This window comes from Clostridium sp. MCC344, from assembly GCF_018785365.1.
GTDB lineage: Bacteria > Bacillota > Clostridia > Lachnospirales > Lachnospiraceae > Pilosibacter.
Window position 1 is genome coordinate 1 of sequence record NZ_WQPQ01000056.1, and the last position, 115,343, is coordinate 115,343.

At 48.9% G+C, this 115,343-nt stretch carries 93 protein-coding genes, 1 tRNA gene and 1 other annotated feature (1 of these 95 running past the window's edge); of the genes, 78 read left to right on the forward strand and 16 right to left on the reverse strand.

The window, feature by feature from the left end; translation table 11 throughout:
- The first annotated feature begins 130 nt into the window (after positions 1-130).
- Positions 131-1,645, forward strand: a complete 1,515-nt coding sequence (locus GPK90_RS12070; RefSeq protein WP_215703101.1) for a hypothetical protein — start codon at positions 131-133, stop codon at positions 1,643-1,645.
- A gap of 114 nt (positions 1,646-1,759) precedes the next feature.
- Positions 1,760-2,830, forward strand: a complete 1,071-nt coding sequence (locus GPK90_RS12075) for a U32 family peptidase (RefSeq protein ID WP_215703102.1) — start codon at positions 1,760-1,762, stop codon at positions 2,828-2,830.
- A 34-nt stretch (positions 2,831-2,864) separates the two neighbouring features.
- Here the strand turns inward: GPK90_RS12075 and GPK90_RS12080 are convergent, their stop codons facing one another.
- From GPK90_RS12080 to GPK90_RS12090, 3 genes are all read right to left on the reverse strand, one after another.
- Positions 2,865-3,899 carry an alcohol dehydrogenase gene (locus GPK90_RS12080; protein ID WP_215703103.1) on the reverse strand — a complete coding sequence of 345 codons (1,035 nt, stop codon included), beginning with the start codon at positions 3,897-3,899 and terminating at the stop codon, positions 2,865-2,867.
- Between the two features lie 315 nt (positions 3,900-4,214).
- A complete protein-coding gene (locus GPK90_RS12085; RefSeq protein ID WP_215703104.1) occupies positions 4,215-4,793 on the reverse strand; it encodes a cytidylate kinase-like family protein in 579 nt (192 codons plus the stop codon).
- A 5-nt stretch (positions 4,794-4,798) separates the two neighbouring features.
- The gene (locus tag GPK90_RS12090) at positions 4,799-6,196 is read right to left on the reverse strand and encodes an MATE family efflux transporter (protein ID WP_215703105.1); all 1,398 of its coding nucleotides are present in this window, start codon (positions 6,194-6,196) and stop codon (positions 4,799-4,801) included.
- Between the two features lie 490 nt (positions 6,197-6,686).
- Here GPK90_RS12090 and GPK90_RS12095 point away from each other — a divergent pair, with 490 nt between their 5' ends.
- The 13 genes from GPK90_RS12095 (at position 6,687) to clpB (ending at position 21,387) form a co-directional block, all read left to right on the forward strand.
- Positions 6,687-7,817, forward strand: a complete 1,131-nt coding sequence (locus tag GPK90_RS12095; RefSeq protein ID WP_215703106.1) for a M20 family metallopeptidase — start codon at positions 6,687-6,689, stop codon at positions 7,815-7,817.
- 20 nt (positions 7,818-7,837) lie between these two features.
- Positions 7,838-8,791: an ABC transporter permease gene (locus GPK90_RS12100; RefSeq protein WP_118529327.1), complete on the forward strand. Its 954-nt coding sequence runs from the start codon at positions 7,838-7,840 to the stop codon at positions 8,789-8,791.
- A gap of 14 nt (positions 8,792-8,805) precedes the next feature.
- Positions 8,806-9,657 carry an ABC transporter permease gene (locus GPK90_RS12105; protein ID WP_215703107.1) on the forward strand — a complete coding sequence of 284 codons (852 nt, stop codon included), beginning with the start codon at positions 8,806-8,808 and terminating at the stop codon, positions 9,655-9,657.
- A gap of 36 nt (positions 9,658-9,693) precedes the next feature.
- Positions 9,694-11,346, forward strand: coding sequence for an ABC transporter substrate-binding protein (locus GPK90_RS12110; RefSeq protein WP_215703108.1), 1,653 nt, complete (start codon positions 9,694-9,696; stop codon positions 11,344-11,346).
- Positions 11,347-11,405: 59 nt separating this feature from the next.
- The gene (locus GPK90_RS12115) at positions 11,406-12,413 is read left to right on the forward strand and encodes an ABC transporter ATP-binding protein (protein WP_215703109.1); all 1,008 of its coding nucleotides are present in this window, start codon (positions 11,406-11,408) and stop codon (positions 12,411-12,413) included.
- On the forward strand, positions 12,413-13,387 hold the full coding sequence (locus GPK90_RS12120; RefSeq protein ID WP_215703110.1) for an ABC transporter ATP-binding protein: 975 nt from the start codon (positions 12,413-12,415) through the stop codon (positions 13,385-13,387). The genes GPK90_RS12115 and GPK90_RS12120 overlap by 1 nt, the downstream gene beginning before the upstream one ends.
- Before the next feature lie 50 nt (positions 13,388-13,437).
- Positions 13,438-14,409 carry a phosphoheptose isomerase family protein gene (locus GPK90_RS12125; RefSeq protein ID WP_117566320.1) on the forward strand — a complete coding sequence of 324 codons (972 nt, stop codon included), beginning with the start codon at positions 13,438-13,440 and terminating at the stop codon, positions 14,407-14,409.
- Positions 14,409-15,254: a fructoselysine 6-kinase gene (locus tag GPK90_RS12130; RefSeq protein WP_118529330.1), complete on the forward strand. Its 846-nt coding sequence runs from the start codon at positions 14,409-14,411 to the stop codon at positions 15,252-15,254. Before GPK90_RS12125 ends, GPK90_RS12130 begins: the two co-directional genes overlap by 1 nt.
- A gap of 253 nt (positions 15,255-15,507) precedes the next feature.
- Entirely contained in the window at positions 15,508-16,239 is a 732-nt protein-coding gene (locus tag GPK90_RS12135; RefSeq protein WP_215703111.1) for a GntR family transcriptional regulator, read from the forward strand.
- A 309-nt stretch (positions 16,240-16,548) separates the two neighbouring features.
- Entirely contained in the window at positions 16,549-16,827 is a 279-nt protein-coding gene (locus tag GPK90_RS12140; RefSeq protein WP_117515492.1) for a helix-turn-helix domain-containing protein, read from the forward strand.
- Entirely contained in the window at positions 16,814-17,944 is a 1,131-nt protein-coding gene (locus tag GPK90_RS12145; RefSeq protein ID WP_177968699.1) for a type II toxin-antitoxin system HipA family toxin, read from the forward strand. Before GPK90_RS12140 ends, GPK90_RS12145 begins: the two co-directional genes overlap by 14 nt.
- A 242-nt stretch (positions 17,945-18,186) precedes the next feature.
- Complete coding sequence (locus GPK90_RS12150; RefSeq protein WP_215703112.1) at positions 18,187-18,633, forward strand: Hsp20/alpha crystallin family protein; 447 nt, start codon at positions 18,187-18,189, stop codon at positions 18,631-18,633.
- Between the two features lie 153 nt (positions 18,634-18,786).
- Positions 18,787-21,387, forward strand: coding sequence for an ATP-dependent chaperone ClpB (gene clpB, locus GPK90_RS12155; protein WP_215703113.1), 2,601 nt, complete (start codon positions 18,787-18,789; stop codon positions 21,385-21,387).
- A gap of 288 nt (positions 21,388-21,675) precedes the next feature.
- Here clpB and pcp read toward each other — a convergent pair whose 3' ends face one another.
- On the reverse strand, positions 21,676-22,317 hold the full coding sequence (gene pcp / locus GPK90_RS12160; RefSeq protein ID WP_118298836.1) for a pyroglutamyl-peptidase I: 642 nt from the start codon (positions 22,315-22,317) through the stop codon (positions 21,676-21,678).
- A gap of 339 nt (positions 22,318-22,656) precedes the next feature.
- On the opposite strand from pcp, the gene GPK90_RS12165 reads away from it, so the two are divergent.
- From GPK90_RS12165 to GPK90_RS12220, 12 genes are all read left to right on the forward strand, one after another.
- Complete coding sequence (locus GPK90_RS12165) at positions 22,657-23,532, forward strand: methionyl aminopeptidase (RefSeq protein WP_015555112.1); 876 nt, start codon at positions 22,657-22,659, stop codon at positions 23,530-23,532.
- A gap of 118 nt (positions 23,533-23,650) precedes the next feature.
- Complete coding sequence (locus GPK90_RS12170; protein ID WP_015555111.1) at positions 23,651-24,289, forward strand: type I phosphoribosyltransferase; 639 nt, start codon at positions 23,651-23,653, stop codon at positions 24,287-24,289.
- A gap of 526 nt (positions 24,290-24,815) precedes the next feature.
- Positions 24,816-26,480 carry a biosynthetic-type acetolactate synthase large subunit gene (gene ilvB, locus GPK90_RS12175; protein ID WP_118529591.1) on the forward strand — a complete coding sequence of 555 codons (1,665 nt, stop codon included), beginning with the start codon at positions 24,816-24,818 and terminating at the stop codon, positions 26,478-26,480.
- A 7-nt stretch (positions 26,481-26,487) separates the two neighbouring features.
- On the forward strand, positions 26,488-27,024 hold the full coding sequence (gene ilvN / locus GPK90_RS12180) for an acetolactate synthase small subunit (protein ID WP_015555108.1): 537 nt from the start codon (positions 26,488-26,490) through the stop codon (positions 27,022-27,024).
- A gap of 13 nt (positions 27,025-27,037) precedes the next feature.
- A complete protein-coding gene (gene ilvC, locus GPK90_RS12185) occupies positions 27,038-28,051 on the forward strand; it encodes a ketol-acid reductoisomerase (RefSeq protein WP_215703114.1) in 1,014 nt (337 codons plus the stop codon).
- A gap of 254 nt (positions 28,052-28,305) precedes the next feature.
- Positions 28,306-29,952 carry a dihydroxy-acid dehydratase gene (ilvD, locus tag GPK90_RS12190; protein ID WP_118322369.1) on the forward strand — a complete coding sequence of 549 codons (1,647 nt, stop codon included), beginning with the start codon at positions 28,306-28,308 and terminating at the stop codon, positions 29,950-29,952.
- Between the two features lie 144 nt (positions 29,953-30,096).
- On the forward strand, positions 30,097-31,410 hold the full coding sequence (locus GPK90_RS12195) for an ATP-binding protein (protein ID WP_118298850.1): 1,314 nt from the start codon (positions 30,097-30,099) through the stop codon (positions 31,408-31,410).
- A gap of 460 nt (positions 31,411-31,870) precedes the next feature.
- On the forward strand, positions 31,871-32,680 hold the full coding sequence (gene spo0A / locus GPK90_RS12200; protein ID WP_118298830.1) for a sporulation transcription factor Spo0A: 810 nt from the start codon (positions 31,871-31,873) through the stop codon (positions 32,678-32,680).
- Positions 32,681-32,917: 237 nt separating this feature from the next.
- On the forward strand, positions 32,918-34,363 hold the full coding sequence (gene glgA, locus GPK90_RS12205; RefSeq protein WP_118529592.1) for a glycogen synthase GlgA: 1,446 nt from the start codon (positions 32,918-32,920) through the stop codon (positions 34,361-34,363).
- 190 nt (positions 34,364-34,553) lie between these two features.
- Entirely contained in the window at positions 34,554-35,003 is a 450-nt protein-coding gene (locus tag GPK90_RS12210) for a divergent PAP2 family protein (RefSeq protein ID WP_118529338.1), read from the forward strand.
- Positions 35,004-35,298: 295 nt separating this feature from the next.
- Positions 35,299-37,938, forward strand: coding sequence for a pyruvate, phosphate dikinase (ppdK, locus tag GPK90_RS12215; RefSeq protein WP_142410901.1), 2,640 nt, complete (start codon positions 35,299-35,301; stop codon positions 37,936-37,938).
- Positions 37,939-38,057: 119 nt separating this feature from the next.
- Complete coding sequence (locus GPK90_RS12220) at positions 38,058-38,957, forward strand: ribokinase (protein WP_215703115.1); 900 nt, start codon at positions 38,058-38,060, stop codon at positions 38,955-38,957.
- A gap of 247 nt (positions 38,958-39,204) precedes the next feature.
- On the opposite strand, the gene ilvN (GPK90_RS12225) is transcribed toward GPK90_RS12220, so the two are convergent.
- Positions 39,205-39,678, reverse strand: coding sequence for an acetolactate synthase small subunit (ilvN, locus tag GPK90_RS12225; RefSeq protein WP_118727895.1), 474 nt, complete (start codon positions 39,676-39,678; stop codon positions 39,205-39,207).
- Between the two features lie 12 nt (positions 39,679-39,690).
- Positions 39,691-41,313, reverse strand: coding sequence for a biosynthetic-type acetolactate synthase large subunit (ilvB, locus tag GPK90_RS12230; RefSeq protein WP_118529342.1), 1,623 nt, complete (start codon positions 41,311-41,313; stop codon positions 39,691-39,693).
- Between the two features lie 458 nt (positions 41,314-41,771).
- Here ilvB (GPK90_RS12230) and GPK90_RS19435 point away from each other — a divergent pair, with 458 nt between their 5' ends.
- A complete protein-coding gene (locus tag GPK90_RS19435) occupies positions 41,772-42,461 on the forward strand; it encodes a hypothetical protein (RefSeq protein WP_215703116.1) in 690 nt (229 codons plus the stop codon).
- 316 nt (positions 42,462-42,777) lie between these two features.
- The gene (locus GPK90_RS12240; protein ID WP_118529593.1) at positions 42,778-43,017 is read left to right on the forward strand and encodes a hypothetical protein; all 240 of its coding nucleotides are present in this window, start codon (positions 42,778-42,780) and stop codon (positions 43,015-43,017) included.
- A gap of 170 nt (positions 43,018-43,187) precedes the next feature.
- On the opposite strand, the gene GPK90_RS12245 is transcribed toward GPK90_RS12240, so the two are convergent.
- The gene (locus tag GPK90_RS12245; protein ID WP_118298823.1) at positions 43,188-43,571 is read right to left on the reverse strand and encodes a metal-dependent transcriptional regulator; all 384 of its coding nucleotides are present in this window, start codon (positions 43,569-43,571) and stop codon (positions 43,188-43,190) included.
- A 517-nt stretch (positions 43,572-44,088) separates the two neighbouring features.
- On the opposite strand from GPK90_RS12245, the gene GPK90_RS12250 reads away from it, so the two are divergent.
- From GPK90_RS12250 to GPK90_RS12260, 3 genes are all read left to right on the forward strand, one after another.
- Positions 44,089-44,370 (forward strand): DUF2325 domain-containing protein, encoded by a 282-nt coding sequence (locus tag GPK90_RS12250; RefSeq protein WP_118298822.1) that lies wholly within the window; start codon positions 44,089-44,091, stop codon positions 44,368-44,370.
- A 22-nt stretch (positions 44,371-44,392) separates the two neighbouring features.
- Positions 44,393-44,980, forward strand: coding sequence for a DUF3793 family protein (locus GPK90_RS12255; RefSeq protein WP_182426708.1), 588 nt, complete (start codon positions 44,393-44,395; stop codon positions 44,978-44,980).
- An 80-nt stretch (positions 44,981-45,060) separates the two neighbouring features.
- On the forward strand, positions 45,061-45,495 hold the full coding sequence (locus tag GPK90_RS12260; protein ID WP_118298820.1) for a flavodoxin: 435 nt from the start codon (positions 45,061-45,063) through the stop codon (positions 45,493-45,495).
- A 120-nt stretch (positions 45,496-45,615) separates the two neighbouring features.
- Here GPK90_RS12260 and GPK90_RS12265 read toward each other — a convergent pair whose 3' ends face one another.
- Positions 45,616-46,926, reverse strand: a complete 1,311-nt coding sequence (locus tag GPK90_RS12265; protein WP_215703117.1) for a hypothetical protein — start codon at positions 46,924-46,926, stop codon at positions 45,616-45,618.
- 426 nt (positions 46,927-47,352) lie between these two features.
- On the opposite strand from GPK90_RS12265, the gene gdhA reads away from it, so the two are divergent.
- From gdhA to GPK90_RS12285, 4 genes are all read left to right on the forward strand, one after another.
- Positions 47,353-48,705 carry an NADP-specific glutamate dehydrogenase gene (gene gdhA / locus GPK90_RS12270; RefSeq protein WP_015555083.1) on the forward strand — a complete coding sequence of 451 codons (1,353 nt, stop codon included), beginning with the start codon at positions 47,353-47,355 and terminating at the stop codon, positions 48,703-48,705.
- Between the two features lie 443 nt (positions 48,706-49,148).
- Entirely contained in the window at positions 49,149-50,093 is a 945-nt protein-coding gene (locus GPK90_RS12275; protein WP_118529347.1) for a D-2-hydroxyacid dehydrogenase, read from the forward strand.
- A gap of 82 nt (positions 50,094-50,175) precedes the next feature.
- Positions 50,176-51,357, forward strand: a complete 1,182-nt coding sequence (locus tag GPK90_RS12280) for a M20 metallopeptidase family protein (protein ID WP_117512827.1) — start codon at positions 50,176-50,178, stop codon at positions 51,355-51,357.
- A gap of 145 nt (positions 51,358-51,502) precedes the next feature.
- Positions 51,503-52,246, forward strand: a complete 744-nt coding sequence (locus GPK90_RS12285; protein ID WP_215703118.1) for a zinc ribbon domain-containing protein — start codon at positions 51,503-51,505, stop codon at positions 52,244-52,246.
- 115 nt (positions 52,247-52,361) lie between these two features.
- On the opposite strand, the gene GPK90_RS12290 is transcribed toward GPK90_RS12285, so the two are convergent.
- The gene (locus tag GPK90_RS12290; protein ID WP_118529349.1) at positions 52,362-53,795 is read right to left on the reverse strand and encodes an amino acid permease; all 1,434 of its coding nucleotides are present in this window, start codon (positions 53,793-53,795) and stop codon (positions 52,362-52,364) included.
- Between the two features lie 634 nt (positions 53,796-54,429).
- On the opposite strand from GPK90_RS12290, the gene GPK90_RS12295 reads away from it, so the two are divergent.
- Positions 54,430-55,737 carry a putative ABC transporter permease gene (locus GPK90_RS12295; RefSeq protein WP_118529350.1) on the forward strand — a complete coding sequence of 436 codons (1,308 nt, stop codon included), beginning with the start codon at positions 54,430-54,432 and terminating at the stop codon, positions 55,735-55,737.
- A 140-nt stretch (positions 55,738-55,877) separates the two neighbouring features.
- Here the strand turns inward: GPK90_RS12295 and GPK90_RS12300 are convergent, their stop codons facing one another.
- Complete coding sequence (locus GPK90_RS12300) at positions 55,878-56,258, reverse strand: desulfoferrodoxin family protein (RefSeq protein WP_118298811.1); 381 nt, start codon at positions 56,256-56,258, stop codon at positions 55,878-55,880.
- A gap of 415 nt (positions 56,259-56,673) precedes the next feature.
- The gene (pckA, locus tag GPK90_RS12305; RefSeq protein ID WP_118298810.1) at positions 56,674-58,278 is read right to left on the reverse strand and encodes a phosphoenolpyruvate carboxykinase (ATP); all 1,605 of its coding nucleotides are present in this window, start codon (positions 58,276-58,278) and stop codon (positions 56,674-56,676) included.
- Between the two features lie 422 nt (positions 58,279-58,700).
- On the opposite strand from pckA, the gene GPK90_RS12310 reads away from it, so the two are divergent.
- From GPK90_RS12310 to GPK90_RS12415, 21 genes are all read left to right on the forward strand, one after another.
- The gene (locus GPK90_RS12310) at positions 58,701-59,249 is read left to right on the forward strand and encodes a MarR family winged helix-turn-helix transcriptional regulator (protein WP_215703119.1); all 549 of its coding nucleotides are present in this window, start codon (positions 58,701-58,703) and stop codon (positions 59,247-59,249) included.
- Complete coding sequence (locus GPK90_RS12315; protein ID WP_215703120.1) at positions 59,218-61,149, forward strand: ABC transporter ATP-binding protein; 1,932 nt, start codon at positions 59,218-59,220, stop codon at positions 61,147-61,149. The genes GPK90_RS12310 and GPK90_RS12315 overlap by 32 nt, the downstream gene beginning before the upstream one ends.
- A complete protein-coding gene (locus GPK90_RS12320; protein WP_215703121.1) occupies positions 61,146-62,903 on the forward strand; it encodes an ABC transporter ATP-binding protein in 1,758 nt (585 codons plus the stop codon). The genes GPK90_RS12315 and GPK90_RS12320 overlap by 4 nt, the downstream gene beginning before the upstream one ends.
- Before the next feature lie 134 nt (positions 62,904-63,037).
- Positions 63,038-63,256, forward strand: a complete 219-nt coding sequence (locus GPK90_RS12325) for a hypothetical protein (RefSeq protein ID WP_118529354.1) — start codon at positions 63,038-63,040, stop codon at positions 63,254-63,256.
- 82 nt (positions 63,257-63,338) lie between these two features.
- Positions 63,339-63,617: a binding site (T-box leader), on the forward strand.
- A gap of 230 nt (positions 63,618-63,847) precedes the next feature.
- A complete protein-coding gene (proS, locus tag GPK90_RS12330) occupies positions 63,848-65,281 on the forward strand; it encodes a proline--tRNA ligase (protein WP_118321528.1) in 1,434 nt (477 codons plus the stop codon).
- Positions 65,281-65,847: a biotin transporter BioY gene (locus tag GPK90_RS12335; RefSeq protein ID WP_118298805.1), complete on the forward strand. Its 567-nt coding sequence runs from the start codon at positions 65,281-65,283 to the stop codon at positions 65,845-65,847. Before proS ends, GPK90_RS12335 begins: the two co-directional genes overlap by 1 nt.
- Before the next feature lie 116 nt (positions 65,848-65,963).
- Complete coding sequence (locus GPK90_RS12340; protein WP_118298804.1) at positions 65,964-67,226, forward strand: CCA tRNA nucleotidyltransferase; 1,263 nt, start codon at positions 65,964-65,966, stop codon at positions 67,224-67,226.
- Between the two features lie 90 nt (positions 67,227-67,316).
- On the forward strand, positions 67,317-68,369 hold the full coding sequence (locus tag GPK90_RS19115) for a protein kinase family protein (protein WP_243121930.1): 1,053 nt from the start codon (positions 67,317-67,319) through the stop codon (positions 68,367-68,369).
- A 260-nt stretch (positions 68,370-68,629) separates the two neighbouring features.
- The gene (gene nrdR, locus GPK90_RS12355) at positions 68,630-69,085 is read left to right on the forward strand and encodes a transcriptional regulator NrdR (RefSeq protein ID WP_118298799.1); all 456 of its coding nucleotides are present in this window, start codon (positions 68,630-68,632) and stop codon (positions 69,083-69,085) included.
- A gap of 58 nt (positions 69,086-69,143) precedes the next feature.
- Positions 69,144-69,677, forward strand: coding sequence for a YqeG family HAD IIIA-type phosphatase (locus GPK90_RS12360; RefSeq protein WP_118529360.1), 534 nt, complete (start codon positions 69,144-69,146; stop codon positions 69,675-69,677).
- A 102-nt stretch (positions 69,678-69,779) separates the two neighbouring features.
- The gene (gene efp / locus GPK90_RS12365) at positions 69,780-70,337 is read left to right on the forward strand and encodes an elongation factor P (RefSeq protein WP_118298797.1); all 558 of its coding nucleotides are present in this window, start codon (positions 69,780-69,782) and stop codon (positions 70,335-70,337) included.
- A 397-nt stretch (positions 70,338-70,734) separates the two neighbouring features.
- Positions 70,735-72,072: a magnesium transporter gene (gene mgtE, locus GPK90_RS12370; protein WP_405580503.1), complete on the forward strand. Its 1,338-nt coding sequence runs from the start codon at positions 70,735-70,737 to the stop codon at positions 72,070-72,072.
- Between the two features lie 73 nt (positions 72,073-72,145).
- Positions 72,146-73,603 carry a glutamate--tRNA ligase gene (gltX, locus tag GPK90_RS12375; RefSeq protein ID WP_118513876.1) on the forward strand — a complete coding sequence of 486 codons (1,458 nt, stop codon included), beginning with the start codon at positions 72,146-72,148 and terminating at the stop codon, positions 73,601-73,603.
- Positions 73,603-75,558 carry an ATP-dependent helicase gene (locus tag GPK90_RS12380; RefSeq protein WP_118529361.1) on the forward strand — a complete coding sequence of 652 codons (1,956 nt, stop codon included), beginning with the start codon at positions 73,603-73,605 and terminating at the stop codon, positions 75,556-75,558. Before gltX ends, GPK90_RS12380 begins: the two co-directional genes overlap by 1 nt.
- A 110-nt stretch (positions 75,559-75,668) precedes the next feature.
- Entirely contained in the window at positions 75,669-76,199 is a 531-nt protein-coding gene (locus GPK90_RS12385) for a cob(I)yrinic acid a,c-diamide adenosyltransferase (RefSeq protein WP_118529362.1), read from the forward strand.
- 139 nt (positions 76,200-76,338) lie between these two features.
- Entirely contained in the window at positions 76,339-76,671 is a 333-nt protein-coding gene (locus GPK90_RS12390) for a DUF1292 domain-containing protein (RefSeq protein ID WP_118298792.1), read from the forward strand.
- 299 nt (positions 76,672-76,970) lie between these two features.
- Complete coding sequence (gene uvrB, locus GPK90_RS12395) at positions 76,971-78,962, forward strand: excinuclease ABC subunit UvrB (protein WP_215703122.1); 1,992 nt, start codon at positions 76,971-76,973, stop codon at positions 78,960-78,962.
- Between the two features lie 272 nt (positions 78,963-79,234).
- Positions 79,235-79,465, forward strand: coding sequence for a FeoA family protein (locus tag GPK90_RS12400; RefSeq protein WP_118298846.1), 231 nt, complete (start codon positions 79,235-79,237; stop codon positions 79,463-79,465).
- Positions 79,462-81,456, forward strand: a complete 1,995-nt coding sequence (gene feoB / locus GPK90_RS12405) for a ferrous iron transport protein B (RefSeq protein ID WP_215703123.1) — start codon at positions 79,462-79,464, stop codon at positions 81,454-81,456. Before GPK90_RS12400 ends, feoB begins: the two co-directional genes overlap by 4 nt.
- A gap of 196 nt (positions 81,457-81,652) precedes the next feature.
- Positions 81,653-82,429, forward strand: a complete 777-nt coding sequence (locus GPK90_RS12410) for a threonine/serine exporter family protein (protein ID WP_215703124.1) — start codon at positions 81,653-81,655, stop codon at positions 82,427-82,429.
- Positions 82,426-82,872, forward strand: coding sequence for a threonine/serine exporter family protein (locus GPK90_RS12415; RefSeq protein WP_118298788.1), 447 nt, complete (start codon positions 82,426-82,428; stop codon positions 82,870-82,872). The genes GPK90_RS12410 and GPK90_RS12415 overlap by 4 nt, the downstream gene beginning before the upstream one ends.
- 48 nt (positions 82,873-82,920) lie before the next feature.
- Here the strand turns inward: GPK90_RS12415 and GPK90_RS12420 are convergent, their stop codons facing one another.
- On the reverse strand, positions 82,921-83,847 hold the full coding sequence (locus GPK90_RS12420) for a DUF5688 family protein (protein ID WP_215703125.1): 927 nt from the start codon (positions 83,845-83,847) through the stop codon (positions 82,921-82,923).
- 579 nt (positions 83,848-84,426) lie between these two features.
- Here GPK90_RS12420 and GPK90_RS12425 point away from each other — a divergent pair.
- Positions 84,427-84,765, forward strand: a complete 339-nt coding sequence (locus tag GPK90_RS12425; RefSeq protein ID WP_118529594.1) for a cupin domain-containing protein — start codon at positions 84,427-84,429, stop codon at positions 84,763-84,765.
- A gap of 161 nt (positions 84,766-84,926) precedes the next feature.
- Here the strand turns inward: GPK90_RS12425 and queA are convergent, their stop codons facing one another.
- Positions 84,927-85,952 (reverse strand): tRNA preQ1(34) S-adenosylmethionine ribosyltransferase-isomerase QueA, encoded by a 1,026-nt coding sequence (gene queA, locus GPK90_RS12430; protein ID WP_215703126.1) that lies wholly within the window; start codon positions 85,950-85,952, stop codon positions 84,927-84,929.
- A gap of 231 nt (positions 85,953-86,183) precedes the next feature.
- On the opposite strand from queA, the gene GPK90_RS12435 reads away from it, so the two are divergent.
- The 5 genes from GPK90_RS12435 (at position 86,184) to metA (ending at position 91,114) form a co-directional block, all read left to right on the forward strand.
- Positions 86,184-86,765: a cysteine peptidase family C39 domain-containing protein gene (locus tag GPK90_RS12435; protein WP_117503506.1), complete on the forward strand. Its 582-nt coding sequence runs from the start codon at positions 86,184-86,186 to the stop codon at positions 86,763-86,765.
- Between the two features lie 220 nt (positions 86,766-86,985).
- Positions 86,986-87,057, forward strand: a tRNA-Arg gene (locus tag GPK90_RS12440).
- 187 nt (positions 87,058-87,244) lie between these two features.
- Positions 87,245-88,258: a pseudouridine synthase gene (locus tag GPK90_RS12445; protein WP_346011257.1), complete on the forward strand. Its 1,014-nt coding sequence runs from the start codon at positions 87,245-87,247 to the stop codon at positions 88,256-88,258.
- Positions 88,234-90,204: an NAD-dependent DNA ligase LigA gene (gene ligA, locus GPK90_RS12450; RefSeq protein WP_215703127.1), complete on the forward strand. Its 1,971-nt coding sequence runs from the start codon at positions 88,234-88,236 to the stop codon at positions 90,202-90,204. The genes GPK90_RS12445 and ligA overlap by 25 nt, the downstream gene beginning before the upstream one ends.
- Positions 90,194-91,114: a homoserine O-acetyltransferase MetA gene (gene metA / locus GPK90_RS12455; protein WP_118529376.1), complete on the forward strand. Its 921-nt coding sequence runs from the start codon at positions 90,194-90,196 to the stop codon at positions 91,112-91,114. Before ligA ends, metA begins: the two co-directional genes overlap by 11 nt.
- A gap of 185 nt (positions 91,115-91,299) precedes the next feature.
- Here the strand turns inward: metA and GPK90_RS12460 are convergent, their stop codons facing one another.
- A complete protein-coding gene (locus GPK90_RS12460; protein WP_118529377.1) occupies positions 91,300-92,313 on the reverse strand; it encodes an asparaginase in 1,014 nt (337 codons plus the stop codon).
- A 94-nt stretch (positions 92,314-92,407) separates the two neighbouring features.
- Here GPK90_RS12460 and GPK90_RS12465 point away from each other — a divergent pair, with 94 nt between their 5' ends.
- The 12 genes from GPK90_RS12465 to GPK90_RS12520 all read left to right on the forward strand — a co-directional run bounded on the left by GPK90_RS12465 (position 92,408) and on the right by GPK90_RS12520 (position 106,908).
- The gene (locus GPK90_RS12465; protein ID WP_118604958.1) at positions 92,408-92,587 is read left to right on the forward strand and encodes a DUF4250 domain-containing protein; all 180 of its coding nucleotides are present in this window, start codon (positions 92,408-92,410) and stop codon (positions 92,585-92,587) included.
- A 210-nt stretch (positions 92,588-92,797) separates the two neighbouring features.
- On the forward strand, positions 92,798-93,229 hold the full coding sequence (locus tag GPK90_RS12470; RefSeq protein ID WP_329751604.1) for a putative ABC transporter permease: 432 nt from the start codon (positions 92,798-92,800) through the stop codon (positions 93,227-93,229).
- 343 nt (positions 93,230-93,572) lie between these two features.
- Positions 93,573-94,313 (forward strand): lysophospholipid acyltransferase family protein, encoded by a 741-nt coding sequence (locus GPK90_RS12475; protein WP_215703129.1) that lies wholly within the window; start codon positions 93,573-93,575, stop codon positions 94,311-94,313.
- Positions 94,314-94,431: 118 nt separating this feature from the next.
- Complete coding sequence (gene pheA, locus GPK90_RS12480) at positions 94,432-95,568, forward strand: prephenate dehydratase (RefSeq protein ID WP_118298552.1); 1,137 nt, start codon at positions 94,432-94,434, stop codon at positions 95,566-95,568.
- 53 nt (positions 95,569-95,621) lie between these two features.
- Positions 95,622-97,187, forward strand: a complete 1,566-nt coding sequence (locus GPK90_RS12485; RefSeq protein ID WP_215703130.1) for a Ppx/GppA phosphatase family protein — start codon at positions 95,622-95,624, stop codon at positions 97,185-97,187.
- A 129-nt stretch (positions 97,188-97,316) separates the two neighbouring features.
- The gene (locus GPK90_RS12490) at positions 97,317-99,515 is read left to right on the forward strand and encodes an RNA degradosome polyphosphate kinase (protein WP_215703131.1); all 2,199 of its coding nucleotides are present in this window, start codon (positions 97,317-97,319) and stop codon (positions 99,513-99,515) included.
- 330 nt (positions 99,516-99,845) lie between these two features.
- Positions 99,846-101,852, forward strand: coding sequence for a molecular chaperone HtpG (htpG, locus tag GPK90_RS12495; protein WP_118529381.1), 2,007 nt, complete (start codon positions 99,846-99,848; stop codon positions 101,850-101,852).
- A complete protein-coding gene (locus GPK90_RS12500) occupies positions 101,842-102,810 on the forward strand; it encodes a CPBP family intramembrane glutamic endopeptidase (protein ID WP_215703132.1) in 969 nt (322 codons plus the stop codon). The genes htpG and GPK90_RS12500 overlap by 11 nt, the downstream gene beginning before the upstream one ends.
- A 334-nt stretch (positions 102,811-103,144) precedes the next feature.
- Positions 103,145-103,660 (forward strand): dCTP deaminase/dUTPase family protein, encoded by a 516-nt coding sequence (locus GPK90_RS12505; protein ID WP_215703195.1) that lies wholly within the window; start codon positions 103,145-103,147, stop codon positions 103,658-103,660.
- 143 nt (positions 103,661-103,803) lie between these two features.
- Entirely contained in the window at positions 103,804-104,625 is an 822-nt protein-coding gene (locus GPK90_RS12510; protein WP_215703133.1) for a tetratricopeptide repeat protein, read from the forward strand.
- A gap of 8 nt (positions 104,626-104,633) precedes the next feature.
- Positions 104,634-105,887, forward strand: a complete 1,254-nt coding sequence (hflX, locus tag GPK90_RS12515) for a GTPase HflX (protein ID WP_118529384.1) — start codon at positions 104,634-104,636, stop codon at positions 105,885-105,887.
- 151 nt (positions 105,888-106,038) lie between these two features.
- Positions 106,039-106,908 carry a YitT family protein gene (locus GPK90_RS12520; protein ID WP_215703134.1) on the forward strand — a complete coding sequence of 290 codons (870 nt, stop codon included), beginning with the start codon at positions 106,039-106,041 and terminating at the stop codon, positions 106,906-106,908.
- A 167-nt stretch (positions 106,909-107,075) separates the two neighbouring features.
- Here GPK90_RS12520 and GPK90_RS12525 read toward each other — a convergent pair whose 3' ends face one another.
- Positions 107,076-108,026 (reverse strand): substrate-binding periplasmic protein, encoded by a 951-nt coding sequence (locus GPK90_RS12525; RefSeq protein ID WP_215703135.1) that lies wholly within the window; start codon positions 108,024-108,026, stop codon positions 107,076-107,078.
- Positions 108,027-108,163: 137 nt separating this feature from the next.
- Entirely contained in the window at positions 108,164-108,640 is a 477-nt protein-coding gene (locus GPK90_RS12530) for a hypothetical protein (protein WP_118529387.1), read from the reverse strand.
- A 212-nt stretch (positions 108,641-108,852) separates the two neighbouring features.
- Here GPK90_RS12530 and addB point away from each other — a divergent pair, with 212 nt between their 5' ends.
- A complete protein-coding gene (gene addB, locus GPK90_RS12535; RefSeq protein WP_215703136.1) occupies positions 108,853-112,326 on the forward strand; it encodes a helicase-exonuclease AddAB subunit AddB in 3,474 nt (1,157 codons plus the stop codon).
- On the forward strand, positions 112,326-115,343 hold the 5' portion of the coding sequence (gene addA / locus GPK90_RS12540) for a helicase-exonuclease AddAB subunit AddA (protein ID WP_215703137.1). Its footprint extends 729 nt past the window's final position; the window shows 3,018 of its 3,747 coding nt (coding positions 1-3,018); it begins with the start codon at positions 112,326-112,328; the stop codon falls past the right edge of the window. Before addB ends, addA begins: the two co-directional genes overlap by 1 nt.

Consider the following 115,343-nt stretch of genomic DNA (forward strand, 5'->3'; position numbering starts at 1 on the left):
ACTTCTTAAACGGGAGTCCAAGGATTCCCCAGAAGCCCCCACTTCAAATTTCTTCAAAATTAAGTGGTGGGTAATTCACGAGCGGCGTGAGCTATGGTACTGTAAAAAGATTTGAATTGGGGAACGAAAAGTGTCAGGGAAGAGAGAAATAAACGGAGTTTTTATGATCCCGTTCGGACTTGTGGCGGGATTTGCAGACGGGCAGGAGATCCGGATCACGGAGCTTGCGAAACAAGGATTTTGTTTTCGGACATTGGATGAGATCCGCGAAGTAAAGGGATTCCGGATCTGTTTTTATGATGGTTTCAACGGGCTGAAGGCGGGGAATCAGGAGAGGAAAAGCGCGGATCCGTATACGGAAGTTGAGATCCATTCGTTTGAGATGGAAGTGCGTGTGGAAGATGGACCGGGGATTCCGGTATATGAGTATTCGGTGTTTGTGGAGCAGGAGAAATACCGGGAATGCGCTGGAAAACTGATCCTTTGGTATGATAGATTTGTGCGGCTGAAGCTGGAGTGCGAGGACGGGGAACTTGCAATGGCGCTTACCGGGTATCCGGCAAAAAAGGATGAACAGTTTGCGGAGAATTTCATTGAACAGAAAAAAGAGTGGTTCGGTGAAGGAGAAGACAGGGCGAGGCTGGAAACGCGAATCGAAAATCAGTCAGGTATAAGGGAAAGTTGCATCGCAGCAGGAGATTTTGAACTCGAAGAATACAAAGAATATAAAGAATACAAAGAATATAAAGAGCAGGAACGGAAGAATATCGAAGTTGCTGTGGAATTGGACCGTCCGGAGCTTTATGAGCGATATTTATCCATGAAATTCCGCGATTTTATGGACTGGTACTGGAATGTGAATGGGGCTAAAGAGCTGGGAAAACGAATTCCGGTTCCAGAGCGGATTTATGTGGGAAATGCCTTCTGCCATCTGCTGTTTCCTGAAAAACGGCAGTTGTTTGAGATCTTTAAAAAGGCAGAGTCGGAAGGTCTGGCTGTGACAGTTACATTTTCATATCTGCGGGAATTTATGCTGAAACCGGTGGAAAAACTGTTGGATGAGCTGGAAGAATGGTGCAGAAACCGGGAGACATTTCTGGAGATCGCGGTAAACGACTGGGGTCTGCTGGAGCTTTTGAGAGAGCGGAAGGAATGGAAGGAAGAAAAAGAAGTTCTTGTGCCGTGTATGGGGACTCTGTTAAATAAAAGAAAAAAGGATCCACGGATGGGATACAAGCAGGGGGAGACAGGATATTTTCGGGAGAACAGCCTGAATGCGGAATTTTACCAGACATATCTGAGGGACACGTTCGGGATCCGGCGGTACGAGTGGGAGTCCTGCGGATACAGGCAGCAATTTCCGGAAGGAAAGAACAGCATCCACGTTCCGTTTTATCAGACGAATACCTCTCAGTATTGTACACTGTATGCTGCGTGTAAAAATGGAGAACGTGGAAAGCAGGAACTGCCGGAATCGTGTCCGGGATATTGCAGGGAGAAAGTCTTTCTGTATCCAAAGCATTTGAAGATGGTGGGGCGGTATAATTCGCTCTTTGCGCTGGATGAGAGTACAGTTTCCGGAATGGAGGATACGGAAGGTTGGAAAGAGAAAAGAATTGATAGAATTGTAGTAAATTTGCTGTAACTAATATGCAATTGAAAACAGCAGATGGTCAGAATTGTACTCGCGAAAAATCAAACGAAATGTGGCAGGTGCGAACTTTCAGAAGTTGAGAAGCTGAGTTTAAGGAGAAATACAATGAAGATCACGGCGGGACTTGGATCCATCGATGAATATGTGCGGTACGTCGAGGCCGGGGCAGATGAGTTTTTCTGCGGATACGTACCTTATGAATGGAATAAAAAATACGGGACGGTGCTGCCGCTAAACCGCCGCGAGGTTCTTGGCATCAACGTGCAGATCGGGGCGGAGAGTGAGCTGAGGATTCTGGCGGCGCTGGTGAGAAAATATGGGAAGCCGGTACATCTGACATTTAATTCGCTTTATTATACACCGGAGCAGTACCCAGAGATCGCGGATGTCCTTCACCGGTGTACGGAGCTTGGATTTTCAAGCTTTATTATCGCGGATCCGGCGCTGCTGATCTACCTGAAAAATAATGGGATCCGCTGTGAGATCCATCTGAGTGGGGAGACGGCAGAGGTAAACAGTCGGATGATAGATGTATTTGACCGCTTGGATGTCAGTCGGCTTATCTTTCACAGGAAGAACAGCTTCGCAGACATGGAGTCGGTGATCCGGCATGAGAGGGAAAAGGGCAGCAGGGGCGTATATGAATTTGAGGCATTTGCACTGAACGAGCTCTGTCAGTTTTCGGGGGCGTTCTGTAATTCCCTGCACTGCGACGAGATGGGGCATCTGTGCCGGGTCCCGTATAAGATAGGAAAAGTTAAAGGAAATAGAGAGAAAAAAGAAGAAGGTTCAGAAACGGAGAAGCTGGTCTCACGGATGGAGAGCACAGTGAAGGATGCGAATGATGAACGAAGCGCAGATAAACCGAACGAAGAGTATGAGGAACGAAGATATGATTCCGACGGCTATCTCTGCGGTGAGACAGGATGTGGGCTCTGCGCACTGTATCGGCTGCGAAAGGTCGGAATCACCCATTTGAAGCTTGTGGGGCGTGGAAATTATGTAGATTTTATGGAAAAGGATATCCGGAACCTGAAGACGGCTCTGGATATCCTTGAGCATGTGGATACGGAAGAGGAATATATCAGGGATATGAAGCGAATGTTGTTTCCGTATGGATGCAGCGGACTGTGTTATTATAGAGAAACGGAATCGGTTGCCGGGAAGACAATTTAAATACAGTGTCCAGGAACCGGGATTGGGAACCGTATTAACACTCGATGGCTACCTTGATTACACCGTCCATCTTATTTTCAAAGAGGGTGTATGCTTCTTCGATCCTGTCTAACGAGTATGTATGTGTGATGAGCGGTTCCGTATTCAGTCTGCCCTCTGCGATCAGCCGAAGTGTTTCCTCGCAATTACAGCCGTCTACACCGCCGGTCTTGAACGTGAGGTTCTTGCCGTACATATCCGGCAGCGGCAGTGTCTGAGCCTTGTCATAAAGAGCAACGACCGTCACGACCGCATTTGGTCTTGCACATTCCCATGCAAGGCGAAACGTGGATTCGGCTCCTGCGACTTCGAGAACGACATCTGCTCCGCCATGGTCACTGTTGGCACGGACATAATCTGCACAAGCTTCGGGTGATACGGTAAGGATTTCCGGATAGTGCTCATGGATAAAGCGGATACGGCCTTCGTCTTTTTCACAGACGATGATACGTTTCGGATTCTTCAGCATGACACAGAGCAGCGTACAGATGCCCGTAGGTCCGGCTCCGATGATCAATACCGTATCCTCCTCTTTGATCTCAGAAATACGAGCTGCCCAGAAACCGGTGGCAAGAACATCTCCGACCAGCAAAGCCTGACGGTCTGTAACATGATCCGGGATTTTATTTAACCCCTGATCTGCAAACGGTACACGAACATATTCTGCCTGTCCGCCATCGATCCGGCATCCGAGAGCCCAGCCGCCATTCTGATCGGTGCAGTTGTTTACATATCCATGCTTGCAGAAAAAACATTCCCCACAGAAGGTTTCCACGTTTACCGTGACTCTGTCACCGGGCTTCACATTCGTTACGGCGCTGCCGATATCTTCAACAATACCGACCATTTCATGTCCGACGGTTATACCCGGCACAGCGCGGGGGACGCTTCCGTGTTTAATGTGCAGGTCACTTGAGCAAATGCTGGCGAGTGTTACCTTTACAATGGCATCCCGCTCATCTATAAGAACCGGCTTCGGTTTTTCCATTAATTCAAATTTTCCCTTGGAAACATAAGTATACGTCTGCATTTTTTATCCATCACTTTCTTTTTTTATTGATCCTTTTATCTCAGTCGAGAAGACTTCCACATTTTTTAGTGGTGAGTAACAGCAAATTTGTCTCAGTGGGAGTCAGGTCTCCGACTTGAATCATATCTTTGGTGGACCCAGGGTCAAAAGCATTCCTCCGGGCAAGCCTGCGTCGGACTTCGGACCGCATAATCTTAGTATTATATTATAGCACTTATCTGCGCGGATAGATACAAAATTCCCTTTCCGGATCCGAAAAGGGAATAGATTAGATGTTGCTCCCGTCTGCAATGAAATGCAGTGTAAAGGATATCTCTAATATAAAGAAGTGATGATGTTTACACACTGATCGATTCCAAGCACACCGCTGTTGAGTGTCAGATGATAATTCTGTGCATATCCCCATTTCATGTCGGTATAGAACCGGTGATATGCGGCACGGCGTTTATCCTTGTCGCGCAAGCGTTCCTCCGGGGACTGTTCCCGTTCTCCATAAACCTCGACGATGCGGCGGGCACGGAAATCCATATCTGCGTGGATAAAGACCTTCAGGCAGTCGGCCTTATCCTGTAAAATGTAATCAGCACAGCGTCCAACAATTACACAGGGGCCTTTTTGTGCAAGCTCCGTGATGACCTTATATTGATGCTCCCACAGAATATCTTCATTTGTGAGGCCAAATAAGCGGTTTGAAAATGCAGATGAGAGGAAGCTGCCGGGCGTATATTCACCGGCTTCCTTTACATATTCCGGTGTAAAACCGGTTTCTTTTACCATTTCCTGAATGATCTCTGCATCATAGCAGGGGATGCCCAGCTGTTCTGCCACTTTTTTTCCGATGGTGCGTCCGCCGCTGCCAAATTCACGGCTGATCGTAATCACTCTGTTTTTCATACGTCTTATGCTCCTTTCACATTTAATTCATGATATGTTTTTATGATAATCACTGCTGAGATAATAAAGGTCAGAATATCTGAAACCGGCATGGAATACAGAACACCGTCCAGACCGAAGAAAACCGGAAGGAGCAATGCGAAGCCGACTCCGAATACTACCTCACGGAACATGGAAAGCATGGTAGATGTCAATGCCTTGCCCACGGCCTGTAAAAAGATGAAACATGCCTTGTTGACACACGCGAAGATCATCATGCAAAGATAGGTACGGAATGCCTTAACAGCAAAATCGGTATAGTAGCTGCTCTCATTAGAAGCACCGAAAATAGCGATAAGCTGATGCGGGAATCCTTCCGCCAGTATGAGCGCGACTGCACCTACCAAAGCTTCGGAAATAAGCAGCCGGGTAAACAGCTCCCTCACACGCATGGTCTTTTCTGCACCCATGTTATAGCCGACGATCGGAATACAGCCGGCTGCCATGCCGACTACGATAGAAATGACGATCTGGAAAAATTTCATTACGATCCCGACGACTGCCATGGGGATCTGTGCGTACTGCTCCTGTGAGAACACAGCGTCCAATGCACCGTATTTGCGGAGCATATTGTTGATCGCTGCCATTGCGGCCACAAGGCTGATCTGAGAGAGAAAGCTGGTAATACCAAGGGTGAGCATCCGTCCGAATATATTTGGAGAAAGTGCATAGTCACCGGCTTCCGGCTTGATGATCCGCATGTGGAGCAGATACCAGACGGCGAGAATTGCCGTTACCACCTGACCGATCACTGTGGCTATGGCTGCACCCATCATGCCCCATTGAAGGCCGAAAATGAAAATCGGATCAAGAATGATGTTGATAATAGCGCCAGCCAGTGTGGAAATCATGGCAAATTTCGGGTTCCCGTCTGCACGGATAATGGGATTCATAGCCTGACCGAACATATAAAACGGAATCCCAAGAGTAATATAGAAGAAATATTCCTGTGAATGCCGGTAAGTTTCCTCATTGACCGTACCGCCGAACATGGCGATGATGCTGTTTGCAAAGATCAGATATACGGCGGTCAGGATAAGACTTCCTACAATGATTAAAACCACCGCATTGCCGACACTGCGCTTTGCCCGTGCTGTTTCATTCCGGCCAAGCGCCATGCTGACAAAGGCACAGCAGCCGTCACCGACCATAACAGCGATAGCCAGTGCAACAACCGTCAGCGGAAAAACAACGGTATTAGCTGCGTTTCCGTAAGAGCCGAGGTAGCTGGCGTTTGCAATAAAGATCTGATCAACAATATTGTACAATGCACCTACTAACAGTGAGATGATGCAGGGAACCGCGTACTGACGCATCAGCTTATCAATACGCTCTGTCCCCAAAAACTGATTTCCAATTTCCATAATAATCTAATAATCTCCTTTTTCTAAAAAAATAAGAAATGCGTAAGCTCCTTAAAATCCGGACTTACGCATTTCTGCAACACGATCTGTCTATAAAATTGTTCTTTATCGTTCACTTCCCACCTTCTTTCAATTTAAATCGAACACCCGTGAGACTTGGCTCTTGATTCTGGTATTCCTATCAGAATCACTGCGCATCCTCGCGGAGCATTTATCTCGGTCGGAGACCTAACTCCCACGGAGATAAAAAAAGTGTGGCGCTTCTGCAACTGGATTTACGCAGAAACGCCACACGATGTAGCATTATTATAGCAAAAACGGAAAAAAATGTAAAGCAGTGGATTTTGATTGAACATAATATACAAAGTTAAATTATAATACGATATATAATGATACATATTGACAAATGGTTATAATATGATATATAATGTATTTCAGATGAGAGATGTGAATTTTGAAATAGATTTTGAAGGCGAAAGGGAGGGGAAACATGAATCTGGAATTGTACTTGGAACAGATGAAAGAGCTGGTCAACATTGACAGCGGCTCTGGAAATGTAGCCGGAATCAACCGGGTGGCAGATAAATTGGCTGGCTGGTATCAGGAGATCGGCTGGAACGTAGAACGAATTCCTGCCGATGGAGGTCGTCAGGTTCTTCTTATTACAAATCATGTATCCGAACATTATGATGCGATGTATATCGGTCATATGGATACGGTATTTCCGGACGGGACGGCAGAGAAAAGACCATTTCGAATCGAAGGAGAAAATTACTACGGTCCGGGTGTTGGTGATATGAAAAACGGTGATCTTGCAATGTTTCATATCGCGGCAAATTTACCGGAAACTGAGAAGAAATGCCTGAATATCGCAATGGTCTATAATCCGGATGAAGAGATCGGGTCGATCTACTCAAAAGAGATCACAGATCGAATCGGATGTCAGGCAGATCACATTTTTGTCATGGAATCTGCCGGAAAAAATGGAACCCGCCATTGCTTTGCGAGAAAAGGTTCCCTGACGTATGATATTGAGTTTCAAGGTCAGGCGGCCCATGCGGGCTTTATGTTTGAAGTAGAAAATGCGTCTGCGGTTCTTGAGATGGGACATTACATTGTAGAATTAATGAGTCTGGCGGACAGAGAAAAAGATACGACGGTAAATGTCGGGATCGCAAATGGCGGTACAGCCAGAAATGTAGTTGCAGATCATGCAAAAATCAGTGTTGAAATGAGATTCAGGGATGACAGCGAAAGAATCCGCTTGAAAGAATATGTAAATAAAATAACAGAAGGACAACCGTTTGTTCCCGGAGTAAAAACAACGATCACGATGCAGAAGGAAACTCCGCCGTTTATAAAAACAGAGGAAGCGAAAAAGTATATCGAACGGGTCAGAAAAATTGCCGAAGAATATGGAATTCCATTTGAGGAAAAAGACCGCGGAGGACTCTCTGACGCGAACCATCTTTCAAGATGCGGCAATGCGATCGTTATGGATGGAATGGGACCGCATGGAGCGAATGATCATAGTGAGAAAGAGTACGGATATATCGGATCCGTTGAACCATGTGTAAAGCTCCATCTGGCAATTCTAAACGATATGTTAAATAAACAATAAGCTGAAGGGAGAGAATCTGATTGATAAAATATGTTATAAAAAGACTTTTTTATGCAATACCGGTGTTTCTTGGAATTACATTTACGGTGTATTTGTTGATCAATCTTGCTCCCGGAGGACCGCTTTCAATTTTGGCTTCATCCGGAGAAATGTCACTCAGCGATCTGGAGGCGTTGAAAGCTTCACTGGGACTTGATAAGCCGGTTCTTGTCCGGTATTTTCTGTGGCTGGCAGACCTGCTGCATGGAAATCTTGGAACATCATACCGTACCTCCCAGACAGTCAGCATGATGATCGGACAGCGTATCATCCCATCATTACTGCTTACTGGAACCGGTATTATTGGTGCGATCATCATAGGAATTCCGCTTGGAGTGGTTTCAGCCTGTAAACCGAATTCGATATGGGATCATATCAGTACATTTGTTGCTTTTATCGGAGCATCGGTGCCAAACTTCTTTTTAAGTCTTCTTCTGATTTATGTATTGGCTGTAAAAATGAAATTGTTTCCGACGAGCGGCATGTATTCGGCAGGATCTAACGGCGATTGGAAGGATCTTCTCTATCATTTGGCACTTCCGGCTTTCGTGTGTGGAATCCAGCCAATCGGAAATTATATCAAACAGACAAAATCGAGTGTTCTTGAGGTTTTGAATGAGGAGTACATAAAAACAGCAAGATCAAAAGGACTTAGAAATGTCGTCATTGTGATCAAACATGCATTTCGCAATTCACTGATTCCGATCGTTACAACCCTAAGCCTTTCCGTCCCGTTTCTGATCGGAGGTGCTGTTGTGACAGAACAGATATTTGCCTGGCCGGGGATCGGAAGCCTGATGATCACTGCGATCACAAGTCGTGATTATCCAGTGATCATGGGAGTCGCTGTTTTGATCTGTGTCGTTGTTCTCGTCGTAAATCTGATTCTGGATCTGATCTATGCTGCGCTGGATCCGCGAATTAAATTTAAATAGGAGGGCACCAGGGCATGAAAAAAATATTAAGTAATCAGGCAGTAAAGAAATTTATGCATAACCGGAAAGCTGTTTTAGGTCTTATCATTGTCTGCTTTCTTGTTTTGGCAGTTATCCTGATGCCAATATTCATGAAGCTCGACCCATATACGACCGACCGGGCGGTAGGATTCAACAAAGCCCCATGTCCCGGCCATCTTCTGGGCACGGATGATGTGGGAAGAGATCTGTTTGCAAGACTTTTATATGGAGGAAGAATTTCTCTGTTTGTCGGGATCATGTCTACGATCATTTCGGTTTTAATTGGAATTCCGTTAGGGCTGATCGCCGGTTATTTCAGAGGAATTGCAGAAACGGTCATCATGCGTGTCGCAGATGCATTTATGTCATTCCCGACGATGGTCCTGATCCTTGTTCTCGTTGCGGTGTTCGGACCGTCGATCCTTACGGTCACGGTGGTGATCGGAGTATTGGGCTGGACTGCAATCGCAAAGCTGATTTACGGAAATGTGTTATCGATCCGGGAACGTGAATATATTCAGGCGACAAAAGCGATCGGGATGAGTACTCCTAAGATCCTGCTTTCGGAGGTACTGCCAAATGCAATCCCTCCGGTATGGGCAAATATTTCGTTCCGGGTAGCAGGTGCAATTTTAACAGAATCATCGTTAAGCTTTCTCGGAATGGGTGTCCAGACACCACAGGCATCCTGGGGAAATATCATATTTGCAGCGCAGAATCTTCTTGTATTGACGGCACGTCCGTGGGTGTGGTTCCCACCGGGAATCTGCATCATTCTCGTTGTTGTGGGATTTAATTTTATCGGAGAAGGTGTACGAGATGCCCTTGATCCAAAAACAAAATAGGGCAGTATATATCAAAAAATTTAAAGGAGGATCATTATGAGATCAGGTAAAAAAATTGCAGCGTGGATGCTTGCGGCAGCCATGGCAACAGGACTTCTCGCCGGCTGCGGAGGCAGCTCCGGAAATGAGACAACAGCGGCTGCATCTGCAGCGGAAGGAACAACAGCAGCGTCAACGGCGACGGATAAGACGGGAGATTATTCCGATAAGGTCATTACATACGGTTTGACGACTGCATGGGATACCGTTAATCCTTACGGATCTACATCCGGATCGATCTATCAGAATCTGGTCTGCGACAAGCTGTACGACCGCCTTGCATTTATTGAGGAAGCCGGTTCCGGGGTATCACCGAGAGCGGCCAAATCATGGGAATCTGCAGATGATGGAAAAGCTGCGATCTTTCACTTAGATGAAAATGCAAAATGGCATGACGGTCAGCCGGTAACTGCAAAGGACTGGGTATTTACCGCACAGCTGATCACAAATCCGAAATTTGATTACGGACTCAGAAGTGAGTTCAACACATGGGCAGGAACCGATGATAATGGTCTTGAAACGGCTGAAAAATCCGTCGGAGTTGAGGCTGTGGATGACTATACATTGAAGATTTCTTTTAAGAATGTTACTCCGGTCGAGGATTGGCTGATCCTTCATAACAAGTATTTCTATGTACTTCCGGAACATCTTCTTGGTGATATCGCACCTGAAAAAATGAAAGATGATGAGTTCTGGAAAGCACCGATCGGTTCCGGTCCCTGCACCTTTATCTCTGAGCTTTCCGGAAGCCAGCTGGAGCTGGGATCTTTTGCAGATTATCAGCTTGGCGCGCCGCAGTTTGGCAAACTGATTCTGAAAGTGATCGCTTCCACGAATACGATCACATCCATTGCAGCAGGAGAGATGGATGGATTTTATCAGCAGCCAACGACTGATGATGCACTTGCGGCAAAGGATATGGGACTTACGGTGACAGAATCAAGTGAACCGACCTTCGTAGGCGTATTCCTGATCAATAACCAGAATGTATCAGATAAGCGTATCCGTCAGGCAATGAGCTATGCAATTGATAAGGATCTTCTGATCGAGCAGAATCTGCAGGGAAAAGGCATTGCACCGGCAACCTGTGTGATCCCGGGATCGGAATATGATTGCGGACTCACCTGGTCCAGAGATGTAGATAAGGCGAAAGAGCTTCTTGCAGAGGCCGGATGGGATTCATCAAGAACACTTAAAATGGCAGTAACCTCCGCAAGAGAGAGTATGGCAGCAATCATTCAGCAGAATCTTGCAGAGGCGGGAATTACGATCGATGTTCAGACAGTTGAGCTTGCAACGATGTTCTCAGGACTTCAGGATGGCACTTATGATCTTGGAATTTGCGGCTCAACAGCAATGTCCTATCCGCTCTGGATGTCCGGATATTATGACAATAAGAATGCGACATACTGCCAGATCACAGATACCGCATACGCAGAGCTTCAGGATAAGATTGCTGCTGAAACAGACGAAGCAAAGAAAAAAGAACTGGTAAACGAATATCAGCAGCTTCTTTGGGATGAGATGCCGTTGGTAATGCTCTACAACGGATATATTTTCGGAGTTCAGTCGGAGAGATTCCAGGGATATAACGCATTTGAAGGCGGAGTCAATAACCAGGCTGTCTGGAAATGGTCTGTAAAAGAATGATCAGAAAACGGTGACAGGATTGTCACAAATTTAGAAGGATGATGACAGGAGGGGAGCAGATGGATGAACATTTGCTGGAAGTTAAAAATCTGAAGGTTTCCTTTAAAGTAGGAAAAAAGAAGCTGACAGCAGTGGATAATGTTACTTTTTCACTGGACCGGGGAAAGGTGATCGGGATTGTTGGAGAGTCAGGATGCGGAAAAAGCGTCACGGCCACTTCGATTATGCGTCTGGTATCTCCTTCTGTCTGCGAAATTGATGAAAACAGCCAGATCCTGTTTGAAGGGGAAGATCTGTCAAAGGCATCAGAAGCCAGAATGAGAAAGGTGCGGGGAAATGAGATCTCCATGATCTTTCAGGAACCGATGTCGTCTCTGAATCCGGTATACAGGATCGGAGATCAGATGTTAGAGATGATCAGGACCCATCATCGTGAGATACCAAAAAAGGAAGCATTAAAACAGTGTATTGAAATGCTTGCCAGAGTGGGGATCCCTTCTCCGGAGCAGCGGATCAAGGAATTTCCACATCAGATGTCTGGTGGTATGAGACAGAGGGTAATGATCGCAATGGCATTGCTCTGCCAGCCAAAGCTTTTGATCGCAGATGAACCGACAACGGCCTTGGATGTGACGATTCAGGCCCAGATCCTCAGAATTTTAAAGAAGCTTGCGGAGGAGTCAGACACATCGGTGATTTTGATCACACATGATATGGGTGTGGTGGCAGAAATGGCAGATCACGTCATGGTCATGTATGCTGGAAAATCAGTGGAATATGGAACCGCAGAAGATATCTTTGATCATCCGATGCATCCATATACGGTGGGATTGCTGAAATCAATTCCAAAGCTTGGAAGTGGTCAGGAAGATCATCTGTTTACGATCGAGGGAACGGTTCCGGGACTGGATGAGATGCCGGCCGGCTGCAGATTTTCTACGCGATGTCCATATGCAACGGAACAGTGCAAAAAAGAAGATCCGGGAATGCAGGGAGAAGCAGGACATTTTGTACGATGCTTCCGGTCTATGGATCCCGAAATACAGGACAGCAGGGAGGTGGAATAATGGAGGCCCCTTTATTGGAAATCCGGGATGTAAAAAAATATTTTCCGGTAAAAAAGGTACATGGAAAGGAAATTACAGTAAAAGCGGTGGATTCCATTAACCTGAAGATCAATCAGGGAGAAATCGTAGGCCTTGTAGGCGAATCGGGCTGTGGGAAATCAACGTTAGGAAAGTCCATATTAAAGCTTCATGAGATAACTGGAGGACAGATCCTGTTCCATGGAGAAGATATTACAAATTATAACGAACGCCAGATGCGTCCGCTGAGGGAAAAAATTCAGATTATTTTTCAGGATCCGTATGCGTCCTTAAATCCAAAGAAAAAAATTGTTCAATCCGTTATGGCACCGCTGGATGTGGCGGGAAAATATACGAAAGAAGAAAAACTGGAAAAGGTCAGGAAGATCCTGCGGGAGGTCGGTCTCAGTGATAAATATCTTGAAAAATATCCGCATGAAATGTCTGGCGGACAGAGACAGAGAGTCGTGATCGCAAGAGCCCTGATCAACGATCCGGAACTTGTCATTTGTGATGAGCCGGTATCGGCGCTGGATGTGTCAGTTCGATCACAGGTGCTGAATCTGTTAAAGGACCTTCATAAAGAAAGAAATTTAACGTACATTTTCATTTCTCATGACTTGAGCGTAGTGGAGTATCTCTGCGACAAGGTGGCGGTCATGTATTTGGGGCGCATCATGGAATATGCAGGAAAGAGGGAGCTCTATGGGAAACCTCTTCACCCGTATACAAAAGCATTGCTGTCAGCAATTCCGGTTCCGGATATCCACGCGAAGCGGGATGAGGTGATCCTTCAGGGAGAATTGCCGAGTCCGTTAAATCCGCCGGCAGGATGTCTGTTCAGTACAAGATGTCCGATGGCAACAGACCAATGCAGACAGAGTCGTCCGGAATTAACAGAGATCACGGGAGACGATGGAACAAAGAGAAGTGTTGCCTGTTTTTTATATCAGTAAACATTGTAAAAAAATAACATGCGAGAAGTGCGCAGAGGAGGAAATCAACTATGGAAGTAAAACAGATCATTGCGGAAATTAAGGAAAAGATGGATCAGAGAGGTGGATTAAAGCATATGTATTTTGTTGCCTGCGGTGGATCAAAGGCAGCTATTTTCCCGGGACTCTACCTGATCCAGTCGGAAGCAAAAAATTTCAGTGCGACAACCTATACCAGCAATGAGTTCGTACATGCGACCCCGAAAGAATTAGATGAGAGATGTATCGCAGTCATCTGTTCTCTTAAGGCTACACCGGAGACTGTAAAAGCTGTCGAAACAGCAAATGCAGCGGGAGCAATCACGATTGCCATGACGGGAAATATGCAGACCGGTATGGCAAAGGTCGGTCAGTATGTTGTGACATATTCAAACGGAGATCATCAGGATTACAGCGACTCCAATCAGGCGAATGCGCTCCGCATCGGCTTTGAGGTTCTCCATCAGTTTGAAAACTGGGATAAATATGACAAAGCAATGGAAGCGTATCAGTATATTGATGAGATCGTTTCAGAGGGAAAGAAAAATTGTCTTCCGGCTGCACAGGCATGGGCAGAAAAAGTCGAACATGAGCCGGTCTTCTATGTCCTTGCATCCGGTCCGAACTATGGAGTTGCTTATTCCATGTGCTGCTGTCACTTTATGGAGATGCAGTGGAGACATGCGGTATGCCTGCACACAGGTGAGTACTTCCATGGACCGTTTGAGACAACCGATAAGAAGCTCCCGATGATCCTGTTAATGAGTGAGGGACGTACAAGAGCGCTCGATGAGAGATGCCTGAAGTTCCTGAATACATATGCTGAGAACTTTATTATCATTGATTTTGAAAAGCTGAATGGAGGAAAAATTGATCCTTCGGTTGCAGAATTCTTCAATCCGGTTGTCATGATCCCGATTGAGCGGTATTATGTATCTCAGCTGGCAGAAAAAACAGGTCATTCAATGGATGAAAGAAGATATATGTGGAAGGTTGAGTATTAATGATAAAGGTAATTGGCATCGGAGATAATGTATGTGATCAGTATTATCCTGCAAAGATCATGTATCCGGGTGGTCAGGCCATGAACTTTTCTGTATATGCAAAAATGCTGGGGGCGCAGTCTGCGTACCTCGGCGTTTTTGGAAAGGACAGAGTGGCAGAACACATTATTTCTGTTCTTGATGAGATCGGGGTCGATCATTCCAGATGCAGGCAATATGCCGGCGAGAATGGATACGCAAAAGTCCGGCTTGAAAATGGTGACAGACAGTTTATCATGAGCAACCGCGGAGGGATCGTAAATGAGCATCCGTTGGATCTAAAGCCGGAGGATATTTCCTATATCAGGGAATTTTCCCTTGTTCATACCAGTAATAATGGTCACTTTGATTCACAGTTAAAAAAAGTAAGAGAAACTGGAATTCCGGTTTCTTATGATTTTTCCGGTCACTGGAATGAGGAATATTATTTAAAAGAGATCGCGCCTGTTGTTGATTACGCATTTTTCTCCTGCGGAGAAATTGATGAGGAGACCGCAAAGGCAGCATGTAAGCGCTTTGTATCGGAAGGCTGTAAAATTGCAGTGGCAACTATGGGAAAACGCGGATCCCTCGCTTTTGACGGAAAAAAGTATTACAGACAGATCCCAAAGCCTGTTGATGCAATCGATACATTGGGAGCCGGAGATTCTTTTACAACTGCCTTTTTACTTTCCCTTTTAGATGGAGAAAAAATCGAGACAGCAATGGAAAAGGGAGCTGAATTCGCTGCAAAGACATGCATGGTGAGAGGCGCTTTTGGATACGGCGTTCCGTTTGAGGATCCGGAGCCTGGTGACTGCCTGTAAAAATTTTGGGATCGAACAGGGAACTTGCTCTGGAAAGGAAATTGTCCTTGCTATTTGTCTGAGCTGTTATTAAAATAGTATTGGTAACTGTTCAGTAGGTCTGCGCACTTGCTGCGCTGACCGTAAGAAAACATAGGCTGGAAGGCAAAAATCCCATCAGCGAAGCTGATCTGGAATGGATTTTTGCACGTAACTATGAAGGTACTGAATAGTTACTAGTATTGAAAAGAATTTAGACAGTGGGGGAAAATGAATGTTAAAGCAGGATGCGATGACTCCGTTATATGTTCAGCTTATGGATACAGTGGAAAAGGATATCAAAAGCGGAAGATATAAACCGGGAGATAAGATCATGACGGAATCAGAGATGGCAAAGACGTATGGTGTCAGTCTGATCACCGTGAGAAAAGCAATCGGTTCCCTCATGGAAAAAGGACTTGTTGTTCGGAAACAGGGAAAGGGAACGTTCGTAACAAAGCCAAAATTTTCCAGAAATATCAAACGTCTCCAGAGCTTCAGTGAGATGTGTGAGCAGATGGGAGTCGTGCCGGGGGCACATATGCTGGAAAATAAGATCGTGGATGCTGATGGAAAGATTGCGGAGAGACTTGGAATTGAGACGGGCAGTAAAGTGATCTTTATATCACGTCTGAGATTCGCGGATTCAGAACCGGTTGTAATTGAAAAAAACTATTTTCCGTTAAAATATGCATTCCTGTTAGAAGCTCAGTTTGAGGATAATTCCCTTTTTGATTATTTGAAAGAGAAAGTGGGAATGCAAGTTACAAGCTCGGAAAAACTGATCGAGCTTTGCAGAGCAACACAGGAGGAAGCAAAATTACTCGAAGTCCGAAAGGGCGACTATTTGATGTTCGTTAGAAGTACAGCATACGATCAGGAGAATGAGCCATTGTATGCGGGAATTCAGATCATAAATGGGGATCGATTCTCTCTGTATGTATATGAGACAAATGGGGAGCATTGACCATTTAGGAAAAGACCGCTGTTTTCACAGAGCGATTTGTGGAAACAGTGGTCTTTTTTTATGAAAATTTTGATGGGACTTTGGGCTGTTAAAAGATAGTACGAGCAATTGATATGTGTCTGCAGGCAAATGGAGATTGCAGAGGTCATAGTGAGAATGGGGTGGGTTACATTTTTATTGATTTGTATATTGACTGATGGTAAAATAATAACAGATAATATATTATATATTTTGAATGTAATCATGTAAAAATAGACAAAATATTATCTAATAAATGTACGAAAAACGAAATCGAAAGTGGGAAAGACTATGGAAGGTTTTATATGGGAGACAGCGGAAGAACTGGATTTGAAGTTGGCGCAGAGGGTTCGCAATATTAGAAAACGGCGTTCAATCTCGCAGGAGAAGCTGGCGTCGATGAGCGGTGTGAGTTATGGCTCTGTTAAAAGATTCGAGTCTACCGGTCAGATATCCTTGTTGTCTCTGACGAAAATCGCAATGGCATTGGATATTGCGGATGAACTCAGGAATATTTTTTCGCAGGTACCATACAGAGACATAAAGGAGGTCATAAATGAAACAAGATAATGCGCTGCAGGTGTATTATGATGAAAAACTTGTGGGGACATTGGCCATGACAGCAAATCGAAAAGCAGCATTTCAGTACACCGATGAATGGCTGGAACATGGATTTTCGATCAGTCCGTTCTCGCTGCCGTTAAAAAAGCAGGTGTTTGTGCCCACAAAGGATTATTTTGGCGGCCTTTATGGCGTGTTTGCGGACAGTCTTCCGGATAATTGGGGAAGATTGCTGCTAAATCGTCTGCTTCGTGAGCATAAACAGGATCCGGATAAACTGACGGTTTTAGACCGACTGGCAATCGTTGGAAAATCAGGAATGGGTGCGTTGACGTATTATCCGGAAAGAAAATTTCCAGAGCAGCGGGATAATCCTGACCTGGATGAACTGGCGCGGGAGTGTCAGAAAATATTGAACACAGAATATACAGACAAACTTGACGAATTGTACCGGCTTGGAGGAACGAGCGGAGGAGCAAGGCCGAAGATCATGACTTCGATTGGAAATGAAGAGTGGATCATAAAATTTCCGGCCCATGTAGATGGAAAAGATGCGGGAAAAATGGAGTATGATTATTCATGCTGTGCCCGGAAATGTGAAATTACGATGAGTGAGACAAAGTTGTTCCCATCTGGAATCTGTAAAGGCTATTTTGGAACCAGGCGGTTTGACAGAGTCCCTGATCAAAATGGAATAAAGCGAGTCCATATGCTGACAGCTGCAGCGCTTCTCGAACTGGACTTTGAACAGCCGAGTCTTGATTACCACAGTCTGATGAAACTTACGAAGATATTGACGAAGGATCATTATGCGGATGTGGAAAGTATGTTTCGAAGAATGTGTTTTAATGTTTTTGCGCATAACAGAGATGACCACTCAAAAAATTTCACCTATTTGTATGATGAAGAAAAAGATCAGTGGAGACTGAGCCCTGCATACGATCTTACTTATAGTAATACGTACTATGGGGAACACACAACGACCGTTGACGGAAATGGAAAAGATCCGGGAAGAAAAGAATTATTAGCTGTTGGCATTACGGCTGGAATGAAGAAGAACCGGTGTATGGAAATTATTGATGAGATCGAGAGGTGCGTGGGAGAGATGCTTGGCGACTACCTATAGAATACGTTCTACGATGAGCCTGAAAAGTTACAATGTGTCAATGAAATACACAATTAATTCACAAAAAAATTAGCACTCGCCTATTGACAGTGCTAATAATATGTGTTATATTACATGCAGAACAAAGGAAGAGAGAAAAAATCAAAGGATCTCAAGGAGTTCCCGAGATTGGAAAATCTTCTGAAGTTCTTTCAGATAGATGACAAACAAGAAAACAGGAATTCTGATTGGAGGAATGATTTATGTATATGCCGAGTATTTTTGGAGAAAGTTTATTTGATAATATGTTCCCGTTTGATGAAAAGTTCTTTACAGAAAAGAAGGATCCGCTGTATGGTAAGAATGCATCGAGACTGATGAAGACAGATGTCAGAGAGACAGAAAAGACGTATGAGCTTGATATCGATCTTCCGGGATTTAAGAAAGATGAGATCCAGATCGAACTGAAGGATGGTTATCTGACCGTCAGTGCCGAGAAAGGTCTTGATAAGGACGAGGAAGACAAGAAAGGCAAATACATCCGCAAGGAACGTTATGCAGGTGCTCTGAGCAGAACCTTCTATCTTGGCGAGGAGATTCGGGAAGAGGAGATTAAGGCGAAATTCGAAAACGGTATCCTGAGTGTATCGATTCCGAAAGAGGAAGAGAAGAAGGTTGAAGGTCCGAAGCACATTTCCATCGAAGGGTGATCTGACAGTCCCGAGCGGTAACGATACAGAAACGTATGCGAAGCTGCCACGTATCTGAAAGATTAAGCCGCCCGGCGGATGAAAATTTCGCTGGGCGGTATTACTGACAACAAACACAACAAGTACTTCAGAATTGAAGGGAGGCTTGCGATCATGAATATCAGCAAATTTACACAGAAATCAGTGGAAGCAGTCCAGAACTGCGAGAAGCTGGCTTATGAATATGGAAATCAGCAGATCGACCAGGAACATCTCCTGGTGAGTCTGTTAAAGTTAGATGACAGCCTGATCTTAAAGCTGATCACAAAGATGGGAATCTCCGGTGAGCAGTTTACAGATGAGGCGGAAGCAGCACTTAAAAAGCTGCCGAAGGTATCCGGAGGCGGACAGGTCTATCTCACTCAGGACCTCAATAAAGTCCTGATTGACGCCGAGGACGAGGCAAAGGCGATGGGAGACGAATATGTTTCCGTCGAGCATCTGTTCTTATGCCTGCTAAAAGAACCGAACAGGGCAATAAAGGAACTGTTCCGTACTTATGGGATCGACCGGAATAAATTCTTACAGGCTCTGTCCACGGTCCGCGGCAACCAGAGAGTTACCAGTGATAATCCGGAGGCAACCTACGATACCTTAAATAAATATGGTTCTGACCTTGTAGAGAAGGCAAGAGACCAGAAGATGGACCCGGTGATCGGCCGTGACGCCGAGATCCGGAATGTGATCCGGATCCTTTCCAGAAAAACGAAAAACAACCCGGTCCTCATCGGTGAACCTGGTGTTGGTAAAACCGCCGTTGTAGAAGGTCTTGCACAGCGTATCGTCCGAGGTGATGTACCGGAGGGCTTAAAAGATAAGAAATTATTCTCACTGGATATGGGTGCCCTTGTTGCGGGTGCGAAATACCGTGGTGAGTTTGAGGAACGTTTAAAAGCCGTTCTCGATGAGGTGAGAAAGAGCGAGGGACAGATCATTTTGTTCATCGATGAGCTTCACACCATCGTCGGAGCCGGAAAGACGGAAGGCTCTATGGATGCCGGCAATATGTTAAAGCCGATGCTTGCCCGTGGTGAGTTGCACTGTATCGGTGCGACAACTCTGGACGAGTACCGGAAATATATTGAGAAGGATCCGGCTCTGGAACGTCGTTTCCAGCCGGTTATGGTTGATGAGCCGACGGTCGAGGATACGATCTCGATCCTTCGTGGACTGAAGGACCGTTATGAGGTTTATCACGGCGTAAAGATCACCGATTCCGCGCTTGTAGCGGCGGCAACTCTTTCCAACCGTTATATCAGCGACCGTTTCCTTCCGGATAAGGCTATCGACCTCGTGGATGAAGCGTGCGCAATGATCAAGACGGAGCTCGATTCCATGCCGACGGAGCTGGATGAACTCTCCAGAAAGATCATGCAGCTTGAGATCGAGGAGGCGGCTCTTAAGAAAGAGACAGACCATTTAAGTCAGGAACGCCTTGTGGATCTTCAGAAGGAGCTGGCGGAGCTCCATGACCAGTTCGCGACTCAGAAGGCTCAGTGGCAGAACGAGAAGGCGACGGTTGATAAGCTTTCCTCCATCCGTGAGGAGATCGAGGCAGTCCATCGTCAGATCCAGGATGCACAGCAGAAATATGATCTGAATAAGGCAGCAGAGCTCCAGTACGGCAAGCTTCCGCAGCTTGAAAAAGAGTTGAAGGAAGAGGAGGAGAAGGTAAAGAACGCAGATCTGAGCCTTGTTCATGAGAGCGTTACCGAAGATGAGATCGCAAGGATCATCTCCCGCTGGACCGGTATCCCGGTTGCAAAGCTCACGGAAAGTGAAAGAAACAAGACCCTTCATCTGGACGATGAGCTCCACAAACGTGTTGTCGGTCAGGATGAGGCAGTTGAGAAGGTTACAGACGCGATCATCCGTTCCAAGGCCGGGATCAAGGATCCGACAAAGCCGATCGGTTCCTTCCTGTTCCTCGGACCTACCGGTGTCGGCAAGACAGAGCTTGCAAAGACACTTGCGGCAAGTCTGTTTGATGATGAGAACAACATGGTCCGGATCGATATGAGTGAATACATGGAGAAATACTCCGTATCCCGTCTGATCGGAGCGCCGCCAGGATATGTCGGATACGATGAGGGCGGTCAGCTCACAGAGGCAGTCCGCAGAAAACCGTATTGTGTCGTTTTGTTCGATGAGATCGAGAAGGCACATCCGGATGTATTCAATGTTCTGCTTCAGGTCCTCGATGACGGACGTATCACAGATTCCATGGGCAAGACCGTGGATTTCAAGAATACGATCATTATCCTGACCTCCAATATCGGTTCCCAGTACCTGCTTGACGGTATCGACGAGAACGGTGATATTAAGCCGGAGGCAAAGGCTGAGGTCATGAACGATCTGCGATCCCACTTCCGTCCGGAGTTCTTAAACCGTCTTGATGAGACGATCCTCTTCAAGCCGCTTACAAAGAACAACATCGGAAGCATCATTGATCTGCTTGTTGCTGATATCAACAAGCGTCTGGCGGATAAAGAGCTTGTGGTTGCACTTTCCGATTCTGCAAAGCAGTTTATTGTGGACAACGGTTATGATCCGGTATACGGCGCAAGACCGCTTAAGAGATATCTGCAGAAGAATGTGGAGACTCTGGCAGCCCGCCTGATCCTGTCGGATGGTGTCCATACCGGAGATACGATCAGGATCGACGTGGTCGATGGAAAACTCAACGCGTCTGCGGAGAGAGGAACAAAAGAATAATCAGAAAACCGGATTCCGGGCGGGTGCCTCGAAAGGCAGTCCGGAACCCGGATAAAAGAAAAACGTAACTATTCAGTACCTTCATAGTTACACGCAAAAATCCATTCCAGATCAGCTTCGCTGATGGGATTTTTGCCCTCCAGCCTATGTTTTCTTACGGTCAGCGCAGCAAGTGCGCAGACCTACTGAACAGTTACAGAAAAACTTCATCTCTGGAAACCTTCAGATTGATATCACAGCCTGAAAAACTTCCGGAGATGAAGTTTTTTTGTGCGACAGAAGTGACTTTTAGTGCGTCTCTCCTCCGACCACTTTGATATCCTGCTCATATTCAACAGCGGCCTTCACAGCCGCTTCCAATGCAGCCGTAATATCCGCAATGGCCATAGACGGGGTCGCCGGTTTATTGACAACCTGGGAAACGGCATACGGAACGTGGATAAAGCCACCGCGTACATTTGGAAATTCCTTTTGGATATAGTATAAAATTCCATACATGACATGGTTGCAGATATAAGTTCCTGCGGTGTTGGAGAGGGTAGAAGGATAACCGGCGTTCCTGATCTCCTGAACCATCGCCTTCACCGGAAGATTGGAGAAATAGGCAGCATCTCCGTCTGCAAAAATCGGCTCATCGATGGGCTGGTTTCCTTCGTTATCCGGGATTCTTGCATCTGTTACATTGATCGCAACACGCTCCGGAGTCACGCCGAACCGTCCGCCGGCCTGGCCGATGCTGATAACGATATCCGGGTGGAGCTCCTGCATTTTTTCATGGACTTTCGCAATGGATTTAGCGACTACGGTCGGGATCTGCAGCTTTGTGATCGTTGCCCCGGCGATCTCGTCTTTCATGGCTTTTACGGCTTCCCATGCCGGATTGATCGGTTCTCCGCCGAAGGGGTCGAACCCGGTGATCAGTACGTTCATGTAAATTCCTCACTTTCTTTAAAGCCGCCTCTGCAACGCGGGGGATTTTCAGTCCGGAAAATCCACGCCGTGATATTAACGGCATATTTTCTCAGGAGACTTATTTGACAAACAGAGTCTCCGACGTTATGATAGATAAGGATATTATACAGGAAAATAAAAGAATTCGCAAACGCAATTCCTGTACACGGACAGGAATTTTCTAATGTGCAAACGCGCGAAGATGTAGATTGTCACATGCGACCGCGTGAGGCGCGAGAATATGCCAGGCATATTCTTTTTTAGGGAAAATCCCGTACAGTACAGAAATGCAAAAACAGATAGAAAAGAGGAAAAATTATGTTTCGCAGAATCGGAAAAAATGATCCATGCTGGTGTGGAAGCGGGAAGCCATATTGTGAGTGCCATATGGCATTTGACCAGAAGATCAGTCGTGCCCGCTTTGCAGGCCACGAGGTTCCGTCCCACAAGATCATCAAGACACCGGCACAGATCGAGGGGATCCGTGAGAGCGGAAAACTGAATGTGGCAGTCCTTGATTATGTGGCGGAGCACATCAGAGCGGGAATTACCACGGAGGAGATCGACCAGTGGGTATACGACTTTACGACAAAGCACGGCGGGATTCCGGCACCGTTAAATTATGAGGGATTCCCGAAGAGCGTGTGCACCTCCATCAATGATCAGGTGTGCCACGGAATCCCGTCCGGGGATGTTGTCTTAAAAGACGGCGATATCATCAACGTGGATGTCTCCACGATCCTTCACGGATATTTCTCGGATTCGTCCAGAATGTTCCTGATCGGCAATGTGGATCCGGAAAAGGAAAAACTTGTCCGTGTCACGAACGAAGCTGTGGAAAAGGGTCTTGAACAGGTAAAACCGTGGGGATTCTTAGGAGATATGGGACAGGCAGTCCATGACTACGCGAAGAAGAACGGATACACCATTGTCGAGGAAGTCGGCGGTCACGGCGTCGGCCTTGAGTTCCATGAGGATCCGTTTGTAAGCTATGTGACAAGACGGGGCGAGGAGATGCTTATGGCACCGGGGATGATCTTCACCATCGAGCCGATGATCAATATGGGCCGTCCGGATATCTTTGTGGATGACAGCAACGGCTGGACGATCTATACCGATGACAGGCTTCCGTCTGCCCAGAGGGAGATCATGGTACTCGTGACAGAGACCGGACATGAGGTCCTTGCGTGGTAGAAAAAAACGGGAGAAAAACCTGATGAAAAACAGGAAAATTCCTTGAATAGTATCTGAAAATTCGGTATAATATAGTCAAATAACAGTAAACGTGAGATTTGAATAAGGAGGATCGTGTATGGAGTTAAAGTATGACAAAATTCAGACGACCGGTACAGATACCCCGTTAAAAATCGTAAAGGGACATTTTGCAACGAATCATGCCCACACGAATTACTATTTTGACCTGACGACGGTAAAGAGCCGTCTGAGTGAGGCGGGAGGAATTGCCCAGGCACTCGTACATATGTATCTGTACGATATGATCGTCGATACAATCGTATGCATGGAAGGGACCGAAGTGATCGGAACACTTCTTGCGCAGGAGCTGACAAAAGGCGGTTTCATGTCGAAGAACGCCCACAAGACGATCTACGTTATCAAACCGGAGTTCAACAGCAACAGCCAGATCGTGTTTAAGGACAATTACCGCGCAATGATCAACGGAAAGAATGTGCTGATCCTCACCGCGACCGTGACAACAGGTCTGACGATCAACAAGGCGATCGAGGGTGTCCAGTACTATGGAGGAATTATTCAGGGGATCTCCGCAGTATTCAGTGCGCTTGAGAATGTCAATGGGATTCCGATCAAGTCGGTATTCGGATTAAAAGATGTTCCGGATTACCAGTACAGCGATTACAGGAACTGTCCGTTATGTAAGGAAGGAAAGAAACTGGATGCGCTGATCAATCCGTATGGATATTCAAAACTGTAAAAATAATTTGAAATAGAAGCAGCTCTGCAGGCCGGGGAAAATCCCGGTGTCTGCAGAGCTTTTTCTTTTAACAGGAAACTCTGCGGAATTCCCTGTTAAACAAAAAGGCATTTACGATCGGGTAATGTTGCATAACTCTGGTTCATACAAGCTATAAAAAGAAACTACTTGCAATTTTTGACAAAGTGCTTATAATAAAACATAGCAACATTGCTGAAGGGCAACTGGAAAGGAGACGCAAAGATATGACGAATCTTATTCTACTCGCAGTCGTGATTCGAATTATCGTCAGCATTATCGTCGTGAACGGGAATGCTTATTTGCGTTATACTGAATCTGGGATTGCCTGATAGAAACTTGAAAGAACAAGTTACGAAAGAAAGCAAAGCCTTACAGTGTAACGCTGTAAGGCTTTTTTATACCTGAATTTTGATACGGACATTTGTCCGTACCGAAAAAAGAAAAGACGGGAATGTCTGACAGAGTCGGACATTCTGAAAGAAATAAGATGAGGGGAAAAACAGCTATGAAAATGAACGGAGCGCGGATCCTGGTGGAAGAGCTGATCCATCAGGGCGTGAGAGTGGTCTTCGGATATCCGGGGGGCGCAGTGCTTGATATCTATAACGAACTCTATCTTGCGTCTGACCGTATCGGACATGTCTTAGCGGCCCATGAGCAGGGAGCTGCCCATGCCGCTGACGGATATGCGAGAGCAAGCGGAAAGACCGGCGTGGTCCTGGCGACAAGCGGTCCCGGTGCTACAAATCTGGTGACAGGGATCGCGAATGCCTACCTCGATTCCGTACCGATGGTCGCGATCACAGGAAACGTCGCGGTAAACAGTCTCGGAAAGGATTCTTTCCAGGAGGTGGATATCGTCGGGATCACACAGCCGGTAGTAAAACACAACTTCATGGTCCGGGACATTAAGGATCTTCAGAAGACGATTATTGAAGCCTTCGAGATCGCGAATTCCGGACGTAAGGGACCGGTTCTCATTGATATTCCGAAGAACGTCCAGTCTGCGGAATACGAGTATGTGGAGGACTTAAAAGTCCCAAGTGTTGTAAAGAAGCCGAGAAAGTCCGAGTGCGGAGACATTGGTGAAGTTGTTGAGATGATCAAAAAGGCGAAAAAGCCGTTTATCTACGCAGGCGGCGGTGTCGTGGCAGCAGGAGCCCAGAAAGAAGTCCTGGAGCTCTCAAAACGGGTCGACGCGGCGATCGGTCTTTCGATGATGGGAATCACCTCCGTTCCGGCCTCCTATCCGCTGAATCTTGGAATGTGCGGCATGCACGGAAAATATCCGTCCATCAAGGCCCAGTCCGAATGTGATCTGCTTCTGGCAGTTGGTGTTAGATTCTCCGACCGCGCGACAGGTGACTTAAACGAGTACACAAAGAAATGTATGACGGTCCATATCGATATCGACCGCGCGGAGATCGGAAAGAACGTCAGCCCTGACGTGAGCCTCTGGGGCGATGTGAAGGAGATCCTTACGAAGATTCTGGAAGCGCTCCCGGAAGAACGGCATCCGGAGTGGGTGAGTGAGCTTGAGGGCTATAAGAACGAGATGATCCTCCCGGCACCGAAACCTTACGGACCGGAAGCCATCATCGAGGAAGTTCACAGACATTGTACCGAGGACACAGTGGTCGCTACCGACGTCGGACAGCACCAGATGTGGACCATGCAGTTCTACCCGTTTGAAAAGCCGCATACGCTTCTCACTTCCGGCGGTCTCGGAACCATGGGATACGGTCTCGGTGCAGCCATCGGCGGATGCATCGCAGCGAGAGGCAGAAGAACCGTTCTCTTCACCGGAGACGGAAGCTTCGGAATGAACTTAAACGAGATGGCAACGGCGGTAAGCCAGGAGCTTCCGATCACCATCGTCCTCTTTGACAACGATGTTCTCGGAATGGTAAGACAGTGGCAGACAATTTTCTACGACTGTCACTATTCCCAGACGATCCTGGACAGAAAGACGGACTTCCCGGCTCTGGCGAAAGCCTTCGGTGCTGACGGATACGCGGTCTACACGATGGAGGATCTAAAGAAAGCCCTTGATGTAGCTGACAAATCCCAGGGACCGGTTCTGATCGACTGTCACATTGATATGGATGAGAAAGTCCTGCCGATGATTCCGCCGGGACGATCCATCAAAGACATGATTGTGGAAGGATAAGGTGACCATGGAAAACAAAGTTGAAAAGTTTGCGGTCGCCATGATCGTAAACAACCGCTTCGGCGTTTTAAACCGCATCGCCGGTCTTTACGCAAAGCGCTGCTATAATATCGATAATATCTCTGCAGGAACGCTTGATGATCCGAATTATACAAGGATCACCATCGTCTCCACAGGAGATGAATATATGAAGGATCAGGTGGTCCGTCAGCTGGAAAAACTGATCGATGTCCGCGCGGTAACCCTTTTGGAGCCGGAGAACACCGTTTTTGCCCAGCACATGTACATTAAAATGCACCTGACAGGGACCCACAGAGGTTCCAGTAAGCATCAGGTACTGGATCTGATCAACGAGTACGGCGGAAAAGTCGTAGACTTCGGTGAAGAGCATCTGACAGCCGAGATTACCGGAGACAGCAAAAAAGTTGAATCTTTTATTGAAAAAGTCAGAGATTTTGGTATATTAGAACTTAGCCGGTCGGGAGAGATCGCGATCGGTTTAGGAATAGACAACACATTATGTGTCGATCACAATGAAGAATAAGGAGAAGAAAACTATGGCAACCATGTATTATGAGAGAGATTGTAACTTATCACTTCTTGACGGAAAGAAAGTAGCTGTTATCGGCTACGGTTCTCAGGGTCATGCACATGCTCTGAACTTAAGAGATTCCGGCGTTGACGTAGTAGTAGGTCTTTACGAGGGCTCCAAATCTGCTGCAAAGGCAAAAGAGGATGGCTTCACAGTTATGCTCACAGCAGACGCTGTTAAGGCAGCAGACATCATCATGATCCTTGTAAACGATGAGAAGCAGGCAGCTCTCTACAAGAAAGACATCAAAGATAACCTGACAGCAGGCAAGACACTTGCATTCGCTCACGGCTTCAACATCCACTTCAAACAGATCGTTCCGCCGGCAGATGTAAACGTTATCATGATCGCTCCGAAGGGACCGGGACACACCGTTCGTTCCCAGTATGTTGGCGGCAAGGGCGTTCCGTGCCTCGTAGCTGTTGAGCAGGACCCGGCTGGAAACTCCATGGAGATCGCAAAAGCATACGCTGCAGGCATCGGCGGAGCAAGAGGCGGTATCCTCGAGACAACATTCAAGGAAGAGACAGAGACAGACCTCTTCGGTGAGCAGGCAGTTCTCTGCGGCGGCGTTTGCGCATTAATGGAAGCTGGTTTCAACACACTTGTAGAAGCTGGTTACAAGCCGGAGAACGCATACTTCGAGTGCATCCACGAGATGAAACTGATCGTAGACCTGATCTTCAACGCTGGTTTCGAGGGAATGAGATACTCCATCTCCGATACTGCTGAGTATGGTGACTATGTAAGCGGTAAGAGAATCATCGGCGACGAAGCTAAGAAGGCTATGAAGCAGGTATTAACAGAGATCCAGGATGGTACATTCGCTAAGAACTGGATCCTTGAGAACCAGGTTGGCAGAACAACCTTCAACGCAGCAAGAGCAGCACACGCTGAGACACTTGCAGCTAAGACAGGCCGCGAGTTAAGAGCAAAAATGGGCTGGAAGCAGACACAGGATCTTGACGAGGCTAAATAGTCGCGTAGGAAAATGAGCAGTGCAAAGGCGGCGGGGAAAGATTCACGTTGTGCTTGCACATAAGTGAATCTTTGCCGACGGCTTTATAGGGCGAATGCCCGCGCACGAACGGACGCAAGTCCGTGAGTGTGCCACTGCGGGGCAGCGGAAAACGCAAGTCCGCGAGTGTGGCACTGCGGGGCAGCGAAACCCTAAAAAAATTCTTCAGGGCCAGGCATCACCGCCTGGCTCTGGATTTCATAAGGAGAAAAACAATGAATTCAGATAAAGTAAAAGCAGGCGTAGAACATGCGCCGCACCGTTCCCTGTTAAAGGCAGACGGATACAACGATGAGCAGATGCGCCGCCCGTTCGTCGGCGTCGTAAACTCTTTCAACGAGATCGCTCCGGGTCATATGCACTTACAGAACATCGCACGTGCCGTAAAGGACGGTGTTCTCGCTGCAGGCGGAACCCCGATGGAGTTCGATACGATCGGTGTCTGTGATGGTATCGCCATGGGACATGACGGAATGCATTTCTCTTTGAGCTCCCGTGAACTGATTGCTGATACCATCGAATGCATGGTAAAAGCACACTGCTTTGACGCTCTCGTATTTATCCCGAACTGCGATAAGATCGTTCCGGGTATGTTAATGGCAGCTATGCGTCTGAACCTTCCGTGTATCTTTGTATCCGGCGGCCCGATGCTCTCCATCAACCAGAGAGACTTAAATACTGTATTCGAGGCAGTTGGCGCGAGAAAAGCAAACCTGATCAACGATGAAGAGCTTGCTGAGATCGAAGGAAGCTCCTGCCCGGGCTGCGGTTCCTGCTCCGGTATGTTCACCGCAAACTCCATGAACTGCCTGACAGAGGTTCTTGGCCTCGGTCTTCCGGGCAATGGTACGATCCCGGCTGTATACGCAGAGCGTATCCGCCTTGCAAAGACAGCTGGTATGCAGGTTATGAAGCTGCTTGCCGATGATATCCGTCCGCGTGATATCGTAACACCGGCAGCATTCGAGAACGCGCTGACAACCGATATGGCTCTCGGCTGCTCCACAAACTCCGCACTTCATCTTCTTGCGATCGCTCACGAGGCTGATATCGCTCTTGACCTTCATATGATCAACGACATCAGTGAGCATACTCCGAACCTGTGCCATCTTGCACCGGCCGGACATCACCACATGCAGGATCTGATGGAAGCAGGCGGAATCTCCGCAGTATTAAAAGAGCTTCTCGATGCAGGAATGATCCAGGGACAGTGCAAGACTGTAACAGGAAAGACGGTTGCTGAGAACGTTGCACATGCAGTAAACCGCAATCCGGAAGTTATCCGTCCGATCGACAATCCGTACACAAAGACAGGCGGACTTGCCGTTCTTTTCGGAAACCTTGCTCCGAACGGCGCGATCGTAAAACGTTCCGCTGTAAAACCGGAGATGTTAGTCAACACAGGTACTGCAAAGTGCTTTGACTCCGAGGAAGAGGCGATCGCTGCGATCTACGCAGGAAAGATCGTTCCGGGCGACATCGTTGTCATCCGTTACGAGGGACCGGCAGGCGGTCCGGGAATGAGAGAGATGCTCTCCCCGACATCCGCGATCGTTGGCATGAAACTCGATACGACCGTTGCTCTCCTGACAGATGGCCGTTTCTCCGGCGCATCCTGTGGTGCAGCAATCGGACATATCTCTCCGGAGGCAGCTGCAGGCGGCCCGATCGCTTACATCAAGGACGGTGACAAGATCGCGATCGACATCCCAAACTACAGCTTAAAGCTTCTCGTTTCTGATGAAGAGATGGAAGAGAGAAAGAAGACCATGAAGATCCGTGAGCCGAAGAAGCTGACCGGATACTTAAAACGCTACGCAAAGAACGTATCCTCCGCAGATAAAGGTGCGATCGTAGAGTAGGCGAAGGATTCATAGGGCGGACGCCCGAAGCTTCCTGACCGCGAAAGCAGACAAGAAGATGTACATCGAAATTGAAGAAAATGAAAAAGGGCGGCGGGCTTGTTGAGAAGCTGCGCCGTCCTTTGCATCAAGAGAGGAAACCATATGAATGAGATCGTATCAAACCTGCTCGTATACGGCAGCCTGCCGGAAGACTCGATCCTCTGGCAGCTTGCGGATATCTGCGAAAAATTAAAAAATCAGACAGAGTCCAAAGACGCACTGCGCGGACGCGTATTCCATCAGGTAAAAAATCTTCTGACGGTTGCGACAGACTATGCATTTGATAAAAATTTATGGCATAATTACCTGACTTTCCTGCTGATCACGAACGAGAATCCGTTCAGCCTCGTCTGTGAAAAGATGGGGGCTCAGGACGGAACGGTCAACAACTTTGTGACTCATGACTTTGAGATGTTTAAAAAGCTGTTCGACTATGATTTCTCCTGGATGGAAAAAGAACTTTCCATCGACTGCTTCACCCAGCTGACTCACTATAAGGCGATCCGCAAAAAAGAGCTGATGTACAATAAAAATGTCAGCGAAAAGGTGAGAAATTTAAGTGAACAGCTTGAGACGGCTGAGTCCGGAGCTGATTTCTTCAAATATGTGACGGAATTCTACAAGGACTTCGGTGTCGGCATGTTCGGTCTCAACAAGGCGTTCCGCATTGCTGAGAATGGAGACGGCTCCGTCCGCTTCCTCCCGATCAACAACATGGATGCCGTGATGCTGGACGACCTCATCGGATATGAGCTTCAGAAGAAGAAACTTGTGGAGAATACCCAGGCGTTCTGCGACGGAAAAGCGGCGAACAACGTCCTGTTGTTCGGCGACAGCGGTACCGGTAAATCCACGAGCATCAAGGCGATCGTCAACCAGTTCTATCCGCAGGGCCTGCGCATGATCGAGATCTACAAGCACCAGTTTAAGGATCTCTCGACGATCATCGCCCAGATCAAGAACCGCAATTACAAGTTCATCATCTACATGGATGATCTTTCTTTCGAAGAATTTGAGATCGAGTACAAGTTCTTAAAGGCCGTTATCGAAGGCGGCGTTGAGACGAAGCCGGACAATGTCCTGATCTATGCGACATCAAACCGCCGTCATCTGATCAAGGAGACATGGAAGGACAGAGAGGATATGGAGCACAGCGAAGATCTGCACCGTTCCGACACTATGGAAGAAAAACTCTCCCTGGTCAACCGTTTTGGACTTTCCATCTACTATGCGAAGCCGAACAAGGAAGGCTTCAACGAGATGGCGATCGCACTTGCGAGACGTGCAGGCATCACTCCGGATATCATGACGGACGAGGAGATCTGCTACGAGGCGAACCGTTTCGAGATGCGCGGCGGCGGACTTTCCGGCCGTACTGCCCAGCAGTTTGCGAATTACCTGCTCACGATCAAATAAGAATACTCACAGAGTACGAAGCCCTGGTATGGAGACATGCCGGGGCCTTTTTTGTTTAACAGGAAATTCCGAAGGAACTTCCTGTTAAACAAAAAGGCGCTACGTGCCTAAGATGCACACTCGCGCGAAGATGAAGATTGTCGCAAGCGACCGCGCTCGGCGCGAGAATGTGCCGAGGCACATTCTTTTGTATAACTGTTTCGACTCGAAAATTCGCTAAGATCCGCTAAGAGAATGCTGAAAAATATTTAGATATTTACAAAATAATAGAATATAGTCAGAAAATGACGAGCAAAAACCCGAAATCACACCTGTTTAACCTTGAATTCGACAGAAAGAAAATCGTATAATCTCTACATTCCTACCGGAGAAGATCAAAACGTGAAAGATCGCGGCGGCTATCCGAAAGGATCAGGGGAAATGAAAGAAAAAGAACGCAGAGTGTAACAGGAGGAACATTATGGCAGAATTATCAATTGCGATCGCGGATGACAACAGACAGACTTTGAATTTACTTGGCGAGATCCTGGAGAAAGAGGACGGGATCCATGTGGTTGGAAAAGCAGATAATGGCGAGGACGCATACAATATGATCGTCCGAACAAATCCGGATATTGTCCTCATGGATGTGATCATGCCGAGACTTGACGGAATTTCTGTCATGGAAAAGATAAAGAATAACACACAGATGAAGAACCACCCTTCGTTTATCATGGTGACGGCGGCCAGCAGTCAGGATGTGACAGAGGATGCGTTCCGCCTCGGAGCGAATTATTATATCATGAAACCGTTCAACCGCGACGTGATCCTGGACAAGATCCGCAGAGTCTGCCGCGGACGGGCGAAAGCGGCGGGCAATGTACATACGGAAATGAAACGGGTACAGCCTTATCTCGACAAGGAGAACTACATGGAACAGAATCTGGAGACGGATGTGACCCAGATGCTGCATGAGATCGGGATCCCGGCACATATTAAGGGATATCAGTACCTGAGAGATGCTATCATCATGTCGGTCCGGGATACCGAGATGCTGTCATCGGTCACGAAGATCTTATATCCGACGATCGCGAAGACCCATAAAACGACGCCGAGCCGCGTGGAGCGCGCCATCCGTCATGCGATCGAAGTGGCCTGGGGAAGAGGAGAGCTCGACACACTGAACAGCCTCTTCGGATATACGGTAAACGGCGGCAAAGGCAAACCGACAAATTCAGAATTTATTGCATTGATTGCAGACAAAATCCGACTGGATTATAAACGAATCTGAAAAATCTGAAAAAACAAAAAAGACCCACTTTCTAATTTTACAGGGATGTGTTATACTGAATCTAATAGCGGGGCACAGAGCGCTGTTCACTGGCAGGGATCTTTTGAACGGAAGATCCCGTATGATGCAGTTCTGGCTGCGGATCCTGCCAACAGGGGATGGAAAGACCGACGGGATCACGTTACCGGGTCCATATCGGTGAACGGTAACGCAAGAAAAGTGGAAGGATGGGTTATCATGAAAAAAATATTGTTTGTCGCTTCCGAAGCTGTACCTTTTATCAAGACAGGCGGACTTGCCGATGTTGTGGGTTCCTTACCGAAATGTTTTGATAAAGAATATTTTGATGTTCGGGTCATGATCCCGAAATATCTCTGCATCAAAGATAAATTTTTGAGCAACCTTACTTATGTAAATCATTTCTATATGGACTATCTGGGACAGAGCCGTTATGTCGGGATTCTTGAATATGTTTATGAGGGGATCACCTTCTATTTTATCGACAACGAGAGCTATTTCTGGGGAGATAAGCCGTATGGAGACTGGTATTACGATCTGGAAAAATTCTCATTCTTCTCCCAGGCGGCCTTATCCGCACTCCCGGTAATCGGTTGGAGACCGGATGTGATCCACTGCCACGACTGGCAGACCGGACTGATCCCGGTATATCTGAAAGGCAGATTCGGCGAGGGCGAATTCTTCCGCGGGATCAAATCCGTTATGACGATCCACAACCTGAAATTCCAGGGCGTTTGGGATGTGAAGACGATTCAGAGATTTTCCGGTCTTCCGGACTATTTCTTTACTCCTGATAAGCTGGAAGCTTATAAAGACGGAAATATGTTAAAGGGCGGTCTCGTGTACGCGGATGCGATCACGACGGTCAGCAATACTTACGCGGAGGAGATCAAGACTCCGTTCTACGGGGAAGGACTGGACGGACTCATGCGCGCCCGCGCCAATGATCTCCGCGGTATCGTAAACGGAATCGACTACGATGTATTCAACCCGGAGACGGACCCGGATATCGTTCAGAATTATAATGCGAAGAACTTCCGAAAAGAAAAAGTCAAAAATAAACGCGCACTCCAGGAAGAGCTCGGACTTGCCAGAGATGATAAGAAATTTATGATCGGTATCGTCTCGAGACTCACGAGCCAGAAAGGTCTCGACCTGATCCAGTGCGTTATGGACGAGATCTGTACAGACGATGTCCAGTTAGTGGTCCTCGGAACCGGCGATGAGAACTATGAAAATATGTTCCGCCATTATGACTGGAAGTATCACGACAGGGTATCGGCGCAGATCTATTATTCCGAGCCGCTGTCCCACAAGATCTATGCGGCCTGCGATGCCTTCCTGATGCCTTCCTTATTTGAACCGTGCGGACTGAGCCAGCTCATGGCGCTCCGGTACGGCACGGTGCCGATTGTCCGTGAGACCGGCGGCTTAAAGGATACGGTGTGGCCGTACAATGAGTTTGAGGGAACAGGAACGGGATTCTCCTTTGCAAACTACAATGCCCACGAAATGTTAAACATCATCCGCTACGCGAAACATATCTTCTACGATAAGAAGCGGGAGTGGAACAAGATCATTGACCGGGCTATGGCTGTAGATTTTTCATGGAATAGCTCCGCAAAGAAATATCAGGAATTATACGACTGGCTGATCGGATATTAAGTTGTTCACACAATCCATTCCCGCCCACGCATCCATGTGGGCGGGAATGTCGTTTACGCGAACAACGAGCCAGAGTCCGCGCTTGCGCGAGACCCTGGCGACTGTCGCGATAACAAGGGGAAACCCGCGAAGCGTGCTTTCACTTGTCTAAATAGCCGCCTGATAATGATCTTACAGAAAAGAGGAAAACATGACGATATGGAATGAACTTCTGGGAAACCAGGTGCTGATCAGTGCTGTGCTGGGGTGGACGGTCGCGCAGTTTTTAAAGACCGTGATCGATATGGTCCTGAACCGGTCTTTTAATCCTGAACGGATCTTCGGGTCAGGCGGAATGCCGAGCTCCCATTCGGCTACCGTCTGCGCACTCACAACAGCTTCCGGAATGAAATACGGAGTCGGAAGTTTTGAGTTTGCCGTCAGCTTTGTCCTTGCGATGATCGTAATGTACGATGCGATGGGCGTGAGACGGGAGACGGGAAAACAGGCGAAGCTGCTGAATAGTGTATTTTTTGAGAATATTCTGAACCTTGATGGAGTATTTCTCCAGGAAAAATTAAAGGAATACGTGGGACATACGCCGCTGCAGGTAGTTGCCGGGGCGATCCTGGGGATCCTGATCGCAGTGCTCATTGGTTAATTGTACTAAATTGAATATAAAATATACACAATTATGTCTAAAGAGTATTGCGAAAAAACACGAAAATATGTGAAAAAATCACGAAAGATTTACAAAGGGATGTTGCAAATTTTGGCAACATCCCTTATAATATGTACAGACCTTTTTTCCGACACTCAATTTTTTTGTGCGAAATCTCTAAAACCAGAGATCGTGTGATGGGGCATGGGGGTACCGCAAGGGGAGCAAAGAAATGAGGGCAGCCACAGACATCTTAAGTCTAAGCTAAATCTAATTCTAGGAGGAATAACAACTTATGGCAAAGTGGGTTTATAAGTTTGAAGAAGGCAGTGCAGCTATGAGAAATCTTCTCGGCGGCAAAGGTTGTAACCTTGCTGAGATGACAAATCTCGGTATGCCGATTCCGCAGGGATTCACAGTAACAACAGAAGCCTGCACAGATTACTATAACAGCGGAAAGCAGATCACAAAAGAGATCCAGGACCAGATCTTCGAAGCTCTTACATGGCTCGAGGGCGTAAATGGAAAGAAATTCGGTGATACAGAAGATCCGTTGCTCGTATCTGTACGTTCCGGTGCGCGTGCATCCATGCCGGGTATGATGGACACCATCTTAAACCTTGGTTTAAACGATGTAGCGGTTGAGGGCTTCGCAAAGAAGACAGGAAATCCGCGTTTCGCATATGACTCCTACAGAAGATTCATCCAGATGTATTCCGACGTTGTTATGGAAGTTCCGAAGTCCTACTTCGAGAAGATCATCGATGAGATGAAGGAAGCAAAAGGCGTTCACTATGATACAGAGTTAGACGCTAACGATTTAAAGGAACTCGCTGAGAAGTTCAAAGCTGTATACAAAGAGGCTATGAACGGCGAAGAGTTCCCGCAGGATCCGAAGGAACAGTTAATGGGCGCTGTAAAAGCAGTATTCCGTTCCTGGGACAACCCGCGTGCGATCGTTTACCGTCGTATGAATGATATTCCGGGTGACTGGGGTACCGCAGTAAACGTACAGACCATGGTATTCGGTAATAAGGGAAATACCTCCGGTACAGGCGTTGCGTTCACCCGTAACCCATCCACAGGTGCAAAGGGCATCTTCGGTGAGTATCTGATCAATGCACAGGGCGAGGACGTTGTTGCCGGTGTTCGTACACCGCAGCCGATCACTCAGCTTGAGAAAGATCTTCCGGAGTGCTACAAACAGTTCATGGAACTGGCTATGAAGCTTGAGAACCATTTCCACGACATGCAGGATATGGAGTTCACGATCGAGGAAGGCAAGCTCTACTTCTTACAGACACGTAACGGTAAGAGAACTGCTCCGGCTGCAATCCAGATCGCATGCGATTTAGTAGATGAGGGACAGATTACTCCTGAGGAAGCTGTTTGCAGAATCGAAGCAAAATCCCTTGATCAGTTATTACATCCGACCTTCGATCCGGCTGCATTAAAGGCAGGCGAAGTGATCGGACAGGCTCTTCCGGCTTCCCCGGGTGCTGCAGCTGGTAAAGTCTGCTTCACAGCAGATGACGCTAAGGCAGCTGGTATCGGCGGCAAGGGCGAGAGAGTTATCTTAGTTCGTCTTGAAACTTCTCCAGAGGACATTGAGGGCATGCATGCGGCCCAGGGCATCTTAACAGTTCGTGGTGGTATGACGTCTCACGCTGCAGTAGTTGCACGTGGTATGGGTACCTGCTGTGTATCCGGCTGCGGCGAGATCAAGATCGACGAGGAGAAGAAGGAATTCACACTCGGCGGACATACCTTCCACGAGGGAGACTACATCTCCTTAGATGGTACAACAGGTAAGATCTACAACGGCGATATCAAGACTCAGGAAGCATCCGTAGGCGGAAACTTCAAGAGAATCATGGATTGGGCTGACTCCTTCAGAAAACTTGGTGTCCGCACAAACGCTGATACACCGGCTGATACAAAGAACGCTGTAAAACTTGGTGCAGAGGGCATCGGTCTTTGCCGTACTGAGCATATGTTCTTTGATCCGGAGAGAATCCACAACTTAAGAAGAATGATCGTTTCCGATACTGTAGAGGCAAGAGAGGAAGCGTTAAGCAAACTCCTTCCGTACCAGAAGAGCGATTTCAAGGCTATGTACAAGGCACTCGAGGGCAGACCAATGACAGTCCGCTACTTAGATCCGCCGCTGCATGAGTTCACTCCTAAGACAGAGGAAGAGATGGCAGAGCTTGCAAAAGATATGGGCAAGACTGTTGACGAGATCAAGAAGAAATGCGATGAGCTTCATGAGTTCAACCCGATGATGGGTCACCGTGGATGCCGTCTTGCAGTTACCTATCCGGAGCTTGCAAAGATGCAGACACGTGCGATCATGGAAGCAGCGATCGAAGTAAAAGAAGAAGATGGATATGATATCATTCCGGAGATCATGATCCCGCTCGTTGGCGAGAAGAAAGAGCTCAAATTCGTGAAAGATATCGTTGTTGAAGTTGCTGAGCAGGTTAAGAAAGAGAAAGGCTCCGATATGCAGTACCACATCGGTACAATGATCGAGATCCCGCGTGCAGCTCTTACTGCAGGCCAGATCGCTGAGGAAGCTGAGTTCTTCTCCTTCGGTACAAACGACCTGACACAGATGACATTCGGCTTCTCCCGTGATGATGCCGGTAAGTTCCTTGATTCTTACTACAAAGCAAAGATCTACGAGTCTGATCCGTTCGCAAGACTTGACCAGACTGGTGTTGGCCGTCTCGTAGAACTCGCTGTTAAAGAAGGACGCGCAACACGTCCGGAGTTAAAGTGCGGTATCTGTGGCGAGCACGGTGGAGATCCGTCTTCCGTAGAGTTCTGCCACAAGGTTGGCTTAAACTACGTAAGCTGCTCACCGTTCCGTGTACCGATCGCAAGACTTGCTGCTGCACAGGCTGCTCTTCATGAGAAAGGTTACAAATAGGACCTGACTGACGCAGAACGAAAATCTGTATCATTATAAATGAAAAGATAAAATCCCCCGGAAGCGATTCTGGGGGATTTTTGACAAAAGAGTTTTCGGGAGATCCCGGGGAGAATGTTATGAAAATTATCAATATCGGTTCTTTGAACATCGATCGGATTTACGGTGTGGAACATTTTGTCCAGCGGGGGGAGACGATCAAAGTGCATACATATTCTGAGGCCTGCGGAGGTAAGGGATTGAATCAGTCGATCGCCGCTGCGCGTTCCGGAGCGGAGGTACACCATGCAGGTGCTGTGGGATCTGACGGAGGAATGCTTCTGGAAATTCTTAGAATTTCCGGAGTTCATACAGGAAAAACGAAGATTCTTTCAGGAGCAAGCGGTCATGCCGTGATCCAGGTGGACAAAAACGGGCAGAACAATATCATTATCTGCGGGGGAGCAAATGATGCTGTCTCAATGGGCATGATCGACGATGCTCTAAGGGAAATCAGTGAAGGAGATATCGTCCTTCTCCAGAACGAGATCTCCAATGTGGGATATGCCGTGGAGCAGGCGAAGAAAGCCGGGGCAAAGATTGCCCTGAATCCATCACCAATCAATGAGAATCTGAAGACGATCCCGATGGATCTTATCGATTATTTTATTCTCAACGAGATCGAGGGGAAAGAAATTTCCGGTGCAGAGAGTGAAGAGCCGGAAACGATCATGGGAAAATTAAAGGAAAAATATCCGAAAGCAGCTTTTGTCCTGACGTTGGGAGAAAAAGGTTCCTGGTATTTTGATGAAACCCGGTGCTTTAAACAGGAAATCTATAAGGTAAAAGCAGTGGATACGACCGCGGCAGGGGATACGTTCTGTGGATATTTCCTTTCGGGACTCACAAAAGGAAAAGAGATCCCGGAAATCCTAAAAACGGCGAGTGCGGCAAGCGCGATCGCGGTCAGCAGGAGTGGAGCGGCGCCGAGCATCCCTACATATGAAGAAGTGGAGAAATTTATGGCAGAGCGCAGCTAAAAGGGACTTACGGATCTGTCATTGACAGCTGCATTCGGATGTTGGCATCGAAAATATCCGGTATCGTCAGAAAGTTATAAATAGCGGTATCACTGTTTGCAGCAATCAGCTGAAGAGCTATAAAAAATGTCATGAAAGAAAGCATTGAGTAAAAAGCTTCCGTTCATGACATTTTTTGATTTACGTGAACAACGAGCCAAAATCCGCGCCTGCGCGAGACCCTGACGGCTGTCGCGATAATGGGGAATCAGTCTTTTGACATACAGATCGTTCCAGTCCTCTGGAGCTCCAGGATCCCGAAGCTTCTCACAAGCTCGATAAAGTCCGTGATCACATCCGGAGCGGCATGGAACTCAATGACCATGCTCTTCGGGGAGACGTGGACGATCTTTGCACCCATGACGCTGCAGAGCTCGATCAGGGAACTGCGGTTTGCCGCAGAGTAGGAGACCTTGATGAGCATCATCTCGAGAAGGACGCTGCGGTTCTCTTCAAGGCGGCGCACCTTGATCACGTCAAGCTTTTTGTTTAAGTGTTTCTCGATCTGATCGACCGTGCGCTGGTCGCCGGTGGAGACGATCGTCATGCTGGAAATATCGTGGCGTTCGGTCTCACCTACGGCAAGACTGTCGATGTTGAAGCCTCTTCTCGCAAAGAGACCGGATATCTGGGAGAGAACACCGTCTTTATTTTCTACAAGTACAGAAAAAATACCTTTCATCTTGCGTTCTCCTTATTTCGTATTATTGTGGCTGTCGACTTCGCAGACCATGAGGCATGCTTTGTCGCAGGCGAGGAAACGGTCGAGCTCCGCGTCAAGAGTTTCGTTGCTGTCGCAGTGGAAATATTCCATATCGTAGGCAGCGGCGATTTCGGCATATTTCGGATAATCGTAGAGCTGGACACCGAAATAATGTTCCTCGTAAGTCTTTTCCTGATGCTCACGGACGAGACCGAGATAGTGGTTTCTCATGACAAGGATCTTTATCGGGACCTTGTTTACTGCGATGGTTCCAAGCTCGTACATGGACATCTGGAAGGAACCGTCACCGCAGACAACGACGACCTGCTTGTCCGGAGTACACATCTTCGCTCCGATTCCAGCCGGGATCGAGTAGCCCATAGTTCCCATACCGCCGCTCGTGAGGAAACGGCCGTTTTTCATCACATAGTTGTCGGCGGACCAGAGCTGGTTCTGTCCGACATCGGCAACATAGATCGCGTCATCATCCATTTTCTCGGAGAGATGCTGGACTAAGAGCATCGGATTTACGAGCTTGTCACTGAAAACACGGTGGTCAACGGTACTCTTCTTGATATCGTGGAGTGTCTCGATCCACTGTGTCGTGTCGATGGAGATATTCTCCTGCAGGAGGCGGTCGAAAATATTCTTGATATCGCCGACCAGTGGGATCGTCGGTCCAAGGTTTTTGCCGATCTCAGCGGTATCGATATCGATGTGGATGATGTTGACCTGCTGTTCCAGGTTTTCCGGCTTCGGAACGGCGCGGTCTGCGATCCTTGCGCCCGCGATGATCAGAAGGTCACTGTTTGCGACCGCGCGGTTTGCGTAAGGTTTTCCGTTGTTTCCGAGCATACCGAAGTAGAGCGGGTGGTTCTTCGGCATGACACCGATTCCCATCATCGTTGTGACAAGCGGGATATTGTTTTTCTCGCAGAACTGGCGGACACATTCCTCACCATTTCCGAGGATCACGCCGCCGCCGGCACAGATCAACGGCTTTTTCGCCTTGTTGATCGCTGCGACTACTTTATGCATCTGCGGGTTGTTTCCCTTTGTGCTCGGCTTGTATCCGCGGATATTGACCTCGGACGTATAGTCGAAGGATTTCTTTAAGAGGTCCATCTGGACATCACACGGGATGTCGATGAGGACCGGACCTTTTCTTCCTGTGGAAGCGATATAGAAAGCCTCCTTGAAGATACGCGGAATATCATCGGCGCTTTTTACAAGGTAGCTGTATTTTACAAAGGATTCTGTGGAGCCGCGCATATCGGCTTCCTGGAACACATCACGGCCTAAAAGGTTCGAATTTACCTGACCGGTGATCGCGATCAGCGGAATACTGTCGGCGTAGGCAGTCGCGAGAGCTGTGATCAGGTTTGTCGCACCTGGACCGGAAGAAGTTACACAGACAGCAGCCTTTCTGGAGATACGTGCGTAGCCGCTTGCGGCGTGTCCGGCAGCCTGTTCCTGGCGGACGAGAACGTGCTCGATCGTACCGGCATTATATAAGGCCTCATAAAAAGGAGAAATCGCAACTCCCGGATATCCGAAGATCCTGGTGATCCCCTCTTCCTCGAGGCATTTTACCATAGCTTCTGCACCATTCATAAACTTAATATACCCCCTCAAGTAAGCGTTTAAAAGATGTCTGGGGGCAAAAAAATGATGATTTTGCCCTTTAAAATCTTTGAAGATAGTTAATAAGAATTATATCGCATACTGAGAGGGGATGTCAATGTGAAAGGGCGGGAGAAAGGGCATTTTGCAGGATTTTATGGGGAAACCTGCGAACTTGAAGCGAAAAGGAAAGTATGTTATGATTGACTGGTAAAGTTTGGAAAATACGATAAAATGAAATAAAAAATCTGACAAAACGGGAGTTTAGACAAGTGTCAAACTCCCGACGAAAGTGGTTTCAAGATTCAAAGAATATTTTCTCATGTCATTTCTTTCCGCCCTCATTTTGCCACTTTTCCATAAGAGAAGCGTAAGACTCGTCAAGTTGCATTTCGTTCGGAGATAAGCTATAATGGAATGAGTGCTAAATTTAAGTGAGGTGGATCGCTATGAAAAAATCGATCAAGACAGCTATCTTCGCATGCATCTTTGCGGCAGCATTCCAGATCACGGCGTTTGCCGGATTTACCTGGAGAGTTGAGAGCGCGGACAGTTCCTATGTGGGGACGACGAATGTGACTGTGACAAATACATCGGGAAAGAAAGAGACGGAGGATGCGCCGATCGTGAAGAGAGGAACCGTCGTGACGTTTACGGAGGCGGCAGCGAGTGCGACTTATACGGTAAGGGCATATGATGGGATGGGAAATCCGATCCGGGATTTCAGCGCGTCTCTCGGAACGGTAAAGAAAGGCGGTACTCTCCAGTATACACTGGACTGGAACGCGAGAAAGTCGGAAGGAAAGTCCTCCTACACAGGACAGGCCGGTGCCTTTGAAATCCAGGCGAAGGATTCCGACGGAAAGACATGGAGACAGAGATTTGTGATCAATAATGTCTGCGCGTCAGGTGTGCTCTCCAATATGTACCTCTACAGCAAAGGTGCTCTCTACCAGTGGAAGAGCAATTCCAAAGGCTGGTGGGTGGACAAAAAGTCCGGCGGCTACCTCACAAATGCCTGGTTCCAGTCGCCGGTGAGCGGACTCTGGTACTATATGGGCTCTGACGGATATATGCTGACGAATACGACAACTCCGGATGGATATAAGGTCAATGCAAGTGGTGTGTGGGTGAAATAGTACTGCACTATAAAGATTCTGGAAAAGTCATGGCAGGAAAAGCCCTGTGTTCAGATATTCTACGGATCTGAAATGCGAAATATCGGTAAAATGTCGCCATAGTGTGTGTGTAAAAAATTGCATGTCATAAATGATAATTTACTTAAATGAGAAAAGTTCTCAATAAGAATCTTCCATTTTCTGCAAAAAGGTGTATGATAAAAATAGTTAGCAGCACCTAACAAACGGCTCGCGATCCACCCGGATCACATGAAAAACTTCCGATGGGAACGGCCGCTTTTAACGCAACTCCTGCGGGAGGGAAATGGAGCAGATCATGGGAAGATTTTATCAGCTTTCAAAGAAGATTTCGGAGCAGGAGGCATCGGAGATCATGCGGGAAGTCCTGGAACTTCCGGATATCCGGGATGCCGAGATCATTGATGACCGCAGCCGGGTCAGAGTTGAGACGAAGGACAATGTGTTTATCGATGTGATGAGTACGGTTGTAAATATTTTCCGCCGCGTGGCAGGCGGATGCGAGCTGTCCTTTGCGGGATTCGCTTATAAGGACTGAGGAGCAATAAAAAGAAAAGTGTGCGGGAAATCGCACGCGGCAATAAAAAGCGCAGGATCATGGACTTATTGGAGTCTGTGATCGCTGCGCTTTTTTGTTGAATTGCATTTCAGACATTTTTAAGGACGTTCATAATGAAAATGGAACTTTCGAGAGGAGTTTTACATTACTCAATTCTTCGCTTCAGAAGAATATTTCTTAATATGTTCCTTGATCGCCGCAAAGCTCTCAGCACTGATATCGTGCTCGATGCGGCACGCGTCCTCGAGAGCTGTCTTTTCACTGACTCCGAGGTCCATCAGCCATTTGGAGAGGGCCGTGTGGCGCTCATAGATCGTCTCGGCGATCCGGCGGCCTTCGTCGGTCAGTGTAATGTGTCCCTCGTCATTTACCAGGATCAGATTGTTGACCCGGAGATTTTTCATTGCGACACTGACGCTTGGTTTCGAGAAGCCGAGCTCGGTCGCGATATCGATAGAACGCACATACGGCTGTTTTTCACTTAACATTAAAATTGTCTCAAGATAGTTTTCAGCGGATTCCTGGATTTTCAAATAATTACCCCCATATATTGGAACATCATGCAGCTTTGTGCCGGAAATCTCCGGATTAAACAGAGCTGCGTCTGCAGGTGTCAGTCAGTTAAACGAAGTTTACAGGATTCTTTATCTTCCTGTTCATGTCTTATCACAGTCAGCATAACGTGTGTGCAAGGTTGCCTTTTCACGGGCATGGAGTGCCCGTGTACTGTAACGAGTGCAGACCTGTTGAACAGTTATAATTCGTCCTTCTACTATAACACAAGATATGGACTGAGTCAAAGTTAATTCCACTTGTTTTTGAAAATCTATAAAGATTTTTGAACCGAAAAGTCCGGATCGGCAGCATGAGTGATCGGGCTGTTCGCTGCCATTTCGCGTGGCGGGATAAATGCGATAGGACCATACGATTAGCTAAAACTAACTAATGAGAAAAACTCTCAATAGCAGATATTGACATTAAAGTTAGCTTATGCTAACCTTATATCATCAGTTAGACGGAGCTAACCTTTAAGCAAAGGAGGAATATTACATGAGCGTTGTTATTATCGGCGGACATGACCGCATGGTCAGACAGTATAAAGAAATTTGTGAAAATCATAAATATAAAGCGAAAGTTTTTACCCAGATGAAGACAGGACTCGATAAGCTGATCGGAAGACCGGATCTTCTGATCCTGTTTACAAATACGGTATCCCACAAGATGGTACGCTGCGTACTGGACGAGGTGGATGAGGACCGTACCGATATCGTCCGCTGTCATACGAGCAGCGGAACAGCACTGGCTGAAATCCTCGAAAAGCATAGCGCGTGATGTTCAGAAAGGCGGTATACGCATGAGCGAAGAGATCTTCGGGGCAGTACAGAAGCTCCCGGTGAACGGAACGAAGAAGCAGGTTGTTTTGCAGTGCGCGCCGCTTCTCACAGGGATCAAATTATCAAATCTCCTGAATGTGCGCTCAGATCAGAAAGAGGAAGTGCTCCGGATCTTTGAAGGATCACCGGTCTGCTGCAGAGTGCTCTACGAATTTCAGGGAAGATTGTCCATCCTTTTATATCGTCCGGGAATGCTTGCGGCATACCTGGAGCGCGAAGATGTAAAAAAACTGATGACATCTTTCGGGTATGAAAATCCGGATCTGGAAGAAACTTTGAACAGGATCGCGGATGCTTATCAGGATCATATGAACGGAAAGCGCGGATTTCCGCATGAGATCGGACTTGTCCTCGGCTATCCGCCGGTGGATGTGGAAGGATTTATCGAAAAAGAAGGCAGAGATTTTCTATACTCCGGATACTGGAAAGTATATGGAAATCTGGAAGATACATTAAAAACATTTGAAGCTTACGATCAGGCGAGAGATTATGTGATCGGCATGACTGGAAACGGGAATGAAATCAGGGATATCCTGGCGGCATCTTAAATACCGCCGGTTCCAATTATAAAAGCGGCGGACGGCGAGGTCCGGGTTACCGCAAAACAAATTTCAGGAGGAAATCAAAAATGGATAAGGTTATTGTTGCATACTGGTCCCAGACAGGAAATACAGCTGCTATGGCTGCAGCAGTCGGCGAAGGAATCACAGAGGCAGGAAAAGAGGCTGTTGTCACAGATATCTCTTCCGTTTCCATGGATGACTTAAAGGAAGCTTCCGCTTTCGCACTCGGATGCCCGGCAATGGGAGCTGAGGTTCTTGAGGAAGGCGAGATGGAGCCGTTCGTAACAGAAGTTGAGGCTTTCGCAGCTGGCAAGAAGATTGGTCTGTTCGGTTCCTATGGCTGGGGAGACGGCCAGTGGATGAGAGACTGGGAAGACAGAATGAAAGCTGCAGGCGCAACTGTTGTCGGTGGTGAGGGCGTGATCTGCCAGGAAACACCGGATGACGATGCACTTGCAAACTGCAAGGCACTTGGAAAAGAGCTCGCTGCATTAGCATAAGAGAGCAACTGCAAAGAAGTGTGCCGGGAAATATTTTAATAGGAAGATAAAAAGACACAGCCGGGAGAGGATGCAGTCCCGGCTGTGTCTTTTTTTGTTTCCATGCATTTGGCATGAAGATCAGAAAAACGTCCGTATAAAATTGCCCTTGCAGAACCGGTACTGCCTTGTCGGACGGCCTTTTCCCTCCTGCTTCTGCGACTCGATCTCTTCTATTAAATTGGAGTCGAGAAGCTGCTGAAGGATCCGGTTGCAGCTGCGGCTTGTGATATTGAGCCACTGGGAGAGGGAGGCGGCTGTCATGACCGTGTCTTTATCCATCTGGAAGAGACCGACGATCTTTAAGAGATTACTCTCATTGATCCCATTCTTCTGGGAGTAATCAAGCGCTTTCGTGTTGGAATAACTGTAGTTTAAGGATCTGGTGAGGGAGAGCGGTCCTGTGAGAGCGTTGTCCTCGCCGGAGATGACGAAACCATCGTTCTTTCCGTATTTGACTGCTTCCTGCAGTGCGAGATCTGCCTGGTAATGGCTTTCACCCAATGATTTTCCGAATCCGGCACCGAGACGGAATTCGAGGTCGCCCTTCTGGTCCAGGAAAGCGATGAGATCCTGGATCCTGCTGAAACTGCTTTTATAGAGATCACTGTCGAGAGCGAGTTCGAACCGGTTAGAGACGGCGTGAATGGCGAAATCGTAATTGTATTCCTTCCGGAAATCCAGGAGATATTTGTGGAGCGTGATCTCCAGATATTCCCGGTCCTGGGAAGAAATATTATCCGGATAGACAAGCTTTATGAGGATCACGAGCTTGTTGCGCTGGCTTTTCTGCTTTAAGCGGATGGAGTTTACCGCGTGGCGGATCGAGTCGCGGACCATCTCCTCGGTCGGAAGAAAGTGGATGTACGGGATCTGGAGCTTATTGAGGACCTCCAGCTGATTGGTCGTTCTCGTAAACATCATATCGATCTTTTTATCTTTCCACAGCTCTACGGCGCGTTCCTTTAATGTCTCATAATTATAGACGGGATTTTCAAAGCAGTAGGGCATGTGCTCCGGATCCAGGTATTTTTTCAGATTCATGAAATCATTGACCGGAGTCAGAAAATCGATATAAAGTCTGTTCAGCGGAACATCCGGGTAATGGATCACGAAATTTAAAAGAATGGACAGGAGCGTCTTCTCCGTATAAGAAATAAAGGTGCAGGGGACTTTCAGGTCGTCCACATGCGTCAGAATATAGGAATATCCGAGCTCACCGGAGAAGAAGAGGACATCCGAGATGTCTTTACACTGGTCATATATGTCCTTAATTTCCTCCAGACTCTCGTAGACATACTTGTGAAATACGCATCCGAAATCGTTGTGTTCGATCGCTTTATCGATGACAGCCATTGATTTTAAAGGACTTATGATGCTGATACTGATCATGGCCGAACCTCCTTTTATATATGAAAAAATGATATAAAGACATGCTATTAACGACAGCTATGTCGATAAATCGGCTTTTGTAAGAATCGTACCACAGATTGTTGACAAAGTCAAAAGGGTATGTTAGAATAAAGACAAATAAAGGACGTAAGCAAAATGAGTCTTAAATAAATCAAGGGATTCGAAAGATCCGTATTGAGGGAAATACAGAAACTTTCGGATCGCGTGATGCAACGAGAAATCCTGTATACATAGTGAAAACAACGTATTATATATGGTATTTAAACTGTATATACAAAAGATACAAAAGTTTTCTCGGAAATCCAATTAAGGACTTGGTTGAGACTCACGAGCAAAGGAAAGTCTTTTATTAGTGCAAAATGGCACAGGGGTTTAAGAACCAACATTTAAGGAGGTATTTGCGAGATGAGCAAGTATGTTGAGAGGGTAATTGAGGACGTAAAAACTAAATACGCTAACGAGCCGGAGTTCTGCCAGACTGTAGAAGAAGTATTATCTTCCTTAGGTCCGGTTGTAGATGCACATCCGGAGTATGAGAAGGTTGCCCTTCTTGAGAGAATGGTAATCCCGGAGAGAGTTATCGAGTTCCGTGTTCCGTGGGAGGATGACAACGGAAACATTCATGTAAATACAGGTTACCGTGTACAGTTCAACGGAGCAATTGGACCGTACAAGGGAGGTTTAAGATTCGCACCGAGCGTAAACCTTTCCATCATGAAATTCTTAGGTTTCGAGCAGACATTCAAAGACAGCTTAACAACACTTCCGATCGGCGGCGCTAAGGGTGGTTCCGACTTCGATCCGAACGGCAAGAGCGATAGAGAAGTTATGAGATTCTGCCAGGCATTCATGACAGAGTTATATCGTCACATCGGTCCGGATGTCGATGTTCCGGCTGGTGACCTTGGTGTTGGCGGACGTGAGATCGGTTATCTGTTCGGTCAGTACAGAAAACTCAGAGGAGCTTATGAGAACGGCGTATTAACAGGTAAGGCTCGTTCCTTCGGTGGTTCCTTAATTCGTCCGGAAGCTACAGGTTTCGGCGCTGTTTACTACCTTGAGTCTGTTATGAAACATGAGCATGACACATTAGAGGGTAAGACAGTTGCAGTTGCTGGTTTCGGTAACGTAGCTTGGGGCGTTGTACAGAAATTATCTGAGTTAGGTGCTAAGCCTGTTACACTTTCTGGCCCGGATGGATACATTTACGATCCGGACGGAATTACAACAAAAGAGAAATTCGACTTCATGCTTGAGATGAGAGCTTCTGGACGTAACAAAGTTCAGGACTACGCTGATAAGTTCGGCTGCAAGTTCGTAGCTGGAGACAAGCCGTGGGGCGAGAAAGTTGATATCATCATGCCGTGTGCTACACAGAACGATGTAGACCTTACACAGGCTAAGAGAATCGTTGCTAACAACATCAAGTACTACATCGAAGTTGCTAACATGCCGACAACAAACGAAGCTCTTAGATTCTTAATGGATCAGAAGAACATGGTTGTTGCTCCGTCTAAGGCTGTTAACGCTGGTGGTGTTCTTGTATCCGCTCTCGAGATGAGCCAGAACAGCGAGAGAATCTCCTGGACAGCTAAGGAAGTTGATGATAAGCTTCATCAGATCATGACAGAGATCCATGATGGTTCTGCTGAGTGCGCTGAGAAGTACGGCCTTGGTTACAACCTGGTTGCAGGTGCTAACATGGTTGGTTTCCAGAAGGTTGCAGATGCTATGATGGCTCAGGGTATCGCTTGGTAGTTTGAAGCGAACCTCGGATATCGAAGCCCGCGGTTTCTAAAAACTGCATAAGGGCACTAGGTACTGAATATAGGGGATGCTGTCGGGGAGTGTGCCCGACGGCATCCCTTTTCTGATTTATTGGAAAATGGATCAGAATTACTGCTGATGAGAGAATTTACTGTTTGTTTTTGCAGAAAAATGAAATATATGGGAATGTTTGGTGCAGATTCCGGATATTTGTCTGTGAGAGAAAAACAGTAAAGCAGAAGCAGGGAAAAAGAACATTTTATTCACAAAATGCTCAATGGGAATAAAATATTCTTTATTAAGAAAATAAATCAAATTCGCGAAAATACTTTACAAAATAATGTACTTCAAGTAAAATAGATGAGTACGGGGTATGAACCTCCATGTGGTTGATGGAGGAAAGGAACATTGTCCTGAAAGGAGAGTTTTTTATTATGAATTGTCTTATTATCGACAAAGTATGGGGTGGAATCGCTGAGGAACTCAGCAAAGTTATGAATGTTAAGACAGCTGCTAATCTTCCGTGCAGCAAAGAGGAGCTTATTGCAGAGATCGGTGATGTTGATGTCCTGATCATGCGTGTAGACCCGAAGATCGACAAAGAGATCATCGATGCTGCAAAGAACTTAAAGGTTATCGGTGTTTGCTCTGTTGGTTTAAACCACATCGATATGGATTACGCAAAATCCAAAGGAATCCAGGTATTCAACGCACCGGGCTTAAATGCAAACGCAGTTGCTGAGCTGACATTCTCCAAGATGTTAGATATCTCCCGTGGAACATTCGTAGCAAACTACGATGTAAAAGTAAAACACGAGTGGGATAAATATAAATTCGAAGGCCGCGAGCTGAGAGGCAAGACTCTTGGTATCATGGGCTTTGGCCGTATCGGTCAGCGTGTAGGTGAGCTTGGCCGTGCATTCAAGATGAACATCGTTGCTTACGATCCGTTCCTTCCGGACGACGTATTTAAGCAGCAGTGCGCAACAAAGGCTTCTATCGACGAGCTGATCAAGGTTGCTGATTTCATCTCTATCCATGTACCGCTGACACCGGAGACAAAGAATCTCTTCAATAAGAAATCCATCGCTGAGATGAAAGACGGCGCTGTTGTTCTTAACATGAGCCGTGGCGGTATCGTAAACGAGGCTGATATGTATGAAGCTCTGAAAGAGGGCAGAATCGGCGGCTACGCAGCAGACGTTATGGAGAACGAACTTGCAGGCAGCGGCTTAACAGGTAACGATACATTCGCAAGCCCGCTGTTCGAGTGCGATAACTTCATCGTATCCCCGCACATCGGTGCTCAGTCTGTAGATGCTTCTAAGGACATCGGTGTTCATATCGTTGCTAAAGTTAAAGAGGCTCTTGGTTTATAATTCAGAGAACTCAGAAGAACCCGGAGACGGACTGTCGCCGGGTTCTTTTCATTAAGACTTCAAAAATAAGGAGGACATAAAAATGGGCACAATTACGGAGTCAGCAAAGGCTTTCATGCCGAAATTATCTGAAATCAGAAGAGATTTTCACATGCACCCGGAGGTTTCCCAGCATGAGGAAAGAACCGGAAAGAAGGTTGCAGAGTATCTGAAGGAGATGGGATGCGACGAAGTATATGAAAATGTCGGCGGATACGGTGTAGTCGGAGTTATCAAGGGAAAGAAACCGGGTAAAGTCGTTGCTCTCCGTGCGGATATGGACGCATTACAGATCCAGGAGATGAATGAGGTTCCTTATAAGTCCCAGAATGACGGTGTTATGCATGCCTGCGGACATGACAACCACATGACGGGTCTTCTTGGTGCTGCAATGCTTCTCTGTGAGAGAAGAGAAGAGATCGCCGGAACGGTGAAACTGATCTTCCAGCCTGCGGAGGAGATGTCTCCGGTTGGCGGATCCAGAGGAATGCTCCATTCCGGATATATGGACGATGTGGAAGCTGTATTCGGTCTTCATGTATGGCCGGATCTTCCGCACGGCAAGATCGGGGTGAAGGCAGGCCCGTTAATGGCTGCAACAGACCACTTTACGATCAATATCCATGGTAAGACTGCCCATGGCGCAAAACCGAATCAGGGTATTGACGCTGTTGTTCTCGGTTCCCAGTTCGTTATGGCCGCACAGACCATCGTCAGCAGAAAAGTTGATCCGCTTGACAATGCTGTTGTGACATTCGGTATTTTTAACGCAGGAACAAGATACAACATTATCGCAGGTGACTGTACACTGGATGGAACCGTTCGTACATTAAATGAGGACACCCGCGCGATGATCGAGGATTCTATGAGAAAAACTCTCGATGGTCTCTGCTTACAGTCCGGTGCAACTGCTGATATCAACTATGGCCACGGCTATCCGGCACTTGTAAATCATGAGGAGGACGCTGAGCTGATCCGCAATACAGCAATCAAGCTCTTCGGCAAAGATGATGTTGTGGATGTAAAACTCCCGGCTATGCCGGCGGAGGACTTCTCCTTCTATCTGAAAGAGAAGAAAGGCGCGTTTGTATGGCTCGGCACCGCTAAACAGGATCAGGATCCGGTATGGCCGTTACATAACAGCCGTTTTGATGTGGACGAGGATATCCTCTGGAGAGGTTCTTCTCTGTTAGCGCAGACTGCGATTGATTATTTAAATAAATAATAAGTGATTTCAGGGCGGCGGTTGGAGTGAAACTCTGGCAGGCTGCCCTGTTTTGACTATGTGGTCAGCAGTTGAAAATACATGGTGAAACCACGATAACGAAAGGGGTCTGTTTGGAGGATTCCTTACAGTAGGAGGAAACGATATGACAGCAGGAAACGCGATCCTCATCGTTGCGATCGTGACTGGGCTGGGTCTGATCGGAGCTCTCTTTTTTGTGATGTTTAAGATCCGGCAGATTTCGCGGGAATTTTTCGGAACCTCGAATCTGATCGAAGGGCTGAAACGTCAGGAAGCGCTGGAGGACGATACACCGAAGTCGGTGTCCGGAATGACGAGGGTGGAACTTCCGCGGATTGAGAAGGATTTCCCGGAATTCCACTGGCCGGAGTGGAAACAGAGGTGTGAGAATCAGTTAAAGGGCTTTCTGGAGGCACTGGAACACCGGGATCTCTCTTACCTCGGAAAGGTGTCCGTGTCCTTAAAGGATCAGGTGCGGCTGAAGATCGAGGAGATGGAGGAGAAAGAGATCCGGGAAGAATTTGACGCGATCCATGTCCATCAGACGGAGATCTCCAGATATGACAAAAACCCGGGAAAGTGCAGGATCAGGATCCAGTCCTCTGTGGAGTATCTGCATACATTAAGGACGCCGGATAAAAAGAAAAATGTGGAGCGGGAAAAAGAGCAGCACCGCTTTAATATGGAACTCGTCTATATCCAGGATATCACGAAGATCAGGGACGGAGAGACTGCGATCGGCGTCAGCTGTCCGCATTGCGGGGCTCCGATCGCGGGACTTGGAGACCGTGTCTGCCCGTACTGTGGAGGCGCTGTTGAGCCGGTGAATGTGAGAGTGTGGGAGCTGCACCGGATCGAAGAGGTGTGAAAAAAGAGACAGTCGCCAAGGTATCGCGCAAGCGTGGATTTTGGCTCGTTGTTTGTGTAAATAAAAAACGTGTGAAGAATGATTACTCATTTTCACACGTTTTTTTAGATGAAACTTATTTTGCTTTCGCAGTTTCCTGCTTTTTGATCTCCGGTAAGATCAGACCAAGTGCTGTGAGCACTACCGGTGTGATTACATTTAATGCTGTGGAAGCGATATCGCCTTCAACATACATTCCGAGGAGACAGCAAGCTGCGGTTACGAAGAAGCACCAGCCGCCTGCAACAAGGGCAACTGTCTGGTTCTTTGTAAATTTGTACTCCGGGTTGAACTTGTTGAGGGATTTTCTGAGAGCAATGTATGCTGCGAATACCCACAAGTAACGAAGCGGCATGGTTACAGAGTTCAGTTTGTTTAACTGAGTCAGAACGGATGCAGCACCCGGTACGAAGGACTGGATCAGGATGATGCTGCCGGATAAGCAGATAACCATCTTGATACCGTTGATGTATGCGCCATGCTCATTCTTCTTTAAGAGGCCGGACGGAACGAACTGTCTTGCGTCCTCGTTGTCAAGAAGTATACGAAGCGGAGCGTCGATACTTAATACAAGTGTGGAGAACTGACCGATGGCGTTGCATGCTGCGTAGATAACGAGCAGGAGGTTGCCAACATGGTAGTACTCACCGAGCTTCTGGAAGGACCAGTAAGCGCCGTTGGAAACGTAGGACTTGAAGCTGTCTGTGCTCTCGTTGATGACAGCCGGATCAAACATCATGCCCATCGCGATACTTCCGAGGATCGCGCAGACCATAACCATAACGGCTAACATGATCATACCCTTCGGGAATCCCTTGGACGGATCTTTTACCTTATTTACATAAGGGGAGATCTTCTCGCATCCGCCGACTGCGAATACAAGGATGGAAAGGGATGTGAAGTAGTTCACGTTGAACTGCGGGATCAGACCTTTTACTGTGTAATCAGCAGATACGAAACCGCCGTTCGGGTTGATGACCGGTGCTGCGAACATCATTAAGATGAACAGGATGGACATTACGAACATACTGGAACCAGCGATCGTCGCTAATTTCTTTAACGGGTTTAAGCCGCGGCTTGCAACCCAGCAGAAGAACAGGAAGACAGCGAGTGTTGCCATCTGTACAGCGATCGTCGGGAATGTGTCGTAAGTGGAGCCGTTCTGGAATACCATCCAGCTTAATGCCTTTAATCCGCCGCTTCCTTTACTTGCGATGTAAGTTACATGGCAAGCCCAGTAAGTCCAGCCAGCGTAATAAGCGCATTTCGGGCCGATCGTTTCGTGGATCCAGGAGCTCACGCCGCCGCCGGACTGTTTGAACGCGGAGCCGAGCTCACCTACCATCAGGGCATAAGGCACGAAATAGAGAGCGAACATCAGAATCCAGCTGAAGATTACCTGTACTCCGTTGAAGTAAACGAAGCCATTCAGCACGTTTCCGAATCCCCAAACCGTGGAGAATGCCATGAAGGCCAGGGTGTACCAGTCGATTTTCTTGGTGTTTTCCATAAGAGACCTTCCTTTGATATAAAATTGTATTTGTCCGTTTGACACGAACTTGTTTAGTATAACATAAATTTTTGAAAAGATGAACCATTTATTATAAGGAAATAAATGAGATTCGGTTAATAAAATTCTGCGAAAACTGGATACAACGTGAAAAAATGCAGAGTTCAGATGAGATTATAAAGGAAAAAACAGGATTCCGGAAAAATAAAAGGGAGATTACAAAAGGGGAGTGAAAAAGTAAGAGAGAACAAGATCTGAATGTCTTTACTATACGGACAAATGTGAAAAATTGGCGGAAAAATCGGAAATGGATGCGGAATACCATCAGAAATTTCCCGACGGATCCATCCCGGAGGAGAAAATATTACAAAAATATCCTTTATGTTGGTAGGTAAATAGGAAAAAAACAGAATAAAAGAAAACTGTAACTGCGGATGCAGGGATTATTTTGTGGAAATTGGATTTCCGGTTTTCTGATTATGTGGTAAAATAGTAAAAGATCTATTCAGACGAAGCCGGAGAGGCGGATCAGATGAGAGAAAGAAGAGGAAGACTATGAGGGAATGAAAAAGTCTGCGGGATATTATTGATGCGGTGGGAGCCGTGAAATTACAGAGAGGACAGGTGATGAAGGATGGGATATTCCGGATATGAGTGGCTGTGGCTGTTTTTTGCCTACAGCTTTTCCGGCTGGGTTCTTGAGACCGTGACAGCGGCGGTGAGGCAGAAACGCTTTGTAAACAGAGGCCTTGTAAACGGACCGCTCTGTGTGATCTATGGAATTACCGGATCTGCACTGATGCTGGTATGCAGAGACCTCAGGGGGATCTGGCTGTTTCTTGGAAGTATGATCTTTTCCACGCTGGCGGAATGGATCGCCGGTCATGTGATCGAAAAAATGTACCATGAGCGCTGGTGGGACTATTCTCATGTGAAATGGAATCTGGATGGCTATATCTGCTTTCCGGTCTCCGTGATCTGGGGCGTTCTGGGATTTGTCACCATGCGATGGGGAGCGCCGCTTCTGATTGACGTATTCCGGATGATCCCGATGACTCCGGCCCATCTTGTGATCTGGATCCTCAGCGGGATCCTGATCCTGGATGTCGCGGCAACTCTGTGCATCCTGTCCGGAAGAAGCCGGAGGATCCGCCAGTGGCAGGGCGTTGACTCCTGGCTGACCGGTGTGAGTTCCAGACTTGAGCGCAGGATCTACGGCTGGGTGGACCGAAGGATCCAGAATGCGTACCCGGAAGCGGCTTACCGCAGGGAGCTTCAGGCCGAGGCCGAGCAGAGAAAGACCGTCTTTGCCTACGGACTCTGTTTCTATAAGATCGCACTTTTGCTTGTTGTCGGCGCATTTTTGGGAGATATCGTGGAGACGATCTTCTGCCGGCTGACGGCAGGAATCTGGATGAGCCGGAGCAGTTTTGTCTGGGGCCCGTTCAGTATCGTCTGGGGAGTGGCTCTCGCGGCGGCGACGATGCTTTTGTACCGCTACCGGAAATATTCGGACCGCTTTCTGTTCTTTATGGGCACATTTTTAGGAGGCGCGTATGAATATACCTGCAGCGTCATGACGGAGATCATGTTCGGAAAAGTATTCTGGGACTACAGTAAGATCCCGTTTAACCTTGGCGGGCGCATCAACCTTCTGTACTGTTTTTTCTGGGGGATCGCGGCGGTTGTCTGGATCAAAGGTGTTTACCCGGTGATGTCCGCCTGGATCGAGAAGATCCCGATCCGCTTTGGAAAGATCGCGACATGGCTGCTCCTTGTCTTTTTCTGTGTGGATATGGCGGTTTCCGGACTGGCGTTGATCCGGAGCAGTGAACGGGAAAAGGGAATCCCGGCGACATCGTCCTGGCAGCAGGAGATGGATGAGCATTATGGGGATGACGTGTTGAAAAAGATCTATCCGAATGCGCTGAAGGTGGATTAAGGGAGAAAAAGTTAAGATGGATAAAGAAAAGCAGCAGCAGATCAAATATCAGCTGCTGCTTTTTAAAACGCGCATTTTTGAGGACTGCCGGGGCAGCTTCCGTTGTTTTTATGAGAGAGTAGCTTCGGGCAGTGCGGGAGTTATGCTTCCGCTTTCCAGAGTCCATGAAGATTGCAGTACTCATAAACTGCGATCAGCTTTTCACCGTCAGCGAGGAAGAACTCTGCTTCTGGTTTATCTTCCGGAGTAAGAGAACGGCAGTGGGTTCCGAAATTTGTCTCGATCAGGATCCACTGGATATAGTGTTTTTCCATCATCGGATGTTCCACAGAGCCGACTTTTACGGAAACTTTATTTCCGTTTACTTCGAAGGCCGGGACATGTTTTTCGTGTGCACCGTCCGAAGTGCCGGGGATCAGTTCCGTCATTTTCTCTCCGCAACAGACAACCGGGACGCCGGAATCGTTCATTTTTGTGATGATATTCTTGCAGTGATTGCAGATATAGAATTTTACGCTCATAGAGGACCTCCTTGTGAATAATCTAAAATAATAATAGTAACTGTTATTGATATAATACCATAAGAAATACCATATTGCAAGGATTATTAAAAAAATAGAATAAGATTTTTAGCTTTCAGTCTGTATTTGTTGGGAGTCAGAAGAATAAATTTACAGGCTTATGATTTATGGAAAGCCACAGCAGCAAAACACAGGAAAATCTGGCTACAGGATCACACCGTGGATTTTCCGGGCTATGTGAGAGTACAGAGTGGAAAACTGGAGAAAGGATCAATAAAAAGAAGTGCTGGGAACGGGAAAAAGAGCTTGGGACAGGAGAGAGAGTTTTGTCCGGCTGAGATTAAAAAAAGGACGCTGCAGATTTTGCAGCGTCCTTTGAAATTGCGAAATGGAAGCAGTTCCAATAAATTTAAGATCAGATCTGCGGGCCAGCGGCAACAAGTGCTTTGCCGGCTTCGTTGCTCTCGTATTTTGCGAAGTTCTTGATGAATCTTCCGGAGAGGTCTTTTGCTTTCTCTTCCCAGTCAGCAACGTTTGCGTATGTATCGCGTGGGTCGAGGATCTTGGAGTCAACGCCCGGAAGCTCGGTCGGAACTTCGAAGTTGAAGTACGGGATCTTTTTTGTCGGAGCGTTTAAAATATCGCCGTTTAAGATCGCATCGATGATTCCACGGGTATCTTTGATGGAGATACGTTTTCCGGTTCCGTTCCAGCCTGTATTTACGAGGTATGCCTTAGCGCCGCTCTTTTCCATCTTCTTAACGAGCTCTTCCGCATATTTTGTCGGATGGAGTTCGAGGAATGCCTGACCAAAGCAAGCGGAGAAGGTCGGTGTCGGCTCTGTAATTCCGCGCTCGGTTCCGGCAAGTTTTGCTGTGAAACCGGACAGGAAGTAGTATTTTGTCTGCTCCGGAGTCAGGATGGATACCGGCGGAAGTACGCCGAATGCATCTGCGGAGAGGAAGATCACGTTCTTTGCTGCCGGACCTGCGGAGATCGGGCGGACGATATTTTTAATATGGTCGATCGGATAGGAGACACGGGTGTTCTCAGTTACGCTCTTGTCAGTGAAATCGATCACGCCGTCCTTGTCGAGAGTTACGTTCTCGAGAAGGGCGTTGCGCTTGATCGCATTGTAGATATCCGGCTCGGAATCTTTATCGAGGTTGATAACCTTCGCGTAGCAGCCGCCCTCGAAGTTGAATACTCCGTTGTCGTCCCAGCCGTGCTCGTCATCACCGATCAGGAGACGTTTCGGATCTGTGGAAAGAGTTGTCTTACCGGTTCCGGAGAGACCGAAGAAGATCGCGGTGTTCTTGCCTTCCATATCGGTGTTTGCAGAGCAGTGCATGGAAGCGATGCCCTTTAACGGAAGGTAGTAGTTCATCATGGAGAACATACCTTTCTTCATTTCTCCGCCGTACCAGGTATTGATGATAACCTGCTCGCGGCTTGTGATATTGAAGACAACGGCTGTCTCGGAGTTTAAGCCGAGTTCCTTGTAGTTCTCAACTTTTGCCTTGGATGCGTTGTAAACAACGAAATCCGGCTCGAAGTTCTCGAGTTCTTCAGCAGTCGGTTTGATGAACATGTTCTTTACGAAGTGTGCCTGCCATGCGACCTCAACGATGAAACGGATCGCCATGCGGGTATCTTTGTTTGCGCCGCAGAATGCGTCGACAACGAAGAGTCTCTTATTGGAAAGTTCTTTTAATGCGATATCTTTTACTGCCTTCCAGGTTTCCTGAGAAGCCGGATGGTTGTCGTTCTTGTATTCGTCAGATGTCCACCATACAGTATCTTTGGAATTTTCATCCACAACGATAAATTTATCTTTCGGTGAACGGCCGGTGTAGATACCGGTCATAACATTAACTGCTCCGAGTTCGCTGACCTGTCCTTTTTCATAGCCTTCGAGTTCCGGTTTCATTTCCTCCTCGAATAACATTTCATAAGACGGGTTGTAGACGATCTCTGTGGTTCCGGTGATGCCATACTTGCTTAAATCAATCTTTGCCATCGCTTATCTAACCTCTTTTCATAAATTTGATGAAAATTTTGTACATGTTCAGATTTGAACAGGTACCATTACCTGGAATTTTTACAGGCAATAATGATATCTTTCAATTCCATTATACATGAAAATTGGACAAAATCAACAACAAAATAGCAAACTTTGTTAAAATAATATCATTCTTTTGCTGCGATACGTTTCTTGCACTGAAATTCTAAGAAAATAAAGGAAAGACGTTATTTTCGAAGGAAAAGAAACAAATTGCAGTTGACAAAATTAGATAGTTGTACTATCATCCAAACTGGTTGATGGTACAACTAAAAAGTACATATCTGCGGGTGGGACCGGAGACGGCTGCAACAGCAGGAGAAGCTCATAGAGCGCGTTTTGAACAGGCGGAAAGAATTCTGCCAGAAAGGAGATCATATATGGATCAGACGGAGAGAAAGATGACGAAGATCGCCCGTGAGGTCGGAAAATTTACGGTGCAGACGATGAAAGAAGAGGGGATCGGAACGGCGGAATTTGATTTTATCCATCTTGTCCGCCACAATCCGGGGATCACCCAGACGGAGGTCCGGGAAAAGTTAAAGATCGATAAAGGAGCCGCGGCAAGACGGGCAGCGAGTCTCGAGGCGAAAGGATATCTGGAACGGAAGCCGAATCCGGCGGACGGCCGGAGTCAGCTGCTTTTTGCGACGAAGAAGGCGGAGGAGCTAAAAAATTCAAAGGCGGAGATCGAGACGATCTTTTATGAATGGCTTTTATCCGAACTTCCGGAGGACGAGAGGAACAGATTCTGCGAGACACTGGATAAGCTTTACTGGCGTTCGAAAAATGAGAGGCGTGCGGGGTTTGAAACGGTCTCTAAGCTCGTCGCAGAGCGGCAGAAAGAGGAATCCTGCGGCCGGTATACAGACCATCAGAAGGAACAAGCAGTGAAGCATGACAAAAGAGGAAACGATCATCATAAATAAAAAGAAACTTCATCCGGACCGGATCCTGGATTATTTCCGGGAGGAATGGAAGGTCCTGGCGCTGATCACGGTGTCTGGACTGATCTACAATCTGGGTCTCATGGCGGGACCATGGTTTGAAGGAAAAATGGCGGGCTGCCTGATGAGGATCCTGAGCGGGGCGGAGCGGTTCCCGGCAATGCTCCGGCTGGCGTCTGCTTACGTGATCGTGATCGGGCTGGTGCAGCTGGCCAGATACATCAAGCGGTTTTATGTGCGCCGGTTTGCCAACAATGTGAACAGGAGAATGAAGAGGATCCTCTACCGGACGCTAGTACATAAATCGCGTGTGGAGCTGGAGAAAGAGGGCGCGGGAAATGTCATCACGAAGGCGATCTCCGATGTGGACGACTGCGTGGAAGGCATGAGAAAGTTCACGACGGAGATCTTTGACACGGGCGTGGCGCTTCTCGGCTATATGGGAATGCTGTTTTACTACGACTGGAGACTTGCACTCTGTTCACTGATCTTTCCGCCGTTTTCCTATATTATCGCGGAGAAGATGAAACGGATCGTCCAGAGAACGGGGGCTGCTTACAAGGAACAGACCGGAAAACTCAATGCAGCGACACTGGACCGGATCACAAACGCGATCACATACCGGGTGTTCGGATGTGAGAAGGAGCGGGGAGAAGATTATGAGGTCCATCTGAAAGAGTATGAGCGTGCGGCAGTCAGGGCCAATATCTGGAACGCGGCCCTGCCGCCGGTCTACAAGGTGATCGCGATGGCGGGAACCGTGATGATCCTGTATTTTGGCTCTAAGAACATCCTTGGAAGCGGCTGGACGAGCTGGGATGTCGCAGCATTTACGACCTTCCTCGCGTGCTATACGAAGCTTTCCGACAAGTCCTCGAAGGCGGCGAAACTCTTCAACGCGGTCCACAAGGCACAGGTGTCCTGGAAGCGGATCCATCCGTATATGGAGCGGGCTGCTCAGGCTGAGGAGGAGGATGAGATCGCAGAGCAGACTGAAAAATTCAGTGCAAAAACAGGCGAAAGTCATACGGAACACGGCGTCATTTCCGCAGATCATCTGACATTCAGCTATCCGGGCAGTGCGCCGATCTTTGAGGATCTTTCATTCACCGCGAAACCTGGACAGATCATCGGAATCACGGGTCCGGTGGCGTGCGGAAAATCGACGCTCGGAAAGACATTTCTCTGCGAATATCCGTATGAAGGCCATCTGACATATGGCGGCAAAGAACTCTCCTCCTGTACGGAACGGGAGCGGAGCAGACTCATCGGATATCTCGGACATGATCCGGAACTTTTGGGCGACAGCATCAGAAATAATGTTCTTTTGGGAGATGACAGTGATGTCTGGACATGGCTGCGTGCTGTATGCTTTGATGAGGAGGTCCGGGAGATGGAGGACCGGGAAGATACGGTTGTCGGAAACAGCGGCGTCCGTCTCTCCGGCGGTCAGGCGGCGCGCCTTGCCCTGGCGAGAATGCTTTGCCATGGAAAGCTGGTGATGATCCTGGATGATCCGTTCTCGGCTCTGGACAAGAGCACGGAGAAACAGGTGTTTGAACATCTGAAGGAGCTCTCGAAGGACCGGATCGTATTCTTGATCTCCCACAGACTGTATCTGTTCCCGGAGTTCGACCAGGTGATCTGGATGGAACACGGGACGGGAACATGCAGCACGCATGAGAAGCTGATGGCAGAAAATAAACAGTATGCCGAGTTGTATCACGCGCAGGCTGCGGAGAAAGAGTCTGCGAATGATGCAGAAGAGATGCAGAAAAAGGAATGTGGAGCTGAAAACAAGGCGTCAGGAGAAATTCGGAAAAACAGGAGATCATCGTCTGATGGGAATGAAAACGGTGGGGAAAGGAGGAAAAAGCAATGAGTGGAAAGAAGAATATCAGTGCGGCATCGATCATCGGAAAAACGGTCACGCGGGAAAAATGGCTTTCCATCGGGATCGTTCTGACGGTGACGGGAGCGGTTGCCATTTCTCTGCTTCCGCCTCTTGTTCTCGGAAAAATCATTGACCGGATCGCCGGCGGAAATTTTTCGGGTTTTTCCATGGCGGCGGAGTATTTTCTGCTGATCTTCCTGACCGGGGCGCTGGAGTCCCTGAGAGAGAGTTTCCTCACTGTCTTTGGTCAGAAGATGACGCATGCGTTCAGGAGCGAGCTCTCCGATAAGCTTGTCCGACTGAGTGCAGACACATTAAATAAGGAAGAACCGGGAGCTGTGGTTTCCAGATTTGTCGGCGATGTTGACACCGTGGAAGCGCTGTTTACCTCCGGGATCATCAGCATGTTCGCGGATGCATGCAGAGTCGTCAGCATTTTTGCGGTGATCTGGTTCCAGAACCGCGGACTCGCACTGCTCTTGATCATTCTGATCCCGGTGATCTTTGTGTTCACGAGGATCGTACAGAATCGGATGCTCACGGCGCAGCTTGCAAACCGTGTGGCGGTGAGCCGTGTCACAAACCATGTTCCGGAGACGATCCGCTGTATCCGGACGATCCACACGCTGGGAAAAGAGACGTACATGGAGAAACGGTATGATGACTATATCGGGGAGAGTTATTCTGCAATCGAGAAGACAAACTTCTATGATGCAGTCTACTCACCGGTGATCCTGTTTCTCAACGCGGTCGCCGTTGCGGCCGTGATGCTGCTCGCCGCGTCCGGAAATGCGAAGGTCCTGGCTTTGTTCGGCATGTCCGTGGGAACGTCGGTTGCAGTCATCAATTATATTTCCCAGGTGTTCTCCCCGATCGAGAATCTCGGAATGGAGATCCAGACGATCCAGTCGGCGGTTGCCGGTGTATACAGGATCAATGAGTTCCTGGCGAAAACGGAGAGGGAGAACATGAAGGAGACCATGCCGGACCATGCCGGAAAATCGGAGCCGGGAAAGGAAAAGGACGGAGAGACTGATACCGGAGATAAGCGGAAGGAAAAGAAGAACACAGAGGGAGAAACGTGCATGGATCACGGGGGATCGAAAGAAGAACCCTGTGTAGAATTTAAGAATATTACTTTCGGCTACGATGACCATGTTGTTTTGAAAAATTTAAGTTTCGCAATTTACCCAGGCGAGCAGGTGACGCTGACGGGGCGCACCGGCGCCGGAAAGAGTACGATCTTTAAGCTGCTTTTGGGACTTTACAGGCCGAATTCCGGTGAGGCGCTGATCGAGGGCGAGGAGGCATACCGGATCCCGGACAGGGAGAAGCGGACGAAGTTTGGTTATGTGGAGCAGTCGTTCCACATGGTCCCGGGGACGGTGCGCGACCAGATCACGCTGTTTGATGCGGCGATCGGGGATGAGGAGGTTCAGGCAGCTGCAGAGCTTGTGGGGCTTCACGAGACGATCATGGGGCTGGACCAGGGATATGACACGTTATGTAAACCGGAAATCTTCTCTCAGGGACAGTGGCAGCTTTTGTCTATCGCAAGAGCAGTTGCCGGAGAACCGAGGATCCTGCTTCTCGATGAGATCACGGCGAATCTGGATGCAGATACGGAGGAGATGGTGCTCCGGGCGCTGAAGAGTGCGTCTGAGGGGCGGACGGTGATCTCAATCTCGCATCGGGTTTATCAGAGAGATGCGGGGGAGAGGATCAGGTATTTGGAGATTTAATTTTCATTTACAAATTAAGGAAACGGGAATATAATAAGCCGAAGAAAAATACCGCTTTTTGTCAGGTTTGCATTCGGGAATCGTTGGTTCCGGAGGGTACTTTCCTGGCAGGGCGGTCTGGCGGGAGGTAAAAAATGTCAATTTTATTTGCAATTGTATTCCTTGTGTTGATCTTTAAATGTGTCGGCCTTGTCCTCGGAGTCTGCGGAAAGCTTCTTGGTGCGGTCCTCAGTCTGTTTGGATTTATCGTATCGATCGCGATCGGAGCTGTTGTGTTCGGACTTTCTACGGCGTTTGCGCTGGTGCTGTTATGCATCGCGGCAGTATGGCTTTTGATCAAGCTGATCTTCTAGAGTTTTGCTGAAGCGCTAAAATCCGCGGCGTAGTCTTGACAAACGGGAGAAAATCCATTAAAATCCATCATATATGCATATCAGACAGGCCTTGAAGAGGGAAAGTAGATGAAGGGCGGCATTTCAGAGAGAAAGCGGATGGTGAGAGCTTTTATGTGCGCGTCGTTGAACCGGCCTCGGAGCTTTGTGCGAGAGATGGAAAATGTCGTAATGGACAGCTAAGATCACGGAGATCGGGATTGCTGCGGAACGACTGCATCGTTAAGTACAGCGTAGATCCGGCGTTAACGGATATCAGAGGAGAGTTTCCGCGACAGGCGGAAGCTAATTTGGGTGGTAACGCCGGCTGTCGGTCCCTTGCGTGGGGAGCGGCAGCCTTTTTTGTTTCACAGGAAATTCCGATGGAACTTCCTGTGAAACAAAAAGGCACTGCGTGCCTAAGATGCGCACTCGCGCGAAGATGAAGGCTGTCGCAAGCGACCGCGCGAGACGCCTGAATGTGCCAGGACACATTCCTTTTTAACAGGAAATTCTCCGCATCTGAAACAGAGAGACATGCAGACAATGAATTTTTATATAAAGGAGAAAACAATGGCAAGAGACAAGAAACTTGTGGAATCCATCACTTCCATGGAAGACGATTTCGCGCAGTGGTACACAGACGTTGTAAAAAAGGCAGAATTATGTGATTATGCGAGCGTAAAGGGCTGCATGGTCATCAAACCGGACGGATATGCGATCTGGGAGAATATCCAGCATGAGCTTGATAAGCGCTTTAAAAAAGCAGGCGTAAAGAATGTTTACATGCCGTTATTCATTCCGGAGAGTTTACTTGATAAAGAGAAAGACCATGTCGAAGGTTTCGCACCGGAGGTAGCATGGGTGACTCAGGGAGGTCTTGAGCCGCTTCAGGAGCGTCTCTGTGTCCGCCCGACATCCGAGACTCTGTTCTGTGATTTCTACCAGAAAGACATCCACTCCTACCGTGATCTTCCGAAGGTTTACAACCAGTGGTGTTCCGTTGTGAGATGGGAGAAGACGACAAGACCGTTCCTTCGTTCCAGAGAGTTCTTATGGCAGGAGGGCCACACAGCTCATGCGACTGCTGAGGAAGCTCAGGAGAGAACGATCCAGATGTTAAATCTCTATGCTGACTTCTGTGAGGATTTCCTTGCGATCCCGGTTGTCCGCGGACAGAAGACAGACAAGGAGAAGTTCGCAGGTGCAGAGGCAACCTACACGATCGAGTCCTTAATGCATGACGGTAAGGCACTTCAGTCCGGAACCAGCCACAACTTCGGGGATGGTTTTGCGAAGGCATTCGGAATCCAGTATTCTGATAAAGATAACCAGTTAAAATATGTTCACCAGACATCCTGGGGTATGACAACCCGTATGATCGGTGCGATCATCATGGTACATGGTGACAACGAAGGTCTTGTACTTCCGCCGAACGTAGCTCCGACACAGGTTGTGATCGTTCCGATCCGCCAGCAGCAGGAGGGCGTTCTCGAGAAGGCAAGAGAAGTGGAAGAGGTTCTCTCCAACTTCCGCGTAAAAGTTGATGATTCCGACAAGAGCCCGGGCTGGAAGTTCTCTGAGTCCGAGATGAGAGGAATCCCGGTTCGTGTAGAACTCGGACCGAAGGATATCGAGGCAGGACAGGCAGTTCTTGTCCGCCGTGATACTCACGAGAAGATCACAGTTGCATTAAGCGAGATCGCAGAGAAGGTTGACGAGCTCTTAAAGACGATCCAGCACGATATGTACGAGCGTGCGAAAGCACATCGTGACGCGCATACTTACGATGCCCACAACATGGAAGAGATGAAGGACATCGCAGACAACAAGCCGGGCTTCATCCGTGCAATGTGGTGCGGCTGCCAGGAGTGTGAGGACAAGTTAAAAGAGCAGGTAGGCGTTACATCCAGATGTATGCCGTTCAAGCAGGAAAAGCTCGCTGATACCTGCGTATGCTGCGGCAAACCGGCAACCAAGATGGTTTACTGGGGCAAAGCATATTAATGAAACGATGGGATATCAAAGACCTGACGCTCGGGGGGCTGTTTACAGCCCTCATCGCCGTCGGGGCTTTTCTTAAGATCACGATCCCTGTCCAGCCGGTGCCGATGCATTTTACGCTGCAGTTTTTCTTTGTCCTGCTGGCGGCTCTGCTCCTGGGATCAAAGCGGGCGTTTGCGAGTGTGATCACATATCTTGTGATCGGACTCTGCGGACTTCCGATCTTTGCGACGGGCGGCGGACCGGCGTATCTGTTAAAACCGACGTTCGGATTCCTGATCGGCTTTGCGGCGGCTGCTTTTGTGACCGGACGTGTATATGAGATCAGAAAGAGCACATCATTCTTCTGGCTGTTGTTTTCCGCGTTCTGGGGACTTCTCGCGGATTATGCCTGCGGAATGATCTATTTTTATGTGTGCAGCAATTTTGTCCTCGGCGTGAGTGTCGGCTGGAAGCTTGTGTTTATCAACTGTTTCCTCCTGACGGTCGGTGAGGATTTTATTTTATGTATTCTGGCGGCTGTGCTTGCAAAACGGCTGATCCCGATCCTAGGGAAGCTTGCAAAGTAAGAAGAAAATCCGGGTCGGTCTTTTGAGCAACGGTTCGGCAGGGCAGGCAGTGCAGACAGAACCTTGTGGAGTTTCGAAATGAAATTTCCGATAAAGAAAAAGGAGGTACCGGACCAGTGAGAATTGAGATGCCTTATGAGGCGGAATGGATCATTGACAATATACGAAGCCACGGATATGAGGCGTTTATCGTCGGCGGCTGTGTCCGGGACGCCGTTCTCGGAAGGATCCCGGGGGACTGGGATATCACAACCTCTGCAAAGCCGGAGCAGGTGAAGGAGATCTTCGGAAAGACGGTCGATACGGGATTGAAGCACGGCACGGTGACGATCATCAAGCATGGAAAAGGCTATGAGGTGACGACATACCGGATCGATGGGGAATATCTGGATGGGAGACATCCGGAGACCGTGGAATTTACGCCGGATCTGAGGGAAGATCTGAAACGCCGGGATTTTACGATCAACGCCATGGCATACAGCCATGAGACGGGGATCGTGGATGAATTTGAGGGCATGGAGGATCTGAAACGCCGGGTGATCCGGTGCGTCGGCTGTGCGAGGGACCGCTTTACGGAGGACGCGCTGAGGATCCTAAGGGCTGTCCGGTTTGCCGCCCAGCTTGATTTTGTGATCGAGGATGAGACATACCGGGCGATCGCCGAGATCGCGCCGAACCTGGTCCATGTCAGCAAGGAGAGGATCCAGGTGGAGCTCACGAAACTCCTGCTCTCGGATCATCCTGAGAAGATCTGGATGGTGGAGGAGACCGGGATCGCATCGTATGTGGCCCCGGGATTTCCGGAGGTCTTTGAGCGGGAACTCCGGGAGAATGAGCCAGAAAGCGGAAGCATGATGCAGGAAAAACGGAATGACCGGGAGATCCTTAAAACATGCTGGAAGGGCGTTTCCTCCCTCACGGCGGATAAGTCCCACCGGTGGGCCGGATTTCTGCGCCATATGAAGCCGGAAGAAGCGGTGAAGATCTTACGAGGCCTGAAACTTGATAATGATACGATCGGGAACGTGAAAAACATGCTGAATGTTTTTCAGACACCTCCTGGTGCGGATAAGATCGAGATCAGAAGAGCCCTGAGTAAGGTTACGGAGTACCAGTTCCTCGGTGCCATGCAGTTAAAGAAAATGGACGGAGACCAGAATGTCCCGGAGATCCTGCATCTTTTTGAGGAGATCAGGGAAGCTGGGGACTGCGTAAGTCTGAAACAGCTTGCGGTCAATGGCGGTGATCTTCTTGCGATGGGACTGGAACATGGAAAAGAGATCGGAGACGGACTCCTGTATCTTTTGAACATTGTGATCGAACATCCAGAACTGAATAAAAAAGATATATTATTAGAAAAAATTAGCCAATTCAAATAATACCAGAAGAACATTGTATGAAGGACATCTGCCGGGAATCCGACAGGTGTCTTTTGCTGTTGCGGATGTATGCTTGTGGGAATAATCACCATGGTTTTCTCATATCTTGTGCAGAAAGCTGGAAAAGGTCAGAACGGGATATGGGGGGATCAAATCGTGATCGACTGGAAAGAAGAGGCAGAGAAAACGTATGGATTTCAGGTGAATACACTGCGGCGGGGACGCGGGTCCTGGATCCTGGAGACGGATCAGGGGCTGCGGCTTTTAAAGGAATATCGGGGAAGCGTGAACCGTCTGGAGTTCGAGGAGGCGGTTTTGCAGTCTCTGGACGGGATGGAGACGGTAAAGGCAGATCAGTATGTGAGAAACTCCGAGGGAGAACTTTTATCTTCGGCGGAGGATGGAAGCCGGTATATTGTGAAACAATGGTATGCGGACCGGGAATGTGATCTGAAAGATGAGAAGGAGCTCCTCTCGGCGGCCCGGGCGCTGGCGCTCCTGCACCGGCAGTTTCGCGAAGTAAAGAGGCAGGCTGAATGGAATATGAGATCCATGGTCTCGCCGCCGCTTTTTGAAGCGATGCGACGCCATAACCGGGAGCTCAGGAGGGCGAGAACGTTTATCCGGGGAAAGCGGAAGAAAAATGAGTTTGAGCTCTGCGTGATCAGGAATTTTGAGTGTTTCGCGGTGCAGGCAGAGGAAGCGGAGCAGGGAATGGAACGGCTGTATGAAAAACATGGTGAGGAGATCATGAACGGATATGCGGTCTGCCACGGGGAGCCGGACTACCACCATATTCTGATCGGAAACGGATATACGGCAGTGACGGAATTCAACCAGATGCACCTGGGTGTGCAGATGGAGGACCTGTACTATTTTCTCAGAAAGATCATGGAAAAACATGACTGGAATGAGCGCCTGGGGAGACAGATCATGGAGACGTATGAGCGCGTGCTGCCGATCACGGAGCTGGAACGGCAGGTGCTTTACTATCTGTTCCGGTATCCGGAGAAATACTGGAAGCAGATCAATTTTTATTACAATGCCAACAAGGCCTGGGTGCCTGCGAAGAGCACGGAGAAGATCAAAAAACTGGAGGCACAGCAGAAGATGCGCGAGAAGTTTATCCGCTTTTTTTCCTAGTTGGGAATTTTCGGAACCGAAAATTCCGTATGATACCGTTGGAGTCGCGGATTTTGCCGATTCGGAATGCGGAGCATCGGCAAAATCCTGTTACAGTGTGCGGGCATGGAGTGTCCGTGTACTGTAACATGTTTATCCGGGTGCCTGAAAAATAATGAGTGTACAGGCTTGCAGAACAGGATTGTTATATGATAAGATATGATATAAAAATGCGGCTGTGACCGGAATATAACAGACAGCCGCACAAAGGAGGAAATCCCATGAAATGTCCATTTTGTGGTGCACAGGATACAAAAGTCATCGATTCGCGCCCGGCGGATGACAACAGTTCGATCAGACGCCGCCGTCAGTGCGAAGAGTGCGGGAAACGTTTTACGACGTATGAAAAATTAGAGACAATGCCGCTTATGATCATCAAGAAAGACGACTCCAGAGAACCGTACAACCGGGAGAAGATCGAGAATGGAATCCTTCTTTCCTGTCATAAGCGCCCGGTCTCTTCGGAACAGATCACGAAGATGATCGATGAGATCGAAAAACAGATCTTCAGTATGGAGGAGCGGGAGATCCCGTCCGTGACGATCGGTGAGCTTGTCATGAAAAAGTTAAAGATGGTGGACGAGGTTGCCTATGTCCGTTTCGCGTCCGTCTACCGGGAGTTTAAGGATGTGAACGCATTTATGGAGGAGCTCGCGAAGTTCCTGAACAATAAATAAGAGATGGGGAGAAAACTGCAAAGGGCTGAAAAATTCAAGCCGAACGCAGGGCAGCAGTATGTTTGAGACATTTTATCCGGGAAACTATGTGGACAGTGCATATGAGATCCCATACGAAAAACTTTATGAGAGAGGATATCGCGGGATCATCTTTGATGTGGACAACACGCTGGTTCCCCACGGTGCACCGGCAGATGCGCGGGCGATCGAATTGTTTGAGCGGCTCCGCGCGATCGGGTTTTCGACCTGCATCCTTTCCAACAATAAAGAGCCGCGGGTATCTCCGTTCGCTGACAAGGTGGGGAGTCCCTATATTTTTAAGGGCGGAAAACCGTCGAGAAAAGGATATGAGCGGGCCATGGAACGGATGAAAACAGACCGCGACACGACATTGTTCGTCGGGGATCAGCTTTTTACGGATGTCTGGGGCGCAAACCGGACAGGCCTCTACTCGATCCTCGTAAAGCCGATCAATCCCAAAGAGGAGATCCAGATCGTCCTGAAACGCTATCTCGAGGCGATAGTTCTCGCGTTTTACAGGAAACGATTGAAAAAAATGGGGCAGACAGCCGGGGATTTTTGCAAAAAATAGTTGAAAACCGCAGTAGAATAGTATAGAATAGGATAGAATCAGCTATTAGCGTGAAATGTGAAATAAAATAATTGGAAACAGTTTTAAGGAGGATTATCATTTATGGTATCAGCAGGTGATTTCAGAAATGGCGTTACACTCGAAATTGATGGACAGGTCGTACAGATCTTAGAGTTCCAGCATGTAAAACCGGGTAAAGGCGCTGCTTTCGTTAGAACAAAATTAAAAAACGTGATCAACGGCGGTGTTGTTGAGAGAACTTTCCGTCCGACCGAGAAATTCCCGGCAGCAAGAATCGACCGTGTGGACATGCAGTATTTGTATGCAGACGGCGACCTTTATAACTTCATGGATGTTAACACATACGAGCAGATCGCATTATCCACAGATGTTGTTGGCGATGCATTAAAGTTCGTAAAAGAGAACGAGACTGTTAAAGTCTGCTCCTACAACGGCAAGGTATTCTCTGTTGAGGCTCCGTTATTCGTAGAGCTTGAAGTAACAGATACAGAGCCGGGCTTCAAGGGCGATACAGCTACAGGCGCAACAAAGCCGGCTACTCTTGAGACAGGCGCTCAGATCAACGTTCCGTTATTCGTAAACCAGGGTGATCGCGTTAAGATCGATACACGTACTGGTGAGTACCTTTCCAGAGCTTAATCTGCAAAAACAAGTTTCAGAATCCCAGGGAACCAGGTGTTTCCTGGGACTTTTTTTACCCTTTTTTGTGCGAAAAATTGCGTAACAGGTTGCCAATTGGGTAAAATTTTCTTATAATGGAAAGGACAGAGAAAGGAAGTGAACACATAATGGAAGGTCGAAGTCATACGATGGAGGCAGACGCACACCCTGAACCGGTGGCAATACGCATGACCGGGGGCTGCTGTTATGTGTGTTGCCGAAATCAATCTGTTCAGTTGTAACCGGTGTCTTTGGATTTACCGGATGCAATGGCTTTGTCTCCATGATCGCATGAATCTTTGCCGGAAATTCCGGGCAGAAATAACAGATTGTGGGGGAAAAGAAAATGCCGAATGATGGAAATGAAACATTTGACATGGAGCATCTTCTGGAGCTGGCAGAGGAAAAAAAATACCGCCTGCTGAAGGAAGAGCTTGTGGAACTGAACGAGGTGGATATCGCATCGTTCATCGAAGAACTGGACTCTGAGCGCACCGTAATCGTGTTCCGGATGCTGCCGAAGGCGCTGGCGACCGAGGTATTTGCCGAGCTTCCGGTGGACAAGCAGAGCCACATCATCAACAGCATCACAGATAAGGAGCTTTCCGAGATCGTGGATGAGCTCTATGTGGATGATGCCGTTGACCTGGTGGAAGAACTCCCGGCGACGGTGGTCCGCCGTGTTTTACAGAACACGAAGCCGGAGACGAGAAAGCTCATCAACCAGTTCTTAAACTATCCGGAGAACAGTGCCGGAAGTATCATGACAGCCGAGTATATCGGACTGAAAAAGAACATGACGGTGGAGCAGTGTTTCGCCTACATCCGCCATCACGCAGTAGATTCCGAGACAATCTACACCTGCTATGTGATGGACGAAAAAAGGATGTTGGACGGTGTGATCACGGTAAAGGACCTTCTCCTTCAGCCGTATGAGCGCCAGGTCGGCGATATCATGGACACGCACGTCATCAAAGCGAAGACGACCGATGACCAGGAGCTTGTGGCCGATACGATGAACAAGTACGGACTTCTCTCCATGCCGGTCGTGGACAGTGAGGACCGTCTGGTCGGGATCATCACGGTCGACGATGTCATGGAAGTCATGGAGGAAGAGGCGACCGAGGACTTCGAGAAGATGGCGGCGATGCTGCCGAGTGAAAAGCCGTATTTAAAGACGGGCGTATTCACGCTGGCGAAGAACAGGATCCCGTGGCTTCTGATCTTAATGCTTTCCAGTACGATCACAGGTGGGATCCTTGTAAAATACGAGAATGCCTTTGCGGCGATCCCGCTTCTCGTGAGCTTTATCCCGATGTTAATGGATACCGGCGGAAACTCCGGAAGCCAGAGCAGCACGATGATCATCCGTGGTATGGCTGTCGGTGATATCGAGCCGAAGGATATCCTGAAAGTCGTGTGGAAGGAAGTACGGGTCGGTCTGATCGTCGGATTTGTGCTGGCGGTGGTCAATTTTATCCGCCTGATGATCCAGTACCCGGGAAATACGATGATCTGTCTGACGGTTGTGATGAGTCTTTTCTGTACCGTTATCGTCGCGAAGACGATCGGATGCACGCTGCCGATCGGGGCGAAAGTATTAAAACTTGACCCGGCGATCATGGCGTCGCCGATGATCACGACGATCGTGGATGCGGTGAGCCTGATGGTGTACTTTAATCTGGCGTGCCATCTGCTGGATATGACGGTGTAGAGGATGGAAATGATAAGAATGTCTGTCTGCGGACTTATCCGCGGATAAATATATATTAACAGGAGTATGGATTATGGAAAAAGTAAGAACAAGATTTGCGCCGAGCCCGACCGGCCGGATGCATGTAGGTAATTTAAGAACAGCTCTTTACACATACCTGATCGCGAAGCACGAGGGCGGAGATTTCATTCTCCGTATCGAGGATACAGACCAGGAGCGCCACGTTGAGGGCGCCGAGGACATTATCTACCGCACACTGGCAGAGACAGGCCTGGTCCATGACGAAGGTCCGGATAAGGACGGCGGCTACGGTCCGTACGTTCAGAGTGAACGTCAGAAAGCCGGGATCTACATGGAATATGCGAAAAAACTTGTGGAAAAAGGTGAGGCTTACTACTGCTTCTGTACCCAGGAGCGCTTAAATACATTAAAGAAGACCGTAAACGGTGAGGAGATCATGGTTTACGATAAGCATTGCCTGCATCTCTCCAAAGAAGAGGTAGAGGCAAACTTAAAGGCGGGAATGCCGTTCGTCATCCGCCAGAACAACCCGAAAGAGGGAACCACCACATTCCATGACGAGATCTACGGAGATATCACAGTAGACAACGCAGAACTCGACGACATGGTCCTCATCAAATCCGATGGATATCCGACCTACAACTTCGCAAACGTTGTGGACGACCATCTGATGAAGATCACACACGTTGTCCGCGGAAATGAGTACCTTTCCTCATCTCCGAAATACAACCGTCTCTACGAGGCATTTGGCTGGCAGGTTCCGATCTATGTACACTGCCCGACCATCACAAACGAGGAGCACAAGAAATTAAGTAAGAGAAGCGGACATTCCTCCTTTGAGGATCTTCTTGAGCAGGGATTCTTAACAGAGGCGATCGTAAACTTCGTTGCCCTTTTAGGATGGTCTCCGGCAAACAACCAGGAGTTCTTTACACTTGAGGAGCTTGTAAAAGAGTTCGATTACCACAATATGAGCAAGTCTCCGGCTGTCTTTGATATGACAAAGCTCCGCTGGATGAACGGTGAGTACATCAAGAAGATGGATGATGACAAGTTCTTCGAGATCGCAAAACCGTACCTTGAGGCTGTGATCAAGAAACCGCTGAATTTAAAGAAGATCGCCGGAATGGTAAAGACAAGAATTGAGACTCTGCTCGATATCGCGGATCAGATCGATTTCTTCGAGGAAATGCCGGAATACAGCGCAGATATGTATGTTCATAAGAAGATGAAGACAACAAAAGAGAACTCCTTAGAGACATTGAAGGAAGTTCTTCCGATCCTTGAGGCGCAGGATGACTTCAGCAATGACGCTCTCTTTGAGGCTCTTTCCAAATACGTTGCCGATAAGGGCGTAAAGACAGGCTTCGTAATGTGGCCGATCCGTACCGCAGTGTCCGGAAAGCAGATGACTCCGGCAGGCGCTACTGAGATCATGGAGATCATCGGAAAAGAGGAGTCTCTGGCTCGTATTAAGAAGGGAATCGAACTTCTGGAAGCAGCAGAATAATGGATTTTAATCAGGCACAGATGACGGCCCTGGAACACCGGGATGGACCGATGATGGTCCTCGCGGGTCCGGGGTCCGGAAAAACGACAGTAATTACACACAGAATCAAGAGACTGCTGGAGGCGGGCGTTGACCCCTCCGGCATTCTTGTCATTACGTTCACAAAAGCGGCGGCCACGGAGATGAAGGAACGGTTTCTGAGACTGGCGAGGGAAGAAGACGAAAAGCGGAAACAGGCGGAGCAGAGAGCAGGCGGGAGCCGGACGGGGGCGGAAAAGCCCTTTTTTGGAACTGCTGATCCTGGTCCCCGGAGGCGCGAAGCCTGCGGGACGTCTCTGGAGGCGGCAGGTTCCCGTGTGAGCTTTGGAACCTTTCACTCGGTCTTTTACCATATTTTAAAGTGGGCGTACCGTTTCCCTGCCGGAAATGTGATCAGCGGGGAGGAAAAACGCCAGTATTTTAAGAAGTTTCTCGATGAATCAGAGATGGAGGTCGAGGACGAGGCGGAATTTATCTCCTCCATCATCAATGAGATCAGCTACGTAAAAGGCGAGCGCCTGGATCTGAAGTACTACTATTCCCAGAACTGCCCGGAAGAGTGGTTTAAAAAGCTTTATGACGGGTACGATGAGATGCTGAAAACGACGGGAAAGATCGACTTCGACGATATGCTCGTCATGTGCCATGAGCTGTTTACGGAGCGGAAGGACATCCTGGCAGCATGGCAGAAGAAGTTTAAGTATATTCTCGTGGATGAGTTCCAGGATATTAACCTTCTTCAGTATCAGGTTGTCCGGATGCTGGCACTGCCGGAGAACAATCTCTTTATCGTCGGAGATGATGACCAGTCGATCTACCGGTTCCGCGGGGCGAAGCCGGAGATCATGCTCGGCTTTGAAAAGGATTTTCCGGGGACAAAACGGGTGCTTCTGGGAACGAATTACAGGTCTACAAAGGAAATCGTGGAGACCTCTCTTCGCCTTATTGAGCACAATAAGGTCCGGTTTGAGAAGAAGCTGGAGCCGTTCCGGGGATCCGGACGTCCGGTGGATTTCCGGGTTTTCGACAATCCCGGACATGAGATGGACACGGTGGCGCAGAGTATCCGCGCGTACCATGACGCCGGGTATCAGTGGAGCGAGATCGCGGTACTGTTCCGAACAGGGGCAAATTCCGGCCTGATGGCGGAGCGGCTGATGGGCTATAATATTCCGTTTAAGCTGCGGGATGTGATCCCGAATCTTTACAGCCACTGGATCGCGAAGGATCTCTTCGCCTACATGGAGATCGCGGCGGGCAGCAGGAAAAGATCCGATTTTTACAGGATCATGAACCGGCCAAACCGGTATTTCAGCAGGGATGCCTTTGATACGCCGATCGTATCCTTTGACCGCCTGAAATCCTTTTACCAGGATAGGGACTGGATGGAGGAGCGGATCTGTGACCTGGAGGCGGATCTTCGCGCAATGGCGCCGTTAAAGCCTGTGGCGGCAGTCAACTATATCCGGAAGGCGATCGGATACGATGACTATCTGCGGTCCTATGCAGAATTCAGGCGAATGAAGCCGGAGGAACTTTTCGAGACGGCAGATAAGCTCGCGGAGAGCGCGGCGGAATTTGCAACCTTTGTGGAGTGGAAGGAACATGCGGCCCGGTATGAGGAAGAATTAAAGAAGCAGAATCAGGAAGAGCGCGAGGAGACGAAAGATCGCGTGACTTTGTCAACGATGCACAGTGCAAAGGGACTGGAATATCCGGTCGTCTTTGTGGTTGATGCGAATGAGGGGATCGTTCCACACCATAAAGCGGGTCTGCCGGCGGATATCGAGGAGGAGAGACGGCTGTTCTATGTCGCCCTGACACGTGCGAAGGACCGGCTTCATGTAGCGGCGGTGAAGGAGCGGTATCACAGGAAGACGGATGTTTCCCGGTTTGTGGAGGAAGCAGGACTGTGATTAAGTCGAATGTACGTGGGACCTGGTGAGCAATTCTGGTCAGAGCAAGTTGACAAATTCCTCACGGAATTACTGCACTTTGCACTCTGTTTTAAAAAGCGAGGAGAAACATGGGACTTGTTCATATTTACTGCGGAGATGGAAAAGGAAAAACGAGCGCGGCGGTCGGACTGGCCGTCCGGGCGGCAGGATGCGGAAAACGCGTGGTGATCGCGAGATTTTTAAAGACGGACAATTCCGGGGAAGTGGAAATTTTAAAGAAAATCCCGGAGGTTACGCTGATCCCGTGCCGGAAAACATTTGGCTTTGTCCGGTCGATGGATGAAGAGACGAAAAGGGAATGTGCGGCATACCACAGAGAGCTGTTTGGCGAAGCGGTGAAACTCGCGGAACATGCGGATCTGGTGGTGTTTGATGAGATCATGGCGGCTGTAAATTACGGGATGGTTCCGGAACGCGATGTCCTGGAATTTCTTGAAAACCGCCCCGGAAGAGATCAGACGGACGGGCTGGAGATCGTTCTCACTGGGAGAGATCCGTCGGAGAAGCTGATCGCGGCAGCGGATTATGTCTCGGAGATCTGTAAGAGAAAGCATCCGTTTGACCGCGGGATCATGGCGAGACGGGGAGTTGAGTACTGATCGCTTCTTTTTAAAAGTAGCAATTCTTTCTATTGATTTTATGGCAGTTTACTGGTATCCTATAAAAAATGGCAGCCGTGACGGAAAAGAACCGCTGCAAGAAACGGCAGGATGCCGGAAATGAGAGGAATTTGAGCTTATGGCAAAGGACAAAAATATGAATCAGGATGCTGCAAACGATGAGGAGATGACCGTGACTCTGACACTGGATGACGGAACCGAGTTAGAGTGCGTGGTCCTTACGATCTTTGAGGCGGCTGATAAGGAATATATCGCGCTTCTTCCGTTAGACGGAAATGAGGCTGAGGATGGCGAGGTATACTTATACCGCTACACAGAGATCAATGGAACTCCGGATATCCAGAACATCGAGAGCGACGAGGAGTACGAGATCGTTGCTGATGCGTTCGATGAACTTCTCGACACTGAAGAGTACGACGAGATTGTAGGCGAGGACGAGCTGGACGACTGATTTAAAAAATGAGAAACAGCAGTTTCCCATAATATGAACCGCTAAGGCGGCGTTTCCGACTTCCGATAGAGGGAGAATGGGGACGCCGCCTTTTTACGTGCAATATACGTGCGGGGCGTAGGATAGCGGGAGCAAATGGAAAATAGAACATAAGTTCGAAAATAACTGTACATTTCTATATAGACATGGTATACTTAAAAGCAGTTAAATATATTTTTAATTCCAGGATGCGAGACCGGAATAATATGAAAGAAGCATGAAACTAAAAAAGATGAAATAGACCGAATCAGGAGGAAACCATGGATCATTTTGAACTTGTATCAGAATATCAGCCGACCGGTGACCAGCCGCAGGCAATCGAACAGCTGGTAAAAGGCTTCAGGGAAGGCAATCAGTTTGAGACACTGCTCGGTGTGACTGGATCCGGTAAAACATTTACGATGGCGAACGTGATCCAGCAGTTGAATAAACCAACACTTGTGATCGCGCACAATAAGACGCTGGCAGCACAGCTTTATTCGGAGATGAAGGAGTTTTTCCCAAATAATGCGGTGGAATACTTTGTATCCTATTACGACTACTATCAGCCGGAGGCCTATGTGCCGTCGACGGATACTTATATTGAAAAGGACTCCGCGATCAACGATGAGATCGATAAGCTGCGTCATTCTGCGACAGCGGCCCTTTCTGAGCGGAATGATGTGATCATTGTAGCTTCGGTATCGTGTATCTATGGTCTGGGAAGCCCGATCGATTATAAGAACATGGTGATCTCGCTGCGCCCTGGAATGGAAAAAGACAGAGATGAAGTGATCCACAAACTGATCGATATCCAGTATACAAGAAATGAGATGGATTTTAAACGAGGAAGTTTCCGTGTGCGAGGAGATGTGCTGGAAGTATTTCCGGCATACTCCGGAAGTGAGGCGTACAGGATCGAGTTCTTCGGGGACGAGGTGGACCGGATCATAGAGATCGAGGCGCTGACCGGAGAGGTGAAGGCACAGTTGGAACATGTGGCGATCTTCCCGGCATCCCACTATGTCGTTCCGAAGGAAAAGATGATGCGTGCGACTGAGAATATTCTTGCAGAGATGAAGGAGCAGGTAACCTTCTTTAAAAGTGAGGATAAGCTTCTGGAGGCACAGAGGATCGCTGAGCGGACAAACTTTGACGTGGAGATGATGAGGGAGACTGGATTCTGCTCCGGGATCGAGAACTATTCCCGCCATCTCGTGGGTTTCGCACCGGGGCAGCCACCGTGTACGCTGCTCGACTATTTTCCGGATGACTTTCTGATCATCGTGGACGAGTCCCATATTACGCTTCCGCAGGTCCGCGGCATGTATTTTGGCGACCGATCGCGAAAAAAGACACTGGTGGATTATGGCTTCCGTCTGCCGTCCGCACTTGATAACCGTCCGCTGAATTTTGAGGAGTTTGAGACACATATCAACCAGATGATGTTCGTGTCGGCGACGCCGTCCACTTATGAGGCGGAACATGAACTCCTGCGTGCGGAGCAGATCATCCGCCCGACAGGGCTTCTGGACCCGGAAATCTCTGTCCGTCCGGTGGAAGGACAGATCGATGATCTGGTGGGCGAGATCAATAAAGAAGTGGAAAAGCACAATAAAGTTCTCATCACGACGCTCACAAAGCGTATGGCGGAGGACCTGACGGATTATATCAGGGAAGCCGGAATTCGTGTAAAATATCTGCACTCGGATATTGATACGCTGGAGCGTGCGGAGATCATCCGGGATATGCGTCTGGACGTCTTTGATGTCCTTGTTGGAATTAACCTTCTCAGAGAGGGACTCGATATCCCGGAGATCACGCTTGTTGCGATCCTGGATGCGGATAAAGAAGGATTTCTTCGTTCAGAGACATCCCTGATCCAGACGATCGGGCGTGCGGCCAGAAACGCGGAAGGTCATGTTATCATGTATGCAGATACGATCACAGATTCCATGCGGGCCGCCATCGACGAGACGAATCGCCGCCGGGAGATCCAGCAGAAGTACAATGAGGAACATGGAATTACCCCGCAGACGATCAAAAAAGCAGTCCGTGATCTGATCGCGATTTCAAAGGCAGTCAGCGCGAATGAGGAAGAATTTAAGAAAGATCCGGAGTCTATGGATGCAAGGGAACTGGAGAAACTTGTAAAGGAACTTACAAAGAAGATGCGCCAGGCGGCAGCGGAACTGAACTTTGAGGAAGCAGCTAAGCTGCGTGACCGGATGAAGGAAGTGAAACAGATGCTGCTGGAACTGGAGGATCATTAGAACGCACAGCAGGAAGAAGAAATATTTTGTATTCCGGGGAAATGCTGTGGAAGGATTTTACAGACGAAGGTATGTGACTGCTATAAAAAAGGAAAAAGGACTGGGAGACAGAAGCTCTCAGTCTTTTTGATATGTGCACACATGCCTTTGCCCGCACCGGGCGGACGAATGTACCGGAATACGATTATTGACAATTATTCTCAATAAGAATACAATATTTCCAGATGACAGGAAGACTGCTATCGACTATGATAATGAAGGATGAACACAGGATGAAACTTTATGAAGGAAAGATTGGCACAACGTACCTGGTCGAATCGGTTCATGTGGAAGATGCGATCAACCGGCGTCTGGAGGCGCTGGGTGTAAATGAGAATACTCCTCTTCTTGTGATGAACAAGAAAAACAGCGGAACGATGATCATCAAAGTCCGCGGAACCCGTCTGGCGCTTGGAAGGCGGATCACAGGCGGGATCGAAGTTAAAGAGGAGGCGGCATCATGAGTGGAACAGAAAGACCGATCAATGTCTGTTTTGTGGGAAACCCGAACTGCGGAAAGACAACCTTGTTCAATGCATTTACCGGTGCAAAATTAAAAGTGGCAAACTGGCCCGGCGTTACGGTAGAGCGGGTGGAAGGAGAGACGAGCTATAAGGGCAGAAAGATCCATGTGATCGATACGCCGGGTATCTACAGCCTGACTTCCTATACAATGGAAGAACTCGTCACAAGGCGCTGTATCGAGGAGGACGATGTGGATGTGATCATCAACGTTGTTGACGCGTCCTCACTGGAACGAAATCTGTATCTGACGCTGCAGCTTCTGGAATTAAAGAAACCAGTAATTCTGGCACTCAACATGATGGATATCATCGAAGAGCGCGGAATGGAGATCGATCTTCACCGTCTCCCGGAGATGCTGGGCTCGATCCCGGTCGTTCCGGTATCAGCGAGAAAGAGGACAGGACTCGATGTTCTGATGCATGCAGTGGTACATCATTATGAGGAAGGACCGCAGGGGGTGATCGTTCACTATGACAGGACGATCGAAGACCGGATCCAGAGAGTAGAGGATCTTCTCCGTGAAAAATATCCGGACCTGACGAACCTTCGCTGGCATGCGATCAAGATGCTCGAGTACGATAAGGAGGTCATGAAGGACCATCCGATCGAATTTGAGAGTATCGTTCCGGAAACTCTGGAAAAAGAGATCATCAATGAAAAGTATGACTATGTGGAATCGGTTGTCAACGAATGTCTCTTTAACAAAGAAGAAAAATCACAGATGACGGATCGGGTGGATCGTCTTTTGACGCATCCGGTTCTTGGAATTCCAGTATTTTTCGGGATCATGGCACTTGTATTTTTCCTGACGTTTACCGTCGGAGATTTCCTGAAAGGTTACTTTGAACAGGGACTGGAACTTTTATCGTCGAGTGTACTTTCGGGGCTGCAGGCTGCGGGTGCCTCCGACTGGGTGATCTCCCTTGTTGTTGATGGTGCACTTGCTGGAGTCGGAGGAATCCTGACATTTCTGCCGAATATTTTTATTCTTTTTCTCGCACTTGCATTCCTTGAGGACAGCGGATATATGGCGAGAGTGGCATATGTCATGAATGAGACGATGGGAATGGTCGGACTTTCCGGTCGTGCGTTCCTTCCGATGCTGTTAGGATTTGGCTGTACGGTTCCGGCAGTCATGGCGACAAGAGCGTTGGAAAACAAGAGAGACCGTTTAAAGACGATCCTCATCACGCCATTTATGTCATGTTCAGCAAGGCTGACGATCTATGTACTCCTTGCTGATATGTTTTTTCCGAAGTCGGCGATGTTAGTGGCATATTCCCTGTACCTTGTCGGAGTTGCGATGGCGATCATCATTGCGCTGATCGTACATAAAACGACAGACAGCAAGACGGAAAATGCCCTTTTGATCGAGCTTCCGGAATACAAGATCCCGAACTTGAGAACTGTAGCGATCTACGTATGGGAGAAAGTAAAGGATTATCTGACAAAGGCAGGAACAACGATCTTTCTCGCATCGATCATTTTATGGTTTGTCATGAATGTGGGACCGACCGGATTCATCACAAACGTTGCGGACAGCTTTGCTGCAAAATTCGGTCAGATCCTGGTGCCGGTATTAAAACCGGTCGGACTCGGAAGCTGGCAGATCGCGGTAGCGCTGATCTCAGGAATTTCCGCTAAGGAGGTTGTTGTTTCAAGTATGTCCGTACTCTACGGGATCACAAACATCAACTCGGCAGCAGGAATGGCAGAACTTTCCGGAATCCTTGGGGGAACGGGATTCACGGCTGTCAACGCGTATGCACTGATGGTATTCTGCCTTCTCTATACACCGTGTATCGCCACGATCGCCACGATCAAACGTGAGACACAGTCCTGGAAATGGACCCTGGGGATGGTCGTATTCCAGCTGGTACTCGCCTGGATGGCGGCATTTGTCGTATTCCAGATCGGAAGCCGTCTGTGATCTTTGACAGAGCAAAAATATTGAGAAGCTCCCATCTTCTGACGAGCACTCAAAGGAAGCAGTCATTAGAAGAATAAGTGGGTGAAAAGAGAACAGTGCAACAAATCACGGTCAGGTTTGCGCTGATATGTCAGACTCTGTGAAATTACTGACCGTGGATCGGAACAAGAATCTGAAGGGGTAAAAGGGGTAACAGATGAACGAAAAAACTTTGCTTGAGGCCGTGGTGCTGGCAGGTGAGCTCATGCTTGTCAGCGGCGCGGAGATCTACAGAGTGGAAGATACTATGAACCATATGTTGAAACGCTCCGAGTATGAGCAGACGGAGACGATCGTATATGGAACAGGAATCTTTGTCACGTTAAGCGATCCGAATAAGGAACCGCTGACCCGGGTCAAACGTGTCGCGGACCGGTGTACAAGTATCAACCGGATCTGTCTGGTGAATGATGTGTCGCGCCATTTCTGTGAGGGAAAGATCACCGTGGAGGAGGCGCTGAGACAGCTGCGTGAGATCCAGTCACCGAAGACGACCCAGTATGACTGGCTGACACAGGGACTGGGGTACGTTGGGGTTTCGGCGCTTTTTGCCCCCATGTTCGGCGGATCCTTTGGAGACTTTCTGGCATCGATCGTAGTCGGTGTCTGCCTTGCGGTCGCGGCCTGGATCGGAAAGGCGCTGAAATTCAACGATTTCTGTTTTAATGCCTTTGGCGCCTTTGTGCTGGCATTTTCAGCCATGACGGTCTGTCATTCCTATCCGGGGCTGAATTCTGATACGATCATTGTCAGCGCTGTTATGCCTCTTGTCCCCGGGGTGACGTTTACGACGGCGATTCGTGATACATTGAACGGCGATTATGCTGCCGGTTCTGCGCGGATCCTCGAGGCGATCGTTGTGGGACTTGCGGTAGCATTTGGAGTCGGAGCAGGACTTGTCGCTGCACGCAGTCTGGAAGGAGGACTTTTATGATCATACAGGTATTCAGTGCGTTCTGGGCGATCGCGATGTTCTCGATCCTGACGGAAACTCCAAAGCGATTTTTACCATATGCCGCATTTTCCGGCGGTTTCGCCTGGTGGGCGTATTTGGTGATCAATAACCTGACACATTCCACTCTTCAGGCAACGTTTTTTTCGATCCTTGCAATGGCATTTTTAAGTCATATCCTGGCAAGGATCAAGAAAGCTCCGGTGACGGTTTTCCTGATCGCGGGAATCCTTCCGACAGTTCCGGGAGCAGGGATTTACCGGACTGTATATTATCTGATCCAGGGAGATCAAGCGCTTTCCACGCATTACCTGATCTCAACACTTCATACCGCAGGAGCGATCGCCCTGGCGATCTTTATTACAGATTCTGTCGTAAATCTCGTACATCTCTATCATGAAGGAAGTCATGCGAGAAGAAATTAGGCGGTGAGCTCGTTGGAAGCTTTGTGGGAGGCGTGCGGCAGGCGGGATCTACAAAAGAGCTTCGGAGTTGTCAGCGTAGATCTCCATCCGGTCGGTTTCTCTGCGGTAGCGGTACAGATGGTCAGAGAGAAAGTCTTCCGGCAGGATCGACTCGCGGTTGACATTCTGGATCGTATTGCAGAAGACATGGTAATCACGTTCCGTAAAAGCTTCAGAATCAGCAATGATCAGGACCTCGTGGATGCTGGAGGGAAGGATGAGAAGATCTTTCCCAAACGCATCCGCGAGGTCTTTTAATTTGTCCGGATAGAGTACGCAGGCGGCTCCGTGGTGAGCGGAACTGTTGGTAAGGACATAGAGCGTCGGAACCGGGCAGTCTTCCGGAACAAAATCGATGGAACCGGGGAAGTATTCCTCGATCACTGTCTCAAGGCGCCGGAAATTTGCCGGATAGATTCGGGGAGTATTTTCCGCTGCAAGCGAAAAAAGATCTTCCGGCGTCAAGTTCCAGGACGCGGACACCACGTTTGTGATGACGGAGCTGATCTGAGTTTCCCCTTCAGATTCTATTACCAGGGAGAAGATGACCGCGAGATCAAGGCAGGGGATCCAGGGAATCGTCTTTAAAAGTTCCTCGTTTTTATCCTGGGCGACGAGACGACAGGTGATCCGGTCCCGGAAATCTTCAAAATGGTTCAGGGAAGTTAGACCCGTCACGGAGAGCGGAAGTTCCGTATCAGTGATCGATACCATGTAATCGCAGAGCTCGGACATAGAATGTCCTTTTTCAAACTGTTCGTACAGCATCTCAAGGGAGATCACGGGAGAGCAGTGTTTTCCTGCTTTTAAGAGAGCCAGGGAGTCGAGGACGACCCCGTTGTTTTTCAGAACGTGTTCCCGGTGAATGGAATAGCCGGTGTCAAGCATGTTAAAAAGCTCTTCCTGCAGTGCAGCACAGAATTCTTCGTAGTTCATTGTAATACCTCCTGATGTGTTTTCAGATTCATAGATTTGATATTTGTGACGTGTAAGAATAGAATGTGTGTAACGATCCAGCCGGACGGATCCAGGGGATGAAGCTGGTCCCGGAGTTTACAGGTTGGTGGCCAGACATCGGGAAGAAGCTGCCGATGGAAATTTCTGTAAGGAAAGGATTGGACCGTTACGGATGTAAAACAAGTGAAAACACGCTTCGCGAGTTTTCACTTGTTATCGCGACAGTCGCCAAGGTCTCGCGTAAGCGCGGACTTTGGCTCGTTGTTCGCGTAAATAAAAGGATAGGTGTATTCTATCGAAATCCAGTTCGAAAATCAATCGTGATGATTCACAAGAATTGCCCCCTGAAATTGACACTCGGACGAAAAAATGTTGTATTTACAACATACAAAAGGAAGATATCGTGGTAGAATAGCAATAATATAATCCCAGGGGGCAAAAGTCAGAACTCTGATGCAAGTCTGCCCACAGAAAGATCTTTGCCCCTGGAATCCGGCAAGACTGATCCAGTTTAAGAGACGGATCATGGTAAGATCCGGACGGAAAGGAAAAAGAAAAATGGCTTTTATCAAAAATATCGACCATGAAAAAGTTTTAAACCTTGCTTCTCAGATCACAGCAGCACCGGGACAGATCGTCAGCAAGACACTTGCCCAGAATAAGGCAGTTAGTCTGACATTGTTTGCGTTTTCCAAAGGTGAGGAGATCAGCACGCACGATTCTACCGGCGATGCGATGGTTCATGTGATCGAAGGCGTCGGTCAGTTCACCGTAGACGGTGTGGAACATATCTGCAAAGCCGGAGATGTTCTCGTTATGCCGGCGAAGAAACCGCATGCAGTGTTTGCAAAAGAAGATTTCAAGATGCTGCTTACTGTGGTATTTCCGTTGGATTGATCGTTATTCTGGATTCTCTGGAAAAAGGATGTGCTCTGACAGAGCCGGGTGCCCTGCAGCAGGAGAGCAGGAAAATTTTCCGGAGAACAAAAAAGGTTACTGTAACCCAAAAAGATCCCTGTGTGATCGGAAAGTCACACAGGGATCTTTGACATCATTGGTCAATGAATAAACATCGCATCTCCAAAACTGAAGAACCGATATTTTTCACGGATTGCTTCCTGATATGCGTTCAGAATGTGTTCCCGTCCGGCAAGTGCGGATACGAGCATTACGAGAGTGGATTCCGGGAGATGGAAGTTTGTGATCAGGCAGTCCAGAATCTTAAATTTGTATCCCGGATAGATAAAGATCTCAGTCCAGCCGCTTCCGGCTTTCAGGATCCCGTCATCGCCGGTTGCAGATTCCAGGGTACGGCAGCTCGTAGTTCCGACACAGATCACGCGTCCGCCGTCTGCCTTGGTATCGTTGATCTTCTTTGCCTCGGACTCCTCTACGATATAGAATTCAGAGTGCATGTGATGATCTTCGATGGTATCGACCTTTACCGGGCGGAAGGTTCCGAGACCTACGTGAAGTGTTACATGAGCGATCTTAACTCCCATGTCCTCGATCTCCTGCAAAAGCTCCTTTGTGAAATGCAGACCGGCTGTCGGGGCAGCTGCAGAGCCCTCATGTTTCGCGTATACAGTCTGATAGCGGTTCTTATCTTTTAACTGGTGCGTGATGTACGGGGGCAGCGGCATCTGGCCAAGCTTGTCAAGAATCTCCTCGAAGATCCCGTCATATTCAAACTGGATCAGGCGGTTTCCTTCATCGACGACATCGATGACTTTTCCTTTTAAAAGTCCGTCACCGAAGGATACTTCTGCGCCGACCTTCATCTTTTTACCCGGCTTTACAAGAGTTTCCCAGACATTGTCGGATTTTCTCTTTAAAAGAAGAACTTCGATTCCGGCATCTGTTCCGACCTTATGTCCCATGAGACGCGCCGGGATAACTTTTGTATCGTTGATAACAAGGCAGTCGCCCTTTTTCAGGTAATGCAGAATATCGCGGAAATGACGGTGTTCCATTTCTCCGGTCTTTTTATCTAATACAAGCAGCCGGGAAGCAGAACGGTCCTCAAGCGGATCCTGCGCGATCAGTTCCGGCGGCAGTTCAAAGTTAAAATCTGTTACATTCATTTCTCTATCTCCTGTCTGGCATCCTTATCAAAAAGTTCCATGCCATTGTAGCAGAATCGGGAAGAAAAATCAATGAGGTGCGCCGGAATATGGGGAAAATCGGTGATCATCTGCAAAAGGCTCGGACAGCAGCCGGGAAATAAAAAATACATCTTGTTGTTTTAAGGTTATGGTGGTACGATAGGAAAATCAAAAGCATGGTACATGCGGCAATCGGAAGGAGCAGTTGTAATGAAATATATCAATCAGTTAGAACACAGAGATATCCCCTATGAACATAATTTGGACCACGGCGGAGTGCCGGAGGAGAAGCGGAATGTGGCTGCAGCAGGCTGCGGACCGAGCTGTCTGTGCATGATGGTGGATGCGCTGACTCTGTCAACCTATGAACTCACAGACTGCCTGAAATTATCCAATGAGGTTGGCGCGAACCGTGAGATCGGAACGAGCCTGAAGATCCTGGGCCCCGTCGTTGCGGAAAGGTTTAACCTGAATTATGGGGAAACGAGTGATCTGAATGAACTGAAGGCGCACCTGGCAAAAGGCGGACTCGCCATCGCAAATTCCGGCGGAGACCGGGAAGGGTATACCGGGGTGTTCACTCATGGAGGACATTACATCCTCGTTGTATCGGCCGATGACAATGAGGCGTGCATTCTGGATCCGTCTTATAAAGAAGGAAAATATGAGGAGCCGGGCAGGGATGGAAAAGCGAGAGCCGTAGATGGCTTTGTTTACTGCAGCCTGAAAGTTCTTGCGGAGGACTGCGCAAACCGTACTCCGTCCTACTATCTGTTTTCAAGAAAGCATTAAAAATATGAAAAGCGCGGCAGCCGGGAAATGGAAAAGCAGTGCACCTGGAACTGCCGCGCATTCATGCGAAGATGCAGATCATCGTAAGCGACCGCGCGGGACTCCGGAAGGTGCCAGGACGCATGCATCCTTAGTTTGAAAAATTGAGTGAAAAAATATACAAAAAAATAATTCTCATCCCCTTGCATGAATCAGAAAATTATTGTATACTATTGGAGATGCATCTGTAGCTCAGTGGATAGAGCAGTGGCCTCCGGAGCCGCGTGCGTAGGTTCGATTCCTATCAGATGCATTTTTTTATGCGTCCGTCAGATCGGGAAAATGTCCTGACCCTGATGGGCGTTTTTTCTTGCATTCATACTCTGGAAACGATATAATGGGTCCAAAAAGGAAAATAAGCGTTACAGTGCGTGCTCATGGAGCGCCCGTGTACTGTAACAAATAAGCTGCAGTTGAGAATATAAAAAGGGAGAAAGAGATTGGAAGGAACGATTCGTTTAAATAAATATCTGAGTGATGCAGGCGTCTGCTCGAGAAGAGAGGCAGACCGGCTTGTGGAGAATGGAAAAGTCATGGTGGATGGTGAAGTTGCTGTGATGGGAATGCAGATCCGCCCGGGACAGAAGGTGGTCTGTGACGGAAAGCCGGTGGGAGAGAAGGAAAAACCGGTATTCCTGATCGTAAATAAGCCCCGTGGGATCGTCTGCACGACTTCGGATAAGGATCATGCAGAAAATATCGTCGAGTTTTTAAACTATCCCCAGAGGATCTATCCGGTCGGACGTCTTGATAAGGATTCCGAGGGACTTCTCCTGATGACAAATCAGGGAGATATCGTCAACAAGATCCTGCGCGGCGGAAATGCGCATGAAAAAGAGTACGCGGTGGCTGTCGATCATCCGGTGACGGAAGAATTTTTAAAGCAGATGTGCGAAGGCGTCCGCATTGAGGATCTCGACGTGACGACAAAGCCATGCCGCGCGTGGAAGACCGGAAGCCACACGTTCCATATCGTCCTGACGCAGGGATTAAACCGACAGATCCGCCGGATGTGCCGTGCGCTCGATTATCATGTGATGAATCTGAAACGCGTGCGTATCATGAACATCCAGCTGGGTACATTAAAGCGCGGGGAGTACCGGGAGCTGACGGAAAAAGAGCTGAGCGATCTGATGAAACTGGTGGAAGGTTCGACGAATCTTCCGGCGAGAGAAGCTGCGAAGATCGGAAAACTGGTGGATCCGGCAAAAGCGGCCGGAAAAACAGCCCGCTCCGGATATCAGGGAAAGAAGAACGACAGGAAACCGTTTGTAAAAAATGGTGAGAGAAAGCCGTTCGAGAAGAAGAGCGGAACCGGAAAGGTCTGGAGAAATGTCCGCGAGGACAGCGAAAAGAAGCCGGAAAAGAAAGCCCCCGCATCCCCGGAAAGCTGGAAACCGGGTGCGCCGGAGCGCAAGGAGCATAAAATATGGACGACAAGATCAAGAGGATGAAGGAGCTGATCCCGCTTCTCTCTGAGGCATCGAAAGCCTATTATCAGGAGAGCCGCGAGATTATGAGCAACTTCGAATATGACAGGCTTTACGACGAACTCCTGAAACTGGAACAGGAGACAGGGACGGTGTTTGCCGGAAGTCCGACCCAGAAAGTCGGATATGAAGTCTTAAGTGAACTTCCGAAAGAGCGCCATGAGCGGCCGATGCTTTCTCTGAATAAGACGAAAAGCGTTGACGAGCTCCGGGAATGGCTCGGCGGACAGAAAGGACTTTTGTCCTGGAAGATGGACGGGCTGACTGTGGTCCTGACATATGAGGACGGGGTCCTTGCGAAGGCGGTCACACGCGGAAACGGCGAGATCGGCGAGGTGATCACGCCGAATGCCCGGACGTTTATCAATATTCCGACCTCGATCCCGTATAAGGGTCAGCTGATCCTGCGCGGGGAAGCGGTCATCAGCTATTCAGATTTTGAAAAGTTAAACGATTCCATCGCAGATGTGGATGCGAAGTACAAGAATCCGCGAAATCTCTGCAGCGGTTCCGTGCGCCAGCTGAACAGTGAGATCACGGCATCCAGAAACGTCCGTTTTATGGCGTTTGCACTGGTGCGGGCGGAGGGCGTTGACTTTAAAAATTCGAGAAAAGAGCAGTTTTTGTGGCTCTCCGGCCTGGGATTTGAGACGGTCGAGTTCGTGGAGGTGACGGCGGAGACACTCTCCGATGCAGTCCGCGGATTTGCGGAGAAGATCGAACATTACGATATCCCGTCGGATGGTCTTGTACTGCTTTATGATGATATCGCCTATGGACAGTCGCTTGGGCGGACGGCGAAATTCCCGAGGGATTCCATCGCTTTCAAATGGGCGGACGAGATCCAGGAGACAACGCTTTCCTACATCGAGTGGAGTGCGTCGAGAACAGGACTCATCAATCCGGTCGCCGTGTTCGAACCGGTGGAGCTTGAGGGAACGACGGTGAGCCGCGCCAGTGTCCATAACATCAGTATCATGGAAGGACTGGAGCTGGGGGCTGGGGACAGGATTACGGTCTACAAGGCGAACATGATCATCCCACAGATCTCGGACAACCTGACAAGAAGCGGCGTCCGTGATATCCCGAAGATCTGTCCGGTCTGCGGCGGGGCGACGGAGATCCGCAGTGTGAATGATGTGAAGTCCCTCTACTGCACAAATCCGGAGTGTCAGGCGAAAAAGATCAAGAGCTTTGACCTGTTTGTGAGCAGGGATGCGCTGAATATCGACGGACTTTCCGAGATGACGCTGGAGAAGTTTATCGCAGCGGGATTCATCCATGAATTCGATGATATCTTCCATCTGGACCGTCACCGCGATGCCATCGTGACGATGGAGGGATTCGGGGAGAAATCCTATGAGAATCTTATTCAGGCGGCGAAGACTGCGTCCCATACGACGCTGCCGCGGCTGATCTTTGGACTCGGGATCGCGGGGATCGGTCTTGCGAATGCGAAAGTGATCTGCCGCCATTTCGATTTTGACCTGAACGCCATGCGCGGGGCCGACGCGGAGGAGCTTTGCTCCATCGACGGGATCGGCGGTGTGCTCGCGGATGCGTGGGTGAAGTACTTTAAGAATGATAAGAACAATGAGATACTGGATCATCTGCTGGCGGATCTGACTTTTGAAAATGAAGTGAGAAATGAGGAACAGACGCTGGCCGGAAAGACTTTCGTGATCACAGGCTCCGTTGAACATTTTGCGAACCGCAAGGAACTGCAGGAGAAGATCGAGTCTCTCGGCGGAAAAGCCGCAGGCTCCGTGTCTGCGAAGACCAGTTATCTGATCAATAATGATGTGACATCCAATTCGTCAAAGAATAAGAAGGCAAGAGAACTTGGCATTCCGATCCTTTCCGAAGAGGATTTCCTGAAGATGATAGGAGAGGAAAAAAATGCCGATTAAAATACAGAATGGATTGCCGGCAAGAGCGATCCTTGAGAGTGAGAACGTATTTATCATGGATGAGGATCGTGCCCAGAGCCAGGATATCCGTCCGCTGGAGATCCTGATCTTAAACCTCATGCCGTTAAAGGAGGACACTGAGACACAGCTTCTCAGAGCGCTGTCCAACACCCCGCTGCAGGTGGAATGTACGTACATGACGATGTCGACCCATGAGTCGACGCATACCTCCGCGAGCCACTTAAATAAATTCTATGTGACTTTCCCGGAGATCCGCAAGAAACATTTCGATGGAATGATCATCACCGGAGCACCGGTGGAACTGATGGAGTATGAGGAGGTCAACTACTGGCCGGAGCTGACGCAGATCATGGAGTGGAGCAAGACGCATGTGACCTCCACGATGCATCTCTGCTGGGGCGCGCAGGCGGGCTTATATTATCATTACGGAATCCCGAAGCACCTGATGAAAAAGAAGCTTTCCGGTATCTTTACCCAGAAGGCGCTGGACAAGCGGGTTCCGCTCCTGAGAAGTTTTGATGATTACTTCAAGTGCCCGCATTCCCGTTACACGGAAGTCCGCGAGGAGGATATCTTAAAGCATCCGGAACTCCGGATCCTCGCGAAATCCGACGAGGCAGGCGTATTCCTCGTGATGAACCAGGACGGCAGCCAGATCTTCGTCCAGGGCCATCCGGAGTACGACCGCATGACCTTAAACAATGAGTATCACCGTGACCTCAACAAAGGTCTGAATCCGGCACTTCCGCTCCACTACTACGAGCACGACGATCCGTTCTCGGTTCCGCCGCTCCTGTGGAGAAATATGGCGAACACGCTGTATACGAACTGGCTGAACTATTACGTTTACCAGGTTACTCCGTATACGTTGGCGGAGGATGCGGAATAAAACACAGAAGCACCTTAATTTTATGAGGATGATAGGATGTTTTGCCCCAGATTGGGGTATAAGAGGCTGTAAGAAATTCAAAGATATTGAACGGGAAGAGAAAGTGATAAGTGAAGGGCATATCGGATGGGAGAAAATCCTGTCCGATATGCCCTTTTAAAATACATTTTTAAAGTCACGGTAATCTACCGTCTCCCTGTATTCCACAAAATATCATGGTTGATCGTCTCGTAGAACATTTCGCGGACTTTGTCGTGGTCTTTTGTCTGGCCGAGGATCCACATGAGTTTGGTGACTGTGGCTTCCAGGGTCATATCGTAGGATTCGATGAGACCGAAGGCGTTTTTGATCTTCTGGCCGACTTCGTAGACAGACATGTTGCTGCCTTCCTGGGTGACCTGGGTGGTCATGACAATGACTTTTCCCATGGAGATCCATTTTTCGATGGAGCTGTAGAAATCGCCGGATTCATAGGACGGAAGTCCGCCGACACCGAAGGATTCGATGACGACTGCGTCGTAATGTTCCGCCATATAGTCGAGCAGGCTGGAGTCCATGGACGGGATCAGCTTTAAGAGGCTGACTTGGCTGTCCATCTCGTGGTAGAAGCGGACGCTCTCGCGGTCCTGCCATTTATCGTCGATATAGTATAAAATGTGCTCGTCCTGGATCACAGCGAGATACGGGAAATTGATGCTGGAGAACGCGTTGTAGCTCTTGCTGCGCTCTTTCTTTCCGCGGGTTCCGGCGATCACTTTTCCGTCAAATACGATCGTAACGCCGTGAGCACGGTCGGAAGCGGCAAATCGCAGGCTGTCTAAAAGGTTGGTCCTCGCATCCGTCACATCAAGGTCGATCGGCTTCTGGGCGCCTGTGATGACGATCGGCTTGCTGGAGTGCTGGACGAGGTAGGACATGGCGGCAGCTGTGTACGCCATCGTGTCCGTTCCGTGGCAGATCACGAAGCCGTCGTAATTGTCGTAATTCTCTTCCAGAACCTGAGCAAGCTTCAGCCAGTGCTTCGGGTGCATATTTGTGCTGTCAATGTTTAAGACCTGGATGGTCTCCACCTCACAGAACTTTTTTGCATCCGGTACATAAGACAACAGTTCATCACCGGTAAGAAGCGGTGTCAGACCGTTTTCGCCTCTCTTGCAGGCGATGGTTCCCCCTGTTCCGAGCAGCAGAAGGTGTTTCATGATTTTAAAATCCCCTTTCGTTTGCAATCATCTCACATATGGGTTATAGTATAACACAGGAGGAATCAGAAAGTAAAGGAAGGAGAAGAGTCAGATGGCAAATATTCCAAAAGATCCCGTGATGCTCTTGAGTTACCTGAACACCCAGCTGCGGGACTTTTATCCGGACATGGATGAGCTCTGCCGGGCTCTCGATCTGGACCGGAAGACGGTGGACGAGGCGATGGCGTCGATCGATTACGCATATGACAGCGCGAAAAACCAGTATGTGTGAGAAACCAGCAGGAAGATGAACCGCAGGCGGGAAAAGCGTCAGCATCGGCAAACTTTCACTCCGGAAAATTCTGCCTGTGAAAAGCAACAGACAATCTGCATAGTCCATCTTTAAATCACCAATACTGATTCCATGAATAAATGGAATCAGAAATGCCGGAGAAAACCGAAAAAAATAGGGAGATCCCGGGCAGGGATCCGGAGAAAATATGTGGAGAATTTTATCATCTGCGGGCTGACCGGATGGGGACTCGAGATCCTGCTCACATCCGCGGAGAGTCTTGCGGCCGGGGACTGGAAAATGATGGGAAGAACATCCCTCTACATGTTTCCGATCTATGGGTTGGGAGTGCTGCTTGGACCGATCGGAAGAGGAGTGGACGCGTGGATCGGGGATTTCGGGGAAATCTCTGTGCGGGACTGGATCATTCGCCATGGGATCCTTGATATGGTGCTGATCTTTCTGACGGAGTATCTCACCGGATCACTTTTAAGAAGATTCGGGATCTGCCCATGGGACTATACCGGAAGAATGCTTCAGATCAACGGGGTGATCCGCCTGGACTTCGCTCCGTTCTGGTTCGGGACCGGTCTCCTGTTTGAGTATCTGACAGGCCGGAAGACAAAAAGCCCGTTGCCGTAGTGGCTGTGTGCCAGTGGCACACGTTCAGCACCGGCCGAAGTGTACGGAACAGTTACAATTTGAGATGGATTTGAGATGGATTTCACCTGTATTTGAGTTGCAAATGAAGGTCATATTCGGTATAATAAATCTATATGAACCTCAACACAGTAACTCTTTAAAGTGTACGAAAAAAAGGGAGTCCCGGATAAAAGAATGTGCCCGGGAATGTGACCCGGAACACACGCCGTTCTGTGTGAACGTCCGCGGAATTTCCGGGGCGCGCAAAAGACAGAAAAGAGTAAGAAACAAGAGACAGCCGCGGAAAATGACGGCTGTGATCAGACAAGGGAGGTTTGTACTTATGATTCGATTGATTATGGTCCTGGTCGTTCTGGTCGGATTTCTGATCGTCAGTTATCCGTTCCTGGTGGCCCAGGTTTCACTTGGAAAAAAAGATCCGCATGCGAGAGATCTGGAGTCGATCTGGGTTGTCCGGGCAGTGTTCCGGTGTCTGTTAAAGCTTGCGGGTGTGACGATCACCGTAAAGGGTGAGGAGAATATTCCAAAGGACACAGCAGTCCTCTATGTGGGAAACCACAGAAGCTATTTTGACATTCTGACCGGTTATACGACGGTTCCGACGCTGCTCGGATTTGTGGCGAAAAAGGAGATGGAGAAGATCCCGATCCTCAGAACCTGGATGGTCAACGTGAACTGTCTCTTCCTGGACAGAAAAAATATCAAGGAAGGTTTAAAGACGATCCTTCAGGGGATCGAGAAGGTGAAAAATGGTATCTCCATCTGGATCTTCCCGGAAGGAACGAGAAATACGAACGAAGATATCACGGAGCTTCTTCCGTTTAAAGAGGGAAGCCTGAAGATCGCGGAAAAATCCGGCTGTCCGGTGATCCCGGTGGCGATGACAGGTACTGCGGAAGTTCTGGAAAAGCATTTTCCGTTCATCACTCCGTCCCATATCACCGTTTATTACGGAAAACCGATCAATATTAAAGAGCTGGATCCGGAAGACAGGAAACATCCGGGTGCATATACGAGAAATGTGCTGATCGGGATGCTGAAGGAGATGCAGGAAGAAAAGTGATAAAAGACCATACCGGTCGATCACTTCACAAATTCCGGAAGAAAAAGAGCGGATCACGTTTAAGGAAAAAAGGGTCCGCGTGCTGTAAAATGACAGAAAGTAGAGGCAATAGAAATACATGAAGAATCTTGACTTAAAAGAATGCAGGGACAAGCTGGATGTGATCGATAAAGAGATCGTCCGCCTGTTTGAAGAGCGCATGTCCGTCTGCGGAGATGTTGCAGAATATAAGATCGGAACGGGAAAAGCCGTTTATGATGCAACGAGAGAGGCGCAGAAGATCGCGGCAGTCCAGGATCTGGCGCACAGCGATTTTAACAGAGAGGCAGTGAAGGAGATCTTCTCCCAGCTGATGTCGATCAGCCGCCGGTATCAGTATGGTCTGTTATCCGCCCATGGAATGGGAATGGATACTGGTTTTTCCGAGGTAGAAGAGATCGCCAAAAAAGGAAAACGGATCGTATTCCAGGGCGTTGAGGGCGCATACAGCCATGCAGCGGCCAAAGCATACTTTGGTGAGGATGCGGATCTCTACCATGTTCCGGAGTTTGAAGATACCATGAAGGAGGTCGAGGAAGGACGCGCCGATTACGCGGTACTCCCGATCGAAAATTCCACGGCCGGTTTCGTGATCAACAATTATGACCTGCTCTTAAAATATAAGAATTACATAGTAGGCGAGATCTATGTTCCGGTTGCCCACATGCTTCTCGGCGTTCCGGGTGCAAAGCTCTCCGATATCAAGACAGTCTATTCCCACGCCCAGGCGCTGGCCCAGAGCTCTGATTTCCTCTCCGCCCATAAGGAATGGAAACAGATCGCAGTCTTAAACACAGCCGTTGCCGCGAAGAAGGTCATGGAGGAGCAGGATCCGTCCCAGGCAGCTGTTGCGAGCCGCACTGCGGGGGAACTCTACGGAATGGAGGTCCTCGCGGAGGAGGTCAATAACGTAAAGGGAAATACGACACGCTTCCTGATCCTCGGGAAAGAGCCGGTCTACGCAAAGAAAGCCGGAAAGATCAGTGTGGCGTTTGAGATCCCGCACAAGAGCGGATCTCTTTACAACATTCTCGGAAACTTCATCTTCAACAATGTCAATATGATGATGATCGAGTCCAGACCGATCCCGGAGAAGAGCTTTGAATATCGTTTCTTCGTGGATTTTGAAGGAAATTTAAGCGACGCGGGAGTCCGCAACGCCCTGACGGGGATCGCGGCGGAAGCTTCCGTCATGAGAATTTTAGGAAATTATTGATGAAAGACGGTCCGGTATTTTCCGGACCGATTCTTATAAGAGGAGGAAAAGCTATGGCAGCCCTTACATTTGCAGCCATCGATGTGGGATCGTTTGAGGTTGAGATGGGGATCTATGAGATCTCAAACAGGAACAGGATCCGGAAACTGGACCATATCCGCCATGTCACGGCGCTTGGGAGCGATACTTACAACAACGGAAAGATCAGCTATGAGATGGTGGAAGAGCTCTGCGATGTACTTGCGGGGTTTGCCGGGATCATGAAATCCTACAAGGTCACGGAATACCGTGCCTATGCGACGAGTGCGATGCGTGAGGCGAGAAACAACCGGATCGTTCTCGATCAGATCCGCGTCCGCACCGGCATCCAGGTCCGTATCATCAGCAACTCGGAGCAGCGATTCCTGGGATACAAGGCGATCGCCGTCTCGGATGATGAGTTTGATGAGAATATCCAGCAGGGGACCGCGATCGTGGATGTGGGATTTGGAAGCATGCAGATCTCGCTTTTCGACAAGAACCTTCTTGTGACCACGGAAAATCTGCCGCTCGGTGTTTTGAGGATCCGCGGCACTCTTCAGGACGTCAATACGACGGTGGAGCAGTACCGGGATCTCATCGGAGAGATGGTGGACAATGAGCTGGAAAACTATAAAAAGATGTACCTGAAGGATAAGAAGATCAAACATCTGATCGGGATCGGAGAAAATATCCTCTATCTGTTCCGGTATGAGGATCACGGAAAACCGCTCCGCAGAGTCACGAGAGAGCGCTTTGACGAGTTCTATGCGCGCCTTGTCACGATGAATGAGACACAGATCGAGGAGGCATTCGGTGTGAGCCGGGAGTATGCATCTCTGCTTCTTCCGTGCGTGGTGATCTATAAAAAGTTCCTTGAGATGACAGGAGCGGAGATGATCTGGATCCCGGGGATCCGCCTCTGCGACGGGATCGCGGCCGAGTACGCGGCGGACAAGAAACTCTTGAAATTCCGGCACAATTTTGACAATGACATCATCAGCACCTCGCGCACGATGGCGAAGCGCTACCAGTGCATGAGCCGTCATACGGAGACAGTGGAAAAATATGTGCTCCAGATCTTTGACACGATGCGGAGATACCATGGAATGGGGCAGAGAGAGCGGCTTCTGTTACAGATTGCCGTGCTGATCCACGCCTGCGGAAAATTTATCAGCGTCCGCAACTCCAACGAGTGCGCCTACAATATCATCATGTCGACGGAGATCATCGGGATCTCGCACCTGGAACGTGAGATCATCGCAAATGTGGTCCGCTACAACATCCGGGATTTCGATTACAACATGGTCCGGATGGAGACCGAGCTGGACGCTGTGACAGACAGCTTCGGCGGGCAGAATGAGGTCATGCTCCTGATCGCGAAGCTGACGGCGATCCTGCGTCTGGCAAATTCCATGGACCGCGGCCACGGGGACAAACTTGCGGACTGCAAGATGGCAGTAAAAGATGGAAAGCTCATGATCACGACGGATTATCCGGGCGATATCACGCTGGAGGCGGTATCCTTTGAACAGAAGGCGGCATTCTTCGAGGAGATCTTCGGGATCCGGCCGGTCCTGCGGCATAAAAAATACAGCTAGATGCCGGAGTGCAGACAGGGATATTGCTGCGAAACACGATGAATTCAGGATGTGAAAGGGTGTCCGGAGCCGGTTTTCGTCTGCGCACAGCGTGAACCGTGGACCGGCCGGATACAGGAAGGCAGAGAAATGAAAAAAGAGTTAAAAAAGGGGAATGCTCAGAAAGAACGGAAGGAGCAGGATCCGGCACGCTTCAATGATCCGAAAAATTATGTAAACCGAGAACTCAGCTGGCTGGAATTTGACTGCCGTGTTCTCGAAGAGGCAAGAGATAAGACGACACCGCTCTTTGACCGGCTGAAATTCTTAAGCATCACGGCATCGAACCTGGATGAGTTTTTCATGGTCCGGGTCGCATCCTTAAAGGATATGGTCCATGCGGGATATAAAAAGCCGGATATCGCGGGGATGACCGCGTCGGAGCAGCTGGAAAAGATCAGTGTGCGGACCCATGAGCTTGTCACTCAGCAGTACAACACATATAACCGGTCGCTGCTCCCGGCTCTTCGGAGCATCGGACTGAACCTCATCGAGAATCACGAGGACCTGACCCCGGAGCAGGGCGAATTTGTGGACCGCTATTTCCGTGAGGAGGTCTATCCGGTCCTGACGCCGATGGCGGTGGATTCCTCAAGACCGTTTCCGCTTGTCAGAAACAAGTCCCTGAATATTGCGGCGCTCTTAAAGAAAAAAGAGGGCGGCAAGGAGCTGGAGTTCGCGATGGTGCAGGTCCCGGCTGTCCTTCCGAGGATCATCAGCCTCCCGGTGACGACCGATGAGAACAACCGTGAGATGCGGAATGTGATCTTCCTGGAGGAGATCATCGAGCGGAACATGCAGCAGCTGTTCTTAAACTATGATATCGTGACGTCCCATCCGTTCCGTATCATGAGAAACGCCGATTTCTCCCTGGACGAGGAGGAAGCTGTGGATCTTCTCGAGGAGATCGAAAAGCAGTTAAAGCGCAGACAGTGGGGCGAAGTCATCCGTCTGGAGATCGAGGACAAGGCGGACCAGAGACTTTTAAAGATCTTAAAGAGAGAGCTGGAGGTCAACGAGGAAGACATCTTTGAGATCCCGGGTGCGCTCGACCTGACGGTCCTGATGAAAATGTACGGGCTTGACGGGTACGACCACTTAAAGACCCCGAAATATACGCCGCAGCCGGTCCCGGCTCTGATGAATGACGATGATATCTTTACGAACATCCGGAAGGGCGATATCCTTCTGATGCATCCGTATGAGACTTTTGATCCTGTCGTGGACTTCGTGCGGAGCGCGGCAAAGGATCCGGAAGTTCTGGCGATCAAGCAGACGTTATACCGTGTCAGCGGCAACTCCCCGATCATCGCGGCTCTGGCGGCGGCAGCCGAGAACGGAAAGCAGGTATCGGTTCTCGTCGAGCTGAAGGCGAGATTTGACGAGGAGAACAACATCATCTGGGCGAAAAAGCTGGAAAAAGCCGGATGTCATGTTATTTACGGACTCGTCGGCTTAAAGACGCACTCAAAGATCACACTCGTGGTCCGCAGGGAGGAAGACGGGATCCGGAGATATGTCCATCTTGGAACCGGAAACTACAACGATTCCACTGCAAAACTTTACACAGACTGCGGAATCATGACCTGCAATCCGATGATCGGAGAGGATGCGACTGCGGTCTTCAACATGCTCTCCGGATATTCCGAGCCGTTAAACTGGAACATGCTTTCGGTTGCCCCGCTGTGGCTCAGAACGAAATTCCTGCATCTGATCAACCGGGAGACGAAGCATGCAAAAGACGGAAAGCCGGCATCGATCATCGCGAAGATGAATTCCCTCTGTGACAAGGAGATCATCGCCGCGCTGTATGAGGCGTCCTGCGCAGGGGTGAAGATCCGCCTGGTTGTCCGCGGCATCTGCTGTCTGAAGGCGGGGATCCCGGAACTTTCCGAGAACATTGAGGTCCGCTCGATCGTCGGAGAATTCCTCGAACATGCGAGGATCTTTATCTTTGAGAACGACGGAAGTGAAGAGATCTACATGGGAAGTGCCGACTGGATGCCGAGAAACCTGGACCGCCGTGTCGAGATTATGTTCCCGGTATTGAGAGAGGAACTCAAAGACAGGATTCGCAGATATATGGAGCTGGAGCTGGAGGACAACTTAAAGGCCCATGTGCTTCAGCCGGACGGGACATATGAAAAGCCGGATCGCCGAGGAAAACTTCCGGTCGGCTCCCAGATGGCACTCTGCGAGATGGCAGTCAATGCTGCGAAAGAGGAGCGGAAGAAAAAACAGCAGGACGAACAGGCCCGCGTGTTTATTCCGATCGAGAGTGAAAACTGATCCGCGAGCGGCTGTAAAGCCGGCAGCAGAAGTGCAGCTCCGTGACTGACAGAGAAAAATCAAAAAGTTTATAAAATTTTTATTAGCACTCATCAAAAATGAGTGCTAATTTTATTGACATTTTGATTTTCTGGTATTAAAATATGTCATGTTGAATCGAACAGCTGTTAAAAATCCCGGAGATCCGGGGCGATACCGGCTGTCCTGAAAGAAGAAAAAAGTAGCTGTTTAAGAATGGAACGGTTACAGAGAAAATAAAAAACAGCGGTCCGGCGGGCGGCAATACAGATCGTCCCCCGACGCGCGAATGGAAATAAGGAGTGGTTTAACATGGCAAAAAGCGGAAGTCTTTCAATCAACAGTGAGAATATATTCCCGATCATCAAAAAATGGCTGTATTCCGATCATGATATCTTTTATCGTGAGTTAGTCAGCAATGGCTGCGATGCCATCACAAAATTAAAGAAACTGGCTCTGATGGGCGAGTATGAGACCCCGGACGATGAAACGTATAAAGTCCAGGTTACTGTAAATCCGAAGGAAAAGACGATCAAGATCGAAGATAACGGTCTCGGTATGACAGAGGATGAGGTTGACGAGTATATCAACCAGATCGCTTTCTCCGGCGCCCAGGATTTCCTGAACAAGTACAAGGATAAAGCGAATGAAGACCAGATCATCGGTCATTTCGGACTCGGTTTCTATTCCTCATTTATGGTAGCGGATAAAGTAACGATCGATACCTTATCCTACAAGAAGGACGCAAAACCGGTCCACTGGGAGTCTGAGGGCGGTACCGAGTTTGATATGAAGGAAGGCACTAAGGAAGGCCACGGAACCCTGATCACCCTGTACTTAAATGAGGACAGCGCTGAGTTTGCGAATGAGTACCGCGCAAGAGAGATCCTCGACAAGTACTGTGCATTTATGCCGGTCGAGATCTACTTAAACGATGAGACTGCTGAGCCGCAGTACGATACGATCGAGAAAGAGGAACTGACCGACAAGGATACGATCATCGAGACGATCGTTGAGCCGGCAAAGACCGAGGAGAAGGAAAAAGAGGACGGATCGAAGGAGACTGTTGAGGTGAGCCCTGCGAAAGAGAAATATAAGATCGCAAGACGCCCAGTTCCGGTCAATGATACGAACCCGCTCTGGAACAAGCATCCGAACGAGTGCACCGATGAGGAGTACAAGGAGTTCTACCGCAAGGTATTCCAGGACTTCAAGGAGCCGTTATTCTGGATCCATCTGAATATGGACTATCCGTTCAACTTAAAAGGAATCCTCTACTTCCCGAAGATCAACATGGAGTACGAGAGCATCGAAGGAAAGATCAAACTCTACAACAACCAGGTATTCATCGCGGATAACATCAAAGAAGTTATTCCGGAATTCCTGATGCTGTTAAAAGGCGTGATCGACTGCCCGGATCTTCCGCTCAACGTATCCAGAAGTGCTCTTCAGAACGATGGATTTGTAAAGAAGATCTCCGATTACATTACAAAGAAAGTTGCTGATAAGCTCTCCGGCATGTGCAAGACAGATCGCGAGAACTACGAGAAATACTGGGATGATATCAATCCGTTCATCAAATTCGGCTGCTTAAAGGACGAGAAGTTCGATGAGAAGATGAAAGATTACATCCTCTATAAGAACCTGGACGGCAAATATCTGACACTCGCTGACTGCCTTGAGGAGAACAAGGAGAAACACGAGAACAAGATCTTCTATGTAACGGACGAGAAAGAGCAGAGCCAGTACATCAACATGTTCAAGGAAGCCGGGATCGACGCTGTGATCCTTCCGAACCCGATCGATTCCCCGTTCATGCAGCATGTGGAGCAGAAGAATGAGGGCTTAAAGTTCCTGCGTATCGATGCGGATGTCAACGAGACATTCAAAGAGACGGAGGAGACCGATGAGGCCGCGAAGGAGCAGGAGAAGAAGGACGCCGAGACTCTCGCTGAGGTATTTAAGAAGGCGATCGGAAACGACAAGCTGAACGTGAAAGTCGAGAAGCTGAAAAATGAAGGTCTCGCTTCCATGATCACAGTCTCCGAGGAGAGCCGAAGAATGCAGGATATGATGAAGATGTACAGCATGTACGGCGGCGGTTCCGATATGTTCCCGGCTGAGGAGACATTAGTCATCAACGCAAACAACGGTCTTGTAAAATACGTTCTTGCCAACAAGGACGGAGAGAAGACACCGATGCTCTGCGAACAGCTCTATGACCTTGCGAAACTTGCTCACGGAAGTCTTTCTCCGGAGCGTATGACAAAGTTCATTGCGAGAAGCAGTGAGATCATGAAGGAAGAATATGGTGCATAAGAGAAGAGATTTTCTGATCACATTTACAGTTTTATGTCTGGCCATGTGTGCCTGCTCAGGTCTTCAGTACCTGGGCAGTGCGTTCTATCTCATGGTGCAGCACTGGGTGTTCAGCCTGGAGAGCGGCGGGGGTCGTCTGCTCTCCGGGCTCTTTTCGTCCCCGTGGACCGGAGTCCTCGTGCAGTATGTCTTCAGCATCGGACTTCCGTTCCTTGCGGTGATCCCGATGACCTGGTTTCTGCGGTCAGACCGGAGACCGGCCCAGAAACTTTCGGCGGAAGTATGGGTTTCTGCGCTGTTCATGGCGCTGGGACTCGGCTATATCTTTAACTTCCTGGGAGTCTTTCTTGACTCGTTTATTTCCATATTTACCGGTGTTCCGGCTGGAGATATGAACCCGGTGATGGACGCACTGGATGCACTGACGCCGGGAATGGTGATCTATACCTGCCTGGTGGCTCCGTTTATGGAGGAACTGCTCTTCAGGGGAGTGCTGTTAAGAAAAGCGAGACGATTTGGAGACCGGACGGCGGTCGTATTCACGGCGGTCATGTTCGGGCTGATGCATGGGAATCTGAACCAGTTCCTGTATGCGGTGGTGATCGGACTGGTACTCGGTTATCTCGCGGTGCGGACGAACCGGATCCTTTACAATGTCCTGCTCCATATGGCAGTGAATTCGTTTTCGATGCTGCTCGTGATGGTGGAGGACGGGCTCTATGCGCTGGGGCTTTCCTGGGCGGCAGCGGCGTTTTCGTTTGCCAGTTTTCTTATGGTCCTGCTCCTCATTGCGGCAGGGATCTATTTCTTCTTCCGGGACGGACGCCGTTACTGGTGGCAGATGGGGCAGCAGAACGGAGTGCCGACATCGTATAAAAAATATGTGTATCTGAATCCCGGATTTCTTTTCTATGTGATCATTTTCGGGATGGAGATGCTGTCGTATATGATGAAATGAGTGCAAGAGAGCCAGAAAACTGCTTGCAGATTTATGGCGAACGGCGAATGCCGATCACGATAGCTGCAATAGCAGCGGAGAATCTGAGTTTAAGATGATTTTGTACGTCACAGACGGATTGATCCGGCAGAATATACTGCGGGCAGTGGACACACTGCCGCGATAACGTGGTATGTTCTGCCGGATTTTTCGTTTGAAATGCTTGAAATGGGACCGGGCTCTTGGTATAGTAGTGGGAGACATCCGGACGGTCCGACAGGAGAAATGATCCGGGAGCGCACGCCGATCCGGAAAGGAAGAGCGGGGCGTCAGAATGAGAGTAAGAGGAGACAACATGCAGAGAATCGCGAAATTTGAAAAAGTAAGCTTTGAGCAGTTTAAAAAAGACTGGCAGGGGGAACACCCGCAGGATACAGACGATATGATAAAGGAGATCTATGACGGGATCCGTCTCCCGAAACGGGCGACCGCAGGTTCCGCCGGATATGATTTCTTCGCACCGGCCGCATTCACACTGAAACCTGGTCAGATGACAAAGATCCTTACCGGGATCCGCGCACGGATCGACGATGGCTGGGTGTTAAAGCTCTATCCGAGAAGCGGACTTGGATTTAAGTTCCGCCTGCAGTTAAACAATACCGTCGGGATCATCGACAGCGATTACTACGGATCCGACAACGAGGGCCACATCCAGGTGAAGCTCACCAACGACAGCCGTGAAGGAAAGATTGTGGAAGTGGAAGCCGGAACCGGTTTTTCCCAGGGAATTTTTGTGGAGTACGGCATCACGGTGGATGACGAGGCCGATGAAGTGAGAAACGGTGGATTCGGAAGTACGACACGCGCGTAGGAGACAGAGCATATTTCCGAAGGCGCGGAGGATGAAGAATCAGAAGTATCACAGAAAGAACAAAATTAAACATATAATTGAAAATGTATAAATATTATCGAAAATCAGAAAAAAGAGAAAAATCAAAAAAAGATGTACTGAATTTGAACTACGCACCGGATGCGGTCGTCTGTGAAGACCGGCAGTTCCATGCGAAAGTTCGAAAGCATATCGAATCAGCTCTTCTCATCGCTGGCATGCTTTTTCTCCTTACCGGCTGCGGTCATGTGACAGAGGAGATGAAGGCGGGGAAGGAAAACGGGATCGCTCTCATGGAGAACGGCGATTATGAGGGCGCTGTCGCGGAGTTTGACAGCCTGATCGATCAGACAAAGCATGTCTCATCCTTTGAGATCGATGTATTAAAATACCGCGGTGAGGCAGAATTTATGCTGGGAGATTACGGTGCCGCGGCGTACACATATGATACGCTGGTGAAGGTGGATAAACCGAGAGCGGAATACTATTATCTGGGCGCGGTGAGTCTCGCAAATTCCGGCGATGCGGAAGGCGCTGAAAACCGTCTGGAGTCCGGAACAAAGGCGGACGAAAAACATGCAGCTGCCGGCTATGCTGAAGCGATGGAAGCTCTTGGGGCGGCTTATATGACGGCCGGAGATGAGACGAAGGCAGATGAGATCTACCAGACGCTGGTGGAAGAAGGATTTTCCAGCACGGAAGTCTATAACCGCTGGATGATGGCGGCGATGAAAAAAGGCGATTACGAGGAAGCACTGCAGCACGGGGAAGCGGGACTTGCACTCTCCGATGACAGGGCGAAGAAGGAGATCGCCTTCAACCAGGCGGTGTGTTACGAGTACCTGGGGCAGTATGAGAAAGCGCTGGAGCTGTTCCGGAGCTATGAGGAACAGTACGGACAGGATGAGAAAGCGGATCATGAGATCGCGTTTCTTGTGACGAGATAGGAGAAAGAATGGCAGAATTGATAGAGATCGGTGAGCAGCAGGAGCGGGTGATCCTGTTTGCCGCCAGCACGAACGACTCCGATGACACGGAAGAATCCGTGGAGGAGCTGAAAGAGCTTGTAAAGACCGCGGGAGCGGAGACCGTCGGGACCGTGATCCAGAACCGGGAAAATATCCATCCGGGAACCTACCTTGGAAAGGGAAAGATCCAGGAACTGAAGGAGATGGTCTGGGAGAGCGGAGCGACCGGAGTTGTCTGTGACGATGAGCTCTCCCCGGCACAGCTCAAAAACCTGGAGGATGCCCTGGACACAAAGGTCATGGACCGGACGATGATCATTCTTGATATCTTTGCGGCCCGCGCGAAGACCAGGGAAGGAAAGATCCAGGTCGAGCTGGCGCAGCTCAGATACCGTGCCGTCCGTCTTGTCGGACTCAGAAATTCTCTGTCGAGACTCGGCGGCGGAATCGGCACGAGGGGGCCTGGTGAGACGAAACTCGAGGTGGACCGCAGACGGATCCATGAGCGGATCAGCCAGTTAAAATCGGAGCTTCAGGATGTGGAGCGCCACAGGGATGTGGTTCGGAAACAGAGAGAGCAAAGCGGAACTCTGACGGCGGCCATTGTCGGCTATACGAATGCAGGAAAGTCCACACTCTTAAATAAGCTCACCGGCGCCGGGATCCTGGCGGAGGATAAGCTCTTTGCAACTCTGGATCCGACGACGAGAGCACTTGTGCTTCCGGGTGGGGAGAAGGTCCTTCTGACGGATACGGTCGGATTTATCCGGAAGCTTCCGCATCACCTTGTCGAGGCATTCAAGAGTACGCTTGAAGAAGCGAGGTACTGTGATGTGATCCTCCATGTGGTGGACTGCTCGAATCCGCAGATGGACATGCAGATGCATGTAGTCTACGAGACGCTGCGCCGACTGGACATCAAGGACAAAGAGATCATCACCGTGTTCAACAAGGTGGACCGTCCGGATGCGGACACTGCCTGCCGGGACATGTCTGCGGACTATAAGGTACGGTTATCGGCAAAGACAGGAGAGGGCATCGGGGAACTGCTCGATCTTTTTGCCGTGATCTTAAGAAACCGCAGGATCTATTTTGAGAAGGTCTTTGCATACAAAAATGCCGGGCGGATCCAGACGATCCGGAAGAGCGGACAGCTTCTCTCGGAGGAATACCAGGACGACGGGATCCATGTGAAGGCATATGTTCCTGTGGAACTGTTTGAAGAGCTGTATAAGGACTAGTGGACCGGCCGGTCAGCATCGGGAACTTTCTGTCCGGACGGGCAGAAAGCCGGAAGACAGAGAACGTTGACAGGGCGGACAGACACGCTCCGGCATGTGGGGAATGCCGGAAAATCGGACTTTGCAGCATTTGATATGAGGGGGTAATCTTATGGGGAAGACACGGGGAAAAGAATTTGCCCTGGATTTTCTGGCAGATGTGGCGGGCGGTTTTATCCAGGCTGTTGCGCTGCACTGCTTTATCGACAACATTGATATCGCGCCGGGAGGCGCCAGCGGTATGGCGATCCTGCTCAACCGTCTGACGAGCCTGCCGATCGGTACACTGACATTTTTGATCAACATCCCGCTTCTGATCGCGTCCTGGATCTATCTGGGGAAGGAAAAGACGATCAAGACATTGAAAACCGTGGCGATCATGACGGTGATCCTTGATGGACTGGTGACGCCGTATTTCCCGGTGTATTCGGGGGACAAGATGGTGTCCTGCCTTTTCGGCGGAGTGCTCATGGGGATCAGCCTGGCGGTCGTATTTATGCGCGGTTCCACAACGGGTGGCGGCGATATCGCCGCGAAGCTTTTACAGAAGTTCCGCCCGCACATGCAGACCGGAAAGGCTGTCATGGCTACGGATCTCGTGATCATTCTCCTGTCCATGGCGGTGTTCCGGAATATTGAATCGGGTCTTTACGGACTGATCAATATGGTAGTCGGAACGTATGTGATCGATGTGATCCTCTATGGTATGAATAAGAGCACGATGATCACGGTGATCAGCCCGAGATCCGGGGAGATCGCAAAGGAGCTGATGAGGAATCTGGAGCGCGGCTGCACACTGCTAAAGAGCCGCGGTGCCTACCGGGAAGAGGAAGGCGAGACGGTGATCTGCGTGCTTGATAAAAAACAGTTCTACCGTGCGAAGAAGATCGTCTACGGGATCGATCCGACCGCATTCATGATCGTATCCGAGGCTCAGGAAGTCTACGGGGAAGGATTCCTTGATTCTGACTGGGAAGTGTAAAAAATAAAGAAACGAAAAAGACGATCCGCCAGGTAATTTGCGGATCGCCTTTTTTCGTCACGGGAGTTCTGGGGGAACTCTCATGAGATGACTTCCGGCATCTGGGGAAGACGCCGGTGAAGGGGTACGGCCTGACCGCGGCCGCGGGGTTATATCAAAGGATCGAATTATTCGATAATGCCAAGGCTCTTAGCGTACTCCGTATACTCGTCGTACCATTCATTGTAGAGATTCTGATCAACAACTTCATCGATGATCTTGTTGATCCTGTCTGTCAGGGCATCTTCCCCTTTCGGGATACCGATTCTTGTTCCCTGTGTCTCCGGATCAACTTTAAAGTAGAGGTTCGGAACGATCACGAGGTTGCTGTCCGGGTTGGATTCCAGATATAATCTTGCCATTCTGAGAGCAGCGACCATGACATCGGCTTTGCCGGTCTGGACCATCAGGAAACCATCGTTTGTGGAAGAAACACGGTTGTATTTTTTATAGCTCGGGATCTGTTCCTGTACGAACTGTTCCTGAAGGGAACCGTTCTGTGCAACGACAACCTTGTCCGAGAGATCATTGAAGGATTTGATGCTGTCGACATCTTCCTTGCGGACCAGGATACCGTAAGCAGTCTGCGGATCTTCGTCTCCGAAGTAATAACCTTTGGAGAGGTTCATGGTCTCAGCTCTTGCCGGTGTGTAAGCCAGAGCGGAGATCGCGAGATCATATTTGCCGGTCGTGATGCTTCCGAGAACGCTTGTGAAGTCCATCGGTTTGATGCGGACCTCAACGCCGAGGGATTCGCCGATATAGTTCGCAAGCTCGATATCGGAGCCGACATAGGCGTCATCTCCGCTCTTTGTCGGATCGATGAACTCGTTCGGAGCGAAGTACGGCTCGGTCGCGATCTCGATGTATCCGCGCTCCAGAATGTCGTTTAAACGATTGCCGGAACCGGTCGTCTCTGCTGCTACCAGACCTGCGTCTGTCTGCGGAGTTGTTGTCTCAGATGCCGTTGTCTGCGGGATCGTAGCGCCCATCGCGGAGGAACCGGAACATCCGGTGAGTGCCGCAGCGGATAATAAAAGTGACGTACCTAAGATGAAAAGCTGATTGAATTTCTTCATGGATGGTTCCTCCTTGTATGCTCTTGATTCAGTATGCTAATAAACTTTCGATTTAGCGTGGTAAATTGTTATCATGGTGAAGAGTATACAGGAGGAAAAGAGATTTGTCAAGTGGGTTATTAAAAAAAATTTGAGATCTACTTCGCGGATGCCTTGGAGAGCGCCGTTTTCACCGCCGATACGAGCGCCATGGAGGTGTACTGGGAACCGGCGGGGTATTCCAGACCTTCCAGACTCTGGTTTTCGAGGATCTGTTCTGAGATGAGATCCATGGCAGGAGCCATTAGAGGATACATAGTCTCAACGGAGTCGCTTAAAGGGACAAGGGACACGGAGCGGATCCCCGTGTGATCCACAGCGACCTCCACATTGACGTTCTCGCTGCCTAAAACGATGGGAGATGAATAAAGTCCCGGAACATATGTAACAGAGGCGGGAGCGGCCTGTGAGGAGCTCTCCGATGCCTGATCAGGAGCATCATGGGAGATGTTGTCCTTTTTAGGGCGGAACATAAAGAGAAACAGCATGATGAGGACGATGGCGAAGCCGATAAAAAGAGCCGTGTAGATGATCTCCTTCATCCTGAGGACGATGATCTTTGTTTTTGAACTCATAGAATAATAGATCCTTTTGGGGATGGTTTGTATTAATCATATGAGAGCGGATGAGAAAAAATACATGGCATTCCTTTTGCATGGCCCGGAGCATGGGCCGGAAGCTGGACAAAAAACTTGACATTTTTGTCTGGAACATATACGGTTTACATATCTGAAATTGAATAATGCCTGACCGGCGGAAATGCGGTCAGGGAGCAGGAGGACATAGAATGGGATTGTGCATGGTGATGGGCGGTTCCGGAGCCGGGAAAACAGAATATATCTATAGGAAGATCATCGAGCTGTCCATGAAGGAGCCGGATGGCCGTTTTTTTGTGGTGACGCCTGAACAGGCGACGATGCAGGCCCAGAAGGAGATCGTGAGACTGCATTCGAATCATGGAACGATGAACATTGATGTTGTGAGCTTTGAACGTCTGGCTTACCGGATTTTTTCAGAACTGTCGATTCCGCAGCCGGAGGTCCTGGACGATACGGGAAAAAATATGATCCTGCGGAAACTTGCGGGGGAGAAGAAGGACGAACTTACCATGTTTTCGTCTCATCTGAACCGCCCGGGGTTTATCGGGGAGATCAAGTCCATGCTCTCGGAACTCTACCAGTACGGGGCAACTCCGGAAGACCTTAAGATCCAGTCGGCAGGAGACGGTGTCGGTCAGATCCTTTCGGCAAAGCTCTCCGACATGGAGGTGATCTTTGAGGCATTCCGGGAGTTCACAAAGGAAAAGTACATTACTCTGGAGGAACTTTTGGATGTGCTCTGTCAGGTGGCGGAGCGGTCGGAGCTTTTAAAGGACAGTGTTATGGTTCTCGACGGGTATACAGGTTTTACCCCGATCCAGTACCGGCTGATCGGAATCCTGTTAAAAATCTGCCGGGATCTCTTTGTGACGGTTTCTGCGACAATGGAGCCGGGACTGGATCTTTCTGCGGAGTCCGATGAGACCGATCTCTTTGATATGAGCAGGAAGATGACCGGAAAACTGAAAAAACTGGCGGAAGAAAACGGCATAAAAATCTACCGCGATCTGATCTTTTACAAACGTCCGCTGGTGCGCTTCCGGAACAGTCCTGCGCTCGACCATCTGGAACGGACGTTTTTCCGTTATCCGTATCCCAGATACCGCGGCGGCACGGAAGAAATCCTTCTCGTGCAGGCGAAAAATCCTGAGGACGAGGCAGACTTTATAACAAACAGGATCGAGACTCTTGTAAAAAAGAACGGATACCGGTATCGCGATATTGCTCTGGTATGCGGGGATCTTCCGGGATACAGCCGTGAGATCACCAAGAGCTTTGAGGAAAACGGGATCCCGCTTTTCCTCGATGAGAACCGGGATGTCTCCGGAAATCCACTGATCCGCCTGATCCAGAGTGCTCTCGATATCCTGCAGAAAGGATTTGATTACGAGAGCATGTTTCGATATCTCCGAACGGGACTTGTAACAGATCAGACTGAGAAAGTGGACCGGATGGAAATCTATGTGCGTGCGATGGGAATCCGCGGCTTTGCCAAATGGGATGCAGTCTGGGACCGGACGTTTGATGGCGGAGAAAATCTGAATCTTCTTGAAATGAATGCTTTTAAAGAGGAGATCATGGCGCCGCTGCGGCTGCTCCGGGAACAGTGCGGCGGCCGGGGAGTTCCGGTAAAGACAGTCACGGATGCACTGGCGGAGCTTCTGGAGATGCTCGGCGCGGAGGAAAAGCTGGAAAAACTGTCGGAGCAGTTTAAAACTTGCGGTATGGACCGCGAGGCGAGAGAGTATGAGGAAATTTTCGGTCTTGTCACGGAACTCTTTGAGAAATTTAAAAGTCTCCTGGGGGACGAATATGTGGCCAGAAGAGAGTACGCGGAGATCCTCTCCGCTGGTTTTTCAGAACTTTCTGTCGGGATGATCCCTGCAGGCGCGGACCGTGTGGTCTGCGGAGACTTAAAGAGAACACGTCTCGACAAGATCAAAGTCCTCTTTTTCGTCGGAGTCAGCCAGGGAATTGTTCCGGCGGACCATTCAAAGGGCGGACTATTTACCGACAATGAGAGGGAGATCTTAAAAAAGAATTCCATGGAGCTTGCACCGACCGCCAGGGAAGAGGGCTTTATGGAGCGGTTTTATCTGTATCTCATGATGACAAAGCCGTCCGACCAGCTGATCCTCTCCTGGCCGGCGGTGACGGCGGAAGGAAAAGAGATCCGTCCATCCGGCATGATCGGGGAGATGAAAAAGAGATTCCCGGATCTTGTGATCCATGAGAGCGGGGAGGAGAAATGTCCGGATGTATCCGTGACGGCAGCAAAAAAAACCGTGCTTTCCTGGCTGCAGGAGCCGGAGAAAATGATGGATCCGGCGCAGGAAGAGCCGAGAGTGCTTTACCGCTTTCTCTCCTCGGAGAAAGAGACGGAGGCCGAGATGGAAAATCTTGCAAAAGCTGTCGCCTATTCTTATAAAAAAGGAGAGATCGGCAGAACGGCTGCGCGGGAACTCTATGGGACGCTGCTTCGGGGAAGTGTCACGAGAATGGAGGGATATGCGGCATGTGCCTATTCCCACTTCCTGAATCACGGACTTGGACTGCGTGCAGGAAAAGAGTATGAGCTCGATCTTTCCGATATGGGAAATCTGTTTCACCAGTCGCTCGATACGTTTTTCAGAAATATCCGGGATCACGGGAAGGATTTCAGAACGATCACGGATGCGGAGCGGCGGACTCTGGTAAGAAAAGCGGTGGAGGAGGTTTCTGCAAAGTACCGGAATACGATCATGAAAAGCTCTGCGAGAAATGCATATCTCGAAAAGAAAGTGGAGAGGATCACGGACCGGACCGTGCGGGCACTGATCTACCAGATCCGGAAGGGCGATTTTGAGCCGGAAGAGTTCGAGGTAGATGTCAGCACGAGGATCCCGCTGAAAGATGGGGAGGCGCTGAATCTCCGGGGAAGGATCGACCGGATGGATGTGTTTGAGGATGAGGATAAGGTCTATGTGAAGATCATGGATTACAAATCGGGAAGCACATCCTTTGATCTGGCGCTTTTATATCACGGACTGCAGCTTCAGCTCGTGGTCTATATGGATGCGGCGCTGAAAATGCAGGAAAACCGGCATCCGGGGAAGCAGGCGGTCCCGGCCGGGATCTTTTATTATCATATCGATGACCCTGTGATCGATCGCGAGGACGGGATGACGGACGAGGAGATCGAAGCCGGGATCCTGCGCAGGCTCAGAATGAACGGACTCGTGAACAGCAGTCTGGATGTGATCCGCCATATGGACCGGGACATCGAAAAGGAATCCGATGTGATCCCGGTTGCGTTAAAGGACGGATATGTCCAGGAGGTAAAGTCCTCTGTTGCCGGGGGAAAGCGGTTTGCCAGACTTGCAGATTTTGTGAACGGACAGCTGAAGACTATGGGAGGTGAGATCCTGGACGGAAATGTGGCGGTCAATCCGTATAAACAGGGAAACAGGACAGCATGTGACTATTGTCCATACCACAGTGTCTGCGGATTTGATCTGAAGACAGACGGATATGGATTCCGCCGTTTCCGCCCGATGAAGGCGGAGGAGATCTGGAAGGAGATCGATCCGGAGGAATCAGATGAAAATGAGACAGAGGAACAGGAAAGCGGAAACAGAAAACCGGAACCGGGGAGACGCAAGGACGGAGAGGAGAAGATGTGATGGCGACAACATGGACGGATGAACAGTTACAGGTCATTGAGACGAGGCATAAGAATCTTCTTGTCTCTGCGGCCGCAGGAAGCGGAAAGACTGCGGTCCTCGTTGAGAGAATCATCCGCATGATCACAGATCCGGATCAGCCGGTGGACATTGACAGACTGCTCGTCATGACGTTCACCAACGCGGCGGCCGCGGAGATGCGGGAGCGTGTGGAGACGGCTCTCGGATCACTTCTCGACGAAGACCCGGGAAATAAAAATCTGGAACGGCAGAGCACGCTGATCCACCATGCGAAGATCACCACGATCGACAGCTTCTGCCTGAATCTACTGAGGGAACACTTCCACGAGCTGGATCTGGATCCGGGATTCCGGGTGGCGGACGAAGGCGAACTTCTGCTCTTAAAAGCCGATGTGATGAAAGAGCTCCTGGAGGAATATTACGGGAGAGAAGATGAGCGGTTCCTGCAGTTTGTGGACACTTATGCGTCAGGGCGGACGGACGGAGGTCTCGAGGACTATATTTTAAAAGTATGGGAGTTTTCACAGAGTAATCCGTGGCCGGGAGAGTGGATCGCCGCCTGCCGGGACGAGCTTTCGGAGAGCAGTGAGGAAAGTTCCGGGGAAAAAGGCGGAAAGGAACCGGCCTGGATGAAATTCCTGATCCGGGATGTGGGACGCCAGGCGGAGGAATTTCTGGATGGTCTTTATGAGGCAGCAGAACTTGCCGCTGAGGAGGACGGACCGCAGGCGTATGCCCCGATGCTGGCGGAAGATATCCGGGCAATGGAAATACTGAAAGAAGCGGAGACTTACCGGGAGATCGCAGATGGGATTGCCGGACTGAAATTCGGACGTCTGGCGGCTGTCAGGGGAAAACAGGTGGATCCGGAGAAGAAAGAGCGGGCGGCAGCGCTCAGAAATGCCGCAAAGGACGGCATCAAAAAGATGAAAGCCCTTTATCTTCCGGGTGATGTGGATTCTGTGTTTTCCGACATGGATGCCTGCCGGGGACCGATCCGGATGCTTCTGGAACTTGCGGAAGAGTTTTCCGCCAGGTTCCAGGAGGCAAAAGAAGAAAAGAATCTGGTGGATTTCAATGACCTGGAACATTTTGCACTCGAAATCCTTACAGGCGGCAGTCCGGATCACAGACCGGGAGCAGTGGCGGATGAACTTTCGGGAATCTATGAAGAAATTCTCGTAGATGAGTATCAGGACAGCAATGAGGTCCAGGAGACACTGATCCGCTGTGTATCCAGAGAACGGTTCGGGACACCGAATGTTTTTATGGTCGGCGATGTGAAGCAGAGCATCTATAAGTTCCGACTGGCGAAGCCGGAGCTTTTTCTGGAAAAATATGAATCTTACGGGGATGAGGATGATCTGTACCAGAAGATCGAGCTCCATAAAAATTTCCGGAGCCGACGGGAGGTCCTTGAAAGCATCAATGATGTGTTTTATCAGATCATGACAAAGCAGTTGGGAAATATCTGCTACACGGACGATGCGGCCCTGTATGCGGGAGCAAAATTTCCGGAAACGCCCAAAGAAGGCCAGGCAAAGACGGAGGTCCTGCTCTTAAATACGGGAGATCCTCTTTTTGACGGCATGGATGAGGAAAAAGCGGATTACACAGCACGGGAAGCGGAGGCGAGACTGATCGCTGCAAAGATCCGCGAGCTGACTGATCCGGAATCCGGAATGCAGATCTATAACGGAAAGACCGGTCAGTATGAACGATTAAAGAAAAAGGATATCGTGATCCTTCTGCGGAGTCTTTCCGGATGGTCGGAGGAATTTTTAAGTGTTCTCGGTGCAGCAGGAATCCCGGCGTATGCGGAGTCCAGGACCGGGTATTTTACAGCGGTGGAAGTTGAGACGATGTTAAATATGCTGGCGCTCATCGACAATCCGATGCAGGACATCCCGTTAGCCGGAGTGCTGAAATCTCCGATCGGCGGAATGAAGGACCGGGAGCTTGCCATTGTGATGGCGGACTTTAAGCGGGATCCGGACCGCGGGGAAGATATCGGATTCTATGGGGCAGTGAAGCACTATCTGGAAAAACATGGGAAACATGATGAAACGATGGCATCGGTCCGGACCGGGGAAGAGAGCGAAGAAGAGACAATCTTCCGGAAGCTGCAGACCTTTATGGATCTGCTTGCGGAGCTTCGGAGAGAATCCCTGTATCTTCCGGTTCCCAGACTGATCGGCCGTATCTTTGATCGGACAGGATACGACGAATATGCGGCTGCCATGCCGGCCGGGAAGACTCGGCAGGCAAACCTTGCCATGCTGGTACAGAAGGCGGAAGATTATGAGAAAACAAGCTATCAGGGGCTGTTTGACTTTATCCGCTATATCGAAAAACTGAAGAAATACAACACGGATTTCGGAGAGGCATCCCGGTCCGGGGAACATGATGATGCGGTGCGGATCATGAGCATCCACAAAAGTAAAGGACTGGAGTTCCCGGTCGTATTCCTCGCCGGATGCGGAAAAAAATTTAACCGCCAGGATGCAAGAGGGCGGATCCTGATAGACGAAGAGCTCGGGATCGCGGCAGATTTTCTGGATCCGGTGAAGAAAGTCAAGGCGCCTACTTTAAAGAAAAATGTGCTCGCAAGGCGCTCCAACCTCGAAAACATGGGGGAGGAGCTGAGAATCCTCTATGTCGCGATGACGCGTGCAAAAGAAAAGCTCATCATCACGGCGGGGGACAAGTACCTGGAGAACAAGATCGAAAAATGGGGAATGACCGGATCGGTGGGAGCACTGCCGTTTACCGTGCTGAGCGCGGCGTCCTCCTATCTGGACTGGATCTTGATGGCAGCCGGGGGCGCAAAAAGAACGATCGATGTGAAAAGTGTCCCGATGAAGGATCTCCTTGTGGAGGAAGAAAAAAATCAGGAAGAGAAGGCAAAACTTTACCTGGAACTGGAACAACTCCGCGGGGAAAAGCCGGAAAAAATTCCGGAACTGATTCGGAAACCGTATCCGTTTGAGACAGAT

Excerpts from the sequence above, each read along its gene's own strand:
- GPK90_RS12075 (WP_215703102.1), top strand. The coding sequence starts at position 1,760 with ATGAAGATCACGGCGGGACTTGGATCCATCGATGAATATGTGCGGTAC.
- GPK90_RS12080 (WP_215703103.1), bottom strand. The coding sequence starts at position 3,899 with ATGCAGACGTATACTTATGTTTCCAAGGGAAAATTTGAATTAATGGAA.
- GPK90_RS12085 (WP_215703104.1), bottom strand. The coding sequence starts at position 4,793 with ATGAAAAACAGAGTGATTACGATCAGCCGTGAATTTGGCAGCGGCGGA.
- GPK90_RS12090 (WP_215703105.1), bottom strand. The coding sequence starts at position 6,196 with ATGGAAATTGGAAATCAGTTTTTGGGGACAGAGCGTATTGATAAGCTG.
- GPK90_RS12095 (WP_215703106.1), top strand. The coding sequence starts at position 6,687 with ATGAATCTGGAATTGTACTTGGAACAGATGAAAGAGCTGGTCAACATT.
- GPK90_RS12105 (WP_215703107.1), top strand. The coding sequence starts at position 8,806 with ATGAAAAAAATATTAAGTAATCAGGCAGTAAAGAAATTTATGCATAAC.
- GPK90_RS12110 (WP_215703108.1), top strand. The coding sequence starts at position 9,694 with ATGAGATCAGGTAAAAAAATTGCAGCGTGGATGCTTGCGGCAGCCATG.
- GPK90_RS12115 (WP_215703109.1), top strand. The coding sequence starts at position 11,406 with ATGGATGAACATTTGCTGGAAGTTAAAAATCTGAAGGTTTCCTTTAAA.
- GPK90_RS12120 (WP_215703110.1), top strand. The coding sequence starts at position 12,413 with ATGGAGGCCCCTTTATTGGAAATCCGGGATGTAAAAAAATATTTTCCG.
- GPK90_RS12125 (WP_117566320.1), top strand. The coding sequence starts at position 13,438 with ATGGAAGTAAAACAGATCATTGCGGAAATTAAGGAAAAGATGGATCAG.
- GPK90_RS12130 (WP_118529330.1), top strand. The coding sequence starts at position 14,409 with ATGATAAAGGTAATTGGCATCGGAGATAATGTATGTGATCAGTATTAT.
- GPK90_RS12135 (WP_215703111.1), top strand. The coding sequence starts at position 15,508 with ATGTTAAAGCAGGATGCGATGACTCCGTTATATGTTCAGCTTATGGAT.
- GPK90_RS12140 (WP_117515492.1), top strand. The coding sequence starts at position 16,549 with ATGGAAGGTTTTATATGGGAGACAGCGGAAGAACTGGATTTGAAGTTG.
- GPK90_RS12145 (WP_177968699.1), top strand. The coding sequence starts at position 16,814 with ATGAAACAAGATAATGCGCTGCAGGTGTATTATGATGAAAAACTTGTG.
- GPK90_RS12150 (WP_215703112.1), top strand. The coding sequence starts at position 18,187 with ATGTATATGCCGAGTATTTTTGGAGAAAGTTTATTTGATAATATGTTC.
- clpB (WP_215703113.1), top strand. The coding sequence starts at position 18,787 with ATGAATATCAGCAAATTTACACAGAAATCAGTGGAAGCAGTCCAGAAC.
- pcp (WP_118298836.1), bottom strand. The coding sequence starts at position 22,317 with ATGAACGTACTGATCACCGGGTTCGACCCCTTCGGCGGAGAACCGATC.
- GPK90_RS12165 (WP_015555112.1), top strand. The coding sequence starts at position 22,657 with ATGTTTCGCAGAATCGGAAAAAATGATCCATGCTGGTGTGGAAGCGGG.
- GPK90_RS12170 (WP_015555111.1), top strand. The coding sequence starts at position 23,651 with ATGGAGTTAAAGTATGACAAAATTCAGACGACCGGTACAGATACCCCG.
- ilvB (WP_118529591.1), top strand. The coding sequence starts at position 24,816 with ATGAAAATGAACGGAGCGCGGATCCTGGTGGAAGAGCTGATCCATCAG.
- ilvN (WP_015555108.1), top strand. The coding sequence starts at position 26,488 with ATGGAAAACAAAGTTGAAAAGTTTGCGGTCGCCATGATCGTAAACAAC.
- ilvC (WP_215703114.1), top strand. The coding sequence starts at position 27,038 with ATGGCAACCATGTATTATGAGAGAGATTGTAACTTATCACTTCTTGAC.
- ilvD (WP_118322369.1), top strand. The coding sequence starts at position 28,306 with ATGAATTCAGATAAAGTAAAAGCAGGCGTAGAACATGCGCCGCACCGT.
- GPK90_RS12195 (WP_118298850.1), top strand. The coding sequence starts at position 30,097 with ATGAATGAGATCGTATCAAACCTGCTCGTATACGGCAGCCTGCCGGAA.
- spo0A (WP_118298830.1), top strand. The coding sequence starts at position 31,871 with ATGGCAGAATTATCAATTGCGATCGCGGATGACAACAGACAGACTTTG.
- glgA (WP_118529592.1), top strand. The coding sequence starts at position 32,918 with ATGAAAAAAATATTGTTTGTCGCTTCCGAAGCTGTACCTTTTATCAAG.
- GPK90_RS12210 (WP_118529338.1), top strand. The coding sequence starts at position 34,554 with ATGACGATATGGAATGAACTTCTGGGAAACCAGGTGCTGATCAGTGCT.
- ppdK (WP_142410901.1), top strand. The coding sequence starts at position 35,299 with ATGGCAAAGTGGGTTTATAAGTTTGAAGAAGGCAGTGCAGCTATGAGA.
- GPK90_RS12220 (WP_215703115.1), top strand. The coding sequence starts at position 38,058 with ATGAAAATTATCAATATCGGTTCTTTGAACATCGATCGGATTTACGGT.
- ilvN (WP_118727895.1), bottom strand. The coding sequence starts at position 39,678 with ATGAAAGGTATTTTTTCTGTACTTGTAGAAAATAAAGACGGTGTTCTC.
- ilvB (WP_118529342.1), bottom strand. The coding sequence starts at position 41,313 with ATGAATGGTGCAGAAGCTATGGTAAAATGCCTCGAGGAAGAGGGGATC.
- GPK90_RS19435 (WP_215703116.1), top strand. The coding sequence starts at position 41,772 with ATGAAAAAATCGATCAAGACAGCTATCTTCGCATGCATCTTTGCGGCA.
- GPK90_RS12240 (WP_118529593.1), top strand. The coding sequence starts at position 42,778 with ATGGGAAGATTTTATCAGCTTTCAAAGAAGATTTCGGAGCAGGAGGCA.
- GPK90_RS12250 (WP_118298822.1), top strand. The coding sequence starts at position 44,089 with ATGAGCGTTGTTATTATCGGCGGACATGACCGCATGGTCAGACAGTAT.
- GPK90_RS12255 (WP_182426708.1), top strand. The coding sequence starts at position 44,393 with ATGAGCGAAGAGATCTTCGGGGCAGTACAGAAGCTCCCGGTGAACGGA.
- GPK90_RS12260 (WP_118298820.1), top strand. The coding sequence starts at position 45,061 with ATGGATAAGGTTATTGTTGCATACTGGTCCCAGACAGGAAATACAGCT.
- GPK90_RS12265 (WP_215703117.1), bottom strand. The coding sequence starts at position 46,926 with ATGATCAGTATCAGCATCATAAGTCCTTTAAAATCAATGGCTGTCATC.
- gdhA (WP_015555083.1), top strand. The coding sequence starts at position 47,353 with ATGAGCAAGTATGTTGAGAGGGTAATTGAGGACGTAAAAACTAAATAC.
- GPK90_RS12275 (WP_118529347.1), top strand. The coding sequence starts at position 49,149 with ATGAATTGTCTTATTATCGACAAAGTATGGGGTGGAATCGCTGAGGAA.
- GPK90_RS12280 (WP_117512827.1), top strand. The coding sequence starts at position 50,176 with ATGGGCACAATTACGGAGTCAGCAAAGGCTTTCATGCCGAAATTATCT.
- GPK90_RS12285 (WP_215703118.1), top strand. The coding sequence starts at position 51,503 with ATGACAGCAGGAAACGCGATCCTCATCGTTGCGATCGTGACTGGGCTG.
- GPK90_RS12290 (WP_118529349.1), bottom strand. The coding sequence starts at position 53,795 with ATGGAAAACACCAAGAAAATCGACTGGTACACCCTGGCCTTCATGGCA.
- GPK90_RS12295 (WP_118529350.1), top strand. The coding sequence starts at position 54,430 with ATGGGATATTCCGGATATGAGTGGCTGTGGCTGTTTTTTGCCTACAGC.
- GPK90_RS12300 (WP_118298811.1), bottom strand. The coding sequence starts at position 56,258 with ATGAGCGTAAAATTCTATATCTGCAATCACTGCAAGAATATCATCACA.
- pckA (WP_118298810.1), bottom strand. The coding sequence starts at position 58,278 with ATGGCAAAGATTGATTTAAGCAAGTATGGCATCACCGGAACCACAGAG.
- GPK90_RS12310 (WP_215703119.1), top strand. The coding sequence starts at position 58,701 with ATGGATCAGACGGAGAGAAAGATGACGAAGATCGCCCGTGAGGTCGGA.
- GPK90_RS12315 (WP_215703120.1), top strand. The coding sequence starts at position 59,218 with ATGACAAAAGAGGAAACGATCATCATAAATAAAAAGAAACTTCATCCG.
- GPK90_RS12320 (WP_215703121.1), top strand. The coding sequence starts at position 61,146 with ATGAGTGGAAAGAAGAATATCAGTGCGGCATCGATCATCGGAAAAACG.
- GPK90_RS12325 (WP_118529354.1), top strand. The coding sequence starts at position 63,038 with ATGTCAATTTTATTTGCAATTGTATTCCTTGTGTTGATCTTTAAATGT.
- proS (WP_118321528.1), top strand. The coding sequence starts at position 63,848 with ATGGCAAGAGACAAGAAACTTGTGGAATCCATCACTTCCATGGAAGAC.
- GPK90_RS12335 (WP_118298805.1), top strand. The coding sequence starts at position 65,281 with ATGAAACGATGGGATATCAAAGACCTGACGCTCGGGGGGCTGTTTACA.
- GPK90_RS19115 (WP_243121930.1), top strand. The coding sequence starts at position 67,317 with ATGGTTTTCTCATATCTTGTGCAGAAAGCTGGAAAAGGTCAGAACGGG.
- nrdR (WP_118298799.1), top strand. The coding sequence starts at position 68,630 with ATGAAATGTCCATTTTGTGGTGCACAGGATACAAAAGTCATCGATTCG.
- GPK90_RS12360 (WP_118529360.1), top strand. The coding sequence starts at position 69,144 with ATGTTTGAGACATTTTATCCGGGAAACTATGTGGACAGTGCATATGAG.
- efp (WP_118298797.1), top strand. The coding sequence starts at position 69,780 with ATGGTATCAGCAGGTGATTTCAGAAATGGCGTTACACTCGAAATTGAT.
- mgtE (WP_405580503.1), top strand. The coding sequence starts at position 70,735 with ATGGAGCATCTTCTGGAGCTGGCAGAGGAAAAAAAATACCGCCTGCTG.
- gltX (WP_118513876.1), top strand. The coding sequence starts at position 72,146 with ATGGAAAAAGTAAGAACAAGATTTGCGCCGAGCCCGACCGGCCGGATG.
- GPK90_RS12380 (WP_118529361.1), top strand. The coding sequence starts at position 73,603 with ATGGATTTTAATCAGGCACAGATGACGGCCCTGGAACACCGGGATGGA.
- GPK90_RS12385 (WP_118529362.1), top strand. The coding sequence starts at position 75,669 with ATGGGACTTGTTCATATTTACTGCGGAGATGGAAAAGGAAAAACGAGC.
- GPK90_RS12390 (WP_118298792.1), top strand. The coding sequence starts at position 76,339 with ATGGCAAAGGACAAAAATATGAATCAGGATGCTGCAAACGATGAGGAG.
- uvrB (WP_215703122.1), top strand. The coding sequence starts at position 76,971 with ATGGATCATTTTGAACTTGTATCAGAATATCAGCCGACCGGTGACCAG.
- GPK90_RS12400 (WP_118298846.1), top strand. The coding sequence starts at position 79,235 with ATGAAACTTTATGAAGGAAAGATTGGCACAACGTACCTGGTCGAATCG.
- feoB (WP_215703123.1), top strand. The coding sequence starts at position 79,462 with ATGAGTGGAACAGAAAGACCGATCAATGTCTGTTTTGTGGGAAACCCG.
- GPK90_RS12410 (WP_215703124.1), top strand. The coding sequence starts at position 81,653 with ATGAACGAAAAAACTTTGCTTGAGGCCGTGGTGCTGGCAGGTGAGCTC.
- GPK90_RS12415 (WP_118298788.1), top strand. The coding sequence starts at position 82,426 with ATGATCATACAGGTATTCAGTGCGTTCTGGGCGATCGCGATGTTCTCG.
- GPK90_RS12420 (WP_215703125.1), bottom strand. The coding sequence starts at position 83,847 with ATGAACTACGAAGAATTCTGTGCTGCACTGCAGGAAGAGCTTTTTAAC.
- GPK90_RS12425 (WP_118529594.1), top strand. The coding sequence starts at position 84,427 with ATGGCTTTTATCAAAAATATCGACCATGAAAAAGTTTTAAACCTTGCT.
- queA (WP_215703126.1), bottom strand. The coding sequence starts at position 85,952 with ATGAATGTAACAGATTTTAACTTTGAACTGCCGCCGGAACTGATCGCG.
- GPK90_RS12435 (WP_117503506.1), top strand. The coding sequence starts at position 86,184 with ATGAAATATATCAATCAGTTAGAACACAGAGATATCCCCTATGAACAT.
- ligA (WP_215703127.1), top strand. The coding sequence starts at position 88,234 with ATGGACGACAAGATCAAGAGGATGAAGGAGCTGATCCCGCTTCTCTCT.
- metA (WP_118529376.1), top strand. The coding sequence starts at position 90,194 with ATGCCGATTAAAATACAGAATGGATTGCCGGCAAGAGCGATCCTTGAG.
- GPK90_RS12460 (WP_118529377.1), bottom strand. The coding sequence starts at position 92,313 with ATGAAACACCTTCTGCTGCTCGGAACAGGGGGAACCATCGCCTGCAAG.
- GPK90_RS12465 (WP_118604958.1), top strand. The coding sequence starts at position 92,408 with ATGGCAAATATTCCAAAAGATCCCGTGATGCTCTTGAGTTACCTGAAC.
- GPK90_RS12475 (WP_215703129.1), top strand. The coding sequence starts at position 93,573 with ATGATTCGATTGATTATGGTCCTGGTCGTTCTGGTCGGATTTCTGATC.
- pheA (WP_118298552.1), top strand. The coding sequence starts at position 94,432 with ATGAAGAATCTTGACTTAAAAGAATGCAGGGACAAGCTGGATGTGATC.
- GPK90_RS12485 (WP_215703130.1), top strand. The coding sequence starts at position 95,622 with ATGGCAGCCCTTACATTTGCAGCCATCGATGTGGGATCGTTTGAGGTT.
- GPK90_RS12490 (WP_215703131.1), top strand. The coding sequence starts at position 97,317 with ATGAAAAAAGAGTTAAAAAAGGGGAATGCTCAGAAAGAACGGAAGGAG.
- htpG (WP_118529381.1), top strand. The coding sequence starts at position 99,846 with ATGGCAAAAAGCGGAAGTCTTTCAATCAACAGTGAGAATATATTCCCG.
- GPK90_RS12500 (WP_215703132.1), top strand. The coding sequence starts at position 101,842 with ATGGTGCATAAGAGAAGAGATTTTCTGATCACATTTACAGTTTTATGT.
- GPK90_RS12505 (WP_215703195.1), top strand. The coding sequence starts at position 103,145 with ATGCAGAGAATCGCGAAATTTGAAAAAGTAAGCTTTGAGCAGTTTAAA.
- hflX (WP_118529384.1), top strand. The coding sequence starts at position 104,634 with ATGGCAGAATTGATAGAGATCGGTGAGCAGCAGGAGCGGGTGATCCTG.
- GPK90_RS12520 (WP_215703134.1), top strand. The coding sequence starts at position 106,039 with ATGGGGAAGACACGGGGAAAAGAATTTGCCCTGGATTTTCTGGCAGAT.
- GPK90_RS12525 (WP_215703135.1), bottom strand. The coding sequence starts at position 108,026 with ATGAAGAAATTCAATCAGCTTTTCATCTTAGGTACGTCACTTTTATTA.
- GPK90_RS12530 (WP_118529387.1), bottom strand. The coding sequence starts at position 108,640 with ATGAGTTCAAAAACAAAGATCATCGTCCTCAGGATGAAGGAGATCATC.
- addB (WP_215703136.1), top strand. The coding sequence starts at position 108,853 with ATGGGATTGTGCATGGTGATGGGCGGTTCCGGAGCCGGGAAAACAGAA.